97 protein-coding genes, 2 tRNA genes, 4 pseudogenes and 1 riboswitch are annotated in these 110,205 nt (G+C 69.4%); of the genes and pseudogenes, 56 read left to right on the top strand and 47 right to left on the bottom strand.

The features are described 5' to 3' along the window. Window positions 1-108 precede the first annotated feature (108 nt). The 4 genes and pseudogenes from H8R17_RS16755 to thiC form a co-directional block, all read right to left on the bottom strand. A pseudogene (locus H8R17_RS16755) lies at window positions 109-616 on the bottom strand (transposase); the annotation flags it as partial. Between the two features lie 167 nt (window positions 617-783). Beyond that, window positions 784-1,197, bottom strand: a complete 414-nt coding sequence (locus tag H8R17_RS48680; RefSeq protein ID WP_187823990.1) for a transposase — start codon at window positions 1,195-1,197, stop codon at window positions 784-786. Beyond that, entirely contained in the window at window positions 1,107-1,484 is a 378-nt protein-coding gene (locus H8R17_RS49230; RefSeq protein WP_187823989.1) for a transposase, read from the bottom strand. Before H8R17_RS49230 ends, H8R17_RS48680 begins: the two co-directional genes overlap by 91 nt. A gap of 244 nt (window positions 1,485-1,728) precedes the next feature. Further along, entirely contained in the window at window positions 1,729-3,543 is a 1,815-nt protein-coding gene (gene thiC / locus H8R17_RS16740; RefSeq protein ID WP_223125121.1) for a phosphomethylpyrimidine synthase ThiC, read from the bottom strand. Further along, a riboswitch (TPP riboswitch) is annotated at window positions 3,536-3,726 on the bottom strand. It overlaps the preceding gene by 8 nt. A gap of 72 nt (window positions 3,727-3,798) precedes the next feature. Between thiC and H8R17_RS16735 the strand changes: the two genes are divergently transcribed. Further along, the gene (locus tag H8R17_RS16735) at window positions 3,799-5,721 is read left to right on the top strand and encodes a YibE/F family protein (RefSeq protein ID WP_399476819.1); all 1,923 of its coding nucleotides are present in this window, start codon (window positions 3,799-3,801) and stop codon (window positions 5,719-5,721) included. Between the two features lie 193 nt (window positions 5,722-5,914). Here the strand turns inward: H8R17_RS16735 and H8R17_RS16730 are convergent, their stop codons facing one another. The 4 genes from H8R17_RS16730 to H8R17_RS16715 all read right to left on the bottom strand — a co-directional run bounded on the left by H8R17_RS16730 (window position 5,915) and on the right by H8R17_RS16715 (window position 8,312). Continuing rightward, the gene (locus H8R17_RS16730; protein WP_187823988.1) at window positions 5,915-6,352 is read right to left on the bottom strand and encodes an SsgA family sporulation/cell division regulator; all 438 of its coding nucleotides are present in this window, start codon (window positions 6,350-6,352) and stop codon (window positions 5,915-5,917) included. 124 nt (window positions 6,353-6,476) lie between these two features. Next, window positions 6,477-7,334, bottom strand: coding sequence for an IclR family transcriptional regulator C-terminal domain-containing protein (locus tag H8R17_RS16725; RefSeq protein ID WP_187823998.1), 858 nt, complete (start codon window positions 7,332-7,334; stop codon window positions 6,477-6,479). A gap of 289 nt (window positions 7,335-7,623) precedes the next feature. Next, the gene (locus tag H8R17_RS16720) at window positions 7,624-7,836 is read right to left on the bottom strand and encodes a DUF5326 family protein (RefSeq protein WP_187823987.1); all 213 of its coding nucleotides are present in this window, start codon (window positions 7,834-7,836) and stop codon (window positions 7,624-7,626) included. Window positions 7,837-7,994: 158 nt separating this feature from the next. Continuing rightward, window positions 7,995-8,312 carry a cupin domain-containing protein gene (locus H8R17_RS16715; protein ID WP_187823986.1) on the bottom strand — a complete coding sequence of 106 codons (318 nt, stop codon included), beginning with the start codon at window positions 8,310-8,312 and terminating at the stop codon, window positions 7,995-7,997. Between the two features lie 59 nt (window positions 8,313-8,371). On the opposite strand from H8R17_RS16715, the gene H8R17_RS16710 reads away from it, so the two are divergent. The 5 genes from H8R17_RS16710 to H8R17_RS16690 all read left to right on the top strand — a co-directional run bounded on the left by H8R17_RS16710 (window position 8,372) and on the right by H8R17_RS16690 (window position 12,179). Beyond that, entirely contained in the window at window positions 8,372-8,752 is a 381-nt protein-coding gene (locus H8R17_RS16710; protein ID WP_187823985.1) for a phage holin family protein, read from the top strand. Between the two features lie 6 nt (window positions 8,753-8,758). Next, window positions 8,759-9,301 (top strand): low molecular weight protein-tyrosine-phosphatase, encoded by a 543-nt coding sequence (locus tag H8R17_RS16705; protein ID WP_187823984.1) that lies wholly within the window; start codon window positions 8,759-8,761, stop codon window positions 9,299-9,301. After that, window positions 9,298-10,461: a cystathionine gamma-lyase gene (locus H8R17_RS16700; RefSeq protein WP_187823983.1), complete on the top strand. Its 1,164-nt coding sequence runs from the start codon at window positions 9,298-9,300 to the stop codon at window positions 10,459-10,461. Before H8R17_RS16705 ends, H8R17_RS16700 begins: the two co-directional genes overlap by 4 nt. Before the next feature lie 229 nt (window positions 10,462-10,690). Then, the gene (locus H8R17_RS16695; protein WP_187823982.1) at window positions 10,691-11,596 is read left to right on the top strand and encodes a LysR family transcriptional regulator; all 906 of its coding nucleotides are present in this window, start codon (window positions 10,691-10,693) and stop codon (window positions 11,594-11,596) included. A gap of 100 nt (window positions 11,597-11,696) precedes the next feature. After that, window positions 11,697-12,179, top strand: coding sequence for an NUDIX domain-containing protein (locus tag H8R17_RS16690; RefSeq protein ID WP_187823981.1), 483 nt, complete (start codon window positions 11,697-11,699; stop codon window positions 12,177-12,179). A gap of 14 nt (window positions 12,180-12,193) precedes the next feature. On the opposite strand, the gene H8R17_RS16685 is transcribed toward H8R17_RS16690, so the two are convergent. Further along, on the bottom strand, window positions 12,194-13,747 hold the full coding sequence (locus H8R17_RS16685) for a globin domain-containing protein (protein ID WP_262505289.1): 1,554 nt from the start codon (window positions 13,745-13,747) through the stop codon (window positions 12,194-12,196). Window positions 13,748-14,156: 409 nt separating this feature from the next. Beyond that, entirely contained in the window at window positions 14,157-14,789 is a 633-nt protein-coding gene (locus tag H8R17_RS16680) for an HAD family phosphatase (RefSeq protein WP_187823979.1), read from the bottom strand. Between the two features lie 223 nt (window positions 14,790-15,012). On the opposite strand from H8R17_RS16680, the gene H8R17_RS16675 reads away from it, so the two are divergent. Next, entirely contained in the window at window positions 15,013-15,927 is a 915-nt protein-coding gene (locus tag H8R17_RS16675) for a GNAT family N-acetyltransferase (protein WP_187823978.1), read from the top strand. A 123-nt stretch (window positions 15,928-16,050) separates the two neighbouring features. Here H8R17_RS16675 and H8R17_RS16670 read toward each other — a convergent pair whose 3' ends face one another. Next, window positions 16,051-17,259, bottom strand: coding sequence for an MFS transporter (locus H8R17_RS16670; RefSeq protein ID WP_187823977.1), 1,209 nt, complete (start codon window positions 17,257-17,259; stop codon window positions 16,051-16,053). A gap of 140 nt (window positions 17,260-17,399) precedes the next feature. Here H8R17_RS16670 and H8R17_RS16665 point away from each other — a divergent pair, with 140 nt between their 5' ends. Further along, window positions 17,400-17,879 carry a MarR family winged helix-turn-helix transcriptional regulator gene (locus H8R17_RS16665; protein ID WP_187823976.1) on the top strand — a complete coding sequence of 160 codons (480 nt, stop codon included), beginning with the start codon at window positions 17,400-17,402 and terminating at the stop codon, window positions 17,877-17,879. A gap of 9 nt (window positions 17,880-17,888) precedes the next feature. Further along, window positions 17,889-18,341, top strand: coding sequence for a GNAT family N-acetyltransferase (locus H8R17_RS16660; RefSeq protein ID WP_187823975.1), 453 nt, complete (start codon window positions 17,889-17,891; stop codon window positions 18,339-18,341). 81 nt (window positions 18,342-18,422) lie between these two features. Here H8R17_RS16660 and H8R17_RS16655 read toward each other — a convergent pair whose 3' ends face one another. Both H8R17_RS16655 and H8R17_RS16650 read right to left on the bottom strand, forming a co-directional pair. Continuing rightward, the gene (locus tag H8R17_RS16655; RefSeq protein WP_187823974.1) at window positions 18,423-19,808 is read right to left on the bottom strand and encodes a serine hydrolase; all 1,386 of its coding nucleotides are present in this window, start codon (window positions 19,806-19,808) and stop codon (window positions 18,423-18,425) included. Window positions 19,809-20,172: 364 nt separating this feature from the next. Then, window positions 20,173-20,349: pseudogene (locus H8R17_RS16650) on the bottom strand (DUF664 domain-containing protein); the annotation flags it as partial. Window positions 20,350-20,729: 380 nt separating this feature from the next. Between H8R17_RS16650 and H8R17_RS45705 the strand changes: the two are divergent. Then, the gene (locus H8R17_RS45705; RefSeq protein WP_223125118.1) at window positions 20,730-20,933 is read left to right on the top strand and encodes a hypothetical protein; all 204 of its coding nucleotides are present in this window, start codon (window positions 20,730-20,732) and stop codon (window positions 20,931-20,933) included. 166 nt (window positions 20,934-21,099) lie between these two features. Here the strand turns inward: H8R17_RS45705 and H8R17_RS16640 are convergent, their stop codons facing one another. Then, entirely contained in the window at window positions 21,100-21,534 is a 435-nt protein-coding gene (locus H8R17_RS16640; protein ID WP_187823973.1) for a VOC family protein, read from the bottom strand. Between the two features lie 29 nt (window positions 21,535-21,563). Then, window positions 21,564-23,042, bottom strand: a complete 1,479-nt coding sequence (gene dnaB / locus H8R17_RS16635) for a replicative DNA helicase (RefSeq protein ID WP_187823972.1) — start codon at window positions 23,040-23,042, stop codon at window positions 21,564-21,566. 460 nt (window positions 23,043-23,502) lie between these two features. Between dnaB and H8R17_RS16630 the strand changes: the two genes are divergently transcribed. After that, entirely contained in the window at window positions 23,503-24,840 is a 1,338-nt protein-coding gene (locus H8R17_RS16630) for an MATE family efflux transporter (protein ID WP_187823971.1), read from the top strand. 89 nt (window positions 24,841-24,929) lie between these two features. Here the strand turns inward: H8R17_RS16630 and H8R17_RS16625 are convergent. The 5 genes and pseudogenes from H8R17_RS16625 to rpsF all read right to left on the bottom strand — a co-directional run. Continuing rightward, window positions 24,930-26,604, bottom strand: a pseudogene (locus H8R17_RS16625) (IS1182 family transposase); the annotation flags it as partial. Between the two features lie 138 nt (window positions 26,605-26,742). Next, window positions 26,743-27,189 (bottom strand): 50S ribosomal protein L9, encoded by a 447-nt coding sequence (rplI, locus tag H8R17_RS16620; protein WP_187823970.1) that lies wholly within the window; start codon window positions 27,187-27,189, stop codon window positions 26,743-26,745. Window positions 27,190-27,207: 18 nt separating this feature from the next. Then, complete coding sequence (rpsR, locus tag H8R17_RS16615; RefSeq protein WP_003949403.1) at window positions 27,208-27,444, bottom strand: 30S ribosomal protein S18; 237 nt, start codon at window positions 27,442-27,444, stop codon at window positions 27,208-27,210. A 45-nt stretch (window positions 27,445-27,489) separates the two neighbouring features. Further along, entirely contained in the window at window positions 27,490-28,071 is a 582-nt protein-coding gene (locus tag H8R17_RS16610) for a single-stranded DNA-binding protein (RefSeq protein ID WP_187823969.1), read from the bottom strand. A gap of 77 nt (window positions 28,072-28,148) precedes the next feature. Next, window positions 28,149-28,439, bottom strand: a complete 291-nt coding sequence (gene rpsF, locus H8R17_RS16605) for a 30S ribosomal protein S6 (RefSeq protein WP_004985983.1) — start codon at window positions 28,437-28,439, stop codon at window positions 28,149-28,151. A 293-nt stretch (window positions 28,440-28,732) separates the two neighbouring features. Here rpsF and H8R17_RS16600 point away from each other — a divergent pair, with 293 nt between their 5' ends. From H8R17_RS16600 to H8R17_RS16590, 3 genes are all read left to right on the top strand, one after another. Then, complete coding sequence (locus tag H8R17_RS16600; protein WP_187823968.1) at window positions 28,733-29,038, top strand: hypothetical protein; 306 nt, start codon at window positions 28,733-28,735, stop codon at window positions 29,036-29,038. Between the two features lie 166 nt (window positions 29,039-29,204). Further along, on the top strand, window positions 29,205-30,326 hold the full coding sequence (gene femX, locus H8R17_RS16595) for a peptidoglycan bridge formation glycyltransferase FemX (protein ID WP_187823967.1): 1,122 nt from the start codon (window positions 29,205-29,207) through the stop codon (window positions 30,324-30,326). A 98-nt stretch (window positions 30,327-30,424) separates the two neighbouring features. Beyond that, entirely contained in the window at window positions 30,425-31,456 is a 1,032-nt protein-coding gene (locus H8R17_RS16590) for an alanine racemase (RefSeq protein WP_187823966.1), read from the top strand. Window positions 31,457-31,580: 124 nt separating this feature from the next. Here H8R17_RS16590 and H8R17_RS16585 read toward each other — a convergent pair whose 3' ends face one another. Beyond that, window positions 31,581-33,089 carry a glycosyltransferase family 87 protein gene (locus H8R17_RS16585; RefSeq protein WP_187823997.1) on the bottom strand — a complete coding sequence of 503 codons (1,509 nt, stop codon included), beginning with the start codon at window positions 33,087-33,089 and terminating at the stop codon, window positions 31,581-31,583. A gap of 156 nt (window positions 33,090-33,245) precedes the next feature. Then, window positions 33,246-35,903, bottom strand: a complete 2,658-nt coding sequence (locus tag H8R17_RS16580) for a transglycosylase domain-containing protein (RefSeq protein WP_187823965.1) — start codon at window positions 35,901-35,903, stop codon at window positions 33,246-33,248. A 405-nt stretch (window positions 35,904-36,308) separates the two neighbouring features. Between H8R17_RS16580 and H8R17_RS16575 the strand changes: the two genes are divergently transcribed. The 4 genes from H8R17_RS16575 to H8R17_RS16560 all read left to right on the top strand — a co-directional run bounded on the left by H8R17_RS16575 (window position 36,309) and on the right by H8R17_RS16560 (window position 40,094). Then, window positions 36,309-36,992 (top strand): PadR family transcriptional regulator, encoded by a 684-nt coding sequence (locus tag H8R17_RS16575; RefSeq protein ID WP_187823964.1) that lies wholly within the window; start codon window positions 36,309-36,311, stop codon window positions 36,990-36,992. A gap of 45 nt (window positions 36,993-37,037) precedes the next feature. Further along, window positions 37,038-38,120 (top strand): inositol-3-phosphate synthase, encoded by a 1,083-nt coding sequence (locus H8R17_RS16570; RefSeq protein ID WP_187823963.1) that lies wholly within the window; start codon window positions 37,038-37,040, stop codon window positions 38,118-38,120. Window positions 38,121-38,199: 79 nt separating this feature from the next. Further along, window positions 38,200-39,462 carry an MFS transporter gene (locus H8R17_RS16565; protein ID WP_187823962.1) on the top strand — a complete coding sequence of 421 codons (1,263 nt, stop codon included), beginning with the start codon at window positions 38,200-38,202 and terminating at the stop codon, window positions 39,460-39,462. A 125-nt stretch (window positions 39,463-39,587) separates the two neighbouring features. After that, on the top strand, window positions 39,588-40,094 hold the full coding sequence (locus H8R17_RS16560; protein ID WP_187823961.1) for a hypothetical protein: 507 nt from the start codon (window positions 39,588-39,590) through the stop codon (window positions 40,092-40,094). Window positions 40,095-40,197: 103 nt separating this feature from the next. Here H8R17_RS16560 and H8R17_RS16555 read toward each other — a convergent pair whose 3' ends face one another. Further along, window positions 40,198-41,643: a CCA tRNA nucleotidyltransferase gene (locus H8R17_RS16555; RefSeq protein WP_187823960.1), complete on the bottom strand. Its 1,446-nt coding sequence runs from the start codon at window positions 41,641-41,643 to the stop codon at window positions 40,198-40,200. Between the two features lie 258 nt (window positions 41,644-41,901). Between H8R17_RS16555 and H8R17_RS16550 the strand changes: the two genes are divergently transcribed. The 7 genes from H8R17_RS16550 to trxA all read left to right on the top strand — a co-directional run bounded on the left by H8R17_RS16550 (window position 41,902) and on the right by trxA (window position 51,734). Then, window positions 41,902-44,304: a DUF6049 family protein gene (locus H8R17_RS16550; protein WP_187823959.1), complete on the top strand. Its 2,403-nt coding sequence runs from the start codon at window positions 41,902-41,904 to the stop codon at window positions 44,302-44,304. Between the two features lie 44 nt (window positions 44,305-44,348). Further along, on the top strand, window positions 44,349-46,631 hold the full coding sequence (gene murJ / locus H8R17_RS16545; RefSeq protein WP_187823958.1) for a murein biosynthesis integral membrane protein MurJ: 2,283 nt from the start codon (window positions 44,349-44,351) through the stop codon (window positions 46,629-46,631). A gap of 140 nt (window positions 46,632-46,771) precedes the next feature. Continuing rightward, on the top strand, window positions 46,772-48,505 hold the full coding sequence (locus H8R17_RS16540; protein WP_187823957.1) for a protein kinase family protein: 1,734 nt from the start codon (window positions 46,772-46,774) through the stop codon (window positions 48,503-48,505). Between the two features lie 33 nt (window positions 48,506-48,538). Then, window positions 48,539-49,264 (top strand): RNA polymerase sigma factor SigM, encoded by a 726-nt coding sequence (sigM, locus tag H8R17_RS16535; protein ID WP_187823956.1) that lies wholly within the window; start codon window positions 48,539-48,541, stop codon window positions 49,262-49,264. Beyond that, window positions 49,261-50,172, top strand: a complete 912-nt coding sequence (locus H8R17_RS16530) for an anti-sigma factor (RefSeq protein ID WP_187823955.1) — start codon at window positions 49,261-49,263, stop codon at window positions 50,170-50,172. Before sigM ends, H8R17_RS16530 begins: the two co-directional genes overlap by 4 nt. A 218-nt stretch (window positions 50,173-50,390) precedes the next feature. Then, window positions 50,391-51,359, top strand: a complete 969-nt coding sequence (trxB, locus tag H8R17_RS16525) for a thioredoxin-disulfide reductase (protein ID WP_187823954.1) — start codon at window positions 50,391-50,393, stop codon at window positions 51,357-51,359. Between the two features lie 42 nt (window positions 51,360-51,401). Continuing rightward, window positions 51,402-51,734, top strand: coding sequence for a thioredoxin (gene trxA / locus H8R17_RS16520; RefSeq protein ID WP_187823953.1), 333 nt, complete (start codon window positions 51,402-51,404; stop codon window positions 51,732-51,734). Window positions 51,735-51,835: 101 nt separating this feature from the next. On the opposite strand, the gene H8R17_RS16515 is transcribed toward trxA, so the two are convergent. The 9 genes from H8R17_RS16515 to rpmH form a co-directional block, all read right to left on the bottom strand. After that, window positions 51,836-52,453, bottom strand: a complete 618-nt coding sequence (locus H8R17_RS16515; protein ID WP_187823952.1) for a GNAT family N-acetyltransferase — start codon at window positions 52,451-52,453, stop codon at window positions 51,836-51,838. Between the two features lie 331 nt (window positions 52,454-52,784). After that, window positions 52,785-53,882 carry a ParB/RepB/Spo0J family partition protein gene (locus H8R17_RS16510; protein ID WP_187823951.1) on the bottom strand — a complete coding sequence of 366 codons (1,098 nt, stop codon included), beginning with the start codon at window positions 53,880-53,882 and terminating at the stop codon, window positions 52,785-52,787. After that, a complete protein-coding gene (locus H8R17_RS16505) occupies window positions 53,879-54,955 on the bottom strand; it encodes a ParA family protein (protein ID WP_187823996.1) in 1,077 nt (358 codons plus the stop codon). The genes H8R17_RS16510 and H8R17_RS16505 overlap by 4 nt, the downstream gene beginning before the upstream one ends. 334 nt (window positions 54,956-55,289) lie before the next feature. Then, a complete protein-coding gene (gene rsmG, locus H8R17_RS16500; RefSeq protein WP_187823950.1) occupies window positions 55,290-56,006 on the bottom strand; it encodes a 16S rRNA (guanine(527)-N(7))-methyltransferase RsmG in 717 nt (238 codons plus the stop codon). A gap of 124 nt (window positions 56,007-56,130) precedes the next feature. Continuing rightward, entirely contained in the window at window positions 56,131-56,643 is a 513-nt protein-coding gene (locus H8R17_RS16495) for a R3H domain-containing nucleic acid-binding protein (RefSeq protein WP_187823949.1), read from the bottom strand. Window positions 56,644-56,658: 15 nt separating this feature from the next. Beyond that, window positions 56,659-57,930: a membrane protein insertase YidC gene (gene yidC, locus H8R17_RS16490; RefSeq protein ID WP_187823948.1), complete on the bottom strand. Its 1,272-nt coding sequence runs from the start codon at window positions 57,928-57,930 to the stop codon at window positions 56,659-56,661. A 3-nt stretch (window positions 57,931-57,933) separates the two neighbouring features. Then, window positions 57,934-58,308, bottom strand: coding sequence for a membrane protein insertion efficiency factor YidD (yidD, locus tag H8R17_RS16485; protein WP_187823947.1), 375 nt, complete (start codon window positions 58,306-58,308; stop codon window positions 57,934-57,936). After that, complete coding sequence (gene rnpA, locus H8R17_RS16480; RefSeq protein ID WP_187823946.1) at window positions 58,305-58,676, bottom strand: ribonuclease P protein component; 372 nt, start codon at window positions 58,674-58,676, stop codon at window positions 58,305-58,307. Before rnpA ends, yidD begins: the two co-directional genes overlap by 4 nt. Before the next feature lie 21 nt (window positions 58,677-58,697). Further along, window positions 58,698-58,835, bottom strand: a complete 138-nt coding sequence (gene rpmH / locus H8R17_RS16475; protein WP_003975051.1) for a 50S ribosomal protein L34 — start codon at window positions 58,833-58,835, stop codon at window positions 58,698-58,700. A gap of 381 nt (window positions 58,836-59,216) precedes the next feature. Between rpmH and dnaA the strand changes: the two genes are divergently transcribed. The 12 genes from dnaA to H8R17_RS16415 all read left to right on the top strand — a co-directional run bounded on the left by dnaA (window position 59,217) and on the right by H8R17_RS16415 (window position 77,780). Continuing rightward, window positions 59,217-61,250: a chromosomal replication initiator protein DnaA gene (gene dnaA, locus H8R17_RS16470; RefSeq protein WP_187823945.1), complete on the top strand. Its 2,034-nt coding sequence runs from the start codon at window positions 59,217-59,219 to the stop codon at window positions 61,248-61,250. Window positions 61,251-62,131: 881 nt separating this feature from the next. Beyond that, window positions 62,132-63,262, top strand: a complete 1,131-nt coding sequence (dnaN, locus tag H8R17_RS16465; RefSeq protein WP_187823995.1) for a DNA polymerase III subunit beta — start codon at window positions 62,132-62,134, stop codon at window positions 63,260-63,262. A 195-nt stretch (window positions 63,263-63,457) separates the two neighbouring features. Further along, window positions 63,458-64,333: a phosphogluconate dehydrogenase (NAD(+)-dependent, decarboxylating) gene (gene gnd, locus H8R17_RS16460; RefSeq protein ID WP_187823944.1), complete on the top strand. Its 876-nt coding sequence runs from the start codon at window positions 63,458-63,460 to the stop codon at window positions 64,331-64,333. Window positions 64,334-64,370: 37 nt separating this feature from the next. After that, window positions 64,371-65,492 (top strand): DNA replication/repair protein RecF, encoded by a 1,122-nt coding sequence (recF, locus tag H8R17_RS16455; RefSeq protein WP_187823943.1) that lies wholly within the window; start codon window positions 64,371-64,373, stop codon window positions 65,490-65,492. Further along, entirely contained in the window at window positions 65,489-66,043 is a 555-nt protein-coding gene (locus H8R17_RS16450; RefSeq protein WP_187823942.1) for a DUF721 domain-containing protein, read from the top strand. The genes recF and H8R17_RS16450 overlap by 4 nt, the downstream gene beginning before the upstream one ends. A 557-nt stretch (window positions 66,044-66,600) precedes the next feature. Further along, window positions 66,601-68,661 carry a DNA topoisomerase (ATP-hydrolyzing) subunit B gene (gyrB, locus tag H8R17_RS16445; protein WP_187823941.1) on the top strand — a complete coding sequence of 687 codons (2,061 nt, stop codon included), beginning with the start codon at window positions 66,601-66,603 and terminating at the stop codon, window positions 68,659-68,661. A gap of 42 nt (window positions 68,662-68,703) precedes the next feature. Further along, a complete protein-coding gene (gene gyrA / locus H8R17_RS16440) occupies window positions 68,704-71,313 on the top strand; it encodes a DNA gyrase subunit A (protein WP_187823940.1) in 2,610 nt (869 codons plus the stop codon). Window positions 71,314-71,331: 18 nt separating this feature from the next. Next, the gene (locus H8R17_RS16435) at window positions 71,332-72,165 is read left to right on the top strand and encodes a DUF3566 domain-containing protein (RefSeq protein WP_187823939.1); all 834 of its coding nucleotides are present in this window, start codon (window positions 71,332-71,334) and stop codon (window positions 72,163-72,165) included. Between the two features lie 98 nt (window positions 72,166-72,263). Further along, a tRNA-Ile gene (locus tag H8R17_RS16430) sits at window positions 72,264-72,337 on the top strand. A 478-nt stretch (window positions 72,338-72,815) separates the two neighbouring features. Next, window positions 72,816-76,772 (top strand): AAA family ATPase, encoded by a 3,957-nt coding sequence (locus H8R17_RS16425; protein WP_187823938.1) that lies wholly within the window; start codon window positions 72,816-72,818, stop codon window positions 76,770-76,772. 242 nt (window positions 76,773-77,014) lie between these two features. After that, window positions 77,015-77,488: a hypothetical protein gene (locus H8R17_RS16420; RefSeq protein ID WP_223125147.1), complete on the top strand. Its 474-nt coding sequence runs from the start codon at window positions 77,015-77,017 to the stop codon at window positions 77,486-77,488. A gap of 103 nt (window positions 77,489-77,591) precedes the next feature. Then, window positions 77,592-77,780, top strand: a complete 189-nt coding sequence (locus H8R17_RS16415) for a ferredoxin (protein ID WP_187823936.1) — start codon at window positions 77,592-77,594, stop codon at window positions 77,778-77,780. A 52-nt stretch (window positions 77,781-77,832) separates the two neighbouring features. Here H8R17_RS16415 and H8R17_RS16410 read toward each other — a convergent pair whose 3' ends face one another. Then, window positions 77,833-78,591, bottom strand: a complete 759-nt coding sequence (locus H8R17_RS16410; RefSeq protein ID WP_187823935.1) for a glycosyltransferase — start codon at window positions 78,589-78,591, stop codon at window positions 77,833-77,835. 8 nt (window positions 78,592-78,599) lie between these two features. After that, window positions 78,600-79,223 carry a UTRA domain-containing protein gene (locus H8R17_RS16405; protein ID WP_187823934.1) on the bottom strand — a complete coding sequence of 208 codons (624 nt, stop codon included), beginning with the start codon at window positions 79,221-79,223 and terminating at the stop codon, window positions 78,600-78,602. Between the two features lie 223 nt (window positions 79,224-79,446). On the opposite strand from H8R17_RS16405, the gene H8R17_RS16400 reads away from it, so the two are divergent. Beyond that, on the top strand, window positions 79,447-79,992 hold the full coding sequence (locus H8R17_RS16400; RefSeq protein WP_187823933.1) for a DUF2269 family protein: 546 nt from the start codon (window positions 79,447-79,449) through the stop codon (window positions 79,990-79,992). Window positions 79,993-80,230: 238 nt separating this feature from the next. Here the strand turns inward: H8R17_RS16400 and H8R17_RS16395 are convergent, their stop codons facing one another. Next, complete coding sequence (locus tag H8R17_RS16395) at window positions 80,231-80,614, bottom strand: DUF6344 domain-containing protein (RefSeq protein WP_187823932.1); 384 nt, start codon at window positions 80,612-80,614, stop codon at window positions 80,231-80,233. 338 nt (window positions 80,615-80,952) lie between these two features. Between H8R17_RS16395 and H8R17_RS45700 the strand changes: the two genes are divergently transcribed. Next, window positions 80,953-81,081 carry a DLW-39 family protein gene (locus H8R17_RS45700; protein ID WP_003999697.1) on the top strand — a complete coding sequence of 43 codons (129 nt, stop codon included), beginning with the start codon at window positions 80,953-80,955 and terminating at the stop codon, window positions 81,079-81,081. 168 nt (window positions 81,082-81,249) lie between these two features. Then, complete coding sequence (locus tag H8R17_RS16385; protein ID WP_399476804.1) at window positions 81,250-82,611, top strand: hypothetical protein; 1,362 nt, start codon at window positions 81,250-81,252, stop codon at window positions 82,609-82,611. Window positions 82,612-82,653: 42 nt separating this feature from the next. On the opposite strand, the gene H8R17_RS16380 is transcribed toward H8R17_RS16385, so the two are convergent. Both H8R17_RS16380 and H8R17_RS16375 read right to left on the bottom strand, forming a co-directional pair. Next, window positions 82,654-84,342: a serine/threonine-protein kinase gene (locus H8R17_RS16380; RefSeq protein WP_187823930.1), complete on the bottom strand. Its 1,689-nt coding sequence runs from the start codon at window positions 84,340-84,342 to the stop codon at window positions 82,654-82,656. 167 nt (window positions 84,343-84,509) lie between these two features. Then, entirely contained in the window at window positions 84,510-85,058 is a 549-nt protein-coding gene (locus H8R17_RS16375; RefSeq protein WP_187823929.1) for a DNA-binding protein, read from the bottom strand. Between the two features lie 182 nt (window positions 85,059-85,240). Here H8R17_RS16375 and H8R17_RS16370 point away from each other — a divergent pair. From H8R17_RS16370 to H8R17_RS16340, 8 genes are all read left to right on the top strand, one after another. Next, window positions 85,241-85,313: transfer RNA gene (locus tag H8R17_RS16370), tRNA-Ala, on the top strand. A 275-nt stretch (window positions 85,314-85,588) separates the two neighbouring features. Next, entirely contained in the window at window positions 85,589-86,449 is an 861-nt protein-coding gene (locus H8R17_RS16365; protein ID WP_187823928.1) for an oxygenase MpaB family protein, read from the top strand. Window positions 86,450-86,780: 331 nt separating this feature from the next. Continuing rightward, complete coding sequence (locus tag H8R17_RS46760; RefSeq protein WP_262505288.1) at window positions 86,781-86,906, top strand: hypothetical protein; 126 nt, start codon at window positions 86,781-86,783, stop codon at window positions 86,904-86,906. Window positions 86,907-86,953: 47 nt separating this feature from the next. Then, the gene (locus tag H8R17_RS16360; RefSeq protein WP_316959421.1) at window positions 86,954-87,745 is read left to right on the top strand and encodes a UbiA family prenyltransferase; all 792 of its coding nucleotides are present in this window, start codon (window positions 86,954-86,956) and stop codon (window positions 87,743-87,745) included. Beyond that, the gene (locus H8R17_RS16355; protein WP_187823926.1) at window positions 87,745-88,926 is read left to right on the top strand and encodes an NAD(P)/FAD-dependent oxidoreductase; all 1,182 of its coding nucleotides are present in this window, start codon (window positions 87,745-87,747) and stop codon (window positions 88,924-88,926) included. Before H8R17_RS16360 ends, H8R17_RS16355 begins: the two co-directional genes overlap by 1 nt. Next, a complete protein-coding gene (locus tag H8R17_RS16350; RefSeq protein WP_187823925.1) occupies window positions 88,923-90,011 on the top strand; it encodes a type III polyketide synthase in 1,089 nt (362 codons plus the stop codon). Before H8R17_RS16355 ends, H8R17_RS16350 begins: the two co-directional genes overlap by 4 nt. After that, entirely contained in the window at window positions 90,008-90,526 is a 519-nt protein-coding gene (locus H8R17_RS16345) for an isoprenylcysteine carboxyl methyltransferase family protein (RefSeq protein ID WP_187823924.1), read from the top strand. Before H8R17_RS16350 ends, H8R17_RS16345 begins: the two co-directional genes overlap by 4 nt. Window positions 90,527-90,536: 10 nt before the next feature. Then, the gene (locus H8R17_RS16340) at window positions 90,537-91,601 is read left to right on the top strand and encodes an NAD(P)/FAD-dependent oxidoreductase (RefSeq protein WP_187823923.1); all 1,065 of its coding nucleotides are present in this window, start codon (window positions 90,537-90,539) and stop codon (window positions 91,599-91,601) included. A 760-nt stretch (window positions 91,602-92,361) separates the two neighbouring features. On the opposite strand, the gene H8R17_RS16335 is transcribed toward H8R17_RS16340, so the two are convergent. Next, window positions 92,362-93,075 (bottom strand): DUF5324 family protein, encoded by a 714-nt coding sequence (locus tag H8R17_RS16335; RefSeq protein WP_187823922.1) that lies wholly within the window; start codon window positions 93,073-93,075, stop codon window positions 92,362-92,364. A gap of 326 nt (window positions 93,076-93,401) precedes the next feature. Here H8R17_RS16335 and H8R17_RS16330 point away from each other — a divergent pair, with 326 nt between their 5' ends. Both H8R17_RS16330 and H8R17_RS16325 read left to right on the top strand, forming a co-directional pair. Continuing rightward, the gene (locus H8R17_RS16330; protein ID WP_187823921.1) at window positions 93,402-93,935 is read left to right on the top strand and encodes a peptidylprolyl isomerase; all 534 of its coding nucleotides are present in this window, start codon (window positions 93,402-93,404) and stop codon (window positions 93,933-93,935) included. Between the two features lie 114 nt (window positions 93,936-94,049). Beyond that, on the top strand, window positions 94,050-94,940 hold the full coding sequence (locus tag H8R17_RS16325; RefSeq protein WP_187823920.1) for a rhomboid family intramembrane serine protease: 891 nt from the start codon (window positions 94,050-94,052) through the stop codon (window positions 94,938-94,940). A 278-nt stretch (window positions 94,941-95,218) separates the two neighbouring features. Here H8R17_RS16325 and crgA read toward each other — a convergent pair whose 3' ends face one another. Then, window positions 95,219-95,473, bottom strand: coding sequence for a cell division protein CrgA (gene crgA / locus H8R17_RS16320; RefSeq protein ID WP_187823919.1), 255 nt, complete (start codon window positions 95,471-95,473; stop codon window positions 95,219-95,221). A 141-nt stretch (window positions 95,474-95,614) separates the two neighbouring features. On the opposite strand from crgA, the gene H8R17_RS16315 reads away from it, so the two are divergent. The 6 genes from H8R17_RS16315 to H8R17_RS16290 all read left to right on the top strand — a co-directional run bounded on the left by H8R17_RS16315 (window position 95,615) and on the right by H8R17_RS16290 (window position 99,944). After that, complete coding sequence (locus tag H8R17_RS16315; RefSeq protein WP_187823918.1) at window positions 95,615-96,394, top strand: DUF881 domain-containing protein; 780 nt, start codon at window positions 95,615-95,617, stop codon at window positions 96,392-96,394. Window positions 96,395-96,470: 76 nt separating this feature from the next. Beyond that, window positions 96,471-97,151, top strand: coding sequence for a class E sortase (locus H8R17_RS16310; protein ID WP_187823917.1), 681 nt, complete (start codon window positions 96,471-96,473; stop codon window positions 97,149-97,151). Between the two features lie 16 nt (window positions 97,152-97,167). Continuing rightward, window positions 97,168-97,365, top strand: coding sequence for a hypothetical protein (locus H8R17_RS16305; RefSeq protein WP_187824001.1), 198 nt, complete (start codon window positions 97,168-97,170; stop codon window positions 97,363-97,365). Beyond that, on the top strand, window positions 97,362-98,000 hold the full coding sequence (locus H8R17_RS16300; RefSeq protein ID WP_187823916.1) for an aminodeoxychorismate/anthranilate synthase component II: 639 nt from the start codon (window positions 97,362-97,364) through the stop codon (window positions 97,998-98,000). Before H8R17_RS16305 ends, H8R17_RS16300 begins: the two co-directional genes overlap by 4 nt. Further along, entirely contained in the window at window positions 97,997-99,178 is a 1,182-nt protein-coding gene (locus H8R17_RS16295) for a class E sortase (RefSeq protein WP_316959420.1), read from the top strand. The genes H8R17_RS16300 and H8R17_RS16295 overlap by 4 nt, the downstream gene beginning before the upstream one ends. 13 nt (window positions 99,179-99,191) lie before the next feature. Then, window positions 99,192-99,944, top strand: coding sequence for a class E sortase (locus tag H8R17_RS16290; RefSeq protein ID WP_187823915.1), 753 nt, complete (start codon window positions 99,192-99,194; stop codon window positions 99,942-99,944). Window positions 99,945-99,971: 27 nt separating this feature from the next. Here the strand turns inward: H8R17_RS16290 and H8R17_RS46750 are convergent. From H8R17_RS46750 to H8R17_RS16250, 8 genes and pseudogenes are all read right to left on the bottom strand, one after another. Then, window positions 99,972-100,124: pseudogene (locus tag H8R17_RS46750) on the bottom strand (restriction endonuclease); the annotation flags it as partial. A gap of 563 nt (window positions 100,125-100,687) precedes the next feature. Next, window positions 100,688-102,706: a Stk1 family PASTA domain-containing Ser/Thr kinase gene (pknB, locus tag H8R17_RS16280; RefSeq protein WP_187823914.1), complete on the bottom strand. Its 2,019-nt coding sequence runs from the start codon at window positions 102,704-102,706 to the stop codon at window positions 100,688-100,690. A gap of 95 nt (window positions 102,707-102,801) precedes the next feature. Continuing rightward, on the bottom strand, window positions 102,802-104,199 hold the full coding sequence (gene iscB / locus H8R17_RS16275) for an RNA-guided endonuclease IscB (protein ID WP_262505287.1): 1,398 nt from the start codon (window positions 104,197-104,199) through the stop codon (window positions 102,802-102,804). A 415-nt stretch (window positions 104,200-104,614) separates the two neighbouring features. Next, a complete protein-coding gene (locus tag H8R17_RS16270) occupies window positions 104,615-106,087 on the bottom strand; it encodes a penicillin-binding protein 2 (protein WP_187823913.1) in 1,473 nt (490 codons plus the stop codon). Then, on the bottom strand, window positions 106,084-107,523 hold the full coding sequence (locus H8R17_RS16265; protein ID WP_187823912.1) for an FtsW/RodA/SpoVE family cell cycle protein: 1,440 nt from the start codon (window positions 107,521-107,523) through the stop codon (window positions 106,084-106,086). The genes H8R17_RS16270 and H8R17_RS16265 overlap by 4 nt, the downstream gene beginning before the upstream one ends. Window positions 107,524-107,550: 27 nt before the next feature. Further along, window positions 107,551-109,137, bottom strand: a complete 1,587-nt coding sequence (locus tag H8R17_RS16260) for a Stp1/IreP family PP2C-type Ser/Thr phosphatase (protein WP_316959419.1) — start codon at window positions 109,135-109,137, stop codon at window positions 107,551-107,553. Window positions 109,138-109,229: 92 nt separating this feature from the next. Then, window positions 109,230-109,742, bottom strand: a complete 513-nt coding sequence (locus H8R17_RS16255; RefSeq protein ID WP_187823911.1) for an FHA domain-containing protein — start codon at window positions 109,740-109,742, stop codon at window positions 109,230-109,232. A 10-nt stretch (window positions 109,743-109,752) separates the two neighbouring features. Then, window positions 109,753-110,205 (bottom strand): FHA domain-containing protein (locus H8R17_RS16250; protein WP_187823910.1); only part of this gene is annotated, 453 nt, incomplete at its 5' end.

Genomic DNA, 110,205 nt, shown 5'->3' with positions numbered 1-110,205 from the left:
GGACTGCGTTCAGCTCCCACCAGCCTGCTGCGACAGACTGGCGAGGAGGTCTTGCACCTCCTTCGATTCACCGCGCCTCACGGCGCACGAGCGCCTCATGGCGCACTGGAACCCGAAAGTCTTCTTCCAGGTCGCAGAGGCGCCCTGCTTCTCGGAGTGCGCGAGGACGAGCACTCCGTCCAGGTCCACGAGCACCTGCCCATCGGCATCCGGGGCCGCCTCACCGGCCCGCGTCCAGACGTACTGGCGGACCTGAGCCCGAGCCGTACGGATGGCGGCCAGGGCTTGTTTCCCGCTCGCAGCGAGTGTGTCGATCAGCCGGGAAACCGTGGGGTCGGAGGCCACCGGCCCGAACACGGCCGGTTCGGCCCGCAGCATGCCAACGTCGGCCAGGCAGTCCCCGCCGAGTGCGACCGCGAGCGCCACATCCAGCAGGATCTTGCCCGGATCGTGCACCGCCAGCGGCTCGCGCCAGAGCGCAAGCGCAGCCGATATCGCCTCGTCCAGACCGGTCTTGCGGACCGTCTCCACCATCAGCACGGCCCCGGGCTGAGACCACCCCGCGGCCGTCGCCCTCGACACGGACACGCGGATAGGACCCGATACGCTTGGTCACCTGAGAAGAGCTTCTTTCCTTGCAGCCAACAGGACTCTCGACAAGCCCTATCGTTGCAGGTCAGGAGCACTTCTCGCGTTTGTGATCAAGCTTCGGACAGCCCATCTCGTGAGGCGCGAGGTTAGCCTTGCCAGGTGTCGTCCTTCGCTGTCACTGCTACCTCGCACTCATCGTTCCCATCGGACAGCGAGGGAACTGGTGGAGCAGGGCGAAGGTCTGCTCGACGACGTGGCGGAGCTTGCCCAGGCCCTTGATATTCGGGGCGCCCTTGCGGGAAATGACGGGCAGGATTCGGCGGCGGCGCAGCTCACGGCGCACGGCTTTCGAGTCGTACGCCTTGTCAGCCAGGATGGACTCGGGCGCCGTCGAGGTCGGCCGGGCCGACCGGCGACGGGCGGGATGCCGTCGACCAGGTCGAGGGTCTGGGTGATGTCGTTGACGTTGGCGGCGGTCGTGATGACGTGCAGCGGGGTGCCCCTGCCGTCGCAGATCAGGTGGTCTTTGCTGCCCGTCTTGCGCCGGTCGACCGGCGACGAGCCCGTCCCGGCCCCCCTTTTCGCGCGAACATGGGAGCCATCCACGCACGCGCGGGACCAGTGAGTTCGCCAGCCGCGTTCAGCTCGGCAAGCAGAAGGCGGTGCAGCCGCTCGAAGACCCCGGCCTTCTGCCAGCGGTCCAGGCGCCGCCAGCACGTCTGCCCGGAGCCGAATCCCAGCCCCTGCGGCAGGAGTTGCCAGGCAATGTCCTGGTGCAGGACGTACAAGATACCCTGCAGGCACAACCGATCCGGTACCGGCTTCGGCCCTGGCGACCGCTCCGGCCAAGGCGGCAGCAGCGGTTCGATCCGGGCCCACAAGTCGTCATCCACGATCCACGGCCGAGTCGTCACACGACACGATCGGCCAGATCATCACATCGGTCACGCCCGACCAGGGCACCTCAACAAGATCCTGTTACGAGCTCTTATCAGATGTCCAGGGGATCCAAGCGAGGCTCTTCGTGGTAGGTCTGGGCAACAGTGACTCCAGTGCTCCAGCCCCCTGTGCCGGCAACGACCAGGCGGCCCGTGCTGTCAGCCAGATTCAGACCGCACGGACCGCCGTAGGGTGGGCTCAGTCCGCGATCGGCAGGTAAACCCGGTTCCCCGCCTCAGCGAACTCCTTCGACTTCTGGAGCATCCCCGCCGCGACCTCCTCCTGCGACGCGCCTTCAGCGCCGGCACCACCGAACCGCTCTGTGATGCTTTGGCTAATCTTCATGCTGCAGAACTTCGGTCCGCACATCGAGCAGAAGTGGGCCGTCTTGGCAGGCTCGGCCGGCAGCGTCTCGTCGTGGAACTCCCGTGCCGTGTCCGGGTCGAGGGCGAGGTTGAACTGATCCTCCCACCGGAACTCGAACCGGGCGTCGGACAGCGCGTCGTCCCACTCCTGCGCGCCTGGGTGCCCCTTGGCGATGTCGGCTGCGTGGGCGGCGATCTTGTAGGTGATGACGCCGGTCTTGACGTCGTCACGGTTGGGCAGACCCAAGTGCTCCTTGGGCGTGACGTAGCAGAGCATGGCCGTGCCCCACCAGGCGATCATCGCGGCACCGATGCCGGAGGTGATGTGGTCGTACGCCGGCGCGACGTCCGTCGTCAGCGGGCCGAGCGTATAGAACGGAGCTTCATCGCAGATCTCCTGCTGAAGGTCGATGTTCTCCTTGATCTTGTGCATCGGGACGTGTCCCGGGCCCTCGATCATGGTCTGTACGTTGAAACGCTTCGCGATCCGGTTGAGTTCCCCGAGCGTCCTCAACTCCGCGAACTGCGCCTCGTCGTTGGCGTCCGCGATCGAGCCCGGCCTGAGGCCGTCGCCGAGGGAGTACGTGACGTCGTAGGCGGCGAGGATCTCGCAGAGTTCCTCGAAGTTCTCGTACAGGAACGACTCCTTGTGGTGCGCGAGGCACCACGCGGCCATGATCGAGCCGCCGCGCGAGACGATGCCGGTCTTGCGGTTGGCGGTGAGCGGCACGTAGGCCAGGCGCACGCCCGCGTGGACTGTCATGTAGTCCACGCCCTGCTCGGCCTGTTCGATGACCGTGTCCTTGTAGATCTCCCAGGTCAGTTCCTCGGCCCGGCCGTCGACCTTCTCCAGTGCCTGGTAGAGCGGCACGGTGCCGATGGGGACGGGGGAGTTGCGCAGCACCCACTCGCGGGTGGTGTGGATGTTCCGGCCGGTGGACAGGTCCATGACGGTGTCGGCGCCCCAGCGGGTCGCCCAGGTCATCTTCTCAACTTCCTCCTCGATGGAGGACGTCACGGCCGAGTTGCCGATGTTGGCGTTGACCTTGACCAGGAACCGCTTGCCGATGATCATCGGCTCGATCTCCGGGTGGTTGACGTTGGCGGGCAGTACGGCCCGGCCCGCCGCGATCTCCTCCCGTACGACCTCCGGTGCGACGTTCTCCCGGATGGCCACGTACTCCATCTCGGGCGTGATCTCGCCCCGGCGCGCGTACGCGAGCTGCGTGACCGCCTTGCCGTCGCGGCCGCGGCGTGGCTGGCGCGGCCGTCCGGGGAAGACTGCGTCCAGGTTGCGCAGGCCGCCGCGCGGCGAGGTGTGCTTGACCCCGTCGTCCTCTGGACGGACGGGCCTGCCCGCGTACTCCTCGGTGTCGCCGCGGGCGATGATCCAGTTCTCCCGCAGCGGCGACAGGCCCCTGCGGACATCGGTGTCGACGAGCGGATCGGTGTACGGGCCCGAGGTGTCGTACAGCGTGACCGACTGCCCGTTGGTGAGGTGCACCTGGCGGACCGGCACGCGCAGATCGGGGCGTGAACCCTCGACATACGCCTTGTGCCAGCCGATGGACTTCCCGGCCTCCCCGTCGCCCTCACTGTTGCTGGAGATCTGCGTGGAGGCAGGCGTGCGTGCGTCCTTGTTGGTCATGAGACCTACTCCCTACGCCGGCATTACCCGGTAACAGGTTCGGCGGTCGACGCAGCGGCTTCCGTCCGCCGACGTTTCGTGTGAAACATCACTCGACTTTCGGTGACGTTTCATGTGAAACATCGCTAGGACAGAGGTCAGCGCCCTCTCAGCCCGGTGCTCCGAGCTCCCGCGTGTACAAAAGGTGCCTCCACGCTAGCGGCAATCCGGGCGCGGTGAACAGAGGGCCCCGCTCGTTCTTGCGATGATCGGTCGGTGACCACGACGCAGCACCCCCCGTACCCACTGCCCGAACCACGCCGCGGATCCGGCCCCGGACAGGGCGCCGGAAACGGTGACGGCCGCAGAGACGGCGGTCACGATCGTCGCGATGACCGTGGCGTCGGCCGTGGTGAAGACTTCGCGGACATGCGGGGCAGCGGGCTCGACGACGGACGTGGCTCCGGCGGCGGAATCGGGCAGGGCCCTGGTCCCGGAGGGGACGGTCACGGGCCCGGTGGCGGTTACGGGCCGGGCTCCGGGATCCGGCCCGGGCATACCGGTGAGGGGCACGGCCCCGGACCGGGCCCCGACGCTCACGGAAACGGGCCCGGTTCCGGTCCTGGTGGCCCCGGGCACGGCTCGGGCTTCGGTTCGGGTGGGCATGGCCCGGGTTCCGGTCCCGGCGGGCATGGCCGGGGTCCCGGTCCCAGCGGGCATGGTCCGGGACCGAGGCCGGGTCCGGGTTCCGGCGGGCACGAGTCCGGAGCAGGTGGCGACGGTCACGACCATGGTCCGGGTGGCGGTCACGGACCCGACTCCAGCGGCGGCCACGGGCCCGACTTCGGCAGCGGTCCCGGCCCCGGCAGCGGTGGCGGGCACGGGCATGTCCACACGCACAGCCACGGCCCGGCGGCCCCCGTCTCCCAGCACCTGCGCAAGCTCATCGCGGCGATCCTCATCCCGTTCGGCGCGGCGGTGCTGGTGGGTCTCACGGTGCTGTGGCCGGGCGGCGCCCCGCCGCATGAGCGCACCGGCGTCGGCTTCGACCGCCAGACGCAGGACGCCACGGTCACCAAGGTGGTCGAGCTGAGCTGCAAGGACGTCAACGCCTCCAGCGTCCCCCCGACCGGCGACACCTCCACCGCCGAGGGTTCCACCGCGGCGCAGCAGGCCAACGGCACCTGCAAGCGGGCGACGGTCCGGGTCGACAGCGGCAAGGACAAGGGCCGTACGTTCACCGAGATCGTCCAGCCGGACCAGTCCCGGCAGTTGCGTGAGGGCCAGGAGGTCGTGGTCGCCTACGAGCCCTCCGCGCCGAGGGACCTGCAGTACTCGGTCACGGACGTCAACCGGCGCTTCCCCATGGCGCTGCTGGCCGGCATCTTCGCACTCGCCGTCGTGGTCGTCGGACGGATGCGGGGCGTCATGGCGCTGCTGGCGCTGGCGATCAGCTTCCTGGTGCTGAACTTCTTCATCCTGCCCGCGATTCTGCAGGGCTCGAACCCGCTGGTCGTGGCGGTGGTCGGGGCGAGCGCCATCATGCTCATCGCCCTCTATCTCAGCCATGGCCTGTCGGCCAGAACATCCGTGGCGGTGCTCGGCACCCTGGTCTCGCTGCTGCTGACCGGCGTGGTCGGACTGCTGTTCATCGGCTGGGCCGCGCTCACCGGCAACACCGACGACAACACCGGGCTGATCCATGGGCTGTATCCGGGGATCGACATGAGCGGTCTGCTGCTCGCCGGCGTCATCATCGGTTCGCTCGGTGTCCTCGACGACGTGACGGTCACGCAGACGTCGGCGGTCTGGGAGCTGCACGAGGCCAACCCGTCGATGGGCTGGCGCGGGCTGTACCGGGCGGGCCTGCGCATCGGCCGCGACCACATCGCGTCCGTCGTCAACACGCTCGTCCTCGCCTACGCGGGTGCCGCCCTGCCGTTGCTGCTGCTCTTCTCGATCGCGCAGAGCGGCGTGGGGACCGTGGCCAACAGCGAGATCGTCGCGGAGGAGATCGTGCGCACGCTGGTCGGCTCGATCGGCCTGGTCGCCTCGGTGCCGGTCACGACGGGCCTCGCGGCCCTTGTCGTCTCGGCCGACCGTTCGTCCCCGGACAGGGCACCGGCGATGTCGGCCCCGGACACCCGTCCGGCCCCGTCGCCGGTACGCGGCGGGCGGGGGCGGCGCCGCAAGCGCTGACGCCCGGCATCGCGGTGACGGCGCCCGAACACCAGCATCGCACCGCGGGAACGGGGCCCGTAGCGGGTCCGTGCGCCGCACGTTCCATGCGCAGGCACCCCCGGGGACACAGGGCACAGAACCGTTCCTGCAACGCCCGACAGCGCCGCTGAAGCGTTACGCCAGCCCCCGCCCGGCGGCGTTGCCGTAACGCTCAGCCCGCGCTCTGTTCCTCCGCCAGGATGCGGTCCAGCGCCTCGTCGAGGTGGGCGTCGAAGTCGCCCAGCGAACCCTCCTGGCCCAGCGGCACCAGCTTGTCAGTGCGGTCGAGGAAGGCCACGAGCGGCGCCGACGAGGAGCGGAACAGCGCCTGGTCGGCGCCCACCTGAAGCCGGATCAGGACCTCACCCAGCACGTCGGCCTCGACCGGCGAGACCCGCACGTCGCCGTCCCCACACGGCCGCCCCACCCCGTCGATCAGCAGCTCCCGGCCGAAGGTCCAGGTCACCGGGGCATCGCCGGGCAGATGAAAGGTCAGCCGGACGGCATAGGGATCACAGGGCTCGTAACGCAGCTCCACCGGGATGCGGAAGGAGAGCTCCTCGGACACGAGAAAACTCATCATGACCTCTGCCTGTACGGACTCGCGCATCGCCTACCCCGTCACTTGCGGTCGACTGGCAGGGAACGGATCCCGGCGCCCTCGCCGGGAACGAACCCCCTGACACTGCAGGCATCTTGCTGAACGTACACACCAGATCACAAGGAGTGAGTTTTCAGATACTGATAGAGAGGGCGAGCGACCCCAGAAGCCGTCCCACCTCGGTCTGCAGCTGATACGCCGCGGGGAGCAGCCGATCGGCCTGATGGAAGGGCAGGGAGATGGCCATCGTCGCGGCCGTGGTGCCGACCGTGATCGGGATCGCCGCGCAGACGGTGCCCAGGGCGTACTCCTGTCGCTCGATCACCGGTTCCATCCGGCGCATCCGGTCCAGGCGCCGTAGCAGACTGTGATTGTCACGCACCGTGTACGGCGTGATGCGCTGCACGGGGTAGCGGTCGAGGTGGTCGCGGCGGGCCTCCTCGTCGAGCTGCGACAGCAGGCACTGCCCGATGGCGTGCGCGTGCCCGGTCTCGCGGAAGTCGGCCCACTCCTCGACCGCCGGGATGCCCGGGGTGTCGGAGACGCACATGACGTCGACCTCGCCTTCGCGGTACACCGCGTAGTACACCGGCACGCCGATCGCGTCGCGCCAGTGCGCGAGCGCGTCGACGACCACGCTGCGACGTTTCTGCTGTGCTCCGCTGCTGCTCAGCCGCTCGGTCGCCGCGCCGAGGAAGAACAGCCCTTTGTCGCGGCTCAGATAGCCCTCGTGCACGAGGGTGCGCAGCAGGTGGTACGTCGTGGGCAGCGCCAGCCCGGTCTCGCGGGCCAATTGCTTGGCGGGGGCCCCGTATTCGTGCTGTGCGACGGACTCAAGGAGGCGCATCGCGCGCTGTACCGACCCGATGAAGGTTCCGGAGGCAGGCGCCTCCGGCGGCGGGGCGGGTGAGGGCGCCGGAGCCGGGGCCGACCGCTGGGCCGGTGGCGTCGTACGCCGTTGCCGGTGTGTCGCCGCGGGCTGCGGCTGCATGGGGAGGCCGGGCCGTTCGGGGGGCCAGGTGTGGTGGTCCTGGGTGGGGACGTCGGATGCGTCTGGCTCTGCCGGTGCGGTGTCAGCCGTGGCCAAGGGTCACTCCCGAAGCGCGAAGGGGCAGCCCGTGCTGGAGCACGGGTGGGGGTGTACGCCGCTCGCGGGGGATCGTCCCCGCGTCGAGTTCCGGACTCTAACCGTCCGCCACCGCACGCGGACGGCCCGGCCGGAAAACTTCCCTCCCCCGAGGGAACCGCTGGTTCCTTTTACCGGTCAGAGCCCAGGACGCTCACCAGTCGCCGCGCGACGACGAGCTCGACATGAACTTCCGTACGACGTAGATCAGTCCGCCGACCAGGGCGACGAAGACCAGCGCCTTGAAGAGCAGGCCGATGACGAAGCCGACCACGCTGGCTATCAGCCCGCCGAACACGACCAGGGCGATGACCGGCACCGCGATCCACTTCACCCACCACGGCAGTCCCGTGAAGATCTCTCGCATCGCTCTCGCCCTTACCTTTCTCGCCCCGCCTGAGTGCCGGGTCCTGTCGGTCTCTGGATGTCCTGCACTCGATGCTAGAGCCGCGAGGTGTCCCGGCGGGGCCCTCGCATCCCTTGTCCTCCCCTGACCTGTCCCCTAGGGAATCCGGAGGTCACGGCTCAGCTCTCGGGCGGAGAGAACACCACCAGGACCCTCAGGTCCTCGCTGATGTGGTGGAACTTGTGGGCAACTCCGGCCGGCACGTACACCACGCTGCCGCGCGCCACCTCCGTCGTCTCCATGCCCACGGTGATCGCCGCACGCCCGCTGACGACGAAGTACACCTCGTCCTGGCTGTGCGGCTTCTGCGGGTCGGGCTCACCCGCGTTGAGGGCGTACAGGCCGACCGACATGTTCCGCTCCCGCAGGAACTGAAGGTACGCCCCCTCGTTGGCGGCGCGTTCCGCCTCCAGTTCGTCCAGTCGGAATGCCTTCATCGCCTCGTCCGCCCTTACCCCTCTGCTGCTGTGCGTTCGCATCTGCCACGATCAGACACATGATGAATTTCGTAGTCAAGACGATCGCCAACGCGGGCGCCCTGGCGGTCGCCGTATGGCTGCTCGACAAGATCACCCTGACGGGTGACAGCACGGGCAAGAAGACCGGCACGCTGATCCTCGTCGCACTGATCTTCGGCCTGGTGAACTTCCTGGTCAAGCCCGTCGTGAAGCTGCTGAGCCTCCCACTGCTCATCCTGACGCTCGGCCTGTTCACGCTGGTGGTGAACGCGCTGATGCTGCTGCTCACCTCGTGGCTGGCCGACAAGCTCGACCTCAGCTTCCACGTGGAGGGCTTCTGGACGGCCGTCCTGGGCGGCCTGATCATCTCCGTCGTGTCCTGGGCGCTGAACGTCGTCCTGCCCGACGGCAAGGACTGAGCGGCGATGACCTATCGCGTCTGCTTCGTCTGCACCGGCAACATCTGCCGCTCCCCGATGGCCGAATCCGTCTTCCGCGCGCGTGTGGCGGAGGCCGGGCTCGACGGCCTGGTCGAGGTCGACAGCGCCGGCACGGACGGCTGGCACGAGGGCGACGGCGCCGACCCGCGCACGGTGGCCGTCCTGGAGGAGAACGGCTACGACAGCACCCATACGGCCCGGCAGTTCCGGTCGTCCTGGTTCTCCCGCCTCGACCTCGTCATCGCCCTCGACTCCGGCCACCTCAGGACGCTGCGCCGGCTCGCGCCGACGGAACAGGACGCGGCGAAGGTGCGGCTGCTGCGGTCGTACGCCCGCCCGTCGCCCGGCCACCACCCCTCAAGGAGCGCTTCGCACGCCCCTTCTGCATGGGATGAGGGTGACCTCGACGTTCCGGACCCGTACTACGGGGACGTGGACGGCTTCGAGGCGTGCCTGGAGATGGTGGAGGCGGCGAGCGCCGGTCTGCTCGCCGCGGTGTGCGAGGACGTGGAGGGGCTAGCGGCATGAACGACTCCCCTGAGGGTGGCGTCAATCGCGCGGCCACGGGCACCGGCGAGGGCACCCGCGCGGTACGGGCCGGGCTGCCCGAGCCGGTCAAGCACGAACCGGCCCTGCCCGGGCCGGCCTTCGCCGCCCACTACCACCTGCCGGGCGATCCCACCGGCCCGTACAACTACGGCCGGGACAACAACCCGACCTGGACCCTCCTGGAACGCGCCATCGGCGAGCTGGAGGCGCCCGGGCAGGACGCTGCCGAGACGCTGGTGTTCGCCTCGGGCATGGCCGCGATCTCGTCGGTGCTGTTCTCGCAGGTGCGCGCCGGTGACACCGTCGTCCTGCCCAGCGACGGCTACCAGGTCCTCCCTTTGGTGCGCGCGCAGCTGGAGGCGTACGGCGTCGAGGTGCGCACCGCGCCGACCGGCGGCGACGCCCAGCTCGACGTCCTCGACGGCGCGCAGCTGCTGTGGATCGAGACGCCCTCGAATCCGGGCCTCGACGTGTGCGACGTACGGCGGCTCGCGGAGGCGGCACACGCGCGTGGCGCCCTCGTCGCCCTCGACAACACGCTCGCCACGCCCCTCGGGCAGCGTCCGCTGGAGCTGGGCGCCGACTTCTCGGTGGCCAGCGGCACCAAGCAGCTCACCGGGCACGGCGACATCCTCCTGGGATACGTCACCGGCCGTAGCGCCGAGGCCATGGCCGCCGTACGCCACTGGCGCAAGATCGTCGGTGCGATCCCCGGGCCCATGGAGGCCTGGCTCGCGCACCGCTCGATCGCCACGCTCCAGCTGCGCGTCGACCGGCAGAACGCCACGGCCCTGGCGGTCGCCGAGGCACTGCGGGGGCGGCCGGAGGTGACTGGGCTGCGTCATCCCGGGCTCCCCGACGACCCCGCGCACAAGGTGGCCGCGCAGCAGATGCGGCGCTATGGGTCCGTGGTGTCGTTCTCGCTGCCCACGCGCGCGCGTGCGGACCGTTTTCTCGACGCGCTGCGGCTCGTGGACGACGCGACGAGTTTCGGCGGGGTGCGCTCCACGGCCGAGCGGCGCGGACGCTGGGGCGGCGACGCGGTGCCGGAGGGTTTCATCCGGCTCTCGGTCGGTGCCGAGGATCCCGAGGACCTGGTGGCGGACGTACTGCGTGCCCTGGACGCCTCGGCGGACTGACCGCGGTCACCATGCGCCTGGCCGTGTCCGGCCGCGTACGACGGGCGGTCCGAGCCTCCCCCCTCGTGGCTCGGACCGCCCCGGTTCTGCGCGCGAAGAACCGTGCGAACAAGGCTAGTTGACTCTCTGTAAGTGTCCAATCACCGTAACGACAGAGACCTATCGACTTATTTATAGTTGGGCGCGGCCGGGGGGCCGGGAGAAGGGCCGCGTGAGGGGAGGGTGTGCCGTGGATCTGGCGTTGCTGCGCACCTTCGTCACCGTGCACCGGGCCGGCTCATTCACCCGTGCCGCCGCGCTGCTGGGCCTGTCCCAGCCGGCGGTGACCTCGCAGATCCGCACACTGGAGCGGCAGCTGGGCCGGCCGCTGTTCCTCAGGCAGGCGCGCGGGGTGACGCCGACGACCATCGGTGACGAGCTGGCCCACAAGGCCGCGCCGCATCTCGATGCCCTGGTGGAGATCGCCGAGACCGGGCTCGACGACGAGTCCTCCTTACGGACGCTGCATCTGGCGGGGCCGCCCGAGTTCACCGCCGAGCGGGCTCTGCCCGCCCTCACGGAGCTGACCGGCGAGGACGGCCAGGGCTTCGCGCTGCGCGCCTCCTTCGGGAACGCCGAGGAGACCTTGGAAGGGCTGGCCGCCGGGCATCATGATCTGGCCATCAGTACGGCCCGGCCGCGCGGCGCCCTGCTCACCGCGACTGCGCTGTGCGACGAGGAACACGTCCTGGTCGCCGCCCCGCGCTGGGCCGAGCAGGTCGACCCCGAGAAGCTCAGCGGCAACGGAGCGCCCGCCCTGGACCACGTCCCGGTGGTCGAGGTGCACGAGTCACTGCCCTTCGTCTCCCGCTACTGGGCCTCCGTCTTCGACTCCCGCCCGGCCCTGCCGGGTACCGTCGTCGTCCCCGACCTGCGCGCGGTGCTCGCCTGCGCGGTCGCGGGCGCCGGTCTCGCGGTGCTGCCCCGCTATCTGTGCGCGACCGCCCTGAAACGGGGTGACGTCGTCGCCCTGCACGAGCCGGCGGTGCCGCCGCTGCGGACGTACTTCCTGGTGGTCCGCACCGGCACACTGGCGATGCCGCACATCGCGCGGACCCACGAGTGGCTCCAGCGCGCCGCCGCCGACTGGTACTGAGGAGGCAGGCCGAATGGCACTGAGAAGGCGTGACGCACCGGCCCCGACCGGTGACGTTTCGCGATGTTTCACGTGGAACCAGCCGGGCCACATTTCATCCATGACCGTCCGACCCGTGGTCAAGCGCACCGCCCGCGCCGTTCTGCTGGACGGCGACAACCTGATCCTGATCAAGCGCTCCAAGCCCGGTGTGGATCCCTACTGGGTCACACCCGGGGGCGGGGTCGAGCCGGAGGATCCGACCGTCGTCGACGCCCTGCACCGCGAGGTGTACGAGGAGCTCGGCGCCAAGATCACCGCGGTGGTGCCCTGCTTCGTGGACACCGTCGAGCACATCGGCGAGGACGGCGGCGCGACCGGTGTGAAGGTGCAGCACTTCTTCGTCTGCCGGCTGGAGTCCATGGACCCGTCCCTGCGGCACGGGCCGGAGGTGGACGAGCCGGCCGGTGAGTACGAGATCGTGCGCGTGCCGTTCACCCGGGTCGGGATCGCCTCGGTCCATCTCGTCCCGCTGTCGCTGCGGCACTATCTGGATGGCAACATCGAGGGCGTACGCGCCATGCACGCGCCCGACCTGGGCTGACGTCCGCCGTCGGGTCAGCTCACGGCGGTGACGAGCTCCTCCACCGAGTCGTGGCGGATGCGCTCCGACGGGATGCCCGCGTTCCTCAGGGCGTCCACACCACTGCGGATCATGCCGGGCGGGCCCGAGAGGTAGGCGTCGTACTCGTTCCAGGGGCCGTAGGCGCGGATGGCGTCGGGGAGCTGGCGGTGCGCCTGTTCGTCGACGATGGCGCGGACCGACAGCCAGTGGTGGGCCTGCTGAAGCCGGAGCATCGTGTCGATGTCGTACAGGTCGTTGTCGGTGCGGGCGCCGTAGAACACCTCGACCGGTCGCCGGTGGCCGTGCTCGGCGACGTCCTCGATGAGTGCCTTGATCGGGGCGATGCCGGTGCCGCCGCCCAGACACAGCAGTCCGCTGTCGCTCCGGTGGTCCACGGTCATCGAGCCGGCGGGCGGGCCGAGCCGGATGATGTCGCCGGGGCGGGCGCGGTGTACCAGGGCGTTGGAGACCCAGCCGGCCGGGACGGCCTTCACGTGGAACGACAGCAGTCCGTCGGAGCGGGGCGCCGTGGCGAAGGAGTAGTGCCGCCAGACCCGCGGCCACCAGGGCGTCTCCATGCTCGCGTACTGACCGGCGAGGAAGGGGTAGGGCTGGTCGGGGCGGACAGTGAGGACCGCGATGTCGCGGGTTCTCAGGTCGTGCGTGACGATCTCGGCGTGCCACCAGGCGGGGGCGCGCAGTTCGTCCGTGGCCGCCGCGTCGATCATCACCTGGGAGATCTTCGTGTAGGCCCGGACCCAGGCGGCCTCCATCTCGGCGTTCCAGATGGCGGAGGCGTGCTTGCTGAGTGCTTCGATGAGGCATTCGCCCACGGCCGGGTAGTGCTCGGCACGGGTGCCGTACTTGCGGTGCCCGCGGCCCAGGTTCTCCAGGTACTCGACGAGGATCTGGGTGTTGTCGATCTGGTCGGCCGCCGTGAGCAAAGCCTTGAGCAGCCGGTCCCGCTGGGTGTCCATCGCGGCCGGGAACAGCGACCGCAGCTCGGGGTGGCGTACGAAGAGCAAGGCGTAGAAGTACGAGGTGACCTTGTCGGCGACCGGGGTGATCTCGGCCATGGTCCGGCGGATGAGGATGGCGTCGGGGGATGCCGTTGCGGGCGGAGCGGACCCCTGGGTGGGGACGCGCTGGTCGGACACTGCCGGGTCGGGTGCTCGCCGGTCGGCGACGGCCGGGGCGGCGGGTACGGAGGCGGGCGGGGCAGGTGGCGTGGCAACCCGGGCGGTCGCCGGGGAGGTCGTAGCGGAGGCGGCCGGTGAGGCGGCGGGGGCCGGGGAAGGTGCGAGGGGCGTCGAGGCCGGGGCGGGCGTCGGTATGGAGGGCTGTTCGGTGTCGTCCGTCGCGGGGTCGGGGTCGGGGTCGGGGTCGGCCGAGGGGCGGCCGACCGGGCGTATCGCGGCGGGGCGTCGCCCCTCGGACGCGCCGGACTCGCCACCCGGTGCCGGCGCCGGCTGCTTGCGCGGCGTGAACCAGCCGCCCCCGCCGCCTGAAGTGCCGTTGTCGGCCGACGTGGTGGTCGGAGCGTCCATGGTGTGCCTCGCCTCGAACATCTTTCGGTCGGTCTGCGCACTTCCTCAGTGGAAGGTGCCTGCGTTCCCCCGCGGACGGAATCCGTGCGTCCGGTGTCGCGGCCAGTGCGGCCACATTCAACCCGCATTCCGGCTCCGTACGGACAAGTAAGGCGAGAGTGTGACATTGGCCGCAGTATCTCGCCGAGCATCCCACCCCATAAGGACGCCTCGGCCGCATAACCGGAAACGCGGGTCTTCGATCTCTCCGTCCCGTTAGGCTGCATTGCCCTGCTCGCGGCCCGCGCGGGATGTGTGCATCTCATCGGGGACACGAACCGGAGTCGACCATACCGGCCAGCCCAGCGCACACAAGTCCCCCATCCCCCGGCACGAATGAGAGCGAGAGGCGAACCATCAATTCCGGCGATTACCGGACACGCCGTACCAATTCATAGGCTTCCCACAGATCCTTCCCCGCGTAGGAGTGCGTCGCAAGGCCGGACAGGTGACGATCCGCATTGACCGCGACGGAGACCGGCACCGCGCCGAACAGGTGCAGGTCCGACAGCGAGTCGCCGTAGGCAACGCAGTCGGCACGCGTCACCCCGAACTCGGCGCACAGCCGGTCGGCGATCCGCACCTTGGCCTCCGCGCTGAGAACTCCCGCCGGATCCACGGGCTGGGAGAACGGCAGGGACGGGAAGCGGGACCCGTGGGCCGCGTGCGCGCCCCAGCCGAGGAGCCGTTCCACAAAGAAGGACGGGGACAGTGACACGACCGCGCAGTAGTCGCCCTGCCGTCTCAGCTCCGTCCAGACATCGCGGATCCGCTCCAGCCAGGGAGCGGTGTCGAAGGCCGCGGTCACATGGGCCTCGGTGAGATCCGCCCAGAGCGTGTGCACTCGCGTCGCGTACTCCGGCGGGCCGATCTTCCCCGCCGAGATCGCCTGGTCGAGCGCCACCGTCTCGGCCTCCAGCCCGAGTTGCCGGGATATCTCCACGGGCGCGGAACTGCCGTACAGCAAGGTGCCATCGAGGTCGAAGAGGTGAAGTCTCGTCATGGGCCCCGAGGTTAACGGGCGTACCGTCCGCTTCCGACGAGAGGAGAGAGCCCTCACCGGTTCTCCTGTGTTTCACGTGAAACGTCCGACGTGGGTCCCTGGCCTGGGTGGGTCCATGAGGTGGGTCCGTGTCCTGGGAGTTGGCCATGACATGGCCAAAAGCTCGCATGCTTCCCCGGAAACAGGTGGACGCCGGCAGCGCCCGTCGGACAGCCTGACCTGCGTGCCGACTCCTTCCCTTGACGCTCTGCCCATCCGCCGTCTGACGCTCCGCGATCTCACGGCCTGCGCCGACTTGTCCGAGGACCGGGGGTGGCCACGGGAAGAGCACAAGTGGAGCTTTCTGCTGACGGCCGGAACGGGGTACGGCATCGACGCCCCCGACGGCGGCCTCCTCAGCGCCTGCGCCGTCACCATGTACGGCCGTCAGGAGCGTCCCGACCTCGGTGCGATCGGCATGGTGCTGGTGGCCGAACGGTATGCGCGCAGGGGCGTCGGCCGCCGGCTCATGCGCCATGTGGTCTCGGTGACGGGAACCACGCCCCTGACTCTGCACGCCACGCCGAACGGGCGGCCCTTGTACGAGGAACTGGGCTTCAAGGTCACCGGCCGGGCGCAGATGCTGCGCGGGCACTTCGCACCCGCCGGACCGGGGGCGGAGACGATGACGGGCGCGGAGACCACGTCGGGGGCGCGGGCGGCGGCCGGTGTCACCACACGTGCCGCGACCGCCGAGGACCTCGCCGGGATCCTCCGGCTCGACGAGGAAGTCTTCGGCGCCGACCGCACGCACATCATCACGCGGCTGCCCGCCTTCGCCGACCAGCTGCGCGTCGCGGAGGAGGACGGGCGGATCACGGGATACGCGGCCGCCTGGCCCAACATGGACACCCACGTCGTGGGCCCGCTCATCGCCCACGACACGGCGACGGCGACGGCGCTGATCGCCTCGCTCGCCGCCCACACCGACCGCCCGCTGCGCACGGACATCGACGTACGGCACGAAGAGCTGTTGGCCTGGGCGCAGCAGCGCGGTCTGGAGCCCGTCGCCTTCAACGCGGTCATGACGTACGGGATCACGGAACTGCCCGGGGACTGGCGCCGCCGTTTCGCCCCGGTGACGGTGGCGGCCGGCTGACGGGCTCCGATACGGCTACGCCGGTTCCCGGGTTGTCGGGAACCGGCGTCGGCGCTGTCGTCCTTGAGTCCTGCCGAGCCCTGCGGCTGATGCACTCCGGGCGCCCCGGTGCGCTGCGTTGGCTCACTGGTGGACGGCGGTCCGCCGCTCGGCCGGCACGGCGCCGTGGACGAGCGTGCTGTGGGCCGTGTCGCGGCGCTCCAGGGCGGCCGAGAGGAGGGCCAGCGCCAGGGCGGCCGCGACGAGGGCGGCGCCGACCCAGTTGGGGGCGGTGTAGCCGAAGCCCGCCGCGATGACGAGTCCGCCGAGCCAGGCGGACAGGGCGTTGCCGAGGTTGAAGGCGCCGATGTTCACGGCCGAGGCCAGGGTCGGGGCGCCGTGCGCATGGTCGAGGACGCGCTTCTGCAGCGGCGGGACGCTGGCGAAGCCCAGGGCGCCGATCAGCACGATGGTCACCGCGGCGGCGATCTTGTCGTGCGCGGTGAGCGTGAACAGCGCGAGCACGACGGCCAGGGCGCCGAGGGAGACGTACAGCAGGGGCATCAGGGCGCGGTCGGCGTACCGGCCTCCGATCAGGTTGCCGCCGACCATGCCGAGGCCGAAGAGGACCAGCAGCCAGGTGACGGAGCCGTCGGCGTATCCGGCGACGTGGGTCATCATCGGCGCGATGTAGGTGATGGCCGCGAAGACGCCGCCGAAACCGAGGACGGTCATCGCCATGGCGAGCAGGACCTGAGCGTTCTTGAAGGCTGCCAGCTCGTGGCGCAAGCGCACGCCCTCCGGCTTGGGCATGTCGGGGACGAGCCGGGCGACGCCGGCCAGTCCGATGACGCCGAGGGCGGCGACGATGCCGAAGGTGACGCGCCAGCCGACGGACTGACCGACGAGTGTGCCGAGCGGGACACCGACGACGTTGGCGACGGTGAGCCCGGTGAACATCATCGAGATGGCTCCGGCCTTCTTGTCCGGGGCGACCAGGTCGGCGGCGACGACCGAGCCGATGCCGAAGAAGGCACCGTGGGCGAGCGAGGCGACCACGCGGCCGATGAGCATGACGGCGAAGGCGGGAGCGAGGGCGGAGAGCAGGTTGCCGGCGATGAACAGGCCCATCAGCAGCATCAGCATCCGCTTGCGGGAGACCTTGGTGCCGAGCACGGTCATCAGCGGGGCGCCGAACATGACGCCGAGCGCATAGCCGGTCACCAGGTAGCCGGCGGTGGGGATGGAGAGCCCGTAGTCGTCCGCGACCTGAGGCAGCAGGCCCATGATCACGAATTCGGTCGTGCCGATCCCGAAGGCCCCGATCGCCAGGGCCAGCAGCGCGAGAGGCATGGGAGAGACACCTTCCCAGACGATTGCAGGAGCGCTTAACTCCGATCACATTAATTGCAGGCGCTGACTACATGCAAGCGCGGGCAATTGCGATGCTGCTCTATCCTGGAGAGAGCCGCTCCGGGACGGAGGAAACGCCAATGACAGCGACGGACCCCGCACTCACCGCCCTCGCCCAGGGCTGGTGCGCCCTCTCCCTGCTGCACGGGAGGATCGAGGCGCACATCGAGCGCGCCCTGCAGGCCCGGCACGATCTGAGCGTGCGCGAGTACTCCCTGCTCGATGTGCTCAGCCGGCAGCACGACGGCGACGGTGGCCACCTGCAGATGAAGCAGGTCGCGGACGCAGTCGTCCTCAGCCAGAGCGCCACCACCCGACTGGTGACCCGCCTCGAGGACCGCGGACTCCTGGAGCGCTACCTCTGCCCCACCGACCGCCGCGGCATCTACACCAACGTCACCGACGCGGGCCTGAAGCTGCTGGAGGAGGCGCGGCCGACCAACGACGCCGCCCTGCGCAAGGCCCTCGACGAAGCGGCCAGGAACCCCGAGCTCGCCCCCCTCGTCCGGGTCGTGGAGACACTGAAGGTGCCCGCACAGGAACCGAAGATGCCCGCATAGGGTTCGGGCATGGCAGACCTCACGATGCGTGCCGCCACCGCGGACGACGTTCCCGCGATCGTCGCCCTGCTCGCGGACGACCCGCTGGGCGCCCAGCGCGAGTCACCGGATGACCTGGCCCCGTACCTGGCGGCCTTGGAGCGCCTCAGCGACGACCCGAACCAGCATCTCGTCGTGGCTGTACGCGAGGGCCGTGTTGTCGGCACGCTCCAGTTGACGATCATTCCGGGCCTCTCCCGGCGCGGCGCCACCCGCTCGATCATCGAAGGCGTACGTATCCACGCCGACGAGCGCGGCAACGGCCTGGGCAGGCAGCTCATCGAGTGGGCGATCCTCGAATCCCGGAGTCAGGGCTGCCAGTTGGTCCAGCTGACCTCGGATGCCACCCGCACCGACGCCCACCGCTTCTACGAGCGACTCGGCTTCACCGCCTCACACGTGGGCTTCAAGCTCCAGCTGTGACCAGCCTGCTGTGACAGCCCTTCAGACAAGGGAAGCGTCCTGTTTCACGTGAAACAGGACGCTCACCGGTCGCCACGGCCTCTAGCCGATCCCGCGCCACCCCTCCGGATCCACCCCGCCGGGCACAGGAGCTCCCTCCTCGTACGGCTGACGCGTGAACACGAACGACCCGAGGTCCAGGTGGCTCACGGACCCGTCGGGTCGCCGTACGGCCTCCAGCAGCTCTCCGGCGTAGTAGCCCTCCAGGCCCGTCCAGGTGCCATCACCGTTCGGCTCGAAGCGGGAACGCCTGCCGTTGCCGGACAGCGGTTCCAGGGAGACCAGCCCGTCGGACGCCACACGCAGCGCGAAGCCGTGTGTCCCCCAGTACCACTGCCCGGCCAGCTCCAGCACGGACGGCTCGACGTCACGCAGCGGACACCACGGCTCGGGGATCCGCGGCTCCGCCTCGGCGACGGTACGCACGAGGTCGGCGGCCACCGAGAAGAGCGTTGGCCCGGAGGTGCAGTTGGCCAGCACGACCGCGGCCACGTCGTCCGCCTCACTGATGAGGAGGCTCGCCAGGAAGCCCGGCAGCGAGCCGGAGTGCCCCACGAGCAGCCGCCCGCTGCGGTGCAGGACCTGCATGCCGAGTCCGTACGTCAGGCCGTCGGCCAGATCAGCCGTCTCCGCCGGGGCGGCGGGCGTTCGCATCTCCCGCAGGGTCCACGCGCTCAGCACACTGTCGTCGCCCTGGATCAGGAACACGGCGAAGCGTGCCAGGTCACCTGTCGTGGACCACAGTTGGCCGGCCGGTGCCATCCGGCCGAGGTCCTCCGCGGGCTCGGGCAGCATCACATCCGCCCAGGGGTGCACCGCCCAGCCGCCCGCGTGCGGCGCCTGCGGTCGTACGCTCGTCCGGTTCAGCCCCAGGGGTTCGAGCACTTCGCGCCGAAGCACCTCCTCCCAAGTGGCCCCGCGCAGCTTCTCGACGAGCGCGCCCAGCAGCGTGTAGCCCGGATTCGAGTAGTGGTGGCGTCGGCCGACCGGATGCAGAACGGGCCGCTCACCCAGCACGTCGGCGAGCTCGGGCCGCAGGGACCCGGGCGTCCGCTCCCACCAGGGCCCGGGCGACTCGGCCGCCAACCCGCCCGTGTGCGCGAGCAGTTCGGCGATGGTCGCCTCCCCCGCCCCCGTGCGCGGCAGATGCTTCTCAAGCGGATCTCCGAGATCGAGCAGGCCCTCGTCGCGCAGCCGGAGCACGAGCACGGCCGTGAAGGTCTTGGTGATCGAGCCGATGCGGTACTGCACCTTCTCGTCCGGCCCGTGCCCGTCCACCGAGGTCCGCGCACCCGTCCACACCGACGCTCCGCCCCGCACGACGGTCGCGACCAGCGAGGGCGCCCGTCCCTCGGCCTGGGCGACGGCGATCCGGTGCAGCAGCGCGCGCCGTGTGCCGGGCAGCAGTTCTTCCTGAGGTGTCGTCATGCGCCCAGTCCATCTGCACCGGCACCCGCGGTCGAGCGCATTTCGCCCGGGGCGGCCGAACGCGTGCTGCCACGTAGGCCCTCAGTGGGCTGGCTTGCCTTCCTCCGCGTAGCGGGCCAGCCCTTCCGCCATGCCCTGCATGAACTTCTGGAGGTAGCGCGGCATGACCCAGCGCAGCAGCCAGCTCGTCTCGTACTCGCCGGACCAGTGGACTCTGGTCTGCGGATGCTGGACATGGCGTTCTGTCTGTCAGCCGCCAGGCGAGTGTTGGTCGGGGCGGGCGCGTTCCAGTTGAGGACGGCATCCTCGGTCACCGCGCACAGCCCGATTCAACAGGGACTCGACGGTGACGAACTGGCGTGGATCAGCGGCCGGTCGAGCCGTCGATCAGTTCGCGGAGGATGTCCGCGTGGCCCGCGTGACGGCCGGTCTCCTCGATCATGTGGGTGAGTGCCCAGCGGACGCTGGGAGCGGGGCGGTTTGGCTGCGGTCGAGGGACCGGTGCCCCGAGGTCGTTGCACCGGTCGAGCACTTTGTTCGCACTTCCGGGGCGAAGTCGGTGGTGCCCCCCTGTACGGGCGAAACGTCCGCCACGGTCGGGCCTCATGCAGCAGTCCGAGCGGCACCGACCCGGCTACTGCGCGTCGCATTCGCGGTTCTTCTGGGGGCTGCGGCTGTACCTGGTGTGCGTCCCGGCCGGGATGCCCATCCTGTGGGCCCTGGCCGACCCGAAGCTCGGCGAGCGGGAGGTGCTGGCCGCGATGCTGGAGGTCGACGCCGACGTCGTGCGCGAACGTCCCGGCCTCCTCCTGATCACCGACAAGGGTTTCGCGTCCAAGCCGTTCGAGCGGTCACTGTCCGCACAGGGCATCACGCTGCTGCGGCCGTCCCGCAAGAAGGAGGTAATGCCGCGGCGAGCCGATGCTCAAGAAGGTCCGCCAGCTCATCGAGTCGGTCAACGACACCCTGAAAGGCCAACTCGACCTGGAACAACACGGCGGACGGACCATCGAGGGTGTCGCCGTGCGCGTCGCCCAGCGCGTCCTGGCACTCGTCGCCGCGATTTGGCACAACTTCCAGACCGGCCAGGCGGTGAGCCGCTCACTGACCGCCTTCGATCACTAACCGTATTCGGACAGACTCGTCTAGTTGTCGTAATCCGTCGAACCGGCCGGACGGCTCACCCGTCCCGTGCGCCTGATCCGGCGCACTGCGCCACAGCGCCCTGCAGGTCTGGGGCGGTTCTTCGTCTTGGCCCATGGGGACAGAAAGAGGACACGTTCGCGGCCCCTCAGTCGAGACAGAACTCGTTGCCCTCGATGTCCTGCATCACGATGCACGACTCGTTGTCGCCATCGGCAGGCAGTAGTCGCACGCGAACCGCGCCGAGCGCGACCAGTCGTGCGCATTCGGCCTCGAGTGTGGCGAGGCGCTCTTCACCCACGAGCCCGGTACCGACCCGCACGTCAAGATGAAGCCGATTCTTGACGACCTTGCCTTCGGGAACGCGCTGGAAGAACAGTCGCGGGCCCACACCTGAGGGATCAATGCAGGCGAACGCTGAATCCTGTTGCGCAGGCGGCAGTGAGCGATCGAAATCGTCCCAAGTAGCAAACCCCTCCGGCGGCGGCGGTACGACGTACCCCAACACCTCGCACCAGAAACGAGCGAGGCGTTCAGGTTCTGCGCAGTCGAAGGTAACTTGGAACTGCCTGATCGACGCCATCAGTCCACCTTAGTGGCGCGCATGGACGGTCAGGTCTGGGCCATGTCCACGAACCGCGAGTAGTGCCCCTGGAAGGCGACCGTGATCGTCGCCGTCGGACCGTTACGGTGCTTCGCCACGATCAGGTCCGCCTCGCCCGCGCGCGGCGACTCCTTCTCGTAGGCGTCCTCGCGATGCAGCAGGATGACCATGTCGGCATCCTGCTCGATGGACCCCGACTCACGCAGGTCCGAGACCATCGGCTTCTTGTCCGTGCGCTGCTCGGGACCACGGTTCAGCTGGGAGAGCGCGATGACCGGGACCTCCAGCTCCTTCGCCAGCAACTTGAGGTTCCGGGACATGTCCGAGACCTCCTGCTGACGGCTCTCTGCCCGCTTGGAGCCGCCGGACTGCATCAGCTGGAGGTAGTCGATGACGACCAGCTTGAGGTCGTTGCGCTGCTTGAGCCGCCGGCACTTGGCACGGATCTCCATCATCGACAGGTTCGGGGAGTCGTCGATGTAAAGCGGGGCCGCCGAGACGTCCGGCATCCGCCGCGCCAGACGCGTCCAGTCCTCGTCGGTCATCGTCCCGGACCGCATGTGGTGCAGGGCCACCCGCGCCTCGGCGGACAGCAGGCGCATCGCGATCTCGTTGCGCCCCATCTCCAGCGAGAAGATAACGCTGGGCAGGTTGTTCTTGATCGATGCCGCCCGCGCGAAGTCCAGCGCGAGCGTGGACTTGCCCATCGCGGGTCGCGCGGCGATGACGATCATCTGTCCGGGGTGCAGGCCGTTGGTGAGCGAGTCGAAGTCCGTGAACCCCGTGGGCACGCCGGTCATCTCACCGCTGCGCGAGCCGATCGCCTCGATCTCGTCGAGCGCGCCCTCCATGATGTCGCCGAGCGGCAGATAGTCCTCGCTGGTGCGTTGCTCGGTGACCGCGTAGATCTCCGCCTGGGCGCGGTTGACGATCTCGTCGACGTCGTCGTCGGCCGCATACCCCATCTGCGTGATGCGTGTCCCCGCCTCGACCAGGCGGCGCAGGACGGCGCGCTCATGGACGATCTCCGCGTAGTACGCGGCGTTGGCCGCCGTCGGGACCGTCTGGACGAGGGTGTGCAGATACGCCGCGCCGCCCACCTTGTTGATCTCGCCGCGCTTGGTCAGCTCGGCGGCGATCGTGATGGGGTCGGCCGGCTCGCCCTTGGCGTAGACGTCGAGGACGGCCTGGTAGATCGTCTCGTGGGCCGGCTTGTAGAAGTCGTGGCCCTTGAGGATCTCGACGACGTCCGCGATGGCGTCCTTGGACAGGAGCATGCCGCCGAGGACCGACTGCTCGGCCTCCAGGTCCTGGGGCGGTACACGTTCGAACGACGGGCCCGCGCCGTCCCACACTCCGTCGTCCTGGCCGCGGTCGTGCTGCTCGTCGCGACCCCGGGGCCCGTCGCCGCGGCGGCGGGAGGCGGGCAGACGATCACTGGGACCGCTGTCGGCCCACGGGTCGTCCAAGGGCTCGGAAATGCTCACCGAGCCACCTCCTCCCGTCCGCCGAGCGGACCTAGCCGTGCCCCTCTTTTCTACGGCACGGCACTGACAAATTGAGAGGCCCAACTCCGGTTGTGACGCGCCGGTTTTATGGCGGTTTGAAAACCGGCGGACGGAGTGGGCGCCGGACAACCGTAGGCCCGTCGGCACCGTCAGCCAATCTGGTTATCCACAGGCCATGTGGACGACGGCTCAGATGCTGTGGAGAACTCCGCGAAACCTGTGCACGGCCCGGTGGACAGCCTGTGAACAAGCTTCTCCACCCTTCCGGAAAAGCGGGCTTGACCTGCTGCATTGCCATCCACCGGCTGTGCAGAACAAAAACTTCCCCAGTCGGCTCAAGATCGTTCCGAACCGTACACGGCAGGCGGCGCCACGCAAGGGTGAGTAAGGGTCATAATTGCTTTGCACTTATTACCTGTGGACGATTAGATTGGTGCACATGACACAGGCCCCTGCGCGCCCCCGGTCCGTCCGGCGCCGGCACGACCGGGAGATCGTCGCCCTGGCCGTCCCGGCCTTCGGCGCACTCGTCGCCGAGCCCCTCTTCGTGCTGGCCGACAGCGCGATCGTCGGCCATCTCGGGACCGCACAACTCGCTGGACTCGGCGTCGCCTCCGCCCTCCTGACGACAGCCGTCAGCGTCTTCGTCTTCCTCGCCTACGCCACCACCGCGGCCGTCGCCCGACGCGTCGGTGCCGACGATCTCCCGGCCGCCATCCGCCAGGGCATGGACGGTATCTGGCTGGCCCTGCTGCTCGGCGCCGCCGTCATCGCCGCGGTCCTGCCCACGGCACCGGCCCTGGTGGAACTCTTGGGCGCCTCGGACACGGCCGCCCCGTACGCGACCACCTATCTCAGGATCTCCTCGCTCGGCATACCGGCCATGCTCGTCGTGCTTGCCGCGACCGGCGTCCTGCGCGGACTGCAGGACACGAAGACACCGCTGTACGTCGCCGTCGCGGGCTTCGTCGCCAACGCCGCCCTCAACGCCGTCCTCGTCTACGGCGCCGATCTCGGCATCGCGGGCTCGGCCTGGGGCACCGTCATCGCACAGTGCGGCATGGCCGCGGCGTATCTCGTGGTGGTCGTCCGCGGCGCGCGTCGGCACGGGGCCTCGCTGCGGCCCGACGCCGCCGGGATCAGGGCCTTCGCACAGGCCGGGGCACCCTTGCTGGTCCGCACCCTCTCGCTGCGGGCCATCCTGATGATCGCCACGGCCGTCGCGGCCCGCCTCGGTGATGCCGACATCGCGGCGCACCAGATCATCCTGTCCCTGTGGAGCCTGCTCGCCTTCGCCCTCGACGCCATCGCCATCGCGGGGCAAGCCATCATTGGGCGCTACCTCGGGGCGGGGGACGTCCAGGGAGCCCGCGACGCCTGCCGCCGCATGGTCCAGTGGGGAATCGCGGTGGGCGTCGTCCTCGGTCTGCTGGTGCTGGTCAGCCGGCCGGCGTTCCTGCCCCTGTTCACCAGTGACGCCACGGTCAAGGACACGGCACTGCCCGCTCTGGTGATCGTGGCCGCGGCGCAGCCGATCTCCGGCGTCGTCTTCGTACTGGACGGTGTCCTGATGGGCGCGGGTGACGGACCGTACCTGGCATGGGCGATGCTGGTCACGCTGGCGATCTTCACTCCGGTGGCCCTGCTCGTGCCCACATTGGGTGGCGGGCTCACCGCGCTCTGGGCGGCCATGACGCTGATGATGACCGTGCGCATGCTGACCCTGTGGCTGCGCACCCGCTCGGGCCGCTGGCTGGTGACCGGCGCGACACGCTGACCGTTTCACGTGAAACCCCGCGTTTCACGTGAAACGTGCGTGCATGAACGAGGGGACCCCGCCGGCCGGGACGCTGTTGGTTTATTCGGCCCCTGTTGTGCCCCGCCGAGCGTCAGTTCGGCGGGGCACAGTGCTGCGAAGTGGCTGGTGCGGGTGTGGGCTCGGGGTGTGTCAGGTGGGCGTCGATTCGGGCGAGGTTGAGGGCGGCTCCGGTGAGCTGGTGCTGGAGGCTGGTCTTCGTCAGGCCCCGGTAGCGGGATCTGCGCAGGCCGCAGCGCCCGACGGCTTGGGAAATGGTGCCCTCGACACCGGCACGGATCTTGTAGCGCTCCTTCCACGCATCGGTCTGCTGTTCAGCGCGGATGTGCCGGATGGCGTCGTGCTGGGCTTGCTGTTGCCGCAGCATGAGTTCCCGGTGGTGGCCGGTGGTCGAGCTGACGCAGGCACGCAGGTGGGGACAGGGGCCGCAGCGGCTGGCGGGGAACCTGACGCGGACGACCGGCAGGCCCTTGGAATCGTTTCGGGGATACCAGTCCGTGGCGGTCACACCGCCTGGGCAGGTCACCTGATGATGTTCCCAGTCGACGGTGAACGCATCCAGCCCGAAAGCTCCCTTGGCCTGGGACGATGTGTTGCCGACCAGTGGCCCGTGCAGCTCGACGCGGTGCCGGGTGCGGGCGGCGAGGACGGTGGGCGGCGGTGGGGTAGCCGGCATCCACCCAGTGCTCGGCGGGCAGGCAGTCCCGGGCGGCGAGGGAAGCGTGGATCTCCTCGTTCATCGCGTTGTCCGCGAAGGTTGCCACGGTGGCGACCACGTTGGTGACCAGGTTCGGAACGTCGTCCTCGCCGCAAGTCTCAGTGAGGTGGACCTTGTATCCGTCCCACATAGTGTCCCGTTTGACGCCGACACGGGCCTCCAGGTCATAGGAACTGACCAGGCGCGTCGCGCCCGGCGGCCGGTCTCTTGGGCCCCTGCGCATCACCTCGCCATCCACCTGGTGGAAGTGCTGGACCCAGACCTGGCGCAGGACCTCCACCTCGTCAAGTGCACGCAGTGCTGCGGGGGCTTCAACGGCGAAGACCTCTTCCAGCAGACGTGTCCCGTCCCGGCCGATCCGTGACCCCACCTCGTCCCGCTTCGCGCGGGCCTTGGGGAACCGGGAGTCCTCGGCCCTGGTGGCGTAGTGCCTGAACCCAGTCCGGCTCCGCCACCCGGGACAACCAGTCCGGAGCGGCCTGCGCGAGCGCGTTCAACGCCGCACGCAGAGTCTCGGCCACCTGCTCCAGCCGGCACAACTCACGCGCCGACGACAGCACATGCGAGGAGTCGGTCCGGGCTCGGCCCGCGGTCTTGAGCAGCCCCTTCTCGCGGGCTGCCACCAGCACACCGTCCATGGCCCGGCGCCCGCCATCGGCCCCGGCCAACCGGTCCCTGAACTCCGACAGCACCGAGAAGTCGAAGCCGACATCGTCGAGTTGAAGCACGAGTGCGTACTTGAAGTCGATCCGTGCCCGCCCCGCCTCCGCGCCCTGGCGGTCGGTCAGCCCTTCCACGAACTGGAGCACCGACACCAGCGCCAGCCCGGCCGGAGACCAGGCAGGCCGGCCTCGTGAGGCGAACAGATCCGCGAAGTCCTCGTCCCGGATCATCGGCCCCAGCTCGTCCCGGACCCGGATCGCCAGGCTTCCCTTCGGGAACGCCGCCCGGGCCACCCGCACCGTCTCCGCCGGAATCTCCCCCGGACCCTTCGGCTGCATCGGCATCGACACCCACCCCACACAACAACGTCGGTCTCCACGACCACAACCGGATCGTGGAGACCGACGTCACGCGAGGGCCGAATAAACCAACAGCGTCGTACCGAGGGGCCCCTCGCTCACTGCTTCAGCGAGCTTCAGCGCTCAGGCAGCGACGACCTCGATGTTGACCCTGGCGGCAACCTCGGGGTGCAGACGCACGGACGTCTCGTGAGCGCCCAGCGTCTTGATCGCCGAGGCGACCTCGATGCGGCGCTTGTCGACCTCGGGACCGCCGGCGTCCTTGATCGCCGAGGCGATGTCGGCCGGCGTGACGGAACCGAAGAGACGACCGGCCTCGCCGGCACGGACGGCAAGACGGACCTTGACACCCTCGAGCTGGGCCTTGATCTGGTTGGCCTGCTCGATGGTCTGGATCTCGTGGATCTTGCGAGCACGACGGATCTGCTCGACGTCCTTCTCGCCGCCCTTGGTCCAGCGGATCGCGAAGTTCCGCGGGATCAAGTAGTTGCGGGCGTAGCCGTCCTTGACGTCGACGACATCGCCAGCGGCGCCGAGGCCGGAGACCTCGTGGGTGAGGATGATCTTCATGTGTCGGTCACCCTTCCCTTAGCGCGCGGTGGAGGTGTAGGGCAGCAGCGCCATCTCACGGCTGTTCTTGACGGCCGTGGCGACGTCACGCTGGTGCTGCGTGCAGTTGCCGGTCACGCGGCGGGCACGGATCTTGCCGCGGTCGGAAATGAACTTCCGCAGCATGTTCGTGTCCTTGTAGTCCACGTACGTGACCTTGTCCTTGCAGAAAGCGCAGACCTTCTTCTTCGGCTTGCGCACAGGCGGCTTCGCCATGGTGTATCTCCTGTGTGATCAAGAAGTTGGGGTACGAACCCGCCCTCAGAAGGGAGGCTCGTCCGAGTAGCCGCCACCGCTGCCGCCGGAGCCACCGCCCCAGCCGCCGCCACCGCCCTGCTGGCCACCGGCGGGAGCGCCGGTCGCCCACGGGTCGTCGGCGGGAGCGCCGCCGCCCTGCTGGCCGCCGCCGGGGCCACCGCCCCAGCCGCCGCCACCCTGGCCGCCTCCACCGCCGCCGTAACCGCCCTGGCCACCGCGGCCGGTGGTCTTGGTGACCTTGGCCGTGGCATTGCGCAGGCTGGCGCCGACCTCGTCGACGTCCAGCTCGTAGACCGTGCGCTTGACGCCCTCGCGGTCCTCGTAGGACCGCTGCTTCAGCCGGCCCTGCACGATGACGCGCATGCCTCGCTGGAGCGACTCGGCGACGTTCTCCGCCGCCTGGCGCCAGACCGAGCAGGTCAGGAAGAGGCTATCGCCGTCCTTCCACTCGTTCGTCTGGCGGTCGAAGGTGCGGGGAGTGGACGCGACACGGAACTTCGCGACGGCCGCACCGGAGGGGGTGAAGCGCAGCTCGGGGTCATCGACAAGGTTGCCGACGACCGTAATGACGGTCTCGCCTGCCATTGGGGGAACCTCTCGGCGGGTTTGCTGCTGGCTGCTTGGCTGCTACTCGAAGCCCGGGATCAGCTGAGCGGAACGGCTCAGTGGGTCTCGGGACGGAGGACCTTGGTCCGGAGGACCGACTCGTTCAGGTTCATCTGGCGGTCGAGCTCCTTGACGACCGCAGGCTCGGCCTGCAGGTCGATGACCGAGTAGATGCCCTCGGGCTTCTTCTTGATCTCGTACGAGAGACGACGACGGCCCCAGGTGTCGACCTTCTCGACCTTTCCGCCACCGTCACGGACGACGGAGAGGAAGTTCTCGATCAGCGGGGAGACAGCGCGCTCCTCAAGATCGGGGTCGAGGATGACCATCACCTCGTAGTGACGCATGTGGAACCCACCTCCTTTGGACTCAGCGGCCACGGTCGTTCCGTGGCAGGAGGGTCGTGATGCGTACGCAACAGTGCCTGTCAGTAAATCAGCCGCCACTGACAATCGGGGTCGGTGGACGGTTTCCCAGGTCGGCAGGGATGACCTGGCTCTGCTTGGGCAGACACCGGTGCAGACGGTACAGACTACCCGCACACCGGCCTGCGGTTGAAATCCGCACACGAGGGCGGCCAATCTGTACACATCGGGTGTGCATGGCGCTACGATGCGCCGTCTTCCGCAGGAGGTGCCCCATGGCACAGGCATCGCGACCCAACACCGCCGGAGGCCTTTTCGCCACGGACGGCAAGCCCCATCCGCTCCAGGACACGCTGCTCGCGGTGACCCTGGTGCTGGGCATCACGTCATTCGTCGTAGCGCTCGTAGACGACGACCTGCACCTGCTCAGCTCCTGGGCCGGCCTGGTGGGGATCTTCACCGGCGCGTACGGCCAGTGGATCTCGGAGACGACCCGCGAGCGCTTCGGCCTGATCCTGGGCCTGGGTGCCGCCGGCATCGGCTTCTTCCTCGGCATGGCGCACGGCGGCCTCTTCGGCTGACGCCTCCCGCGCCCCCTTCCTGACACCGCGCACGCCCCGGTCGCCGCGACAGGCCGGGGCGAAGGTTCTGTATGCCCAGCCGGGACGCGCGCAAGGCGCAGTAGGCTTCCGCGAGAGCCGGAGCCCCTGTACCCATGGGGACACACCAGCCCGAGGAGCGCCCCGAATGAGCCTGACCCTGAGGACCATCAGTCGCGAGCAGCATCTGGCCTACATCCAGAGCCTGCCGTCGGCGAGTCACATGCAGGTCCCGGCCTGGGCGGACGTGAAGGCGGAATGGCGCTCGGAGAACCTGGGCTGGTTCGACGAGCGGACCGGCGAGCTGGTCGGCGCGGGTCTGGTCCTCTACCGGCAGTTGCCCAAGATCAAGCGCTACCTCGCCTATCTGCCCGAAGGCCCGGTCATCAACTGGTTCGCGCCAAATCTCCAGGACTGGATGGAGCCGATGCTGGCGCATCTGAAGCAGCAGGGCGCTTTCTCCGTGAAGATGGGCCCGCCGGTGGTCATCCGGCGGTGGGAGGCCGCGTCCATCAAGAAGGGGATCCAGGACCCGGACGTGAAGCGGCTGCGCGACATCGAGGCGGACTTCATCGAGCCGCGCGCCTTCGAGGTGGCCGACAAGCTCCGTCGTATGGGCTGGCAGCAGGGCGAGGACGGCGGCGCCGGCTTCGGCGACGTACAGCCCCGCTACGTCTTCCAGGTGCCGCTGGAGGGCCGCTCGTTGGAAGAGGTCCACAAGAACTTCAACCAGCTGTGGCGGCGCAACATCAAGAAGGCCGAGAAGGCCGGCGTCGAGGTCGTCCAGGGCGGTTACAACGACCTGCCGGAGTGGCAGCGGCTGTACGAGATCACGGCCGCGCGCGACCACTTCCGGCCGCGCCCGCTGTCGTACTTCCAGCGCATGTGGTCGGCTCTCAACACCGAGGACCCCAACCGCATGCGGCTGTACTTCGCCCGGCACAACGGCGTGAACCTGTCGGCGGCGACGATGCTGATCGTCGGCGGGCACGTCTGGTACTCCTACGGCGCCTCCGACAACATCGGCCGTGAGGTCCGTCCCTCGAACGCGATGCAGTGGACGATGCTGCGTGACGCCTACGCGCTCGGCGCCACCGTGTACGACCTGCGCGGCATCTCCGACTCGCTGGACGAGACCGATCACCTCTTCGGCCTGATCCAGTTCAAGGTGGGCACGGGCGGCCAGGCCGCAGAATACCTCGGCGAGTGGGACTTCCCGCTCAACAAACTGCTCCACAAGGCGCTCGACATCTACATGTCGCGCCGCTGAGCCCCGGCCGTTGCTTCGATACGTTCCACAGCTTCCAAAGCTCTGATACACCGCACCTCTGATACACCGCAGCCACGAGAAAGGTTCCAGGTCCGGCCATGGCGCTCACGCTCTACGTCGACACCGCGCGCTGGCGGGCGCACCACAAGCACGTGCAGGAGCAGTTCCCGGGGCTCGTGCCGGTCTGCAAGGGCAACGGCTACGGCTTCGGGCACGAGCGCCTGGCGGAGGAGGCCACACGGCTCGGCTCGGACATCCTCGCCGTCGGCACGACGTACGAGGCCGCGCGGATCAAGGACTACTTCGGCGGTGACCTCCTGGTGCTGACGCCGTACCGGCGCCGCGAGGAGCCGGTGCCGCTGCCCGACCGGGTGGTGCGCTCGGTGTCGTCGGTCGACGGCGTGTACGGGCTTGTGGGCGCCCGGGTGGTCATCGAGGTGATGTCCTCGATGCAGCGGCACGGCATCAGCGAGCAGGACCTGCCGCAGCTGCACGCCGCCATAGAGAACGTCCGGCTGGAGGGCTTCGCCATCCACCTGCCGCTGGACCGCACCGACGGCTCCGACGCCGTCGAGGAGGTCATCGGCTGGATGGACCGGCTGCGCGCGGCCCGGCTGCCGCTGCACACGATGTTCGTCAGCCACCTGAAGGCCGAGGAACTGGCCCGGCTGCAGCAGCAGTTCCCGCAGACGCGGTTCCGGGCCCGGATCGGCACGCGGCTGTGGCTGGGGGACCACGAGGCCACCGAGTACCGCGGCGCGGTCCTGGACGTCACGCGCGTCTCCAAGGGGGACCGCTTCGGCTACCGGCAGCAGAAGGCGGCCTCCGACGGCTTCCTGGTGGTCGTGGCGGGCGGTACGTCGCACGGGGTGGGTCTGGAGGCCCCGAAGGCGTTGCACGGCGTCATGCCGCGTGCCAAGGGCGTCGCGCGCGCGGGTCTGGCCACGGTGAACCGGAACCTTTCGCCGTTCGTCTGGGGCGGCAAGCAGCGCTGGTTCGCCGAGCCGCCGCACATGCAGGTCTCGATCCTGTTCGTACCGTCGGACTCGCCGGAGCCGAAGGTGGGCGATGAGCTGGTGGCCCATCTGCGGCACACCACCACGCAGTTCGACCGGCTCGTCGACCGCTGAGAGGGTCCGGCGACGGCCGCAGCCGAGGCCGGCACGAGGACGACCGAAGGGCCGTACACGGGACTTCCCGTGTACGGCCCTTCGCATGACACCGGGGCCTGCCCGCCGCGCGCGTGCCGTTCGCTCAGAGCGAACCGCCCGTCGCGCCCCGCCTGCCCCACTCCACCTGCGTCCCCTCGAAGTGCGCCGCGTGCCGCGGGGGATGGGCCGCCGGTCCCCACACGAACACGTCCTCCGCGCCGTCGAGTACCCCGCCCGAGGGGTCGTCCTCGCCGGACCGGCGCACCGGGTCACGTTCCGGCAGGAGGATGTCGCGCACGACCATGACGCACAGGTACAGCGTCCCCAGCAGATGCAGCCCGATGGTCCAGTGGTAGCCGTCGGTCGGCAGGCCCTTGTGGGCGTCGCCGCTGGTCGTGTACGCCAGGTACATCCAGATGCCCAGGAAGTACGCCACCTCGCAGGCCTGCCAGACCAGGAAGTCCCGCCACTTCGGCCGGGCGAGGGCGGCCAGCGGCACCAGCCACAGGACGTACTGTGGCGAGTAGACCTTGTTGGTGAGGATGAACGCCGCGACGATCAGGAAGGCGAGCTGGGCGAAGCGCGGACGGCGCGGCGCGGTGAGCGTGAGCGCCGCGACACCCACGCAGCACAGCAGCATCAGCAGCACGGCCAGCGTGTTGACGGTGTCGGTGCTGAGCGGGTCGGCCGAGTTCTGGGCCAGGATCAGCCAGAAGGAGCCGAAGTCGACGCCTCGTTCCTGGCTGAACGTGTAGAACTTCGACCAGCCGTCGAAGGCGAAGAGCATCACCGGCCCGTTCACCATCACCCAGGCGACGGCCGCGCCGGCCAGGGCCGTACCGTACTCCCGCCACTTGCCCGCCCGCCAGCACAGCACCAGCAGCGGGCCGAGCAGCAGGAAGGGATAGAGCTTGGCGGCGGTGGCGAGGCCCAGCAGGAGGCCGAAGGTGAGGGGGCGGCCGCGGGACCACATGAGCAGGGCGGCGGCCGTCAGGGCGACGGCCAGCAGGTCCCAGTTGATGGTCGCCGTGAGCGCGAAGGCGGGCGCAAGGGCGACCAGGAGGCCGTCCCAGGGGCGGCGGGCGTGCGTGCGGGTCACGCAGACGGCGATGACGGCGGTGCACACCATGAGCATCCCGGCGTTGACCATCCAGTACCACTGTTCCTGGTCCTGGATGCTGCCGCTGCCGGGGGTGAGCCAGGAGGCGACCTCCATGAACACACCGGTCAGCACCGGGTACTCGAGGTACTGCATGTCGCCGGGGAGCTTGTCGAAGTACGGCACGAGGCCCTCGGAGAAGCCGCGCCCGGCGTACAGGTGCGGGATGTCCGAGTAGCACGCGTGTGTGTACTGCGAGCTGGTGCCGAAGAACCAGGCGCCGTTGTAGCAGGGCGCCTTCTGGACCAGGCCGAGGGCGAACATGCCGATCGCCACGAGCATGATGATTCGCACCGGCGACCACCAGGACGTTCCGAGCAGGGCACGCCGTCCGACCGGTCCGCCGATCAGCTCACTGCCGGCCGCCGCGACCGGATCCTCCTTGGTAGGCCGCACCTGGTCCGCATCGTGCACGCTCACTGGCGTCGATTCTGCGCTGGGCATGTCGCACATCCTGCCGTATGCGTCTGAGAACGAAGTCACCTCAGGCCATAACAGGCGGGGCGCCTCCGGCGGCCATCACTTGCCCGTCGAGGCCCGCGTGCATGAGGAAGCGCCCTGTTTCACGTGAAACAGGGCGCTTCCTCACTGCCTCCTCATGGGGTCACGTCAACCCGTTCCCCCGCCGAAGAGGCCTCCTCCGCTGTCGTTGCCGTTACTGGTTCCGACGTCACCCCCGCCATCCGTTGGCGCGGGTGTGGGCGTCGTACCGCCGTCGGCGCCTCCGGTTTCCGTACCGCCTCCGCCGTCGGCGTTCCCGCCGGTGTCGCCCTCGCAGCCGAAGAATCCGCAGTCCGTCGGGGTCGGCGTGGGGGACGGGCTCGGGCCGGTGTCGCCGGGCTCGGGGCTCGGCTCGGCCGGGGGCGTGGTGGGCGGCTGGCTGAAGGACGGCGTCGGGGACGGCGCGCCCTCCGCGTCCTGGACCTTGCCGATCTTCTCGCCGTCCGGGAAGCCGGGGTCGGGCTGGCCCTTCAGCGCGGCCTTCATGTACTCGGTCCACACCTCCGTGGGCACGTCACCACCGTGGATGGAGTCCTCGCCCGCCGTGCCGTTCATGGACAGCAGCTTGCTGTTCTTGGGGTCCTCGCGGAACATCGCGACCGACGTCGACAGCTGCTGGGTGTAGCCGACGAACCAGGCCGACTTGTTCTCGTCGGTGGTACCGGTCTTGCCGGCCGCCGTACGGCCCAGGGCCTTCGCGTTCTTACCCGTACCGTTCTCGATGACGTTCTCCAGGAGGTCCGTGACGTTGTGCGCCACGATCTCCGGCATCGCCTGCTTGATCGTCGGCTTCTCGAAGCCGGGTACGTCCTGGCCGCCCTTCTTCACCGACGTCACGGAGTACGGGTCAGCCTGCTTTCCGGACGCGGCGAACGTCGCGTAGGCGTCCGCCATGCGGATCGCACTGGGAGTCGACGTCCCCAGCGCGAACGACGCGTTGAGCTTGGCGAAGCTTTGATCCAGGATGCCGGACTTCTTCGCCACATCCATCACGTTCGACATCCCCACATCCATGCCGAGCTGCACGAACGGCGTGTTGATGGACTGCTCCATCGCCTTGCGCAGCGTGATGTAGCCCCAGGCATGGTCACTTTCGTTCTGTTGCCGGAAGACCTCGCCGTCCTTGGTCCTGACGTAACTGCCGTCCTGGTCCTTGATCTTGATGTCGTCGTTGCCGTTGTACTTGCTCAGCGGCGAGACACCGACGCCGTCGCTCTTGTACGTGCCGTGGTCCATGGCTGCGGCCATCACGAACGGCTTCCACGTCGAACCGACCGGGACACCCTGGGTGTCGGCGTTGTTGTTGAAGTGGCCGTTCTCGTATCCCGCGCCGCCGTAGATCGCGACGATCGCGCCGTCGTTGGGCTTGACCGACGCGGCACCGAACTGCACGTTCTTGTCCTGGTCCCGCTTCTCCGGGTCGAGACGACCCTTCTCGATCTTCTTGACGGCCTTGTTCAGCGCGTCGACCTTGTCCTTCTCGAAGGTCGTCTTGATCTGGTATCCGCCCTTGTCGAACTGCTGCTCCGTGATGTCGGAGTGTGCCAGGACGTACTTCTTGGCGACGCTGACCAGGTAGCTGATCTGGCCGGTCATGCCCTTGGTCGCCTTGCGTCCCTGGGGCATGGGGTACTTCGAGGTGGCCGTCTGGTACTGGGCCTCGGTGAGTTTCCCGTCCTTGCGCATCTCGCCGAGGATCCAGCGCCAGCGTCCCTCGGAGCGCTGGCGGTTGGCCTCGCGGCTCGCGGCGGGGTCGATGCTCTCGTTGCCCTCGGGGTCGTAGTACGTCGGGCCCTTGAGGAGGGCGCCCAGGAAGGCGCACTCGCTGGGCGTGAGGTTGACCGCGTCCTTGCCGTAGTAGGTCTGGGCAGCGGCCTGGAGGCCGTATGCGCCACGGCCGTAGTACGAGGTGTTCAGGTAGCCCTGGAGGATCTCGTCCTTGTCGAGCTTCGTCCCCACCTTGACGGAGATGAACAGCTCCTTGAACTTCCGGGTGAGGGTCTGGTCCTGGCTCAGGTAGGTGTTCTTGACGAACTGCTGGGTGATCGTCGAACCGCCCTGTGTGTCGCCGCCCCGGGCCATGTTGGCCAGTGCACGGGCGATACCCATGGGATCGACACCCGAGTCCTGGTAGAACGTCTTGTTCTCGGCCGAGATCACCGCGTTCTGCATGGCCTTGGGGATCTGGCTGATATCGATGTTCTGGCGGTTGGCACCGGCGCCCGTGGCGGCCATCTGGGAGTCGTCGGCCCAGTAGTAGACGTTGTTCTGCGACTTGGCCGCGGTGTTCTCGCTGGGGATGCCCACCATGGCGTACCCGATGCCCGCCACGGCGACCAGACTGCCGAAGAACCCGATGCACAGCCCGGAGACGAGCCGCCAGGACGGCACCCAGCGCTGCCATCCGTACTTGCCCGCGCGCGGGTAGTCGATCAACCGCTTCCTGTCGGGCGGCGCGGCACGACCTCTGCCCCGCCCGGGGCCGGCCGGCCCGCCGGGAGCGGCGCGGCGGCCGTGGCCCGGGTCGGCCGCCCGGCGTCGGCCGCCCCCACTTCTCTGTGCCGCCCGCCGGGCTTCGGCGCGGCCGCCGTACGGGCGCTCTTCACCTCCCGCGTTGTAGGGATCGGATCCATAGGAGCCGGATGGAGACCCAGTGGCGCCCCGCGGTGCCGCGCGGCGACCGGAGGACGAGCCGGACTGGCCGCGTCGGGCCGCGGCACGTCCGCCTCCCTGCGGCTGCGGCGGTTTGCGACGGTGCTCGCTCATCGAACGACTACTCCTCGGGCAGGCGCACCCTTGCGCGCCTGGAGACGGCGGCTGGTTTCCGGTCCCCCCGAAATACGGATGCGGTCGGCTCCCCCACTCATTGGTCCCGCGTGCACCCGTACTGCACCGAGGACGACGACGCTCCCTGGCGTCACTTGGTTCCCGGTGGTCTTCATGGCGCACAGACTACGCATCGGCAAAACCTGCCTAGCCCCAAAGTTCACCCCAAATCAGGCAACCTGCGTCCGATGAATCGGTGATGTGATCCCGTTCACCGCCCTCCCACTTGTCGCCTCCGGATGGTCGTTCTATCGTCGTGATGTATCGAGTCGATACATCAGCTCGGCATAAGCAAGTCCGGTCACACATCCGTGCGGGCGCGTCCGCGGCAGAGAGGAGGCGACGATGAGCCGGCGTTCCGGGATCCTCGAATTCGCCGTACTCGGCCTGCTCCGCGAATCCCCGATGCACGGCTATGAGCTGCGCAAGCGACTCAATACGTCACTGGGTGTGTTCCGGGCGTTCAGCTACGGGACGCTGTATCCCTGCCTCAAGGCTCTGGTCGCCAACGGCTGGCTGACCGAGGAGCCGGGGCACACCACCGAGGACGCGCTCGCCGCGCCGCTCGCGGGCCGCCGCGCCAAGATCGTCTACCGGTTGACGGCCGAGGGCAAGGAGCACTTCGAGGAGCTGCTCTCGCAGACGGGACCGGACGCGTACGAGGACGAGCACTTCGCCGCCCGCTTCGCCTTCTTCGGCCGGACGCCGCACGACGTACGCATGCGCGTGCTGGAGGGCCGGCGCAGCCGTCTGGAGGAGCGCCTGGAGAAGATGCGCCTCTCGCTGGCGCGGACCCGGGAGCGCCTCGACGACTACACGCTTGAGCTCCAGCGCCACGGGATGGAGTCCGTGGAGCGCGAAGTGCGCTGGCTGAACGAGCTCATCGAGAGCGAGCGGGCCGGGCGGGACCACAGGGGTTCCGCTTCCGGGGGGCCCGACTCGCCGGACACCACATCTGGAGCGCCGGGCGGCCTGCCCCGGTCCGGGGACGAGCCCCGGCCGGATACGCCCGGCGACACCGCCACGTGAGGTCCGCTCCAAGGGCCTCACTCGTACACACAGGGAGCAACCGGAATGGGTTCGGTTCGCGTAGCCATCGTCGGCGTGGGCAACTGCGCCGCGTCGCTGGTGCAGGGAGTCGAGTACTACAAGGACGCCGACCCGGCGTCCAAGGTGCCAGGCCTGATGCACGTCCAGTTCGGCGACTACCACGTGGGCGACGTCGAGTTCGTCGCCGCCTTCGACGTGGACGCCAAGAAGGTCGGCCTCGACCTCGCGGACGCCATCGGCGCCTCGGAGAACAACACCATCAAGATCTGCGACGTGCCCCGCACCGGTGTGGCGGTCCAGCGCGGCCACACCCTCGACGGCCTCGGCAAGTACTACCGCGAGACCATCGAGGAGTCCGCCGAGGCCCCGGCCGACGTCGTCCAGGTCCTCAAGGACAAGCAGGTCGACGTGCTCGTCTGCTACCTGCCGGTCGGCTCGGAGGACGCGGCGAAGTTCTACGCCCAGTGCGCCATCGACGCGCGCGTGGCGTTCGTCAACGCGCTGCCCGTGTTCATCGCCGGTACGAAGGAGTGGGCGGACAAGTTCACCGAGGCCGGCGTGCCGATCGTCGGTGACGACATCAAGTCGCAGGTCGGCGCGACCATCACGCACCGCGTCATGGCGAAACTGTTCGAGGACCGCGGCGTCGTCCTGGACCGCACGATGCAGTTGAACGTCGGCGGCAACATGGACTTCAAGAACATGCTGGAGCGCGACCGCCTGGAGTCCAAGAAGATCTCCAAGACCCAGGCCGTCACCTCCCAGATCCCCGACCGGGATCTCGGCGAGAACAACGTCCACATCGGCCCGTCCGACTACGTGGCATGGCTCGACGACCGCAAGTGGGCCTACGTCCGCCTGGAGGGCCGCGCCTTCGGTGACGTTCCGCTGAACCTGGAGTACAAGCTGGAGGTCTGGGACTCCCCGAACTCCGCCGGCGTCATCATCGACGCCCTGCGCGCCGCGAAGATCGCCAAGGACCGCGGCATCGGCGGCCCGGTGCTGTCGGCGTCGAGCTACTTCATGAAGTCCCCGCCGGTCCAGTGCTTCGACGACGAGGCCCGGGAGAACGTGGAGAAGTTCATCAAGGGTGAAGTCGAGCCGTAAAAGGCCTGCTCTTGCGGCCTGTTGAGGGTTCCCGGGTCGTATGGCCCGGGAACCCTCCCCGTATGTGAGGCTGTGCCCCATGGCCGTCGTCCGCGATCTGCGCGTCCTGCTCCGCTTCCGGAACTTCCGACGTCTGCTCGCCGTACGGCTGCTCTCCCAGGGCGCCGACGGCGTCTACCAGGTTGCGCTCGCCGCCCATGTCGTCTTCTCGCCGGAGAGGCAGGCCTCGGCCGCCGAGATCGCCTCCGCGATGGCGGTCCTGCTGCTCCCGTACTCCCTGGTGGGCCCCTTCGCCGGAGTCTTCCTGGACCGCTGGCGCCGCCGCCAGGTCCTGCTGTACGGCAGCCTGCTGCGCGCCCTGCTGGCCTCCGCGACGGCCCTGCTGCTCCTCAGCCAGGTCCCGGACTGGCTCCTCTATCTCTCCGCTCTGTGCGTCACCGCCGTCAACCGGTTCGTCCTCGCCGGTCTGTCCGCCTCGCTGCCGCGGGTGGTCGACGCCGAGCGCCTGGTGATCGCCAACTCCCTCTCCCCGACCGCGGGAACTCTCGCCGCGACGGCCGGCGGCGGCATCGCTTTCGTGGTACGGATCCTGATCGCGGACTCCGATGCCGCCGTGCTGCTGGTGGGGGCGGTGCTCTACCTGTGCGCGGCACTGATGTCGCTGCGCATGGCGCGGGAACTGCTGGGACCCGAGCCCGAGTTGGTCCGGCCCCGGCTCGCGGCGGCCCTCTCCGGCACCGCGCGTGACCTGGTGGCAGGCGTACGGCATCTGGGCGGGCCGGCGCGCCGGGAGGCCGCCTGGGCGCTCGCAGCGATGACGCTGATGCGGTTCTGCTACGGCGCGCTGCTCGTCATGGTGCTGATGCTGTGCCGGTACGCGCTGACATCGACGACCGACGAAGGGCTGGCCCTGCTGGGGCTCGCGGTGGGGGTCTCGGGGGCCGGATTCTTCGCGGCGGCCGTGATCACGCCCTGGGCGGCGGGACTGCTCGGACCCGGCCGGTGGATCGCCGTGTGCGCCGCCGCGGCAGCGGTGCTGGAGCCGGCCCTCGGTCTGCCGTTCGCCACGGCGCCGCTGCTCGTCGCGGCGTTCGTCCTGGGCCTGACCACGCAGGGCGCGAAGATCGCCACGGACACGATCGTGCAGTCCTCGGTCGAGGACGGCTTCCGTGGCCGGATCTTCTCGGTCTACGACGTCCTGTTCAACCTCGCGTTCGTCGGCGCGGCCGGAGTGGCCGCCCTGATGCTGCCGCCGGACGGCCGGTCGGTGCCGCTGGTTGTCACCGTCGCCGTTATCTACGGGTCGGTTGCTGTGGCTATGGCCCGTTATGAGCGGCAGTAAGTGTCACATCAACGACACAGAGTCCCTCTGAGTTACAGCGTTGTCAGTAGTGGCCGGTACTTTACCTGCGTCACATATGGCGCTCTGTTCGCGCCACTCACCTATGTTTCGAGGGGGACCCCCAAGTGACCACTCCGCCGCCCCAGGGCAACCCGTTCGCACAGGGCCAGCAGCCCTACGGCCAGCCCCAGGGCCAGGCCCCGTACCCGCCCCAGGGCGGCTACCCCCAGCAGCCCGGTCAGCCGGGGTTCCCCCAGCAGGGCGGCGCAGCTCCGTTCCAGGGAGCTCCCGTCCCTCCGCCCGCTCCGACCCGGCGCGTCAGCAAGAAGGTCCTGCGGATCGTCGCACTCATCGTCGTCGCGATAGCCATGGCCGCCGGCAAGTGGTACTTCAGCCAGAGCGACGCCGAGACCACCTCCGTGGGCAGTTGCATGCACAACGAGGGTACGCAGACTTCGCCCGACCTCAAGTCGGTCGACTGCACTTCCAGCGACGCCCAGTTCGAAGTCGTCGCAAAGTTCGACAACACCAGCAACGACAGCAAGTGCAAGGCCGTCAAGGAAGCCGAGATCGCGTACTACCAGAAGGGCGACAACCACGATGTCGTGCTCTGCCTGAAGCAGGTCAAGTAGGACGCACTCCATGGGTGAGGGCGGTGTTTCACGTGAAACACCGCCCCTGTGCGTGTCCGGCCGGGGTCATGTTTCACGTGAAACATGACCCCGTTTCACGGCCTCAGTTCTGCTGCTCGGCCCACCACTCCTTGAGCGCCGCCACCGCGGCGTCATGCTCCATCGGCCCGTTCTCCAGGCGAAGCTCCAGCATGTGCTGGTAGGCACGGCCGACAACCGGGCCGGGCTTGATGCCGAGGATCTCCATGATCTGGTTGCCGTCGACGTCGGGGCGGATCGCGTCCAGTTCTTCCTGCTCCTGGAGCTTGGCGATGCGCTCCTCCAGGCCGTCGTAGGCGCGGGACAGCGCGGCCGCCTTGCGCTTGTTGCGCGTCGTACAGTCCGAGCGGGTCAGCTTGTGCAGGCGGTCAAGGAGAGGGCCCGCGTCCCGGACGTAGCGGCGCACCGCGGAGTCCGTCCACTCACCCGTGCCGTACCCGTGGAAGCGCAGGTGGAGTTCGACCAGCCGGGAGACGTCCTTCACCAGCTCGTTGGAGTACTTCAGCGCGGACATGCGCTTCTTGGTCATCTTCGCCCCGACCACCTCGTGGTGGTGGAACGAGACCCGGCCGTCCTTCTCGAAGCGGCGCGTGCGCGGCTTGCCGATGTCGTGCAGCAGCGCGGCCAGGCGCAGCGTCAGGTCGGGGCCCACGTCCTCCAGCGCCATCGCCTGCTCGAGAACGATCAGCGTGTGCTCGTAGACGTCCTTGTGCCGGTGGTGCTCGTCGCTCTCCAGGCGCAGCGCCGGCAGCTCCGGGAGGACGTGATCGGCGAGTCCGGTGTCGACCAGCAGCGACAGGCCCTTGCGCGGATACGCGGACAGGATCAGCTTGTTCAGCTCGTCCCGCACCCGCTCGGCGGAGACGATCTCGATGCGTCCGGCCATCTCCTTCATGGCGGTGACGACCTCGGGAGCCACCTCGAAGTCGAGCTGGGCCGCGAACCTCGCGGCCCGCAGCATGCGCAGGGGATCGTCGGAGAAGGACGCCTCGGGCGTGCCCGGAGTACGCATCACGCGCGCCGCGAGGTCGTCGAGCCCGCCGTACGGATCGACGAACTCCTTCTCCGGCAGCGCGACGGCCATCGCGTTCACGGTGAAGTCACGCCGCACGAGGTCCTCCTCGATGGAGTCGCCGTACGACACGTCCGGCTTGCGCGAGGTCCGGTCGTACGCCTCCGACCGGTAGGTGGTGACCTCGATCTGGTAGCCACCCTTCTGCGCCCCGACCGTGCCGAAGGCGATCCCGACCTCCCAGACGGCGTCCGCCCACGGGCGCACGATCTTGAGCACGTCCTGGGGCCGGGCGTCGGTCGTGAAGTCCAGGTCGTTGCCGAGCCTGCCAAGCAGCGCGTCCCGGACCGAGCCGCCGACCAGGGCGAGCGAGAACCCGGCCTCCTGGAAGCGGCGGGCGAGGTCGTCGGCGACGGGGGCGACCCGCAGCAGTTCACTGACCGCGCGGTGCTGCACCTGGCTCAGGGCACTGAGGTTGTCTTCGTTGGCGTTCGGCACAACAGAAAAGGGTACGTGGCCCGGGTGACCGCCAGCGCACCCATTAACGACCTGCGGACACCTCGGCGGATACACACACAAGACCTGCCCTTGCGACGGACGAAACCGCTCCCCTTTATAGGGAGACATACGGGACACCCCGCCGCCGTCCCCTGATCTTGTAGAGCACTCCGCGGCACTTCCCCCCAGCCCGCATCGTTACCATGCGTGGACGCACATTCCGACGACCACTGACGACGACGAGGGACGGGCGAACGCGTGGCCGAGGCGGCAGACTTCCCGGGGACGAGTCCCTCACCTGCCCGCCGGTGGCTGCGGCGCACCGGAGCGCTGCTCGCCGGGGCGCCCCTGCTGGCCGGACTGCTCCAGCTGCCCGCCGCGACGCCGGCGGACGCCGCAGGTCAGGGCAGCGTGCAGACCGCCACACAGGCCGCCGCGCGCTCCGGCTCGGTGTCCGTCTCGGTCGACACCCTCACCCCGTCCGCCCCCACCGACAGCGACACGCTGACCGTCTCGGGCACGGTGACCAACAACGGCAAGCAGAACGTCACCGACGCCCATGTGGGCCTGCGCGTGGGCCCCAGGCTCACCACCCGCTCGGGCATCGACGACATCGCCAGAGACGGCGACGACGTCCAGGGCGCCGCCGGCCCGGAGATCGGCGGCAAGTACGTCACGAAGTTCTCCAGGCTCACCCCGGGCGTCGCACAGCCCTTCAGTATCTCCGTGCCGGTCGACGAGCTGGACCTCGGGCAGGACGGCGTCTACCAGCTCGCCGTGTCCCTGTCGGGAGAGACGTCCGCGCAGCCGTGGAACCAGGTCCTCGGCGTCCAGCGGACGTTCCTGCCGTACCAGCCGGACGAGGCCGACACCAGGACGAAGACGACGTATCTGTGGCCGCTCATCTCCAGCGTCCACATGACGGCGGAGACGGGATCGAACGAACAGCAGACGCCGGTCTTCCGCAACGACGACCTCGCCGAGGAAATCGCCCCGGGCGGCCGTCTGGACCAGATGGTGCAGCTGGGCGAGGATCTCAACATCACCTGGGTGGTCGACCCGGACCTGCTGGCCTCCGTCGACGCGATGACGCGCGGCTACCGGATCCGCGGCGAGAACGGCACCACCACGCCCGGCACCCACCAGGCGATCGCCAAGCGGTGGCTCGCCGAGCTCCAGCAGGCGGTGGCCGGCAAGGAGATCGTCGCCCTGCCGTTCGCCGACCCCGACCTCGCCTCCCTCGCCCACAACGGCACGAACGTCACCGGCTCGCTGAGCCAGCTCAAGAGCGCCACGGACGTGATCGTCAACACGGTGGCGACGATCCTCCACGTGACACCCGTCACCGACTTCGCCTGGCCGGTGAACGGCGCGATCGACCCGTCCATCGTCAAAGTCGCCACCTCCGCGGGCGCCGACAAGGTGATCGCCCGCAGTGACAGCCTCCGGGAGACCGGCGGCCTGCCGTACACGCCCTCCGCGGCCCGCCCCATCGGCGGCGGCACGACGGCGGTCGTGGCGGACGCCCGCATGTCGACGGCGTTCCAGGGCGACCTGACCCGGGCCTCGTCCGCCACGCTCGCGGTGCAGCGGTTCCTCGCCCAGAGCCTGACGCTCGACCTGCAGACCGACAAGCAGCGCAGCGTCGTCGTCGCCCCGCAGCGCATGCCGACCGCGAGCCAGGCCCAGGCGATGGCCCAGGCCCTGACCGCCCTCCAGCAGGGGACCTGGTCGGAGTCCCAGGACCTCACCGCCGCCGCCAGGGCCAAGCCGGATCCCGGTGCCACCACGAAGGTGCCGCCGGCCTCCGCGTACCCCTCCTCGCTGCGCAAGCAGTCGCTGCCCCGGCGGGCGTTCGGCCAGATCGCGCGCACGCAGGACAAGCTCGACAACTTCAAGGTGATCCTCAGCAACGAGTCCCGGGTCGTGACCCCCTTCGGGCGAGCCATGAACCGTGAGATGTCCACGTCGTGGCGGGGGCACGGCAGCGAGGCGAGCAGCTTCCGCTCGGGTGTGGAGTCCTACCTCGACGACCTCGCCAGCCAGGTCCGGCTGATCCCGAAGTCGGAGACGAAGCTCTCCGGCCGCAGCGCCACCATCCCCGTGACCGTGCAGAACAATCTGGTGCAGGGCGTCGAGCACCTCGTGCTGCGGCTCAGCTCGAAGAACCCGACCCGCCTCAAGATCGGTGACGCCGCCTACGAGGAGCAGCGCGTCGCGGTCAACGGCGGCCACAGCCAGTCAGTGAAGTTCACCACGTCGGCCAACGCCAACGGCCGGGCCACGGTGGTCGCCCAGCTGTACACCCAGGACGGCCGGGCGTACGGCAAGCCCGTCACCTTCGACGTGCGGGTCACCGAGATCACCGTCACGGTGATGCTGGTCATCGGCGGCGGCGTCCTGCTGCTCGCCCTCGCCGGCTTCCGGATGTACACCCAGCGCAAGCGCGCCGCCGCCCGCGAGGCCGAGGGGGACGGCCCCGGCTCGGCGGGCACGGCCGCCGAAGGACCGGAGAACCCGGAAGACCCCGCAGAACGTCTGAGGGAGGAGTCCGCGGCAGACGCACGGGCAGATGACCCCGAGCAGCCGAGTGACCCGACACCGAACACCGCAGTGGAAAGCGCCGACCCGTCCGGCACGGGTGAGAGAGTGGACCGTTGAGGATGTCGTGGCCGGTGGGCCCGGGACGATGAGGTGGGGTAACCATGAACGCGCCGTACGACGGTGACCGCGGCGAGGCCGCCGGGCCGCCCTCGGGCTACCCCGAGCAGGGCCAGCCCGGAGGTCCGGCGGCCGAGCCCGGCCAGGTGCCGCCGCAGCCGCCCGCGGACATGTACCTCCAGGACGCCTACGACCAGGACCCTTACCGGGCGCAGGACCTCTCCGCCCAGGACCCGGTCGCCGAGGCGCTCTACGACCGCGCCGCGCACCCCCCGCCGCCTCCGGGCACGTACCCGCAGCAGCCGCTGTACGGCCGGCCGCCGCAGTCACCGTACGCCCCGGACCCCCGGGTGTGGGCCCAGACCCCGGCGCCGGAGCCGGAGGGCCCCACGCAGTACCTGCCCTACGGCGACGACCCCCGCACGACCCAGTTCGTGGGCGTGGACGACCTGGTCACCCACTCCGGAGACCAGCGCCACGAACCGGACGCCTTCGCTCATCTGTTCAGAGACCAGCAGCAGGGCGGCGGATACCCGGGCGCGCAGCAGAGCGGCACGTACCCGCCCCACCAGCCCCCGTCGGTCCCGGGCCCGTCCCCGGCGCCGGCCCCGGGCCCGTATCCGCAGGCCGCGCCTTCTCCCGCGGCCGAGGTTCCGGCCGCCGCACCCGCACCCGCAGCCGTCGCTCCGAAGAAGGGCGGCCGCGCCGCCGGCCTGCTGAAGTCCAGCGCCGTGATGGCGGCCGGCACGATGGTCTCCCGCCTCACCGGCTTCATCCGTTCCGCGCTGATCGTCTCGGCACTGGGCGTCGGCCTCCTCGGCGACACCTTCCAGGTCGCCTACCAGCTGCCGACCATGATCTACATCCTGACCGTCGGCGGCGGCCTCAACTCCGTCTTCGTGCCGCAGCTCGTGCGCGCCATGAAGGAGGACGAGGACGGCGGCGAGGCGTACGCCAACCGCCTGCTGACCCTCGTCATGGTGGCGCTCGGCACGCTCACCGCGCTGTCGATCTTCGGCGCGCCGATCCTGATCCGCCTGCTGTCCGACCCCGTCGCCAGCGACCCGGCCGCCAACGAGGTCGGCATCACCTTCGTGCGGTACTTCCTGCCCTCAATCTTCTTCATGGGCGTCCATGTGGTGATGGGTCAGATCCTCAACGCCCGCGGCAAGTTCGGCCCGATGATGTGGACCCCGGTCCTCAACAACATCGTCATCATCGTGACGCTGGGCATGTTCATCTATGTCTACGGCACCGCCGCGGACTCGGGCATGAGGGTCACGAGCATCCCGCCGGAGGGCCAGCGGCTGCTCGGCGTCGGTGTGCTGCTCGGCCTCGTCGTACAGGCCCTGGCGATGATCCCGTACCTGCGCGAAACCGGCTTCCGGCTGCGGCTGCGCTTCGACTGGAAGGGCCAGGGCCTCGGCAAGGCCGTGACGCTCGCCAAGTGGACCGTCCTGTTCGTCCTCGCCAACCAGGCCGGCGCGGTTGTCGTCACCCAGCTGTCCACCGCGGCCGGCAAGGAGTCGCCCGTCGACGGCACCGGCTTCGCCGCCTACGCCAACGCCCAGCTGATCTGGGGCCTGCCACAGGCCATCATCACCGTCTCCCTGATGGCCGCCCTGTTGCCCCGCCTCTCGCGCTCGGCGGCCGAGGACGACTCCGGCGCCGTCCGTGACGACATCTCCCAGGGCCTGCGCACGACGGCCGTCGCGATCGTGCCGATCTCCTTCGGCTTCCTCTCGCTCGGCATCCCGATGTGCACGCTGATCTTCGGCTCCTCGGGCACCAGCGAGGCCACCAACATGGGCTTCATGCTGATGGCCTTCGGCCTCGGCCTGATCCCGTACTCCGTGCAGTACGTCGTCCTGCGCGCGTTCTACGCCTACGAGGACACCCGCACCCCCTTCTACAACACGGTCATCGTGGCCGCCGTCAACGCCAGCGCCTCCGCCCTGTGCTTCTTCCTGATCCCGGCCCGCTGGGCGGTCGTCGGGATGGCCGCCTCGTACGGCCTGGCCTACGCGATCGGCGTGGGCGTCGCCTGGCAGCGGCTGCGCAAGCGGCTGAGCAGCGACCTCGACGGCGCCCGCGTCCTGCGGACGTACGCCCGGCTGTGCATCGCCTCGGTGCCGGCCGCCGTGCTGAGCGGCGCCGCCTGCTACAGCATCGGCCACACCCTCGGCCAGGGCGTCGCGGGCTCCTTCGCCGCGCTGCTGGCCGGCGGGGCCGTACTGCTCGGAATCTTCTTCGTCGCCGCCCGCCGCATGCGCATCGAGGAACTCAACTCGCTCGTCGGCATGGTTCGTGGGCGCCTGGGGCGCTGAGAAGGGGGGTAGGCGCACAACCATCGTCCGCCACCGTGTGTCGTGCATAGCGGCGGATTGTGGGCACAATTGGTTTCGGCGTCGGACGGCGCGCAACGGGTGTCGGACGGCGCGCAATGGATGGGGAGGCAGGAACGACGGTGGCGGAACGGAGCACGGCTGCCGTCGACGTGGCAGACAACAGCGGCGAGAAGTCGCTGACCGCACAGGCGGACCAGTCCACGGCCGACGGGGTGGCCAAGAACCGGGAGCGGGACACGGACAGCGACGAGGCACAGGAGAGCACCGGGACTGCCGAGACCGGGGGTTCCGGGAAGGCCTCACCGCCCGAACTGCACAGCGGTCACAAGCTGGCCAGACGCTATCGCCTCGAGGAGTGCGTCACCCGTCTGGACGGATTCAGCAGCTGGCGAGCCGTGGACGAGAAGCTCCGCCGCGCCGTCGGCGTCCACGTCCTGCCGGCGGACCACGCACGGGCCCGCTCCGTCCTGGCAGCGGCCCGCTCCGCCGCCCTGCTCGGCGACCCCCGCTTCGTCCAGGTCCTGGACGCCGTCGAGGAGAATGACCTCGTCTACGTCGTCCACGAGTGGCTCCCCGACGCCACCGAACTGACCACGCTGCTCGCCTCCGGTCCGATGGAGGTGTACGACACCTATCAGATGGCCAGTCAGGTCGCCGCCGCCATGGCCGCCGCCCACCGCGAAGGCCTGGCCCATCTGCGCCTGAACCCCAACGCCGTGCTGCGCGCCTCGACCGGTCAGTGGCGCATCCGCGGACTGGCTGTCAACGCCGCGCTGCGGGGCATCAGCTCCGACACCCCGCAGCGCACCGACACCGAGGCCATCGGCGCCCTGCTGTACGCGGCGCTCACCCAGCGCTGGCCGTACGAGAGCGACGCCTACGGCCTGTCGGGCCTGCCCAAGGACGTCGGCCTCATCGCCCCCGACCAGGTGCGCGCCGGCGTCCACCGGGGCCTGTCCGAGCTCGCCATGCGCGCGCTCGCCAACGACGGCGCCACCGCGTCCCGTCACGAGTCGCCGTGCACCACACCGGAGGAAGTGGTGAAGGCGATCGGCGAGATGCCCCGCATCCGCCCGCCGGAGCCCGCGTTCACCGCCCCGCCGGACTACCAGCACACGACGTACCAGCAGGGCACGTACGGCCGCCAGACGCCCCGCCCGGGCGCCACCCAACCGGTCCCGACCCCGCCGCCCCCGCTCCAGAGCCGCACCGGCCAGGCCCTGAAGTGGGCCGTGTCCGCGCTCCTGATCGCCGCCCTCGGCCTCGGCAGCTGGCAGCTCGCGGACGCACTCATGGAACAGGGCAACAAGTCCGACGACACGAACCGGACGCAGACGACGGACGGGGGCGACAAGAGCGGCGACAAGACGAAGCCGGTCAAGCCCATCAGGATCCAGGGCGCACAGGAGTACGTCGCCAGTGGCGAGGCCCAGGCGCCCCAGGACGTCGACAGTACCTACGACGGCGACAGCTCCACCTACTGGCGCACGAAGCGCTACAACGAAGGTCCGGAGCTCGCGCCGTACAAGCCAGGGGTGGGTATCGTCTACGATCTCGGCTCGACGAAGGAGATCTCGACGGCGTCGGTAGGGCTCCGGTATCCCGGGAGCCACACGACCGTGCACCTCTACGCCACCGACGGGCTGTCCCCCTCAACGGGGATCGACGGTATGAAGGAGATCGGAACCGCCACCACCAGCGGCACCTCTCTCACGGTCAAGGCCTCGAAGTCGCTGAAGACCCGATATGCACTGCTGTGGATCACGGCCGTGCCGAACGCGCCCGCCGACGGCTACAGCAGCGCCGGCTACAAGCAGGCAGTCACCGATGTCCAGTTCAAGGGCAGTAGCTGACCGACCGCGAGGGGAGGGGGCGGAGGAGGCCCGATGGCAGATGACACCGCACACGGCGACGTAAGCGATCAGGACCTTCTGACCCGTCATGTGGAGGGCGACCCCGACGCATTCGGTGAGCTCGTGCGACGACACCGGGACCGACTCTGGGCGGTGGCCCTGCGGACGCTGGGAGACCGCGAGGAGGCCGCTGACGCGGTGCAGGACGCTCTCGTCTCCGCCTACCGGGCCGCGCACACATTCCGCGGCCACGCGGCCGTCACGACGTGGCTGCACCGCATCACGGTGAACGCCTGCCTGGACCGCGCCCGCAAGGCTGCCTCCCGGAAGACCGCGCCGGTCGATGACACCGAGCGCCTGGATCAGTTGCTGGAGCCGCACGAGTCGGCCTCAGCGCCCGCGGAGCGCAAGGATCTGCACCGCCAGCTCATCGCGGCCCTGAGCACCCTGCCCCCCGACCAGCGCGCGGCACTCGTCCTGGTGGACATGCAGGGCTACCCCGTCGCCGAGGCGGCCCGGATCCTCGACGTGCCCACCGGCACAGTGAAGAGCCGGTGCGCCCGCGGCAGAGCCAGACTCCTGCCGCTCCTCTCGCATCTACGGCCGGAAAGCGGCAGCGAGGCAGAGAAGCCCGACGGAGAGCGGAACCGGACGCAGGGGACATCCGTCCCATCAGCAGCGGGCCCGCGCCGAGCGGATCCGCAGGACGCAGGACCGAGTGACTCAGCTGTAGTGAAGGGCGGAGGTGGGCGAGCGTGACGTCGACGACCGACATGGCCGGGCACCCGGATGTCGCGGAGATCTCCGACCTCGCCGAAGGCATCCTCCCGCCGTCCCGCACCACCGACGTACGGCGGCATCTGGACGAGTGCGAGCTGTGCGCCGATGTCTACACCTCGCTGGAGGAGATCCGGGGACTGTTCGGCACGCTTCCGGGCCCGCCGCGCATGCCCGACGACGTCGCCGGGCGTATTGACGCGGCCCTCGCTGCGGAGGCCCTGCTGAATGCCACGGCGGCCGAGTCCGAGGACGCCCCGGCTCTGCTGAGTGCATCCCGCTCCGCTTCCGAGGAGGACGAGGGTGGGCATGTTTCACGTGAAACACCGGCACCGGCCGATCGCCCGTCCGGGCATGCCCGGGCCTCCACCACCGGTCCGGGCCGCAAGGAGCGCACACGTCGCGGACGCCGCAGGCTCGCTGTCCTGGGGGCCGTGTTCACCGCCGCCGCCCTGGGGCTGAGCTCTGTGATCGTGTCGTCCCTCAACGACAGTCCGTCCGGCGATACGGCGCACGGCAACGCGACCGCTCCGGCGGACACCTTCTCGGCGCGGAAGCTGGAAAAGCAGGTCACCGATCTTCTCGCCAAGGGCAAGAGCGCAGCGGACGGCTCTCGCACCCCGCACAGCCTCGGCATCGAGGGCACCGAGGGCCCCAGCACCCTCAAAGACACCGTCCCCGAGTGCATCCGCGAGGGCATCGGCCGCAACGACGCCGCCCTGGCCACCGAGGAAGGCACCTACAAGGGGACCGCCGCGCTGCTCGTCGTGCTGCCGGATGCCTCAGACGCCACACGGGTCACCGCATACATCGTGGATGCGACCTGCGTGAAGAAGCCCTCGTCCGCCACGGCCAAGGTTCTCCTGCAGCGCTCCTACGCGGGCTCCTGACCGCCCCTCCACACCCCGTTCGCCCCAGGCGGTGTCCGGTACGACATCGCCCCGGGCGGGCACACGGGACGCTGTCCTCATGTGCGTGAGACGCCGTCTTCGTGTGCCCGGGCACAGCGGGAATGCGCGCCCCTTAGGATCCGTTGGGTGGGGTGAGAGTTCTGAGAGAGGCTCCCACCGGTCCGACGACGCAGTCCCCAGAGACGAGGAATCAAGCCGTGAGCGACGTCCGTAACGTGATCATTATCGGCTCCGGGCCCGCCGGCTACACGGCGGCGCTCTACACCGCGCGCGCGTCGCTGAAGCCACTGGTGTTCGAAGGTGCCGTCACCGCCGGCGGCGCACTGATGAACACCACCGACGTGGAGAACTTCCCGGGCTTCCAGGACGGCATCATGGGCCCCGAGCTCATGGACAACATGCGCGCCCAGGCGGAGCGCTTCGGCGCCGAGCTCGTCCCGGACGATGTCGTCGCCGTCGACCTGACCGGTGAGATCAAGACCGTCACCGACACCGCGGGCACGGTCCACCAGGCCAAGGCCATCATCATCGCCACCGGCTCGCAACACCGCAAGCTCGGTCTGCCCAACGAGGACGCCCTCTCCGGCCGCGGCGTCTCCTGGTGCGCCACGTGTGACGGGTTCTTCTTCAAGGACCAGGACATCGCCGTGATCGGCGGCGGCGACACCGCGATGGAGGAGGCCACGTTCCTCTCCCGCTTCGCCAAGTCCGTGACGGTCGTCCACCGCCGCGACACCCTGCGCGCCTCCAAGGCGATGCAGGAGCGCGCCTTCGCCGACCCGAAGATCTCCTTCGTGTGGGACAGCGAGGTGGCCGAGATCCAGGGCGACCAGAAGCTGTCGGGCCTGAAGCTGCGCAACGTCAAGACCGGCGAGCTGTCGGATCTGGCGGTAACGGGCCTGTTCATCGCGATCGGCCACGACCCGCGCACCGAGCTCTTCAAGGGCCAGCTGGAGCTGGACGAGGAGGGCTACCTGAAGGTCGACGCTCCCTCGACCCGCACGAACCTGACCGGTGTCTTCGGCTCCGGTGACGTGGTCGACCACACCTACCGTCAGGCCATCACCGCGGCCGGCACCGGCTGTTCCGCCGCTCTCGACGCCGAGCGTTTCCTCGCCGCCCTCGCGGACGAGGAGAAGCCCGAGCCCGAGAAGACCTCTGTCTGACCCCCCTGTCCGCCCCACGCACCAACAGTTAAGGAGCCCGCCGTGGCCGGCACCCTGAAGAACGTGACCGACGACTCCTTCGAGCAGGACGTCCTCAAGAGCGACAAGCCTGTTCTGGTGGACTTCTGGGCCGCCTGGTGCGGTCCGTGCCGCCAGATCGCGCCGTCCCTTGAGGCGATCGCCGCCGAGTACGGCGACCAGATCGAGGTCGTCAAGCTGAACATCGACGAGAACCCGGGTACGGCCGCCAAGTACGGCGTCATGTCCATCCCGACCCTGAACGTCTACCAGGGCGGCGAGGTCGCCAAGACCATCGTGGGCGCGAAGCCGAAGGCCGCGATCTTGCGCGACCTTGAGCAGTTCATCGGCGAGTGATCAGCCGGACCGACTGAGCCGGCGCACCGGCGGTCGATGTTTCACGTGAAACACGAATGGGCCAACCCCCTCGGGTTGGCCCATTCGCCGTACCGGAGCCGTCACAGCGGCCTCAGTGCCGGCTCCTTCTGTACAGCCCCCAGCAGCCGGTCGAGTGCCAACTCCACGTCCTCCTTCCAGGACAGGGTCGACCGCAGCTCCAGCCGCAGGCGCGGGTACGTCGGATGGGGCCGCACCGTCTTGAAGCCCACGGCCAGCAGATGGTCGGCGGGCAGGACGCAGGCGGGCTCTTTCCAGCGGGCGTCCCCGAAGGCCTCGATCGCCTTGAAGCCCCGCCGCAGCAGATCCTTGGCGACCGTCTGGACCATCACCCGCCCCAGCCCCTGGCCCTGGTACCCCGGCACGATGAACGCGGTCATCAGCTGCACGGCGTCCGGTGAGACAGGGCTCGTGGGGAACGCCGTCGATCGGGGGACATAGGCGGGCGGGGCGTAGAGCACGAACCCCACCGGCACCTCGTCGACATAGACGACCCGCCCGCAGGAACCCCAGTCCAGCAGGACCGCGGAGATCCAGGCTTCCTTCTCCAGAGCGGGCGTGCCCGCCTTTACCGCGGCTTCGCCGCTGACTGGGTCCAGCTCCCAGAAGACACACGTGCGACAGCGCTTGGGAAGGTCCTGAAGGTTGTCCAGCGTGAGCGGTACGAGCCGACGCCCCATGAAGGCTGTTCCTCGCTTCCTTCTCCCGCCGCTTCGTGGGCGGCCGTCAGAGCGCTCCGTTCCCTGAGCAAGCTGCCGATGAAGCCACCGACCGCGCCCAGCCCCAACCCCGCGCTCACCAGTCCGGTGCGGCTCATCGTTCGCATGGCCCCTGCCTCCCCACTCAGAGGTACTGCCAGGTGGATGCGCCATACCCGAATCGCATCGTATCCACGATGCGATTCCCTCGATACCGTATGAAAGCAAAGTGCGGGCCGTGTTCCGGTACGCACCGGACACGGCCCGCGTGGTCGGCCGGCGGAGCGGATCGACCGCTCCGTCCGCCGGGGGCTCAGGACTCGGTCTCTTCGGAGTCGCCTTCCAGGAGGCTCTTCTGTAGAACCGGTCCCTCGCCGGGGGCCAGAGAGCTGAGGATCCGTTCGAGGTCCTCCATAGAGGCGAACTCGACGGTGATTTTTCCCTTCTTCTGGCCCAGGTCGACCTTCACCCGGGTCTCGAAGCGGTCCGAGAGCCGCGTCGCCAGATCGGTCAGCGCCGGGGAGACCCGGGTGCCGGCCCGCGGCCCCTTGGCCCGCTGGGACTTCTGCGGCCGCGACCCCATCAGGGTCACGATCTCCTCGACGGCCCGCACCGAGAGTCCCTCAGCCACGATCCGATGGGCCAGCCGGTCCTGCTCCTCTGAATCCTCGACCGACAGCAGCGCCCGGGCGTGCCCCGCGGAGAGCACTCCGGCGGCGACCCGGCGCTGGACCGCCGGAGAGAGCTTCAGCAGACGCAGGGTGTTGGAGACCTGCGGACGGGACCGTCCGATCCGGTCGGCCAGCTGGTCGTGCGTGCAGTTGAAGTCCTTCAGCAACTGGTCGTAGGCGGCCGCCTCTTCCAAGGGGTTCAGCTGGGCGCGGTGCAGGTTCTCCAGGAGGGCATCCAGGAGGAGCTTGTCGTCCTCCGTGGCCCGCACGATCGCCGGGATGGCCTCCAGCCCGGCCTCGCGGCAGGCCCGCCAGCGGCGCTCGCCCATGATGAGCTCGTAGCGCGCAGGGCCCAGCTGCCGGACGACGACCGGCTGGAGGAGGCCGACCTCCTTGATGGAGGTGACGAGCTCGGCCAAAGCGTCGTCGTCGAAGACCTCCCGCGGCTGCCGCGGGTTCGGCATGATGGCGTCGAGGGGGATCTCGGCGAAGTGGGCACCGATGGGAGGCGCGGGCGTGGCCGCAGCACTGTTCGCCGGCGGCTCCTCTGTTTCACGTGAAACAGGCGGCAGTGTGGCCACCTTCGCCGCGGCCACCCCACGGTCGGTCGACAGCACAGGAATCGCCGCGGGGGACGCGGGAGCGGCATCCCCCGTCGCAGCCGGAGCCGCTGACTTGTCTGCCGGGCCAGGGATCAGTGCGCCGAGACCACGGCCCAGCCCCCTCCGTCGCTCACTCACTGCGTCCCCTCCACCATGCTCGGATCGTTCTGCTGTGCGCCGATGTGAGCGTGCGTGGCGTCATAACTGACGCCGACGCCCTTCAGCGCGATCTCTCGTGCCGCCTCAAGATAGGAGAGGGCACCGCTCGATCCTGGATCGTAGGTCAGTACCGTCTGCCCATAACTCGGCGCCTCGGAGATACGGACCGAGCGGGGAATGCTCGTCCGCAGCACCTCGTCGCCGAAGTGGTTGCGCACCTCGTCCGCGACCTGGGACGCGAGCCGCGTCCGGCCGTCGTACATGGTGAGCAGGATGGTCGACACGTGCAGGGCGGGGTTGAGGTGGCCCCGCACCAGGTCGACATTGCGCAGCAGCTGACCCAGACCCTCCAGCGCGTAGTACTCGCACTGGATCGGGATCAGGACCTCCTGGCCCGCGACCAACGCATTGACCGTCAGCAGGCCGAGCGACGGCGGGCAGTCGATGAGGATGTAGTCCAGCGGCTGCTCGTACGCCTGGATGGCACGCTGCAGCCGGCTCTCCCGCGCCACCAGGGACACCAGCTCGATCTCCGCACCGGCGAGATCGATCGTGGCAGGGGCGCAGAAGAGGCCTTCCACATCAGGGACTGGCTGGACGACTTCCGAGAGCGGCTTGCTCTCGACCAACACGTCGTAGATGGACGGGACTTCGGCGTGATGGTCGATCCCCAGGGCCGTGGACGCATTGCCCTGCGGGTCAAGGTCGATCACCAGAACGCGGCCTCCGTGCAGGGCCAGTGACGCGGCAAGGTTGACGGTCGTCGTCGTCTTGCCCACGCCACCTTTCTGGTTGGCGACCACCATGACACGGGTCTGCTCGGGCCGTGGCAGGCCCTCGCCGGCGCGGCCTAGAGCCTCCACCGCCAGTTGGGCAGCACGACCGATGGGAGTGTCGTCCATCGGAGGCGGTGTTTCACGTGAAACATCCGCCCCCATCGACTCGGTACGGGGACCGGGGACCGGATCGGTCATCGGTCCCGCGATGTTGGCGTCGGACCGCAAGGATTCACTCTCCTCGACTTCAGGCTCGCAATGAACAGAGCCTCCCATGCCTTCGGGGTCGTGAACCAGTGAGGCCTGACGTTCTGTGGAGAAATCCACTTCTGTGGACAACTCCGTACCCCTCACGGGGGGCGGAGTGCCGTCGGGAACAGGGTCCTCTCCGAGAGAGCCGAGAGGCTTACGGTCGCGGGGTTCGGCAGCAGCGCGGCCGCGACTGATGATGCCGTGCAGCAGTGAGCGACGTTTCACGTGAAACACGATGCACAGCGGCTGCGACCGAAGCGTCGCGACACTCCGGCATGCGTAGGTTTGCCAGCTTGTGTGGAGTACGTCTCGTCGTCAGGACGGATCAGCGCCCTTCGACGGGCCCGGCCCGTGTGAGTCAGCGCCGCCGACGGGTGCGACCAGTGCGAGCCGCCTTCGCCCGCTTCGCCGCGAACCGCACACCGCCGGGGCTCTCCCCGACCTCGACCCGCACCACCGTGGACAGAGGGTCCACAATCCCCTCGCCCACATGCAGGATCGATGTCTCCGCAGCACCGAGCTTGCTCAGCGCGGTGGCCGCGGCCTTGAGCTCCTCCTCGGCAGTGTCACCCTTGAGCGCGAGCATCTCGCCGTAGGGACGCAGCAGCGGGATGCCCCATGCGGCGAGGCGGTCGAGCGGTGCGACAGCTCGCGCGGTCACCACGTGCACCGCCGGCAGCTTCCCCATGACCTCCTCGGCCCGGCCCCGCACCACCGTCACATGATCCAGGCCCAGCAGCTCCACGACCTCGGTCAGGAAAGTGGTACGACGCAGCAGCGGCTCAAGAAGGGTGATCTTCAGGTCGTCGCGGACGAGTGCCAGCGGAATACCGGGCAGACCGGCCCCCGAGCCGACATCGCACACGGTCACCCCCTCGGGCACGACCTCGGAGAGCACCGCGCAGTTCAGCAGATGCCGCTCCCACAGACGCGGAACCTCACGCGGCCCGATCAGTCCGCGCTGCACACCCGCTTGCGCGAGCAGCTCCGCGTACCGGACCGCATCCGCGAACCGCTCGCCGAACACCTCGCGTGCCTGCTCGGGAACAGGGGGAAGCTCCGCTGCCTCCGTCACGGGGACCGTCCTTCCGTACGCGCCGACGCACCGGGCGCCGACACCAGAACCACCAGAACTATCAGGCTGACAAAGTTCGGCCCCGCCTGCGCTACAGACGGGGCCGGTGAGGCGTAAGGGTCGATCAGGCGGGAAGCACGACGACGAAGCGCTGCGGCTCCTCGCCCTCGGACTCGCTGCGCAGGCCCGCGGCCTTGACCGCGTCGTGCACGACCTTGCGCTCGAACGGCGTCATCGGCTTCATCCGCACGGCCTCGCCGGTGTTCTTGACCTCGGCGGCGGCCTTCGCGCCCAGCTCGGACAGCTCCGCGCGCTTCAGGGCGCGGTAGCCGGCGATGTCGAGCATCAGACGGCTGCGGTCCCCGGTCTCCCGGTGCACGGCCAGGCGGGTCAGCTCCTGTAGCGCCTCCAGCACCTCACCGTCACGGCCGACCAGCTTCTGCAGGTCACGGGAGCCCGTGTCACTGATGATCGAAACGGAGGCGCGGTCGGCCTCGACGTCCATGTCGATGTCGCCGTCGAGGTCGGCGATGTCGAGCAGGCCCTCCAGGTAGTCCGCCGCGATCTCGCCTTCCTGCTCCAGGCGAGTCAGGGTGTCTGCACCCTCGGCAGCGGCGGAGGTGGTGCCTTCCGTCACGGGATGGACTCCTTCTTACTTCTTGGACGGGGACTTGGGCCGCTGCGGGCCCTTGCGCTGACCGGACTGGGCTTTGCTGCGGCCACCGGAGCCGGACTTCTGGGCGGCCTTCTTGGGGGCGCCGGCAGGCTTGGCGTCCTCGGGCTCGTCGGACTTGCTCAGCGAGGTGGTGGGTTCGCCGGCCGCCTTCGAGCCGCCTGACTGGCGCTGGGACTTGCTCTGGCGCTTGGGCTGCTGACGCTTGGGGGTGGCTGCCGTGGCCGGCGTACCGTCCTCGGTCTGTACGGCGACCGCGCTGTCGCTCTTCTCGACGGTGCCGTCGGTCTGGGCGGCCAGGCCCGCCTTGCTCAGGCCGTTGATGAACTTCCGCTCGTACTCGTTGCGGTCGCGGCCCTTGGCAACGATCGCCTTGACGATGGCCTTGTCACGGCGTCGGCCGACCTTGCCGTGCTGCGTGACGTGCTTGTGCAGGCGCTCCAGATAGGCGGCCTGGGCCTTCGAACCCGGGGTCGGGTTGTTGTGGATGACGTACATCTGCTGGCCCATGGTCCACACGTTGGTGGTCAGCCAGTAGACGAGGACACCGACCGGGAAGTTGATGCCGAAGACGGCGAACATGACCGGGAAGACGTACATCAGCATCTTCTGCTGCTGCATGAACGGCGTCTTCACCGTCGTGTCGACGTTCTTCGTCATCAGCTGGCGCTGGGTGTAGAACTGCGACGCCGACATCAGGACGATCATGACGGCGGTGATCACCCGGACATCGGTGAGGGAGGCACCGAGCTCGGCGACCTTGCCGGCGCTGTCCGTGAACTTCGCGGCGAGCGGGGCACCGAAGATGTGTGCCTGACGAGCACTCCCCAGCAACTGCTCGTCGATGACGCCGATCGTCTTGCCGGTCGCGATGCTGTTGAGCACGTGGTAGAGGGCGAAGAAGAACGGGGACTGCGCCAGGATGGGAAGGCACGAGGAGAGTGGGTTGGTGCCCGTCTCCTTGTACAGCTTCATCATTTCTTCGGACTGACGCTGCTTGTCGTTCTTGTAGCGCTCCTGGATCTTCTTCATCTCGGGCTGCAGCGTCTGCATCGCCCGGGTCGCCTTGATCTGCTTCACGAAGAGCGGGATCAGGCAGATACGGATCAGAATCACCAGGGACACGATGGACAGGCCCCAGGCCCACCCGGAGTCGTCACCGAAGAGGGCGCCGTACACCTTGTGGAACTGGACGATGACCCAGGAGACGGGTGTCGTGATGAAGCTGAAGAGGCTGGCAATCGTGTCCACTAATCATGCTCCTTGGGCATGGGACGGGGTCTCTGCGGCCGGGCTCGAAGGGGTCGACGGACTCGTGGGAGAAGTCTGTCCCTCGGTGGCCGGTTCGGCGGCGGAGTGCCCGCCCTTGCGTGCACGCCAGGCGTCACGCAGCATTTCGTGCCACCGCGGGCGCTTGCGCGGCGGAACATGGTCCACACCGCCCAGCGACCACGGATTGCACCGCAGGATGCGCCAGGCCGTGAGAGCCGTGCCCTTGATGGCTCCGTACCGGTCGATGGCCGTGTAGCCGTAGTGAGAGCACGACGGGTAGTACTTGCAGACCGGCCCGAGCAACGGACTGATCGTCCACTGGTACAGCTTGATCAAAGCCAGCAGCGGGTACTTCATCGCGCGCCCCCTCCCAGCAGCCGCTGCAGAGCGGCATCCAGGTCTCGGGCCAGCTGTGCATGGTCGGCGTCACCCGCACCGGGCAGCGCTCGTACGACTACCAGGCTACCGGGCGGCAAAAGGGCGACTCGGTCCCGCATCAGATGGCGAAGTCTGCGCTTCACCTTGTTACGGACCACCGCGTTGCCGACGGCCTTGCTCACGACGAAACCCGCACGCGTCGGGGGAGCGCTCTCCCCAGGCGCATGCGGGTCCGTGGCACCGCTACGAAGATGGACGACGAGGCTCGGGCGGCCGGCCCTGCGGCCCCGTCGTACCGCGGTCGCGAAGTCCTCGCGCCGCCTCAGCCGGTTCTCGGTGGGCAGCACGACGTCATGACCTGACCGGGATCAGGCGGACAGACGGGCGCGACCCTTGCTGCGGCGGGTCGCGAGAATCGCGCGGCCGGCACGGGTGCGCATACGCAGCCGGAAGCCGTGGGTCTTGGCGCGACGACGGTTGTTCGGCTGGAAGGTGCGCTTGCTCACTCGGGGGCTCCAGATTGAAATCGGTGGTGGCGGGATGCCGTCCTGGCTGTCACCGTGCGCCCACGAGTAGCTCGCGTTACGCCCGAGTGCACCGCTTACCGATCACCCAAATGATCTGTGCCCATCGGAGGCAGGCGGCAGCAGCCATCGACAACTCGACCTGGTTACGGTACGCGCGGCTGCGCCATCGGGTCAAACCAGCGGTCACGCCGAGACACTATCCACAGGCTGGGGACAACAACTTGAACCGCACCCGTCGCCCTGACTACCGTGGCTTAACTCCGATTCGTTCCCGTGACCCCTTGGTCTGGGCTCCACCCCATTTGAATCCCGACCCGTCCCGCATCACACGTTCGTGGGACCTGTGAGAGAGCGTGCCCTGTGGCTGACGTACCTGCCGATCTTGCCGCAGTGTGGCCACGAGTACTGGAGCAACTTCTCGGTGAGGGCCGTGGCCAGGGTGTGGAGACGAAGGACGAGCACTGGATCCGGCGCTGCCAGCCGCTCGCGCTGGTCGCGGACACCGCCCTGCTCGCCGTACCGAACGAATTTGCGAAAGGCGTACTGGAAGGCCGTCTCGCCCCCGTCGTCAGCGAGACCCTGAGCCGCGAATGCGGCCGCCCGATCCGCATCGCGATCACCGTCGACGACTCCGCCGGCGAGCCCGCCGCCCCACAGGCACCCCCCGCACGCCCCCAGCCGCGTTACGAGGAGCCGGAGCTCCCCTCCCAGAGCCGCGACCCGCAAAGCCGCGAGAGGCGCGACGCACAGGTCCGTGACCCCCAGGGCCGCGACGGCCACGAAGGCCGCGACGCATACGAGGGACGGAACGGATACGAGGGCTACGGCCGCCACCGCGCCGACCAGCTCCCGGGTCCCGCCGGCGACCAGCTCCCCACCGCCCGGCCCGCCTATCCGTCGGAGTACCAGCGCCCCGAACCCGGCGCCTGGCCGCGCGCGACACAGGACGACTACGGCTGGCAGCAGCAGCAGCGCCTCGGCTTCCCGGAGCGCGACCCATACGCGTCCCCGCCGCAGGAGCAGTACGGCCCGCCCGCCCAGGACACCTACGGCTCGGCGCAGGATACGTACTCCTCCTCGCAGGACGGCTACCCGTCGGCACCCCAGGACTCGTACGGCCCGCCGTCACAGGATTACCGCCCGCAGCCGCTGGAGCGGCCCTCGTACGACTCCCAGCGCTCCGACTACGACCAGTCACGCGGCGACTACGACCAGCAGAACGCCCGCCGCGAACTGCCCGAGCCGCCGCCCGGCTCCGGCCACGTCCACCGCGGCGGCCCCGTCGGCTCCAGCCTGCCCACCACCGGTGCCCCCGGCCCGCTGGCCGCACAGCCGGCACCGGCCACCGGACCCGGCGAACCGACCGCACGCCTGAACCCGAAGTACCTCTTCGACACCTTCGTCATCGGCGCGTCCAACCGCTTCGCACACGCGGCCGCGGTCGCCGTCGCCGAGGCACCCGCCAAGGCCTACAACCCCCTCTTCATCTACGGGGAGTCCGGGCTCGGCAAGACGCACCTGCTGCACGCGATCGGGCACTACGCGCGCAGCTTGTACCCCGGCACGCGCGTGCGGTACGTGAGTTCGGAGGAGTTCACCAACGAGTTCATCAACTCCATCCGCGACGGCAAGGGCGACAGCTTCCGCAAGCGCTACCGCGAGATGGACATCCTGCTCGTCGACGACATCCAGTTCCTCGCGGACAAGGAGTCGACGCAGGAGGAGTTCTTCCACACCTTCAACACCCTCCACAACGCCAACAAGCAGATCGTCCTGTCCAGCGACCGGCCGCCCAAGCAGCTGGTGACCCTGGAGGACCGGCTGCGGAACCGTTTCGAGTGGGGCCTGATCACCGACGTCCAGCCGCCCGAGCTGGAGACGCGCATCGCGATCCTGCGCAAGAAGGCGGTGCAGGAACAGCTCAACGCCCCGCCGGAGGTGCTGGAGTTCATCGCTTCCCGGATCTCGCGCAACATCCGCGAGCTGGAGGGCGCGCTGATCCGGGTGACGGCGTTCGCCTCACTGAACCGGCAGCCGGTGGACCTGGGCCTGACGGAGATCGTCCTGAAGGACCTGATCCCCGGCGGCGAGGACACCGCCCCGGAGATCACCTCGACGGCCATCATGAGCGCGACCGCCGACTACTTCGGGCTCACGGTCGAGGACCTGTGCGGCACCTCGCGCGGCCGCGCGCTCGTGACCGCCCGCCAGATCGCCATGTACCTGTGCCGCGAGCTGACCGACCTGTCGCTGCCGAAGATCGGCGCGCTCTTCGGCGGCCGCGACCACACCACGGTGATGCACGCCGACCGCAAGATCCGCAATCTGATGGCCGAGCGGCGCTCCATCTACAACCAGGTCACCGAGCTCACCAACCGCATCAAGAACGGCTGACGGCCGCACACGCACGTCCCTGAGGGCGCCCCCGGAGGAGATCCGGGGGCGCCCTCCTTCATGGCGCGGTCTCCCGCCGTTCCATGGTGCGGTCTCCCGCTGTTCGAATACCTGCCGGGTTACGGGCGCTCTCCACAGATTCCGTGACTTTCTCGCGTCCACACCCTGGGGACTGGGGAGTTGTCCAGATCGCGTCCACAGGCTGTGCTGTCGAAAGACCATCGGGCCAGCTCAGGCGCCTGTGGAATCGTGGACAAACGATCTCCACAGACTGTGGACAAAGCGAAGATCCACAAGCTGTGCACGAAGTTGTCCACCACCAACCCACAGGCTGGGGTCAGTTGTCCCCAGCGATAGGCGACTTCTCCACATGCCTGTCCACTGTTCGGCAACATGACGCGCCCCCTCACCGACTCGAGTGAAAGCCGTCACACCAACTTGCCGGGTTGGGCTGTGGGCAACATGGGTAAAGCTGGGGACGGCGCTGGGGAGAACTCGCCTCACCCTGTGCACGGCGTGTGCAGAACTTTCCGTTCTCCACAGCGGGACTGAGTTGTCCACTGCCCCCGCCCACAGGCCCCGTGGACAAAATTACCGCCTTGAGCTGGGAAAACGTGGTTATCCACGGTATCCACAGGCCCTACTACTACGAACGACTAGAGAGAGCCCGGAATCCGTATCGAAGCGGGTCCTGTGCACAACTCGCTCTCCGGCGCCCTGCCGCCCCGCGTCATGACTTGACCCCGAGAGGCACCTACTGTCAGTGCGGTGCGTCAGACTGGTCCCCGGTGTCCTTCCCTTCACAGGGGCCGGCGACACCGAGTCAGACGACGAAGGCGAAGCAGGGCGAGAACGCCGGCAACAGCGGGAGGCGGCTTACGGTGAAGATCCGGGTGGAACGCGACGTACTCGCGGAGGCAGTGGCCTGGGCGGCACGCAGCCTCCCGGCCCGTCCGCCGGCGCCTGTCCTCGCCGGCCTGCTCCTGAAGGCGGAGGACGGCCAGCTGAGCCTGTCCAGCTTCGACTACGAGGTCTCCGCACGCGTGAGTGTGGAGGCGGAGGTCGAGGAGGAGGGCATGGTCCTGGTCTCCGGGCGCCTGCTCGCGGACATCTCCCGCGCCCTGCCCAACCGGCCGGTGGAGATTTCCACAGACGGTGTACGAGCGACGGTGGTCTGCGGCTCCTCGCGGTTCACACTGCACACCCTGCCTGTGGAGGAGTACCCGGCGCTGCCGCAGATGCCGAACGCCACGGGCACGGTCCCCGGCGAGGTCTTCGCCTCCGCCGTGCAGCAGGTCGCCATCGCCGCGGGCCGCGACGACACGCTGCCCGTCCTCACCGGTGTGCGCATCGAGATCGAGGGTGACACGGTGACGCTGGCCTCCACCGACCGCTACCGCTTCGCGGTCCGCGAGTTCCTGTGGAAGCCGGAGAACCCGGACGTGTCCGCGGTCGCCCTGGTGCCCGCCAAGACACTCCAGGACACGGCCAAGGCGCTGACCAGCGGTGACCAGGTGATCCTGGCGCTGTCCGGCTCCGGCGCGGGCGAGGGCCTGATCGGTTTCGAGGGCGCCGGGCGCCGTACGACGACGCGTCTGCTGGAGGGCGACCTCCCGAAGTACCGGACGCTCTTCCCGACGGAGTTCAACTCGGTCGCCGTCATCGAGACCGCGCCCTTCGTGGAGGCCGTCAAGCGCGTCTCGCTGGTCGCCGAGCGCAACACCCCGGTGCGGCTCAGCTTCGAGCAGGGCGTCCTCATCCTGGAGGCCGGCTCCAGTGACGACGCACAGGCTGTGGAAAGGGTGGACGCGCAGCTGGAGGGCGACGACATCTCCATCGCCTTCAACCCGACGTTCCTGCTGGACGGCCTGAGCGCGATCGACTCCCCGGTGGCCCAGCTGTCGTTCACGACGTCCACGAAGCCGGCCCTGCTGAGCGGCAAGCCGGCGGTGGACGCGGAGGCGGACGACGCCTACAAGTACCTGATCATGCCGGTGCGGCTGAGCGGCTGAGCGGTCGGCAAGGTGGCCGTTTGTCCACAGGGTGCGGACAAAGCCGCAGGTGGCGGTGAGCGTATGAGCGCTTGTGCCCACAGATGTGCGTGAGCGTCCGGGTTTAGGCTCGGACGCAGGTTCGGATGTGTCGGCAGCACCTGTGGATACGCCCGTGCCTCAATGCCACGTCGCACACCCAAAGGAACACAACTGATGGAGCTCGGTCTCGTCGGCCTCGGCAAGATGGGCGGCAACATGCGCGAGCGGATCCGCCGCGCGGGCCACACCGTCGTCGGATACGACCGCAACCCGGACCTCGCCGACGTCCACAGCCTGCAGGAGCTTGTGGGCAAGCTCAGCGGCCCGCGCGTGGTCTGGGTGATGGTCCCGGCCGGTGCACCGACCCAGTCGACCATCGACGAGCTCGCCGAGTTCCTCGAACCGGGTGACGTGGTCGTGGACGGTGGCAACTCGCGCTGGACGGACGACGAGAGGCACGCCGAGGAGCTGGCCGCCAAGGGCATCGGCTTCGTCGACTGCGGCGTCTCCGGCGGCGTGTGGGGCCTGGAGAGCGGCTATGCGCTGATGTACGGCGGCGACAAGGAGAACGTCGCCAAGGTGCAGCCGGTCTTCGACGCGCTCAAGCCGGAGGGCGACTTCGGTTCGGTGCACGCGGGCAAGGTCGGGGCGGGCCACTTCGCGAAGATGGTCCACAACGGCATCGAGTACGCGATGATGCAGGCCTACGCCGAGGGCTGGGAGCTGCTGGAGAAGGTCGACTCCGTGACCGATGTCCGGGAGGTGTTCCGCTCCTGGCAGGAGGGCACGGTCATCCGCTCCTGGCTGCTGGATCTCGCGGTGAACGCCCTCGACGAGGACGAGCATCTGGACAGGCTGCGGGGTTATGCACAGGACTCCGGTGAGGGACGCTGGACTGTGGAGGCGGCCATCGACCACGCGGTGCCGCTGCCGGCCATCACCGCGTCGTTGTTCGCGCGGTTCGCCTCCCGGCAGGATGACTCGCCGCAGATGAAGATGATCGCGGCGCTGCGGAACCAGTTCGGCGGCCACGCGGTCGAGAAGAAGTAAGCAGGACCCGAGGGTTGGGGGAGGTCGGCACACGACCATGCACGTCACGCATCTGTCGCTGGCCGACTTCCGCTCGTACACCCGGGTCGAGGTCCCGCTGGACCCGGGCGTGACCGCCTTCGTGGGCCCCAACGGCCAGGGCAAGACGAATCTTGTCGAGGCCGTCGGCTACCTCGCGACCCTCGGCAGTCACCGCGTCACCTCCGACGCCCCCTTGGTGCGTATGGGCGCCGACCGCGCGGTCATCCGGGCGCAGGTCCGCCAGGGCGACCGGCAGCAGCTGGTCGAGCTGGAGCTGAACCCGGGCCGCGCGAACCGCGCCCGCGTCAACCGGTCCTCGCAGGTCAGACCCCGTGACGTCCTCGGGATCGTACGGACCGTGCTGTTCGCGCCCGAGGATCTTGCCCTGGTCAAGGGGGATCCCGGTGAGCGCCGCCGCTTCCTCGACGAGCTGATCACCGCCCGTTCCCCGCGGATGGCGGGTGTCCGTTCCGACTACGACCGGGTCCTCAAGCAGCGCAACACGCTGCTGAAGTCGGCCGCGCTGGCCCGCCGCCACGGCGGCCGCCAGATGGACCTGTCCACGCTCGACGTCTGGGACCAGCACCTCGCGGGCGCGGGCGCGGAGCTGCTCGCCCAGCGTCTCGACCTGATCGCCGCGATCCAGCCGCTGGCCGACAAGGCGTACGAGCAGCTGGCTCCCGGCGGTGGTCCGGTCGCGCTGGAGTACAAGCCGTCCGCGCCCGGCGAGGCACACACGCGCGAGGACCTCTTCGAGCAGCTGATGGCGGCCCTCGCCGAGTCCCGCAAGCAGGAGATCCAGCGGGGCGTCACCCTCGTAGGACCCCATCGAGACGATGTGAATCTCAAACTCGGTCAGATGCCCGCCAAGGGGTACGCCTCCCACGGCGAGTCCTGGTCCTACGCGCTGGCGCTGCAGCTGGCCTCGTACGACCTGCTGCGGGCCGAGGGCAACGAGCCGGTGCTGGTCCTCGACGATGTGTTCGCCGAGTTGGACGCCCGGCGCCGTGAGCGGCTGGCGGAGTTGGTCGCACCGGGTGAGCAGGTGCTGGTGACTGCGGCGGTCGGCGACGACGTACCGGATGTGCTGGCCGGGGTGCGGTTCGCGGTGTCGGAGGGGGCGGTGGAGCGCGTATGAGCGGCGAGGGCCCCGCTCCCGACAAGCGGTCCCATGCTCCCGGGAAGACCCCCGAGCCCTCCGGTGTGGACCTCGCGCGCGTGGCGCTGAGGGCGGCGAAGGAGGCGGCACGCGCGCGTGGGGCCGCGGCGCAGCAGAAGAAGCAGGCGCGGCGCGGCGGTCTGCGCTCCGGCGCGCGCGCCGACGGCCGCGATCCCATGGCGCTCGGCGCCGCCATCAGCCGGCTGATCAACGAGCGCGGCTGGGAGGCTCCGGCCGCGGTGGGCGGCGTGATGGGCCGCTGGCCGCAGATCGTCGGCGAGGACGTGGCCAAGCACTGTGTGCCGGAGAGGTACGACGAGGACGAGCGGGTCCTGGTCGTGCGCTGCGACTCGACGGCCTGGGCGACGAATCTGCGGCTGCTCGCCCCGACGCTCGTCGCCCGCCTCAACGAGGACCTCGGCCACGGCACGGTCCGGATGATCAAGGTGCAGGGCCCGGGCGGTCCCGCCCACCGGTTCGGCCCGCTGCGTGCCCCGGGCAGCACGGGGCCCGGTGACACCTACGGCTGACACATGGCCCCGCCGCCGGGGCACTCAGCCGGGGCACTCAGCCGCGCGGGCCTCTGCCCCGCCGCCCCCGAACCGCCGCCCCAAGCGTCGCGCCGACCTCGGCCGGCGTGCCCCGGACCGCCTCTCCGGCCTCCGCCGGACCCTCCCTGCCGCCGAGTGACCGACTTCACATCGGCAGCCGTCTGGGGCCTCCTCGAAGCCCCCGCGACGGCCCTGTTGCAGCACCGCACGCGGTTGCGAATGTCGACCTGACTCCCAAGTAGCCAAGGGTTGACGCCCCGAAGCGCTGAGTGGCGTTGTGAGCCTCTTGGAGCCCCCATCCGCATATCGGGAGTCGGCCGAGGATGGTTCAGGGCGGCACATGCGGACTCAGGTACCGGCAAACCCCCATCACTGTCGGCGCTACCGGTAGACTGGAAGACGATCCCGCCCCGAACGTGGGGACCGTCCGGGAAAAGCTGAGCAACGCTGATCAAGGCTTACCAACGCAACATGCCGCAGCCGCTCCGGCAACCCGCCGACGAGCCTGGCTCGTGCTGTGCCAGAAAGGGCGCTTCGTGGCCGATTCCGGCAACCCCAACGAGAACATCCCGTCCACCGACGCCGGCGTCAACGGCGCGGTGACCTCGTCGAACGGCGAGGTCACCGCCTCGTACGACGCCAGTGCCATCACCGTCCTCGAAGGGCTGGACGCGGTCCGCAAGCGACCCGGTATGTACATCGGCTCGACCGGCGAGCGCGGACTGCACCACCTGGTCCAGGAGGTCGTCGACAACTCCGTCGACGAGGCGCTGGCCGGCCACGCGGACACCATCGACGTCACGATCCTCGCCGACGGCGGCGTGCGGGTCGTCGACAACGGCCGTGGCATCCCGGTCGGCATCGTCCCTTCCGAGGGCAAGCCGGCCGTCGAGGTCGTGCTGACGGTCCTGCACGCGGGCGGAAAGTTCGGCGGCGGCGGCTACGCGGTCTCCGGCGGTCTGCACGGCGTGGGTGTCTCCGTCGTGAACGCCCTGTCGACCAAGGTCTCCGTCGAGATCAAGACCGATGGCCACCGCTGGACGCAGGACTACAAGTTGGGCGTCCCGACGGCCCCGCTGGCCAAGCACGAGGCCACGGACGAGCACGGCACCACGGTCACCTTCTGGGCCGACCCGGACATTTTCGAGACCATCGAGTACTCCTTCGAGACGCTGTCGCGGCGTTTCCAGGAGATGGCGTTCCTCAACAAGGGCCTGCGGATCAACCTCACCGACGAGCGCGAGTCGGCGAAGGCCACGGCCGGCGCGGACGAGGCGGGCGAGGACGAGAAGCACGAGGTCAAGAGCGTCTCGTATCACTACGAGGGCGGCATCGTCGACTTCGTGAAGTACCTCAACTCCCGTAAGGGAGAGGTGGTCCACCCCACCGTGATCGACCTCGAGGCCGAGGACAAGGACAAGAGCCTGTCCCTCGAGGTCGCCATGCAGTGGAACAGCGGCTACAACGAGGGCGTCTACTCCTTCGCCAACATCATCCACACCCACGAGGGCGGTACGCACGAAGAGGGCTTCCGGGCCGCGCTGACGTCGCTGATCAACAAGTACGCGCGCGACAAGAAGCTGCTGCGGGAGAAGGACGACAACCTCACCGGTGACGACATCCGCGAGGGTCTGACCGCGATCATCTCGGTGAAGCTGAGCGAGCCGCAGTTCGAGGGCCAGACGAAGACGAAGCTGGGCAACACCGAGGTGAAGACCTTCGTGCAGAAGGTCGTCTACGAGCACCTCAACGACTGGCTGGACCGGAGCCCGAACGAGGCCGCGGACATCGTCCGCAAGGGCATCGCGGCGGCCACCGCGCGCGTGGCGGCTCGCAAGGCCCGTGACCTGACGCGCCGTAAGGGTCTGCTGGAGACGGCGTCCCTGCCGGGCAAGCTCTCCGACTGCCAGTCGAACGACCCCACCAAGTGCGAGATCTTCATCGTCGAGGGTGACTCCGCCGGCGGCTCGGCCAAGTCCGGCCGCAACCCGCAGTACCAGGCGATCCTGCCGATCCGCGGCAAGATCCTCAACGTCGAGAAGGCGCGCATCGACCGCATCCTGCAGAACCAGGAGATCCAGGCGATGATCTCCGCGTTCGGCACGGGCGTGCACGAGGACTTCGACATCGAGCGGCTCCGCTACCACAAGATCATCCTGATGGCGGACGCCGACGTCGACGGCCAGCACATCAACACCCTGCTGCTGACCTTCCTGTTCCGCTTCATGCGGCCGCTGGTCGAGGCCGGGCACGTGTTCCTGTCGCGTCCCCCGCTGTACAAGATCAAGTGGGGCAAGGACGACTTCGAGTACGCGTACTCCGACCGCGAGCGCGACGCTCTGGTCGAGATGGGCCGCCAGGCCGGCAAGCGCATCAGGGACGACTCGGTGCAGCGCTTCAAGGGTCTCGGTGAGATGAACGCCGAGGAACTGCGCATCACGACCATGGACCAGGAGCACCGCGTGCTCGGCCAGGTCACGCTCGACGACGCCGCTCAGGCCGACGACCTGTTCTCGGTCCTGATGGGCGAGGACGTCGAGGCCCGCCGCGCGTTCATCCAGCGCAACGCCAAGGACGTCCGCTTCCTCGACATCTGAGTCGGTCTCAGCTGACCGCACCAGGAAGGACCTTCACCAGCAATGACCGACGAGACTCCAATTTCCTCCGTTGGGCCTGTCACGCCCGAAGGCGAGCCCCCCCTGGCGCTGCGAGTCGAGCCCGTGGGGCTCGAGACGGAGATGCAGCGCTCGTACCTCGACTACGCGATGTCCGTCATCGTCTCCCGCGCGCTGCCGGACGTCCGGGACGGCCTCAAGCCCGTCCACCGCCGTGTGCTGTACGCGATGTACGACGGCGGCTACCGCCCCGAGCGCGGCTTCTACAAGTGCGCCCGTGTCGTCGGCGACGTCATGGGCAACTACCACCCGCACGGCGACTCCTCGATCTACGACGCGCTGGTCCGCCTCGCGCAGTCGTGGTCGATGCGGATGCCGCTGGTGGACTCCAACGGCAACTTTGGCTCCCCGGGCAACGACCCGGCGGCGGCGATGCGCTACACCGAGTGCAAGATGGCGCCGCTGTCGATGGAGATGGTCCGTGACATCGACGAGGAGACCGTCGACTTCACGGACAACTACGACGGCCGCTCCCAGGAGCCGACCGTCCTGCCGGCCCGGTTCCCGAACCTGCTGATCAACGGCTCGGCCGGTATCGCGGTCGGTATGGCGACCAACATCCCGCCGCACAACCTGCGGGAAGTCGCGGCCGGCGCCCAGTGGTACCTGGAGAACTACGAGGCCTCGCACGAGGAGCTGCTGGACGCCCTGCTCGAGCGCATCAAGGGCCCCGACTTCCCGACCGGCGCCCTGGTGGTGGGCCGCAAGGGCATCGAGGAGGCGTACCGCACCGGCCGCGGCTCGATCACGATGCGCGCGGTCGTCGAGGTCGAGGAGATCCAGGCCCGCCAGTGCCTGGTGGTCACCGAGCTGCCGTACCAGGTCAACCCGGACAACCTCGCGCAGAAGATCGCCGACCTGGTGAAGGACGGCAAGGTCGGCGGTATCGCGGACGTCCGGGACGAGACCAGCTCCCGTACCGGTCAGCGCCTGGTCATCGTGCTCAAGCGGGACGCGGTCGCCAAGGTCGTGCTGAACAACCTCTACAAGCACACCGACCTGCAGACGAACTTCGGCGCCAACATGCTGGCGCTGGTCGACGGTGTGCCGCGCACGCTGTCGCTGGACGCGTTCATCCGGCACTGGGTGAACCACCAGGTCGAGGTCATCGTCCGCCGTACGCGCTACCGGCTGCGCAAGGCCGAGGAGCGGGCGCACATCCTGCGCGGCCTGCTGAAGGCCCTGGACGCCATCGACGAGGTCATCGCGCTGATCCGGCGCAGCGACACCGTCGAGATCGCGCGCGGGGGCCTGATGGACCTCCTGGACATCGACGAGATCCAGGCCAACGCGATCCTCGAGATGCAGCTGCGCCGGCTGGCCGCTCTGGAGCGCCAGAAGATCGTCCAGGAGCACGACGAACTCCAGGCGAAGATCAACGAGTACAACGAGATCCTCGCCTCCCCGGTCCGCCAGCGCGGCATCGTCAGCGAGGAACTCGCCGCGATCGTCGAGAAGTACGGCGACGACCGCAAGACCATGCTGGTGCCCTACGACGGCGACATGTCCATGGAGGACCTGATCGCCGAGGAGGACATCGTCGTCACGGTCACCCGCGGCGGCTACATCAAGCGCACCAAGACGGACGACTACCGGGCGCAGAAGCGCGGCGGCAAGGGCGTGCGTGGCACGAAGCTGAAGGAAGACGACATCGTCGACCACTTCTTCGTCTCGACCACGCATCACTGGCTGCTGTTCTTCACCAACAAGGGCCGCGTGTACCGGGCGAAGGCGTATGAGCTTCCGGACGCCGGCCGGGACGCGCGCGGGCAGCACGTGGCGAACCTGCTCGCCTTCCAGCCGGACGAGGCGATTGCCGAGATCCTCGCGATCCGCGACTACGAGGCGACGCCGTATCTGGTCCTGGCCACCAAGGCGGGTCTGGTGAAGAAGACGCCTCTGAAGGATTACGATTCGCCACGCTCCGGCGGTGTCATCGCCATCAACCTCCGTGAGCAGGAGGACGGTTCCGACGACGAACTGATCGGTGCCGAACTCGTCTCGGCCGACGACGATCTGCTGCTGATCAGCAGGAAGGCGCAGTCGATCCGGTTCACGGCCTCGGACGAAACCCTGCGGCCCATGGGCCGTGCGACCTCGGGTGTCAAGGGCATGAGTTTCCGCGAGGGCGACCAGCTGCTCTCGATGAATGTTGTTCGACCCGGTACGTTCGTGTTCACTGCCACCGACGGTGGGTACGCGAAGCGGACCGCCGTCGACGAGTACCGCGTCCAGGGGCGCGGCGGCCTCGGTATCAAGGCCGCCAAGATCGTCGAGGACCGCGGTTCGCTCGTCGGTGCGCTGGTGGTCGAGGAGACCGACGAGATCCTCGCCATCACGCTGTCTGGCGGTGTGATTCGTACGCGAGTCAACGAGATCAGGGAAACCGGCCGTGACACCATGGGCGTCCAACTGATCAATCTGGGCAAGCGCGATGCCGTGGTCGGGGTCGCACGCAACGCCGAGGCGGGACGCGAGGCGGAGGAGGTCGACGGCGACGTGGCCGTCGACGAGACCGACGAGGGTGTCGCGACCACCGGCACGGACGAGGGTGAGGCGCCCTCGGCCGAGTAGCACGAGGAGTGAGTCAGCGTGAACGGAGCCACGGGCGCCGGGTCGACCGGTACCTCCACGGGTACGGAGGCGGACGGCGGCGGCCGTGGCTCCGCCGCGCATGCGAGCGATCCGCACACGACCAACCTGAAGGCGGTCACGTCGCCCGCAAAGGACTCCGCGAAGGAATCCGAGAGGGACTCGCCCTCGTATGACACGCATGGATCCCAAGGGGGAACTGTGACGGACACCCGAGGCCCGCAGACCCAGCAGCAAGCAGCTGGAGCGGGTCCGTCCGCGCCGGGCGCCCAGCCGCCCGCGCAGAGCGCCGCACCCGACCAGGCGGCGTCTCCACTGCCCGGCGAACGGGGGCCGCAGCAGCCCGCAGCGCCGTACCACCCGCCGCAGGCCTATCCGGCCCAGCCGCAGCCTCAGCCGCAGGCCCAGCCGCGTGCTTCCCGTGCCATGCGCCGCCCGCGCACCGGTGCGAGCACCACGCCGCGGGTGCGCAAGGCGCGGCTGCGTGTGGCGAAGGCCGATCCGTGGTCGGTGATGAAGGTCAGCTTCCTGCTGTCGATCGCGCTGGGCATCTGCACGATCGTTGCGGCGGCCGTGCTGTGGATGGTCATGGACGCCATGGGTGTGTTCTCCACCGTCGGCGGCACGATCTCCGAGGCGACGGGCTCCAACGAGTCGAACGGTTTCGACCTGCAGTCGTTCCTGTCGCTGCCGAACGTCCTGCTGTTCACGACGATCATCGCGGTCATCGACGTCGTCCTGGCCACCGCCCTCGCCACGCTCGGCGCGTTCATCTACAACCTGTCCGCGGGCTTCGTGGGCGGCGTGGAGCTGACGCTGGCTGAGGACGAGTGAGTTGCCTGACGGTCCCGTGACAATCGATTTTGGGACTGCCCCCGTCGTGCGCTAATCTTCAGGAGTCAGCGCGCGGGACACATACCGCAGAGCGCGGCGGGGCTATAGCTCAGTTGGTTAGAGCGCATCCCTGATAAGGATGAGGCCACAGGTTCAAATCCTGTTAGCCCCACAGACGAAGATTCAGAGAACGGGCGTTTCCTTCAAGGGAAGCGCCCGTTCGGCGTTGTGGGCTCGGCATGCGGTGCGGTGAGGTTCAGCCCGGGGGCGATGTTTCACGTGAAACACCGCCCCCGGGTTCGTGCTGCACCGGTCCCTCCCCTCGTGGGGACCGGTACAGAACGGCGGGGCGGCGTCGATCCATGCCGGAGCGGCGCAAGCTCATGTCTGACAGCTCATGCGACGCGAACGTCGCCGTCTCGTAATTCCGGCGGAAACTGACCGCGGACCTGCGGCATCGTGAGGTATCTCTCCGAGCGCTGAGCTGGTGGTCGGGCAGGCGGAGCGCGGTGAAGGCGCTACCGCTTCAGGATCCTGCCAGCTGGTGTTCACATCGAGGAGGCCGCCGTGTCCGGACCACGGCGTTACCGCAGGTCAGCCCTATAGGGTGAGTTTTCCGGTCCGGATGCCCAGGTCGAGGGAAGTGAGAGGTGGAGGCCTTGAGTTCCGACTCAGGGGCACGCACGGCCCTCGCGGAGCGTCTCGCGCTGCTGTACAAGGAGGCCGGCAACCCGCCCCTGAAGCGCGTGTCCGAGGCGGTCGCCCGGTTGCAGCGGGTCGATGAACGGGGTCGGCCCGTACGGGTCTCGGTTCAGCGGATCAGCGACTGGCGGCGGGCGAGAAACGTGCCGGCGCAGTTCGCCGCCCTCGCGGCGGTACTGCACGTCCTGGTCCCCGAGGCGCGGCGCCTGCGGCCGGTGCCGGTGACCGCCGGCCTGTACGACCTGGCCCAGTGGCAGCGCCTGTGGGAGCGCGCGGTGGCCGATCCCGCCGACCCCGGGGCATCCCCGGAAGAACAGGCTCCCGTCGACGCCCCGGCGGTCCCCGGCGGCGTCTGCCCCTACCGCGGCCTGGCCTCGTACCGGCAGGAGGACGCCCGGTGGTTCTTCGGCCGGGAGCGGAGCACCCAGGTCCTCCTCGCCCAGCTGCACGCGGTCGAGGAGACGGGCGGCCTGGTCATGCTCGTGGGCGCCTCGGGCGCCGGCAAGTCCTCCCTGCTGAACGCCGGCCTGGTCCCTGCGCTGCGGGAGCGGGAAGTCGTCCAGCTCGTGCCGGGAGTCGACCCTCTCAAGGAGCTGACCGGCTGTATCCACGAACTCGCGGACGCCCTCTCGGCGGAGGCGCCCGGCACGAGTGAGTTCGGGGCAGCGGTCCGGGAGGCCGTTGCCGCGTGGGCGCGTCGCCTGGGGACCGCCGATGCCTGTCCGGTCGTCATCGTGGACCAGTTCGAGGAGGCGTTCACGCTCTGCGCGGACGAGGCGGACCGGCGTACGTTCGTCGAGATCCTCCACGCCGCGGCCTCGCCGGCCGGCCCGGACGAGCCCGCGCCCGTACTCGTGGTCCTCGGCATACGCGCCGACTTCTACGAACGCTGCCTCGGATACCCCGAACTGGCCGACGCGTTGCAGCACCGGCACATGGTGCTCGGGCCGCTGACCACCACGGAGCTGCGGGAGGCGGTGACAAACCCGGCCAAGGCCGTCGGGCTGGAACTCGAACCGGGGCTGGCGGAGCTGATCGTCCGGGAGGTGAGCAGCGACGGCCCGCGCGGGGCGCACGACGCCGGGGTGCTGCCGCTGCTCTCCCATGCCCTGCTCGCCACCTGGCAGCGGCGGAAGTCGGGACGGCTGACAGCGGCCGGCTACCGCGCCGCTGGCGGCATCCAGGGAGCCGTCGCGGCGACCGCCGAGCGGGCCTGGGCGGAGCTGGACCCGGCCGCCCGTACGGCAGCCCGGCTGCTTCTGCTCCGGCTGGTCCGGATGGGCGAGGACACCCAGGCCACCCGACGGCGCGGGACGTGGCGCCAGCTGGCCAAGGAGTCGGCGGACCCCGGCAAGACGCAGGAGTCCCTCGAGGCGCTGGTGCGCGCCCGGCTGGTGACCCTCGACGCGGACACCGTGGAGATCACCCACGAGGCGTTGCTGCACGCCTGGCCGCGGCTGCGCGACTGGATCGAGGAGGACCGGGGAGGCAACCTGCTGCGCCAGCGGCTGGAGGAGGACAGCAGGGCCTGGGATGCCTCGCACCGCGACACGTCCCTGCTGTACCGGGGGTCCCGGCTGGAGCAGGCGCACGGCTGGGCGCGGTCCGCCGGGGACGCCGCGCTGACCCGGACCGCGGTGGAGTTCCTCGCCGCGTCCGTGAAGCTGCGCAGGCGCACGGTGTGGATCGGCCGCGCCGCGGTGTCGGCCGTGGTCGTGCTGGCGATGCTGGCCGTCGGCGCGGCGGTGATCGCCTGGCAGCAGCGCAACGACGCGGTGTTCGAGCAGGTGGTCGCCGAGGCCGACCGCGTCCAGTACACGGACCCGTCGCTGTCCGCCCAGATCGACCTGGTGGCCCACCGCCTGCGGCCGGACGACCAGGGCACGAACAGCAGGCTGATCTCGATCGTCAACGCGCCGCTGGCCACCCCGCTGCGTGGCCACACCGGCGCCGTCTACCTCACCTCGTTCAGCCCGGACGGCCGCACCCTGGCCACGGCCAGCTACGACCGGACCGTCCGCCTGTGGGACGTCCGCGACCGCAGTCAGCCCAAGCTGCTCGGCAAGCCTCTCACCGGCCACAGGAGCTGGGTGAGCAGCGCCGTCTTCAGCCCCGACGGCCACACCCTCGCCACCGCCGGCGACGACGGCACGGTCCGGCTGTGGGACGTGACGGACCCTGGCCGCCCGACCCCGCTCGGCGCGCCGCTGACCCGGCACAAGGGCACGATCTACCTGGTCGCCTTCAGCCCGGACGGCCGCACCCTGGCGTCCGCCGGCGAGGACCGGACCGTACGCCTGTGGGACGTGGCCGACCCGGGCCGGCCCGAGGCGCTCGGCGCGCTGACCGGCCACGCCGCCGCCGTGCGCTCCGTGGCGTTCAGCCCCGACGGGCGGACGTTGGCGTCGGGCGGCGACGACGACACGGTCCGGCTGTGGGACGTGGCCGATCCGCGCCGCCCCGAGCCGCTCGGCAGGCCGCTGACCGGCCACACGGACCTCGTGCACTCCGTGGCCTTCAGCCCCGACGGCCGCACGTTGGCCAGCGGCAGCTCGGACAACACCGTCCGGCTGTGGCGCGTGACCGACCCGCGCCGTGCCACCCGCCTCGGCACACCCCTCACCGGCCACACCGGTCCCATCTGGTCCGTCGCGTTCAGCCCCGCCGGCAGCACGCTCGCCGCCGCCAGCGCGGACAGCACGGCCAGCCTGTGGAACGTCAGCGATCCGGCGTACCCCTCGCAGGTCGGCGAGCCGCTCGCGGGCAGCAGCGGCGAGATGTACGCCCTGGGCTTCAGCCCCGGCGGCCGCACCCTCGCCACCGGCAGCGGGGACAGCAAGGTCCGCCTGTGGTCGATCCCGACGTCGGACATGATCGGCCACAGCGGGGCGTTCCGCCCGGACGGGCGGGTCCTCGCCACGGCCGCGCGCGACGGCCGGGTCCGGCTGTGGAACGTGACCAAGCCCGGCCGGCCCGTGCTGCTGGGCGATCCGTTCATGTCCGGGGACGGCGGTCAGCGCGCGATGGTGTTCTCCCCCGACGGCCACACCCTCGCCGTGCTGACCGGGAACCGGTCGGTGTACCTGTGGAACGTCACCGACCCGGCCCGCCCGGTCTCCCACGGGCCGCCGATCGAGCTGCGGACCCGGTTCATGGGCCCCGACGCGCTGGCGCTCAGCCCCGACGGCCGCACGCTGGCCACCGCCTACGACGACCGCACCCTTCAGCTGTGGAACGTGGCCGACCCGTCCCGTCCCCTTCCGCTCGGCGGGCCGCTCACCGGGCACAGGGGCTACGTCAACGCCCTCGTCTTCAGCCCGGACGGCCACACGCTCGCCAGCGGCAGCGCGGACAGCACCATCCGGCTGTGGAACGTGACCGACCCGTCCCGCGTCGAGCCGCTGGGCGACCCGCTCACCGGGCACGCCGGCCCCGTCAACACGCTCGCCTACAGCCCGGACGGCCGCACGCTGGCCAGCGGCAGTGACGACGACACCGTACGGCTGTGGAACGTCACCGATCCCGGCGAGGCGACCGGCCTCGGCTCGCCCCTGACCGGTCACACCGAGGCGGTCGCGTCGCTGACGTTCAGCCGGACCGGCCACACCCTGGCGAGCGGCGGGAACGACAACACGGTCCGGCTGTGGAACGTCACCGATCCCGGCGAGGCGACTCCCATTGGCCAGGCGATGAGCCCCAACGCCAAGACGGGCACGTTCCTGGCGTTCAGCCCCAAGAGCGGCATGCTCGGCGTCTCCACCGGCACCGACACCGTCCGGCTGTGGAACCTCGACGTCGACCGGGCCATTCGCCACATCTGTGCGACCACGCGGGGCGTACTGACGCCGGAGAAGTGGCACGAGTATCTGCCGCGCCTGTCGTACGAGCCTCCGTGCAAGGAGTGAGGAGGCCGGAGCGGGTCGGTCGGGCAGGTCGGCCGGTCGGGTGATTCGGCTCACAACTTCCTGATGTGGCTGAGTAGTTGGCTTCGGGGTACAAGCAGCCTTGTTACTGTGGGCCGCAGCCCGATCGCTGGTGCATCCCCCGTCGCCAGCGATCGGGCGTTTTCGTGTCTGGATATCTGACGGGCCGTCAGCTACGGTCGGCCTGCCGTGCCGCTTTCCGATGCTTCCGAAGGGTGAGTGCAGTGCAGACACGTCCCCGGAGCCCGCAGCCGCCGGGCGATCCGCGCTGGGTCGCGATGTTCTACCAGTCGTCCTCGGCCTCCTGGCGGGTGGGCGCGCAGGCACCCCACCGCGCTCCCGTGCTCTATGCCGTGGGTGAGATGGCCCAGGCCCTCCGGGCGCGCGGGGACGAGGTGACCGTCGACCTGTGGGGGCCCGACAACGGCGCATGGCAGCGGGTCGAGGCGTCCGCCGCCGCCACGGAGGCTACTGTGCCTACGGCTCAGCAGGCGCCCAGCGGTGCCAGGGAACCGAGCAAGCTCGCCGAGCGCATGCACGACCGGCGGCACCAGGTGCTGATGGCAGGGCTGAGCAAGGCCGGGCTCTACGACCTCACGCCCGACGACGAGACGGCCGTGCGGACCCTCGTCGACACCCTCGACGAGACCACTGTGCGCAGGGTGGCGCACTGGCTCTCCGCCGCCGGCAGCGCCTGACCGTGCGCTCGCCCACCCCCGTACGCTCGGTTCAGCGGGCCGTCGGCAGGGCAGTCACGATCGTGTACGTGTCGTGACGGTCTCTCGGCAAGTGGGGGTGCGCATGAAGATCTCGGTGAACCGCGACCTGTGCTACGGCTCCGGCGACTGCGTCTACCGCGTTCCGTCCGTATTCACCGCGGCGGACGGCTTCGGTGCCGTCATTCCGGGGCGGGAGAACGCCGGGGACGACCCGGAGGTACGGGAGGCCGCCGAGAGGTGCCCGTCCCAGGCCATCACGATCGGCGAGTAGCACCGCACCCGCGTCGGTCTGCGGCCCCGTCAGCCGAGCGGCCGGGTCGCTGTCAGCCGGCGGCCGGATGGCGCCAGCCGATGGCGGACATTGCCCGGGCCCTGGCCTCCACGACGGCCATACGCGCGGCCCGTTCCGCGGGATCGACGTGCGAGGCCTGCCCGGTCACCTGCCCGTCCCACTTCCGGTACAGCAGCCCCACCTCCTCGGTGAACCACCCCCGGCTCACCGCGTTCAGCGCGAGCAGCAGCCCGGTGTCCTCGGACGCGGGCAGCGCCATCCACCCGCCGAGGGCGACCAGCAGTTCCCGCCGGACGCACAGTGTCGCCGGATGGACCTGGGCGCGGAAGTCGTTCGCCGCCCAGAAGTCGAGTACGGCGCCGCGCTCGATCGGGCCGTCGTCCGGGTCGCCCGGGAAGCCGGCCGTCGTCCCGTCGGGCAGCAGGTCCAGGGCGCGGGAGGTCGCCCACCCGAGCGCGGGGTCGGCTTCGAGGGCCGCCAGATCGCGGTGCAGGGCGCCCGGCGGGAGCTGGTCGTCGGCGTCCAGGACCTTGACGTACGCGCCGTCGGCGTGGGCCAGGGCGATCGTGCGGGCGACACCGGGGCCGCCGGGGCGCCCCTGCCGGAAGACCACCCGCACGTCATCGGGAATGTACGGGCGGACGAGGTCCGTCTCCCCGTCCTCCTGGATCACCCAGCGCCACTCCCAGCCGTCGGGCAGAACCTGCTCGCACAGCGACTTGTACGCCTCCGGCAGGAAGCGGGCCGACGGCGCGTGAACGGCCGTGACGACGGTGACGCGCCGGCTCACGGCAGCACTCACCACCTTTCCAGGAACGCGGTGAACAGCAGCTCCGTGCGGTCGCCGGGCAGCGTGATCTCGGTAAGGTCCACGACGCAGTCGTGGATGTCGTACGACGTCTTGCGGAGCAGGAGCACCGACGTGTCCGCCGGCAACTCCAGTTGCCGCGCCTCCGCAGGCGTCGGCGGGCGGGCGGTGACCCGCTCCTCGATGCGGTCCACCTCGATGCCGACAGTGCGGAGCTGGTTCTGCGTGCCGCCCGGCCACGGCTCCTTCGAGTCGTCCAGGAGGTCGGGGTTGGCCGCGATCATGTCGCGGACGAGATAGGACGTGATGAGGCTGAACGGCGCCGTCTCGGCCGCACAGCGCGTCCGGAAGGTGCGTTCGAGGAGCACGGTGCCCACGGGGACGCTGAACGCGTCCGCCACTGCCTTGGGGGCCCTGACCTCGCGGTACTTCGCGTGGAAGACGAGATCCCGGGTCTCAACGCCGGTGTCGTGCTCCGTGGCTCCGGTCGCGGCACGCTCGGCCGACGGCCGGCGGGCGCGGTCCTTCTCCCACTGGTGCCGCCGGTTGTCACGGACGGCGCGTGTGCGGGGAGGGCCCAGATCGTCTGTGATCGCCTCGTACGCCTTGGGCACTGGTGCTCACCGATCCGTTGTCGGGCCCTCTCAGGGCTGCGTTCTCCGCCGGACAACCCCAGCCCAGCCTAGTCCGGCCATGCGAGCCCTGTCCGTCGGAGCCGATCCGTCCACACCCCGACGGGCGAGCACGCGGTGATACGGCCCGTACGCCGACGCTAGTACGCCGGGTTACTCCCGCCGTCAGACGCCCTCGCCGCTGCCGCCCGGCACGGTGTTTCACGTGAAACTAAGCCGACCCGCACGCCGGGCTTCCCTTGTCGTCCATGTAGTCGCCTCCGCCGGCTGGCTCGGGCTCACGCTCGGGCTGCTCGCGCTCGGGATCACCGCCGCCACCACCGGTTCCGCGGTGACCGTGGAGGCCTCCGTCCGAGCCATGAAGCTGTTCGCCGACTGGCTCCTGCTCCCCGTTGCGCTTCTGACGCTCCTGAGTGGCCTGGTGCTGTCCCTGGGCACCCCATGGGGGCTGGCCCGGCACCGTTGGGTCTACACGAAGTTCTGGCTGACCCTGGGCACGACCACCGCCACGGTCTTCGCCCTGCGCCCCGGGGTGAACGACGCGGTCGCCGCCCTCGCCGCGGACGGGCCGCTGCCCGACCCCGGTGATGTGCTGATGGGACCGATCGTCTCGCTGTCCGTCTATGTCTTCACGACGGTGATCTCGATCCTCAAGCCCTGGGGGCTGACGCGGCGCGGCCGGCGCCTGCGCGCGTCGTCGTCGGCCCGCAAGGCGGCGGTGCCCGCCGAGCGCGTCCGCCAGACGGTCTGACATACGTGACCGCACGGCCCGCCACTGACCCACGAGTCCAGCCAGCACGAAGGCCCAGACACGCGAAGGCCCAGACACGCGAAGGCCCAGACACGCGAAGGCCCAGACACGCGAAGGCCCTGACACGCGAAGGCCCGGCAGCTCCCATGAGCCGCCGGGCCTTCGCCGTGCGGGTGGTGCGGTACGCAAGCTCGCCGTGACGGTCGTGACCGTTGTGAAGTCGGGACGACCGGGCCTGTCAGCGCTGGAGGGGGACGAGGGGGGCGCGGGGCTCTGTCGGGGGCGTGCCGGGGCTGACGCAGGGGGTGAGGGCCGGTTCGGCCGCTGTCGCGTCCGTGAGGGGCCGGTGACGGCAGCTGGGGGACGAGCCATGGGCCTCGGCGCGGATGCGCTGCTTCATCGTGGGGGGCAGCGCCCTGGCAAGGGACCAGGACCAGCGGGACTTCGCCGGAATCCGCACGGGCTGCATGGCGTCGGCGCTGCCGCTGTTGCTGTTGCGTGCCGTCTCGGTCTGCGGTAGGGCCGCCGCGGCGTTCGTGGTGACGAATCCGAGCGCCGTGCACAGCGCAAGGAAGGCGGTGACGATGGCGGTCCACAGCTTCATGACCTTGTTCCGGGCCATGGCCCCTCACTTTCGGGTTGGGCGATTTGCGTACTTTCCTCATGATGTGTATGAGGGCCGCGAAGTGGTGGACCGACGCCCGTGGTGCGTCGATGTTCAGATGAACACCACCCGGATGGCCGCAAGAGGGTCGAAAAAGAGGGGAGACGGGAGGAGAGTGGACAAAGTAACCGTCCGTGGGGGTGTGATCACCCTCCGATCGGAGCGGCTCCCTCCGCTTCGATTGCGCTGTCCGGGAGGGGAGTTGAGTGACCGACTCAGGTCACCGATCGATATCGATCGGTGTGTATAGTCGGGCGCCAGAGGTCCCCTACGTCAAGGAAAGACGAGGTCGCGCGGTGAAGAAGCTTCTCCTGGTCGCACTGGCCGCCATCGGCGGGCTCCTCGTGTACCGCCAGATCCAGGCGGATCGCGCCGAGCAGGATCTGTGGACGGAGGCGACTGACTCCGTGCCCACGGGTTCGTGAGTCCCGACATCCGAGTGTGAACAGACCCCGGCCGTTCTCGCGGTCGGGGTTTTGTGTGCGCACACACCGGCGCTCGTGGGCATTTGCGGGGATTGGACGGATGACGCGCGCCTCGGCGGGGCAGGATGGGCGACGGTCCCACAGTCCGGCGATGACGAGGGGTGGCGCGTGAGCGTACGGCGACGGCGTGCGGCGTGGTGGCGCGCGGTGGCGTGGCGCGGTCGTGCGTCGGCGGCCGTGCGCCTGGCCGTCGCGGCGTCGGTGATGGGGACGACGGCCGCCCTGCCGGGCCAGACAGCCCTGGCAGCCACGTCCGATGCCTCCGGCGATTACGCCTTCGCCCGGGACGCCCGGCGCATCGAGGGGGCCAGGACCACCGGCGATGCCCTACGACTGCGGCCCGGCGCGACCTACCGCAGCTCCCTCCCGGGCACCGGCGAGGCCTACTACCGCCTCGAACTCGACGCCTCCTCCACCGCGTACGTCTCCGCCACTGCCGTGCCCGCCCCCGGTACCGAGGTCTCGGCCCTCGACGGGATCAAGGTGTCCCTCCAGGACGCCGACGACCGCACCTGCTCCATCGACACCGAGACCTTCGGCTCCAGCCGCAGCCCGCATCCCGTCGCGGCCTGGGCCAGGCGCGAGATCTCCCGCCCCGCAGCCCCCTGCCAGGCCGCCGGCACGTACTACGTCGTCGTCGAGCACGCTGGTACGCGGGACGCCTCGCCCGGCGCCTGGGATCTGGAGCTCGCCGCCGTGACCGAGCCACGACCGGCCCGGGTCGGTGCGACGGAGGCGCCCGAGGAATGGGACTCCGCCTCGCCCCAGCCGCTCGCCGGCGACCCCGAACGGCGCCCGGGCGGCGCCGGCTTCACCAGGGCGGCCACGCTCGGTCAGGGAGTCTGGCGCGACGACATCGAGCCAGGCCGCACACACTTCTACAAGGTGCCGGTCGACTGGGGACAGCAGCTCTACGTCACCGCCGAAGTGGGCAGCACCGCCGGCGCCACCGGCGCCCGCCGCGACTACGTTCCCGGGGCCCTCGGCCTGGCGCTCTACAACCCGGTGCGCGGACACGTCGACGACCTGCGCCTCGGCTACGACGGCCGCCAGAAGTCGACGGCCCTGAGCCCTCTGCCGCCCGTCGAGTACGACAACCGCTACTCCGTCCGTGGCCAGGTCAGCGCGATGCGGTTCGCCGGCTCCTACTACCTCGTGGCCCATGTGTCCGACGAGGTGGCCGACAGCATCGGCGACGGACCGCTCGCGCTGACCCTGCGCGTGCGGGTACGCGGCACGGCGCAGGCCGGCCCCGGATACGCGGGGGAGTCCGTGCCGCAGCGCCTCTTCGAGGCCCCCGTAGGAGCCCGGAAACCGGCCGCAGCGGGCGGGGTCGTAAACGGGCCCGCGGGCGGCGGCAGCGCGATGGTGGCGGTCGCCGTGGGCGGGATCGGCGCCGGGACCGTGCTGCTCGCGGGGCTGGGCGTGTGGACCGCGGTGGCGCGGCGCAGGGCCGCGACTGCTCGCTGACACCACGAAACAACGGGCCCGGGACCTCAGGCCGACGGGGCCTCAGATCTGCGTCCAGGCCCAGAAACCCACGGCGTAACAGGCCAGCGCGAGCAGCAACAGCGGGACCGCCACCTTGGCCGGCGGGCCGGGGCGACGGCGGCGCCGACTCCGGCGGGGCTGCGACCGCGGCGCCGCGAGGGACGGCGAAACCGCTCCCGCGGAAGGTGGAACCTGCGGGTCCTGAGCGGTGTAAGAAGCCGTAGAGGACGCTGTCGAGGCGTCAGCGTGCTGGTAGGGCGTCGGCGTCGGGGCCTGCGCGGGATGCGGCTGCGGAGAGGGTGTCTGCGGATGGTACGGCTTGGGGGACAGCACATGGGTGGAGTCGTAGGGCGAGACCAGCGCCGGCTGCTGCGGGATGCTCTGCGGCGTCTGTGCCTGAGACTGTGCGTGGTGCGGTGCCCGAGCCTGTGCGTATGGCTGGGCCGGTGTCCGAGCTCCTCGCGTCCGGCCCTGCCTCTCCTCCCGCGGCGCTTGTGGAACCGGCGGCGGGGTGGCGGGCTCACCGGTCCGGGGAGGCGGCAGGTGGAAGCTGCCGGTGTCCGACATGCTGACCGGCGGCGCCGGAACGGGAGACGCCTCCACCCGCCCGCCGCCCTGACGGGGATCGGCCGTATGCGTCGTGCTCGTCGTACCCGTCCTCTCGGCCGGTACGACACCTGCACCGGATCCGGACGGCACGTCTGACCCGCCCGGCGGCGACGGCTCACCGCGCCCGTCCGGCGGCCCCACCGCCTCCGACCCGGAAGCCTCAGCCGCCCCCGCAGCGCCGGCGGACGTCTCCGTCCTCGGCTCCAGCCCCGGTGCCCGTTTCAGCGGACCATCGGGGGCGAATCCCGATGGGAGCGGCCCGAGTTGGTCGAAGATCTCGATCAGCTCGTCGTCGGGCCCCGGCTCCGGGAGGAGCTCGGCGGCCGCGGCGAGCGCCTTGCGCGCCCCCGTGGCGGTACGGAAGCGGGCCTGTGGATCCGGCTGCAGCAGCGTGGCCACGACCTGCCACAGCGGCTCGGGAATCCCCTGCGGCGCATTCGGCGTCCCGTGCGCCGCGAAGTACTGGATGAGCGCCTTGGCGTCCGGCTTGGCGCCCTCCAGCAGATACAGGGCCACCAGCCCCACGGCGAACAGATCGGCCGGGAAGTCCGGCTCGGCGCCCATCATCTGCTCGGGCGCCAGATAACCGGGCGTCCCCACCACGAGGTTGGTCTCCGTCAGGCGCGGCTCGCCCAGCCGCATCGCGATACCGAAGTCGGACAGCCGCAGCCGCGGCCGGCCCGTACCGGTGGCCTCCAGCAGCACGTTGGCCGGCTTGATATCGCGGTGCACGACACCTTCCGCATGAACCGCGGCCAGCCCGGCCAGCAACTGGTCGAGCAGCGTGCACACGAAGGCCGGCGGCAGGGGACCGTAGTCCCCGACCACATGGGCCAGCGAACCCCCGGCGATCAGGTCCATGGTGAAAAGGACCTTGTCGTCGTCGGCGGCCCAGCTGGCGGGCGCGAGCACATGGGGATGGTCGATCCGTAAGGCCTGCTCCCGCACGAACCGCAACAGCGAGTGCGCATCGCTCTGCTGCAACACCTTGGCGGCCACATAGCGGCGCCGACGATGGTCCCAGGCGCGCCAGACGGCGCCGACCCCACCGCGTCCGATCGGGTCGACAAGTTCATACCGACCGGCGAAGACCTCACCCATGGCTGTGCGTCGCTCCTCCCCCTGCGCTCTCCCCCTTGCTTCCCCCTCGACGAGCGATACGACTCCCCTCCCGCCCCCCAACACCACCCCGGCGGGTGACACGCCCCCTCGTGTCACCCCCGGCCCCGGACCGGCTGTCGAACCCCCTTCGGCAGCCGACCGCCGGATCAGCTCTGGTGGGACTGGTAGTGCGCCACCGCGTCGGAGGTGCGGCCGGCGCCGTACACCCGGAGGAACTCTGCCAGCTCCGGGTGCGTCGGGGCGAGAGTGTCCGCGGCCTCGATGATGTCGCCCGCCGCCGCCACCGAACGCAGCAGCGACTGGATCTCACGCACCACCCGCTTGACCGTGGGCGCCCCCGAACTGCTCGTCGTCTGCGTGGTGTTGTTGAGCACCGAACCCCCCTGCGACTTCTTGATCTCCTCCATCCGCTCGGTCGCCTCGGCGGCACTCACACTGCCGTCGGCGACCTGAGCCGCGAGGTCCTGCAGCAACTGCACTCGCTGGACCACAGCGGGGTTGCCGATCTTCGCCCGCTGGCCGCTCATCAACTGCGACAACATCGGAGCGGACAGTCCCAGTACCCCCGCGAGACGAGCCTGGTTGAGACCAAGATCGTCGATAAGCCTACGGAAGAGCGCCCCCAACGGCTCCCCGTACCAGTTCCGCTGCAGTTCCCGCGCTCTTGCGGTGGCTTCCTGCTGTGCGGCGTCCATTGCGTCTCCCCATCGCTTCCCCAAGAACTGCGGTTCGCTGTCGCGAACCACGCGGAGCATCTTACGGAGAGTGGTTGGTCACGGGGACCCCCAATCCTTTTGCGAGAACCCGGGGGAGACCCGGTACTCTGGTCTGCGGCGCCCGCCGGAACGTGGTCTTTCCGGACGGACGTTCCTCTTCCGGGGCCTTAGCTCAGTTGGTAGAGCGCTGTCTTTGCATGGCAGATGTCAGGGGTTCGACTCCCCTAGGCTCCACAGAGGAAGACCCCTCTGACCTGCGGAAGCGCGGTTGGAGGGGTCTTTTTGTGCCGATTTCCCGTGCTGAGGTGTCAGCACAGTGGTGCTGACAAACGTATGTGGGGCCCGTGGTGCGGGTGGCAGCGCGGCTGTGGAGGAAGGTCTCGGGCGTGGCCCGGTGGCCGGCATCGGACCGTGAGCCACGGCACGAGCCCGCCGCTCGGTGCACCGCGCCGCCGTTGCCCGCATCCGTCCGGGCATGACGGACACTGGTGAGAGAGGGAGGTGCGACGGTGCTGCTGGTAGTCCGTGAACGGCTGGGCCAGGCCTTGTTCCGCCGTGTCGCCGGCCCCGACGGACCGGCGGTGCGTGCCCGCATCCACCACATGCCCGGCCCGCGCTGGTTCGGACCGGACCGCCCGATCCGCACCGTTCACGCTGACGCCTCGATGTTCATCGGAGGGCTGAGCGCACTGCTGCTGCAGTCCCTGCATCCGCTCGCGATGGCGGCGGTGGCTGGGCACTCCGGTTACCGAGGCGACCCGTGGGGCCGGCTCCAGCGCACCAGCACCTTCCTCGCCGTGACGACCTACGGCACCGCCGCGGACGCCCAGCGGGCCGTCGACCACGTCCGCGGCATCCATGAACGGATCCGCGGCACTACGGCCGGGGGCGTCCCGTACCACGCGGCCGATCCGCACCTGCTCGGCTGGGTGCACGCCGCCGAAACCCACAGCTTCCTGCGCGCCCACGAACGCTACGGAGCCCGCCCGCTGGACGCCGCAGACTATGACGCCTACGTCGCCGACACCGCGCGCGTCGCCGAGGCGCTGGGGGCCATCGACCCACCACGCGACCGCCGCGAACTGTCCGAGCGGCTGACCGCCTACCGCCCGGAACTGCGGGCCACACCTGAGGCCCGCTCTGCCGCCCGCTTCCTGTTGTTCCAGCCTCCCCTGCCTCTCGTGGTAAGGCCCTTCTACGGCGTCCTGGCCGCGAACGCCGTCGCGCTGCTCCCGCCCTGGGCCCGCGGCATGCTGTGGCTGCCCCGGGTGCCGGTCGTCGAGGACCTCGCCGTACGCCCCACCGGCCAGGTCCTGACCCGGACCATCCGCTGGGCCATGAACCCACCGCGCCAGCCTCGTCCGACGTGAGCCCCCGGCGTCCCATGGCGCCGATGGGCCTGAAGGCGGCTTCGAGCCGGCACAGCTTTCCCAGGCGCGAGGTGCGCCAGTCGCGGGCAGTCGGCCATCAGGCGGTATCAGAGGGACGTGGACGGCCCAGGGCGAGCAGGGCGGTGTCGTCGTCGAGCCCGTGGGCAGGCGGCCGGCGGTATCGGCGCCGCGGCGTGAGCTCGGTCCGACGGCGCCGTTGGCCGGCCTGCAGGGGCCTTGGGGGCGACGTGGAGTCGCTGCAGACCACCGACGTCCGCCGGATGCCGGAGTGGATCGTGTGAGTGGGCGGGCAATGTGGCACCGATCTTCCATGCGCATCGTCACCGGGACGACCGGGAACGTCAGGTCCGCCGTCGTGCGACGTCTGCGTGCCGAGGGCACGCACGACCGTGTCAGCCCGGCCCGGCGGCTGCACGTCCCGGGGGCGGTCTGGTGATGCCCGTGGCGTCCAGCGCGGATCCGGCGCGGCCGGGACCGTCACCCGTGCTCGCACTGTTCGCCGCCGCCCATGGCGGGCCGGCTCTGGCGGTCACCGCTGTCGGGGGGCTGCTGGCGCTCCGCGGCGACCTGCATCCGCTCCACGCCGTCGCCGTCACCGCGGCGTTGTTCACCGGCCAGCTCACGATCGGCTGGGGCAACGACCTGCTCGACCGTCGTCGCGACCTCGCCGTCGGCCGCACCGACAAACCGCTGGTCACCGGCACTCTCGCGGTCGGGCTGGTGGTGCGAGCCCTGGCCTGGGCCGCCCTCGCCTGCCTGGTTCTGTCCGTGCTCGCCGGCTGGCGTAGTGCCCTCAGCTCCTTCCTCATCACCGGCGCGGGGCACCTCTACAACCTGGGGCTCAAGTCGACCCGGTGGTCGTGGGCGCCGTACGCCTGCGCCTCCGGGACGCTGCCCTCGGTCGTCGCCCTCGCCGAGCCCACCCCGCACTGGGCGCCGTTCTGGATGACCGGTGCGGGCGCCACGCTCGGTGTCGGAGCGCACCTGCTCAACACGCTGCCCGACCTCGCAGACGACGAACGCACCGGTGTCCGCGGCCTTCCGCACCGGATCGGCGAGCGCCTCTCACGCATCCTGGCCGCCGTGCTGCTGTCCGTGGCCTCGCTGCTCGCTGTGTTCGGCCCCGCAGGTGTGCCCCCGGCGTGGGCGTGGGCAGTCCTCGCACTCGTGGTCGTCCTTGCGGCGTTCACGCTGTTCGCTCGAGGTCGTTTCCCCTTCCGGGCCGCGGTGTTCATCGCCCTCCTCGACGTCGTACTGCTCGTGGCGGTCGGCTGATGGTGCCGACACCCACCCACTGGGACCTCGCCGTGGTCGGCGCCGGACCGGCCGGCGCCGCCACGGCCCTCGGCGCGCTGCGGGCCGAGCCGGGCCTGCGCGTCGCCCTCCTGGACCGGTCGGACTTCCCCCGGGACAAGGCCTGCGGCGACGGGGTGGCTCCGCATGTCCTCGATCTGCTGAGCGAGGTGGGCGTGACAGGTCTGGTCGACGACCGGGCGCCGGTAGACCGGCTCCGTCTCGGCCGCGGTGGTCTGGTAGCCGAGCGGCGGATGGCCCGCCCGGCCTGGGTGGTACCGCGCCGCGTCCTCGACACCCGCATGGTCGACGCGGCGGTCGCCGCAGGCGCCCGGCTTCTCCGGCACCGGGTCCGTGACCTGCGGCAGTACGGCGACGCGGTGGTCCTGGACGGCGAGATCTCCGCCGCGGTCGTCGTCGGCGCCGACGGCGCCCACTCGGTCGTCCGACGCGCGCTCGGCCTGCCCGGCGGGCCGGTGGCCCTGGCGGTGCGCGGCTACGCCCCGATCGCAGCCGGGCGGCGCGGCGCGCAGGTCATCGAGTTCGCCGGCCGTCACCAGCCGTCGTACGCATGGTCCTTCGATCTCGGTGACGGCCGCGCGAACGTCGGGTACGGCGAAATCGTTCATGAGAACCGTCCCGCGCCGAGCCGGGCCCGGTTGCTCGAGCGCATCGAGGCTCTCCTGCCCGGCGCGACCGAGGGCGGGGAGCACTGGGTCGGCCACCACCTGCCGCTTTCGACGGCACGCTGGCGCCCGCCCACCGGCCGCCTGTTGCTCGCGGGCGACGCCGCCGGCCTGGTGAACCCGCTGACCGGCGAGGGCATTTACTACGCCGTCGCCTCCGGCATCGAGGCCGGTCGCGCGGCAGTCGCGGCCCGGCGTGTCGGACGGCCCGAGGCGGCGGGGGATCAGTACGCCCACGCCACCCGCCACATTCTGCTGCCCCACCTGCGGCACACTGCTTTCGCCGCCCGGCTCGCGCGCAGCACACGCGTCCTGGAGGCCGGGCTGCGCGCGTCGGCCGCCGACCAGCGCGTCTTCGACGACCTCGTGGAGCTCGGCCTGGCCCGAGGCCGGCTCACCCCCGCCATGGCGCTCGGCCTGGGCCGGGCGCTGGTCGCGTCGTTCCGCCACACCAGCCGACTCCCGGAGCCACCATGACCATGCGTGTCCTCAGTGTCCGCGGCGCCCTGCCTGAGCACCGCTACCGGCAGGAAGAGATCACCAGGTCCTTCACCACCGCCCTGACCGAGGGCAGGGTCAACCGCGGCGTCGTCGAGCGCTTCCACCGCAATGTGTGTGTCGCGACCCGGCACACCGTGCTGCCGCTGGCGGAGTACGCCCGGCTCGGGGACTTCGGCCAGTCGAACGACGTGTTCATCCGGGCGGGCGTCGAGCTCGGCGGTCGCGCGGTCGTCGACGCGCTCAAGGTTGTCGGGCTCACCCCGGCCGACGTCGACTACATCGTCTCCTGCACGGTGACCGGCCTGGCCGTCCCCTCGATCGAGGCCCGCGTAGCCGCGGAGATCGGGCTCCGCCCCGATGTGGTGCGCCTGCCCCTCGTCGGCCTCGGCTGTGTCGCCGGAGCGGCCGGCATCGCCCGCCTGCATGACCTGCTGCGCGGTCGACCGGACGGTGTCGCGGTGCTGATGTCGGTGGAGCTGTGCTCTCTCACGCTCCAGCGCGATGACACCTCGGTCGCCAACCTCGTGGCCAGCGGTCTCTTCGGGGACGGTGCCGCGGCGGTGGTGGCCGTCGGATGCGAGCACCCCCTCGCGCAGTCCGACGAGCCCACTCGTCCCGAGGTGCTCGCCTCCCGCAGCCGTCTCTACCCCGACTCGGAACGCATGATGGGCTGGGACGTCGGCTCCGGCGGCTTCAAGATCGTGCTCGACGCCTCAGTCCCCGACCTGGTGCGCCGGTACGCCGGCGAGGACGTCCGCAGCTTCCTCGCCGAACACGGATTGACCGGCGACGACATCGGCTGGTACGTCGCCCACCCCGGCGGCCCGAAGGTCCTGGAGGCGCTGCAGGACGCCCTCGGGGTCGAGCGGCACGCCTTGAGCGTCACCTGGGATTCGCTGCGCCGCATCGGCAACCTGTCCTCCTCCTCGGTGCTGCACGTCATGGCGGACACGCTCGCCGACCGTCCGCCGACGCCCGGCTCCTACGGGCTCCTGCTCGCCATGGGCCCGGGCTTCTGCTCCGAGCTCGTGCTCCTGCGCGCTCCGCGAGGTGGGCGGTGAACAGCGAGTTCCTGTTCACCGCCTTGGTTGTGGCCATCGGCCTGGAGCGGGTCGCCGAGTTGGCCCTGTCCCGGCGCAACGCCGCCTGGAGCCTGACGCGGGGCGGCGTGGAGTCCGGGCGGGGCCACTACCCCCTCATGGTGATGCTGCACACGGGGCTGCTCGTGGGCGCGCTCACAGAGGTGTGGACGCGACGGCCGGACGCCGTAGCGGGCCTCGCGTGGGCCATGCTCATCCTCGTCGCGGCCTCGCAGGGGTTGCGCTGGTGGTGCATCGCCACCTTGGGCCGACGGTGGAACACCCGCGTGATCGTCGTGCCCGGAGCCCCACGTGTCATCAGCGGCCCCTACCGATGGATCCCCCACCCGAACTACGTCGCTGTTGTGATCGAGGGGCTCGCGCTCCCGCTGGTGCACTCTGCCTGGGGCACAGCCCTGGCCTTCACCGCCCTGAACGGGTTCCTGCTCGCCACCCGCATCCGCACCGAGGACGCCGCCTTGACGCGGCTGGCCTGAGGAGGCGCGCGTGGACCTGCTCGTCGTCGGCGGAGGACCCGCAGGCCTGGCCACGGCACTGCACGCTGCCAGGGCGGGGCTCGACGTCACCGTCTGGGAACAGCGCGCCGGCACCGTCGACAAGGCCTGCGGCGAGGGACTGATGCCGGGCGCCGTCGCCGCCCTGGCGGCGCTCGGTGTGCACCCGCCGGGGCAAGCCCTGAGAGGCATCCGGTACGTCGCAGGGCCGCGCCGGGTCGACTCCGATTTCCGCGCGGGGCCGGGGCGCGGGGTACGCCGAACGACGCTGCACGCGGCGCTGCGTGAGGTGGTGCTCGCCTCGGGGGTGCGGATCGAGCAGCGCACCGCGCGCCGCATCGAGCAGGGGGAGGACGGCGTGTTGGCCGACGGTGTTCGTGCCCGGCACCTCGTCGCGGCCGACGGTCTGCACTCGCCGATCCGCCGTGCCCTGGGCCTCGATCGGCGGCGTCCGGGCCACCTTCGGCGGCATGGGCTGCGGCGCCATTACGCCCTCGCCCCTTGGGGCGACCACGTCGAGGTGCACTGGGCCCGCGACGCGGAGGCCTACGTGACCCCCGTGTCCGACGATCTCGTGGGCGTCGTCCTGCTCACCGCCGCCCGCGGATCGTACGACGACCACCTTGCCGCTTTCCCCGAGCTGAGGGAGCGGCTGGCCGGGGCCGAGCCGACCGGACCGGTGCGCGGGGCGGGCCCGCTCCGCCAGGACGCGAGCGCGCGTACCGCCGGCCGGGTGCTGCTCGTCGGCGACGCGGCCGGCTATGTGGACGCGCTGACCGGCGAGGGCGTAGCGCTGGCGCTCGCGCAGGCGCCGGCGGCTGTGCGGGCAGTGACCAGCGGGGATCTCGCGGCCTACGAGCGGGAGTGGCGGCGGCTCACCCGGCGCTACCGCTGGTTGACCCACGCGCTGCTCTGCTCGACCAGGGTTCCCCCGGCCCGCGCAGCGCTGGTGCCCATGGCACAGAGGTTGCCGTGGCTTTTCTCCGCCGTCGTCGACGTGCTGGCGCGCCCGGCTGGGAAGCGCGATCATGCGGGACGGCCGCGTTGGAACACGTAGCAGTCGGTCGACGACGGCGGTGATCTTGCGAGGGCGTCACCTGTGGGTAAGTCCCGGGCCGTACGGCTGCGGAGACTGAATCCTCGCGAGGACGATCAACGCTCGTGGCCATAGCCAATGCTCGTGGCCCCTAGCCCGCCTGAACGTCACCGCGGTCACCCTGCCCGGACCACGCGCCCCGCTGGATGATCAGCAGACCCCACCGCGCAACCCAGGAGAAGGCGGAGCCTGCTCCGATGCAGGCAGAGCGGTAGCGTTCCGATCCTGCCTATTCCGGGCGCCGGGGCGGTGACTTCCAACAGTGGGCGGGGAACCGGTTGTTCGGCAGAGACATCCTGTGCTCCCAGTGAAGTTCATCCAACGCTGCTGAGGGCGGGCCTTCGTCAGCTCCGGTGGATGCCCGGCCTCCACCGGTGGCCTTGGCCTTCCCCACATCGTTCGATACCAGACCAAGTAAGGACGAAGAGTAGGGCTGACCGATAAATCTTCATCACCTCCAGCTCGACCTCGACCGGTCCCACCATCAGGAGAGCACCCTGGCGCTGAACCTTGATCCGGCGCGGTTCGTCAGACGGGGAGTTCGGCACGAACGGTTTCGCACGGCCCCGGGCATCACCCCGGCGAGCGGTCGGCCGCGTTTCACGTGAAACGCCCCCCGGGGATGGCCACAGGCCACCCGCCCAGAGCGCACAAAAGCAGGGCGGGAGACCCGTGAGCGTTCAGGTCTCCCACCCCGCCGCGCCGTCCGATGCGCAGGACGTCAGGGGCGCTCGTCGCGGTTGGCGGCCTCCTCGTCGGCCTGCTTCGCCTCGACCTCCGGGTCGAGCACGGACTGCCCGCTGCCGTCCACCGACGCCAGCCGGCCCGACTCGGGAACCTCCGTCGCCGCGGGCGGCTCCACCAGCCAGTCCGGGTTCGCCTGCTTGTCCCACCACTTCCACGCGGCGAAGGCACCACCGGCGAGCGTGCCGGCCACCGCCAGCACCTTGACCGCCCGGCCGGCCCTCGCACGCCGCTCGTGCCTGCGAACCAGCTTCTGGATCTCCTTTGCGGTCACCTGACCGCGCAGCGCCGCCACCGCGGCCGCACTGCGCGCGGCGGCCTCATCCTTGACGGGCCCGGCCACGGCCACCGCCTGCTCGATCCTCGGCCGGGAATAGTCAGCCGCCTGCCGGGCGGCCCGGCGCGTACGGGCGGCAGCCTCGTGCGTAGCCAGATCCACCTTCGGCGGCACATGTGTGCGCGCCTGCTCCAGACGCGGCGCGACATGAGTGCCGTACTGGGCACGGGCCTGGACGCGGGCCTGTTCGGCGGCCTGCGTCACCTTGGGCGCCAGCCGTACGCGCGCCTCGTGTGTGTAGTGCGCGGCCCTTTCCTTGGCTGTGTCGGCGTAGGGCGCCACCACTTCCGCGGCGTGCAGCACGCTGTCCTTCGCCGAACCGGTCGCGGCGCGCACGCTGTCGATGCGGGTCACGGGTTCCTCCTCCTCGGTGGCGTACGGTATTTCGACTTTCCACCCTTTTACGGATCATGCCTGCCCAGCGCCTGCGGGGCATGTGAAGGGCGGGCATACGGGTGCTGATCGAGTTGATCGAGTGCAAGAGAGGGCGAATAGGGGACAACAGGACCTCGCCGTCGACAATGCCACGGATCCCCGCGCCGCGCCCCCGTCGCGGAAGCAGCCGAACGATTTCTGCCAGCGATCCGCCCGGTTGCGGACCGGTGAAGAGGAGACGGGCGACGTGAGCGGCCGTACGTGCGAGGATCGGGTTGGCAAAGAAAGACAACGGAAGGCAGATCGTGGCTGAGCAGCTCTACGCCACCCTGAAGACCAACCAAGGCGACATCGAGGTCCGGCTCTTCCCGAACCACGCGCCGATCACGGTCAAGAACTTCGTCGAGCTCGCCCAGGGCGAGCGGGAGTGGACCCACCCGGCCACTGGTCAGAAGTCCACGGACAAGCTCTACGACGGCACGGTCTTCCACCGGGTGATCAGCGGATTCATGATCCAGGGCGGTGACCCGCTGGGCAACGGCACCGGCGGTCCCGGCTACCAGTTCGAAGACGAGTTCCACCCGGACCTGCGCTTCGACAAGCCCTACCTGCTGGCAATGGCCAACGCCGGCCCGGGCACCAACGGCTCGCAGTTCTTCATCACCGTCGCGCCTACGGCCTGGCTGAACCGCAAGCACACCATCTTCGGCGAGGTCACCGACGCGGCCAGCCAGAAGGTCATCGACGCCATCGCCAGCACCCAGACCAACCCTCGCACCGACCGCCCCCTCAACGACGTCGTCATCGAGTCGGTCGTTGTCGAGACCCGCGAAGGCTGAACCGGAAACCCGGTCGCCAAGAGGGAACTAAACGCCCCGCTCATCCGTAAGGATTGGGCGGGGCGGCGCATTGCATACACGACACGGTGCGCCATGACGAATCAGGGGAACCTCATGGACCAGGCAGCAGGCGGCAGCCCGCAGGACGCCCACAGCAGCCTGCCCTCCTGCTACCGCCACCCCGACCGCGAGACCGGCATCCGCTGCACCCGCTGCGAGCGCCCGATCTGCCCAGAATGCATGATCAGCGCCTCCGTCGGCTTCCAGTGCCCGAACTGCGTCCGCGACGGCTCCGGCACCGGCCACGCACCGGGCGCCTCCACACCCCGCACCATCGCCGGCGGCACCATCGCCGCCGACCCCCGCCTGCTCACCAAGATCCTCGTCGGGATCAACGTCGCGGTGTTCATCGCCGTACAGGCCTCGCCCTCACTCGTGAACCACCTGGCGCTCGTCGGCGCCTGGCCCCCGGCACCCTGGGGACCGACCCAAGGCGTCGCCGAGGGCGAGTGGTACCGCCTGATCACCTCGATGTTCACGCACGAGGCCATCTGGCACATCGCCTTCAACATGCTCGCCCTCTGGTGGCTCGGCGGCCCCCTCGAAGCCGCCCTCGGCCGAACCCGCTACCTCGCGCTCTACTTCACCTCCGGCCTGGCGGGCAGTGCGCTGACCTATCTGCTGGCCTCCGGCTCCACGGCCTCCCTCGGCGCCTCGGGCGCCATCTTCGGCCTCTTCGGCGCCACCGCCGTCCTGATGCGCCGGCTCAACCAGGACATGCGGCCGGTCATCGCCCTGCTCGTGATCAACCTGATCCTGACCTTCGGCTGGAGCAACATCGCCTGGCAGGCCCACATCGGCGGCCTCGTCGCCGGCCTCGTGATCGGCTACGCCATGGTGCACGCGCCGCGGGAACGGCGGGCGCTGATCCAGTTCGGCACCTGCGCGCTGCTCCTGGTCGCAGTGGTGCTCATCACCCTGCTGAGGACCGCCCAGCTCGCCTGAACACGGCCACAGGACGCGTTGTCCACAGTCGGTCGCGGATCTTGTGCATACCGTGCGGGAACAGCTGTGCCCCCTGTCGCCGACCTGGGTTTCCGCAGGTCAGGCAGGGGGCGGCGCTGTGCCGGGGTGGAGATGTGACAGTCGTACCGGCGTCAACGCGTTGCCGGTTATCCACAGATCGTCTTTCTTTTTCCCCAGGCCGGGTGTGGATATTTCTGAGGCTGTGGATAACTCAGCGGATAGTCCTGGGCAGAGCTGCGTTCACCGGGAAGCGGCCGTTACTTCCACTGCGTCGAGACGGCGAATCCGGCCGCGATGAAGCCGAAGCCCACCACGATGTTCCAGTTGTCCAGCTGGTCGATGGGCAGCGTGCCGTCGGTGACGTAGAAGACGACGATCCAGGCCAGGCCGATGAGGAACAAGGCCAGCATGACGGGCGCGACCCAGGCGCGGCTGGTGAGCTTCAGGTTCGTCGCCTGCTTCGCCGGCGGCGGTGAGTAGTCGGCCTTCTTGCGGATACGTGACTTCGGCACGAGGGTCTCTCCTGTCGATGCGCTGTGTGGCCGCGCAGGGAACTGGGTTCGGGCTCGGGGCGGCGTACAAGGGACTGTGAGCGCTCCCCCGGGCGTCCGTTAGCGTAGTGCTTCCGTGGCGCCGAAGGAGATAAGGGTACGTTGAGCAATTCTGCCGACTCACCCGGGACGGATGCCAGCCCTGCCCCCCGGCGCCGTGTGAGGCCCGTGCGGGTGCTCACGGCCGGTGTCTTCGCTCTCGCCGGGCTCATTTTCTTCACCAGTTTCAACACGGCCAAGGGCACCAATATCCGCACAGACTCCTCCTTGCTCAAGCTGTCCGACCTCATCCATGAGCGCAGTCGTGAGAACGGTGAGCGGGATGAGTCCAACGGGGCGCTGCGTGCGGAGATCGAGGCGCTGGCCGAGCGGGACAACGGCAGCACGAAGGCGGAGGACGACAAGCTCGCTGCGCTGGAGAAGCGTGCGGGTACGCAGAAGCTCCGGGGTGAGGGGCTGACGGTCACGCTGAACGACGCTCCGCCGGACGCCAGGGCCAAGCTGCCCGGCTATCCCGAGCCGCAGCCCGACTACCTGGTGATCCACCAGCAGGACCTGCAGGCCGTGGTGAACGCGCTGTGGCAGGGCGGGGCGCAGGGCATCAAGGTCATGGACCAGCGGCTGATCTCGACCAGCGCGGTGCGGTGCGTCGGGAACACCCTGATTCTCCAGGGCCGGGTCTACTCGCCGCCGTACAAGATCACGGCGGTCGGTGATCCGGAGAAGCTGAAGAAGGCGATGACGGCGTCTCCGGCGATCCGGAACTACATGGTGTACGTCAATGTGTACGGCCTCGGCTGGAAAGTGACCGACGACGGGCCGGTGACTCTTCCCGGCTACTCGGGCACAGTGGATCTGCACTACGCGAAGCCCATCGACTAGTGCCGCGACGGGGCGAACGTTGCCTGCCGGGGCACTAGCACGAGCAGCACGAGTAGCCGCCGGGGGGACCTGTGCCGTGCGCATGATCGTCCGGACCGTCAGCGAGCTGTGTATCACCGTCGGCACCGTGATCGTGCTGTTCGTGGTCTATGTGCTGTTCTGGACGGGGGTGCGGGCCGATGACGCCATGGGTCACCAGATCGACGTTCTGGAGGACCGGTGGTCGAAGGGTGCGGTCGCGCCGGGGGACGCGGCGGCCGCCGGGCCGGGGAAGCCGGCGCCGTATGAGAACGGCAGGCCTTTCGCGATCATGTACATCCCGCGGCTCGGTTTCACGTGGAACAAGCCCGTGCTCGAAGGCACCGCCACCGGCACCCTGAAGAAGGGGCTCGGGCACTATGTGCATACCGCCCAGCTCGGCCAGAAGGGCAACTTCTCCGTGGCCGGGCACCGGCGCACCTACGGGGATCCCTTCAAGGACTTCCCGAAGCTGCGGCCCGGTGACGCGGTGGTGCTGACGGACGGGACGACATGGTTCACGTATCGGATCGACAAAGGCCCGTACAAAACTCTGCCGACGGACATCGAGGTGATCGACCCTGTGCCCCGTATGTCTGGGTACACGCGTCCGGGCCGCTATCTGACCCTGACGACCTGCGAACCGGAGTGGGGGCACAGTCACCGGCTGATCGTGTGGGCGCACCTGGATTCGACCGAGCCTGTGGAGGCCGGGAAACCTCGGGCGCTGCGCCGTTAGTCTGGTGGCGTACGGCGTGAGTCTGGTGCCGTGGTGCAACGGAAGGGACGGCATGTACGGCTGGTTCTGGCGGCATCTGCCGGGAAGCATGTGGGTGAAGGCGTTGATCTCACTCGCGCTGGTCGTGGCTGTGGTCTATGTCCTTTTCCAGTACGTGTTCCCGTGGGCCGAGCCGCTGCTTCCCTTCAACGATGTGACGGTGGACAACCAGTGAGTGCGCGCATTCTCGTTGTCGACAACTACGACAGTTTCGTCTTCAACCTGGTCCAGTACCTGTACCAGCTGGGCGCCGAGTGTGAGGTGCTGCGCAACGACGAGGTGTCGACGGCGCACGCACAGGACGGCTTCGACGGTGTACTGCTGTCGCCGGGGCCGGGGAAGCCGGAAGAGGCCGGCGTCTGCATCGACATGGTGCGCCGCTGCGCGGCCACGGGCGTGCCCGTGTTCGGGGTCTGTCTGGGGATGCAGTCGATGCAGGTGGCGTACGGGGGTGTCGTGGACCGGGCGCCGGAGCTGCTGCACGGCAAGACGTCGCTGGTCGAGCACGAGGGCACGGGCGTCTTCGCGGGCCTGCCGTCGCCCTTCACGGCGACCCGCTATCACTCGCTGGCCGCGATAGCGCCGACCGTGCCGTCCGAGCTGGAGGTCACGGCCCGTACGCACGACGGCATCATCATGGGCCTGCGCCACCGCGAACTGCCTGTCGAGGGCGTGCAGTTCCATCCGGAGTCGGTGCTGACCGAGCATGGGCACCGAATGCTGGCCAACTGGCTGGTGGAGTGCGGCGACCAGGGTGCGGTGGCGAGGTCGGCGGGGCTCGCCCCGGTGGTGGGCAGGGCCACGGCGTGACCGCCCTGCGCCCCGAGCGCGAGTCCGGCACCTCGTACGGGCAGCAGCCGTATGGGGCGCCGGGCGTGTTCGAGGACTGGTCGTCGGACGCCGGGGGGTATGGGGCGGTGCCGGAGGAGCCGTACGGGGCCGGGGTGTACGGAGCGGAGCTGAGCGGGACCGGGGCGTCCGGGGCGGAACTGAGCGGGGGTGAGTCGTATGGCGCGGAGCTGTACGAGCCCCCGGTGGACGACGAGACGGTGGCACTGCGGATACCGGATCCGCCGCCCGTCCCCGGTGCCGACTCGATATCCGCCGCGGCGCCGACGGGGCGAAGAACCGGGCGTGGCCCCGCCCCCGGTGGGCGTGCGGCCCGCAGGAAGGCCGCCAAACGGCGGCGAGGGCGGCATTGGGGCGCCCAGCAGGCCGCGCAGGCCGCGATGGGCGCGGAGGCCGCCGAGAGCCCGCAGGAGCCCGGCAGGCCGCTCTCGCGCGTGGAGGCGCGCCGGCTGGCCCGGGCGCGCAAGCCGAGCCCGGGGGTCGTCGCGAGCCGGGTGGTCGGTGAGGTGTTCATCACCACCGGTGTGCTGATGCTGCTGTTCGTCACCTACCAGCTGTGGTGGACGAACGTCCGGGCGCATGCGCAGGCCGGCAAGGAGGCGAGCAGCCTCCAGGACGACTGGGCGAACGGCAAGCGCAGCCCGGGGGTTTTCGCGCCCGGTCAGGGCTTCGCGATCCTGCACATCCCGAAGCTGGACGTGGTGGTGCCGATCGCGGAGGGCATCAGCAACAAGGGGGTGCTCGACCGGGGCATGGTCGGCCACTACGGCGAGGGGGCCCTGAAGACGGCGATGCCGGACGCCAAGACCGGCAACTTCGGGCTTGCCGGTCATCGCAACACGCACGGCGAGCCGTTCCGGTACATCAACCGGCTCAAGCCGGGGGATCCGATCGTCGTCGAGACGCAGGAAAAGTACTTCGTCTACAAGATGGCGTCGATGCTGCCGGTGACGTCACCGAGCAACACGAGTGTTCTCGATCCCGTGCCCCCGGGGTCGGGCTTCACCGGACCCGGCCGCTACATCACGCTCACGACGTGCACGCCGGAGTTCACCAGCAAGTACCGGTTGATCGTCTGGGGCAAGATGGTCGAGGAACGGCCGCGCAGCAAGGGCAAGCCGGATGCGCTCATCAGTTAAGGGCAGATGACCAGTGGCAGCGACCACCGACACCGATCACGCAGAGCACCCCGACGTGCCCGCACGCGCGCCGCGGCGCCGGGGCGGCCGGATCGCCCTGGCGGTCAGCGTCTTCGGCGAACTCCTCATCACGGCGGGCCTGGTACTGGGCCTGTTCGTCGCCTACTCGCTGTGGTGGACGAACGTCGTCGCCGACCGCGCGGCGGACCAGCAGGCCGACAAGATCCGCGACAACTGGACCCACGAGGCGGGCCGTCCCGGTGGCCCCGGTGCGCTGGACACCGGGACCGGCATCGGCTTCCTGCACGTCCCAGCGATGACCAAGGGCGAGATCCTGGTCGAGAAGGGCACGTCGATGAAGGTCCTCAACGACGGCGTGGCCGGCTACTACACCCATCCCGTCAAGGCGACCCTGCCCATGTCCGGCAAGGAGGGCAACTTCTCGCTGGCCGCGCACCGGGACGGGCACGGCGCGAAGTTCCACAACATCGACAAGCTCAGGAAGGGCGACCCGATCGTCTTCGAGACGAAGGACAAGTGGTACATATACAAGACCTACGCGATCCTTCCCGAGACCTCGAAGTACAACGTCAAGGTCCTCTCCCAGATCCCGAAGGAGTCGGGCAAGAAGAAGGCGGGCCGCTACATCACCCTGACGACCTGCACGCCGGTCTACACGAGCCGGTACCGGTACATCGTGTGGGGGGAGCTGGAGCGGGTGGAGAAGGTGAACAGCGAGCGGACGCCGCCGAAGGAACTGCGGTGACAGACCCCCTGCAAGGGGGTCTGTCACCTAGCATGACGGAGGCCCGAAGCCGCAACCATCCTTGGCTACGAAGAGGGCCACTTCCGCGGTGTGGAGAACCTTCGCCGACCCGACGAACTTCTGGACGTCCGAGCTGGTGATATTGAGGTAGGGGGCGTACCTCTTGCACTGGACGACGACGCGTCGCCCGTCGGCCGTGCCACTTCGCTGTCCCGGAGCAGCATGGCGATGTTGAGGACGGCTCGACGAGAGTAGAGAGTGAGGCTCGAACGAGGCTGTGGATAACTTCCGGGATAGCGTGACAGGATGTCACGCTTGCATTCTGCGAGGTCACGGCCCTGAAGTGTCACCATTCCGTTCGTCTTCAGCTCTTCGAGGTGCCGCGACTTGAGCTGACGGATGGCCTCGACGGTGACCCCGAAGTACGCCGCCACCATCGCCGTGGTCACGTGCATCCCGTCCGGCAGCAGCGGACAGTGCCTTCACTCTGTCGAGTACGTCCGTACGGTCCAGCACACCGCTGCGCAGGGACTTCGACTCCAGCAGCGCCGATTCGTTGATCACGTTCTGCCCTTCCGTTCGTGGTGTGGCCGTAGGGCCAGGGCAGAGCTCCTATACCCCACCCCTTCCGATCAACGAGTCATGACATATGAAGACACCAATGACTTGAACGGTATGAATGACGCGATGGCCCGGCTCCCCCACAGGGGAACCGGGCCATCACCGTTCGGCAGAGGTGGGCGTCAGCCGCCCTCGGGGCCGGTTACGCCGCCGAAGATTCCGCCGTTGCCGTTTCCTCCGTTGTTGCCCCCGCCGCTGTCGCCCCCGCCGTTGGACTGGCCCACGGTGAACAGGTCGACCCGCGTGCCCCGGTCGACTGTGCTGCCCTGGCCCGGGTTCGAGCCGAACACGAGGGCGTTGCCGTCCTGGGAGCCGCTGATGTTCCCCACCTGGAGACCGGCGTCCTCGATCAGCTTCCTGGCGGCGTCGAGGGGCTGGTTGTTGACGTTCGGAACCTGGACCTGCTCCTTCTGGGCCTTCTTGCCGATCTGGATCGTCACCGCCGAGTTCTTGGCGACCTCGGTGTTGGCCGCCGGGTCGGTGCCGATGACCTTGCCGACGAGGTTGTCGTCGTTGGTGTCCACCTCGACGCAGTTGCCGACGAGCTGGTTGGCCGTCATCTGGGCCCTGGCCTCGTCACAGGTCCTGCCGGTGACGTCGGGCACGGTCGATTTCTCCGCCTCCTTGGCGACGGTGAGGGTGATCGTGCTGCCCTTGTCCTGCTCGGTGTCGCCCTCGGGGTCCTGGGCGGTCACGACACCCGGCGTGCGGTCGGACACCTCGGTCTTCTGCTCGACCTTGAAGCCCTTGCCCGCCAGCTGGTCCCTGGCCTTCTCGAAGGTCAGACCCGTGACGTCGGGCACCGTGACCTTCGGCGCCCCGGTGGACACCACCAGGTTGACGGTCGACTGCTTCTTGACCGTCGTGCCCTGCGTCGGGTTCTGCGAGCAGACCTTGCCCGTGGCCTGCTCCTCGCAGGGTTTCTTGGTGACGGCGACCTTCAGGTCGGCGTTGTTGGCCAGGGTTCTGGCCGCGCTCTCCGTCTGGCCCACGAAGTTCGGGGCGGCCACCGTGTCGTTGCCCACACCGCCGCCGCTGAACGCCCACCGGCCGATGAGGATCGCACCGACGAGCACCAGGACGCCGGCCACCACGAGCAGGATCGTCGAGGTGTTCGACTTGCGCTGCTGCCGGCGCCGGCCGGAACCGTCGTCGTAGCCGAAGCCGCCGTCGTCGGGGTTCATCGGCGGCATCATCGACGTGGCGCCGGCGTCCGGTGTGGCGCGCAGGGCCGTCGTCGGCTTGTCGTCGGGGTAGCCGCCGTAGCCGACCGAGCTCATCGCTGCGGTGGCGGCGACCGGCTGGCCGTCGAGGCAGGCCTCGATGTCGGCGCGCATCTCGTCGGCCGACTGGTAGCGGTAGTCGGGGTCCTTGACCAGCGCCTTCAGCACGATCGCGTCCATCTCGGGCGTGATCTCGGGGTCGAAGACGCTCGGCGACTGCGGCTCCTCCCGGACGTGCTGGTAGGCCACGGCCACCGGGGAGTCGCCGACGAAGGGCGGGCGGACGGTCAGCAGCTCGTAGAGCAGGCAGCCCGTCGAGTACAGGTCGGACCGGGCGTCGACCTGCTCGCCCTTGGCCTGCTCGGGCGAGAGGTACTGCGCGGTGCCGATGACGGCCGCGGTCTGGGTCATGGTCATGCCGGCGTCGCCCATGGCGCGGGCGATGCCGAAGTCCATCACCTTGACCTGGCCGTTGCGGGTCAGCATGACGTTGGCGGGCTTGATGTCGCGGTGGACGATGCCGTTTCTGTGGGCGTACTCCAGGCCCTGGAGGATGCCGACGGTCATCTCCATCGCGCGCTCCGGCAGCAGTTTGCGGCCGGAGTGCAGCAGCTCACGGAGGGTGGAGCCGTCGACGTACTCCATGACGATGTAGGGGATCGAGACCCCGTCGATGTAATCCTCGCCCGTGTCGTAGACCGCGACGATCGCGGGATGGTTGAGCGAGGCGGCCGACTGGGCCTCCCGGCGGAACCGGGCCTGGAAGGACGGGTCGCGCGCGAGGTCCGCTCGCAGCGTCTTCACCGCCACGGTGCGGCCGAGGCGGGTGTCATGCGCGAGGTATACCTCCGCCATGCCACCACGGCCGAGCACCTGGCCCAGCTCGTACCGGCCGCCGAGGCGACGTGGCTCTTCCATCAGAATTCTTGCGCGACTGCCGCAGCCTTCTGGCTGGCGGCGGAGCCGATCCTCGCACTCCGGCGCGAAGCGCCGCAGCTTTGGGAACGGTGCTCCTAGGGCCGCGCCTCCTCCTTCCTGGTGGTGTAGGCGTATCCGTCGCCTCGCTGAAGAAGGCGCAGGTTGCTGTGACTGGTGTCGGCGTATCCACCTGGAACGGGGACGCGATGGATGCCGGTAGCGCGAACAGTGACACGCCCTGTGTACTTACCTTGATACTTGCCGCGCGGAATGCGGGCCTGTACCAGGTCACCAGTAGCGAAGCCGTGATGCTTTTTCTGCCGGGGCAAGTACAACCGTGGAAAGCCGTGTTTGTCCGTGCGGGTGCGGGCATGGGAGCCGCGTCCACAGGCCAAGGTCACGAGCATGTCTTCCGGATACCGCACGATACGGCCTGCATCGGCGATCTCTCCGACTGCGAGCGCGTCAAGGGTGTGCGACTTCGCGATTCCCTGCATGATGCGGTTGTACTTGGTACGCCCCCCTGACCAGGCATGGATTGGAATCCCCAGGGACTTGAGCCTTTGCCAAAGCTGCCAGCGGGTTGCGTTCATGGCTGCGGCATCGGCCAGAGGCGCCTTCGCATGGCTGAGAAGGTGTGCGAGCCGTGCGGGCCGGTCTGCCAGGAACTCCTTGACCGGCCGGGCTGCTTTGACCTGATTGCAGGCCTTACAAGCGAGGGTCAGGTTACTGATCCGGCTGGACCCGCCACGAGCACGAGGATGAATGTGTTCGACATGGAGCGGAACGTTCTTGATTCCACAGTAAGCGCAGGTTCGACCCCACTTTTCCAACAGGTACTCGCGGACTTCGTATCCGACGAAGGTGCCCTGCTGGTACTCCCAGCTTTCCAAGTCTTCACGGCCAAGGCTGAGAGCATGCGTGCCGAAGGACACCCGCTCGACGTGGAGTTCGGTGACAGGGAAAACGGCCGGTCGTGATCGGTTGTCGAACCGAGGAGCGCGGTACCGGAGATTCTCGGTACGTCGTCTGCGACGATGGTTTGCCCGTCGCCGCATGCTGTTGCGGATCTGTTCGCCCCGGTGGCGGAGTTCCATCGCATACAAGCCGTGACGGTCTGTTGTGACTTCCCCGGAAACCGGATCGGCATGCGTGTTATCGGTGGTCACGGCGATGCCCGTGCCCTTTGGCCCTGGGTCGATGCGTACGGCGACTCCGACTACTTCGGAGTCTTCCAGAACGCGGTCCTTCAAGCGGATGGCGAACGGCGTGGACTTAACGACCACGGCTCGCCCCTTGGCTAGCAATGCGCGGGCACGAGCCGGGTGGCAGGGCATCAGCGGGTGGCCATGACGATCGAGTACCGCAACCATCTGCGCCCCTGTTGCTGCCTGGTCCGCGCCTCCGATGCCGCCCTTACGGGCTGCTTGAACTCCCTCCACCGCCGCATCCGCGGCGATGTCAGGGTGTCGCCGTACGCTGGGAGGTGACATGCGTACGGTCTCCCCTCGCCCATGTTCCATGCCGGCTGCACTACCCGAGAAGGCAGTGCGCCCACAGCCCGTTTCGCCCCTGCTCCCGGGGTTGTCTGCTGCCGTGGGTTCCAGAGCCTGCCGCTGAGGAAGCACGGCAGGGTGGGTCTGCTCACCTGCATGAAACGTAGTCACCAAACACCTCCGTTCGCTGATGACTCAGGCTGGTCAGTCATGGGCTTGACCACACGGGGTGGGCAAGCCCCGGTCGGCAACCGGCCGGGGAGCGACTGACAGCTACCTACCAGCCCTCTTGTATTGCTGCTGTCGCGCATACCGTACCTGGCTCGCCCGATGTGACCTTGCCACATTGGTCACCCGATACAGGACCGGTATCGCAACGTGCATCGATGTGAAGCAGACGTGAGCGGGGTCACTACTTGCTGTTGATGACCGCCTCCATCACCTTCTTCGCGATCGGCGCCGCGAGGCCGCCGCCGGAGATGTCGTCCCGGACGGCCTTGTCGTCCTGGATCACGACCGCCACGGCCACCGGCGAGCTGCCGTCCTTCTGCTTGGCGTAGGAGATGAACCAGGCGTACGGGTTCTTGCTGTTGTTCTCACCGTGCTGGGCGGTACCGGTCTTGCCGCCCACGGTGACGCCGGGAATCTGCGCGTTCGTGCCCGTGCCCTTCTCGACGACCGTCTCCATCATCGACTGCAGGATCTGGGCGTTCTTCGAGGACAGCGGCTGGCTGAGCTCTTCCGGGTCGGTCTTCTCGAGGGTGTCGAGGTTGGGTGCCTGGAGTTCGTCGACCATGTACGGCTTCATCAGCTTGCCGTCGTTGGCGACGGCCGAGGCGACCATGGCCATCTGCAGCGGGGTCGTGGCGGTGTTGAACTGGCCGATGGAGGACAGCGCGACCTCGGAGGGGGCCATGTTGCTGGAGAAGACGGACGCGCTGGTGCGGACCGGCGTGAACTGCTCGGAGGTGAAGCCGAACTTCTTGGCCTCCTCCAGCATCTTGTCGTTGCCGAGGTCGGCGCCGACCTTGCCGAAGACGGTGTTGCAGGAGTACTGCAGGGCGACTCGCAGCGTGGCGTTCTTGCAGGGGATGTTGCCCTCGTTCTTCAGCTCGGTCCTGGTGCCCGGCATGGTCCACGGCAGCGGCGAGTTCGTCTTCTCGTCGGCCGAGTTGTACAGACCGTTCTCCAGGGCGGCCGCCGCGGTGACCACCTTGAACGTGGAGCCGGGCGGGTAGACCTCGCGCAGCGCCCGGTTCAGCATGGGGTCGTCGGGGTTGGACTTCTTCTGCAGCTTCTTCCAGGCCTCTTCGTCGGAGGTGCCGCTGCCGGCGATCGTGGAGGGGTCGTACGAGGGGTAGGAGGCCAGCGAAAGGATCTTGCCGGTGGACGGCTCGATCGCGGCGACGGCACCCTTGGCTCCCTGGGCCTTCAGGCCGTCGTACGCGGCCTTCTGCGCGGCGGCGTTGAGGGTGGTGACGACGTTGCCGCCCTCCCTCGGCTTGCCCGTGAGCATGTCGAGGGTGTTGCGGAAGAACAGCCGGTCGTCGTTGCCGGTGAGGATGCCGTCCTCGATGGACTCCAGCTGGTTGGCGCCGTAGGCCTGCGAGACGAAGCCGGTGACGGGCGCCCACATCGCGCCGTCCTTGTACGTGCGCTTGTACTTGAAGTCGCCCGAGGTCGTCTCCGCGTGGCCGGTGATCGGGTCGCCACCGACGATGATGTCGCCGCGCGGCGAGGCGTAGCGCTCGATGGCGACGCGGCGGTTGTTGGTGTCGGTCCTCAGTTCGTCGGCCTGCACGTACTGGAGCCAGTTGTCGCGGACGAGCAGTGCCAGGACGAGCAGGCCACAGAAGATCGCGATCCGGCGCAGGGGCTTGTTCACGGGCGGACCACCTGGGTCATCTCGGCGTCGGGGTTGGGGGCGGGGGAGGGCGCCGGGCGCCGGGCGGTGTCGCTGATGCGGAGCAGGATGCCGATGAGGGCCCAGTTGGCGATGACGGAGGAACCGCCGTACGCGACGAACGGCAGGGTCATACCGGTCAGCGGGATGAGGCCCATGACACCGCCGGCCACGACGAAGACCTGGAGGGCGAAGGCTCCGGACAGGCCGACGGCCAGCAGTTTGCCGAACGGGTCCCGGGCCGCGAGTGCCGTGCGCACGCCGCGCTCCACGATCAGGCCGTAGATCAGCAGGATCGCCATGACGCCCGCCAGCCCCAGCTCCTCGCCGAAGGTGGCGAGGATGAAGTCGGAGTTGGCGGCGAAGCCGATGAGGTCGGAGTGGCCCTGGCCGAGCCCGGTGCCGAGGGTGCCGCCGGAGCCGAAGGCCCACAGGGCCTGCATGGACTGCTCGGTGTGGCCGTAGACGCCCTGCCTGCTCAGCGTGTACTCGCGCATGGGGTTGAGCCAGGCCTGGACGCGCTGCTGGACGTGCGGCTCGAAGGAGGCCACGCCGACGGCGCCGGCCGCGGACATCAGCAGGCCGAAGACGATCCAGCTGGTGCGTTCGGTGGCGACGTACAGCATGACGACGAACATGCCGAAGAACAGCAGCGACGTACCCAGGTCGGTCTCGAAGACGAGGATCAGGATCGACATCGCCCAGACGACGAGGATGGGTCCCAGGTCGCGGCCGCGCGGCAGGTACAGGCCCATGAAGCGGCGGCTGGCGAGGGCGAGGGCGTCCCGCTTCACCATCAGGTACCCGGCGAAGAAGACGGCGAGGATGATCTTCGCGAACTCGCCGGGCTGGACCGTGCCGAGGCCGGGGATGCTGATCCAGATCTTGGCGCCGTAGATGTCCGCACCGAGACCCGGCACCAGCGGCAGCACCAGCAGGAACAGGGCCCCGGCCATGGAGATGTAGGTGTAGCGCTGCAGGACACGGTGGTCCTTGAGGAAGATCATCACCACCGCGAACAGGGCGAGCCCTAGCGCGGAGTACATCAGCTGGCGGGGGGCCGCCTCGACGAAGGTGCTGCTCGCCTGCAGTCGCTTCGACTGGTCGAGCCGCCAGATCACCACCAGGCCGAGGCCGTTGAGCAGGGTCGCCAGCGGCAGCATCAGCGGGTCCGCGTACGGCGCGAACTTCCGTACGACGAGATGGCCGACTCCGGCCAGCAGCCCGAGGCCCAGCCCGTAGCCGAGCAGGCCGGAGGGCACCTGGTCGTTGATCGCCAGCCCCACGTTGGCGTAGGCGAACACCGGGATGGCGACGGCGAACACCAGCAGCGCGAGCTCGGTGTTGCGCCGGCTCGGTGCTCCGATCGCGCCGATCGTGGACGTGTGGTGCGTCGACGTGTTGGTAGTACTGCTCATCTTGTGACAGGGCCTCTCACGGCTTGCCTACTGCTTACCGCACAGCGAGACGACCTTCTGCTCTTCCTCCGACAGGGTGGGGCCGGGGGTGGGCGTGGGTGCGGTCGGGGTGGTCTTCGGCGGATTCGGCGAGCCCGGGGACTGGCTCACCGAGGGATTCGGTGTTGCCTTGGACGTGATGGAGGTGCGGGTGGTTCCCGTGGTGCCTCCGGCCTCGCCCTCGCCCGTCTTGGCGTTGCTGCTCTGCGCGGCGCGCCGCTGCGACTCCTTCATGCACGCGGAGGCCTGCACCGACAGTTCCTCGATCTTCGCCCGGGCGTTGTTCAGGTCGCCCTCGGCGATGGTCGCCTTCACCAGCTTCTGCTGGTACGGCGGGAGGTACTTGAGTTCGATCTCGGGGTGGTCCTTCTCCACCTCGGACAGCGTCAGCCAGGCCAGGTCCTGGCTGATCCCCCGGTACAGCGCGATGTGTTCGCCCTTGGTGCCGACGTAGTACTGGGTCTGCGTCCAGCGCCAGCCTCCGTACAGGCCGCCGCCGATGAGGGCGAGGGCGAGCGCGCTGTAGACGGATCTTTTGAGCCACTTGCGGCTTTTGTGGGGTTTGATGAAGTCGTCGTCGCCGTAGCCGAAGCCGTCCGCCGGGATGTAGCCGGTGGTGTCGCCGCTGCCGGGCGGGCCGAACTCGCCCCCACCGCCCGGTCCGTGACCCTGGCGGCCGAGGCCCGCGGCGCGGCCGGCCGGGGTCTGCATGATGCCGTTGTCGTGCAGCGTGTGCTGGGTCTCGGCGACGGCGCCGACCACCACCGGGGTGTCGGTCAGGTGACCGGCGAGGGTGTCGCCGGTGTCGAGGTCGAGGACGTCGGCGACGATGACGGTGATGTTGTCCGGGCCGCCGCCGCGCAGCGCCAGCTCGATGAGGTTCTGGACGGTCTCCTGGGGGCCCTGGTAGCTGGCGAGGGTGTCCTCCAGCGTCTGGTGGGAGACGACCCCGGACAGCCCGTCGGAGCAGATCAGATAGCGGTCGCCGGCCCGCACCTCGCGGATGGACAGGTCGGGTTCGACGTGGTCGCCGCTGCCGAGGGCGCGCATCAGCAGGGAGCGCTGCGGGTGGGTGCCCGCCTCCTCCTCGGTGATCCGGCCCTCGTCGACGAGCCGCTGCACCCAGGTGTGGTCCTGGGTGATCTGGGTCAGGACACCGTCGCGCAGGAGATAGGCGCGGGAGTCGCCGACGTGCACCAGGCCGAGCCGCTGGCCCGTCCACAGCAGCGCGGTCAGCGTCGTCCCCATGCCCTCCAGTTGGGGGTCCTCCTCGACCATCGCGCGCAGCTGGTCGTTGGCCCGCTGCACGGCCGTGCCGAGCGAGGTGAGGATGTCGGAGCCGGGCACGTCGTCGTCGAGCGAGACGATGGTGGAGATCACCTCGGAGGAGGCCACCTCGCCGGCCGCCTGGCCGCCCATGCCGTCGGCGATGGCGAGCAGGCGCGGACCGGCGTAACCGGAGTCCTCGTTGCCCTCCCGGATCATCCCCTTGTGCGATCCGGCGGCGAAGCGCAGTGACAGACTCATGCGCACCTCGCCCGTCGGCTCCGGGTACAGCCGGTCGTGTCGAGCCACACTGCCCACCCTCCGGTCGGGAGCACGCCGGGGCCCGGGGAGGGGACCGCCGCAGCGTGCTCGCTCCGCTCGCGCTCACTCATGATGTAGCACTACTTCCGCAGCTCGATGACGGTCTTGCCGATGCGGATCGGCGCGCCCAGCGGAATCGGTGTGGGGGTCGTCAGCCGGGTCCGGTCCAGGTAGGTGCCGTTGGTGGAACCCAGGTCCTCGACGATCCACTGGCCGTCGCGGTCCGGGTAGATCCTGGCATGCCGGCTGGAGGCGTAGTCGTCGTCCAGCACGATCGTCGAGTCGTGCGCCCGCCCGAGCGTGATGGTCTGGCCCTGGAGCGTGACCGTGGTCCCGGTGAGGGTGCCCTCGGTCACGACCAGCTTGGAGGGGGCGTTGCGGCGCTGGCGGCCGCCCGACTGCTGGCGCTGCTGCGGAGGCGCCGACGCCTGCCGGCCGGCCTGCTGCTGCCGGCCGGCTTCCCGGCGCGATCCGCGCTGGGTGACGCGGGTCCCGAACAGGTCGCTGCGGATGACCTGCACGGCCACGATCACGAACAGCCACAGGACGGCCAGGAAACCCAGCCGCATGACCGTGAGGGTCAGCTCTGACATTGCCCCCGCTTCACCCTTCGGCTTGCCTATAGATAACGGTGGTGCTGCCCACGACGATCCGCGAGCCGTCGCGGAGCGTAGCGCGGGTGGTGTGCTGCCCGTCCACCACGATGCCGTTGGTGGATCCGAGATCCTGGATCGTCGAGGGCGTTCCGGTCCGGATCTCGCAGTGCCGGCGGGAGACGCCGGGGTCGTCGATCCGCACGTCGGCTTCGGTGCTGCGGCCCAGCACCAGCGTCTGGCGGGAGATCTGATGGCGGGTGCCGTTGATCTCGATCCAGTGGCGGACGCGTCCGCCGGGCGCGGGCGCGGCGGGGGGCCGCTGGCCGCTCGCGGGCTGCGGGTAGCCGTAACCGCCGGGGCGTCCACCGCCGGGCGGCGGCGCGGACGGCAAGGGCGGGGCGCCGGCGGGAGCGGCGGGCGGCGGATAGCCGTAGCCGCCGCCTGCGGCCGGGGCGCCGGG

Origin of the sequence: Streptomyces sp. TRM68367, from assembly GCF_014495685.1 — a bacterium.
Classification (GTDB): Bacteria; Actinomycetota; Actinomycetes; order Streptomycetales; family Streptomycetaceae; genus Streptomyces.
The sequence above is the reverse complement of the archived record's forward strand: the minus strand, read 5'-3'. Positions and strand labels throughout refer to the sequence as shown.

Coding starts and splice junctions, on each gene's coding strand:
- H8R17_RS16720 (WP_187823987.1), bottom strand. CDS start 7,836: ATGCGAGAGATCTTCACGGGACTGCCGTGGTGGGTGAAGTGGATCGCG.
- H8R17_RS16515 (WP_187823952.1), bottom strand. CDS start 52,453: ATGGGGCGTCGGCTCGTACCGCTCACGCTGGACAACCTTCAGGACCTT.
- H8R17_RS16395 (WP_187823932.1), bottom strand. CDS start 80,614: ATGGCCCGGAACAAGGTCATGAAGCTGTGGACCGCCATCGTCACCGCC.
- yidD (WP_187823947.1), bottom strand. CDS start 58,308: ATGAAGTACCCGCTGCTGGCTTTGATCAAGCTGTACCAGTGGACGATC.
- recF (WP_187823943.1), top strand. CDS start 64,371: ATGCACGTCACGCATCTGTCGCTGGCCGACTTCCGCTCGTACACCCGG.
- H8R17_RS16700 (WP_187823983.1), top strand. CDS start 9,298: ATGAACGACTCCCCTGAGGGTGGCGTCAATCGCGCGGCCACGGGCACC.
- H8R17_RS16670 (WP_187823977.1), bottom strand. CDS start 17,259: ATGCCTCTCGCGCTGCTGGCCCTGGCGATCGGGGCCTTCGGGATCGGC.
- H8R17_RS16585 (WP_187823997.1), bottom strand. CDS start 33,089: ATGTGCGACATGCCCAGCGCAGAATCGACGCCAGTGAGCGTGCACGAT.
- rplI (WP_187823970.1), bottom strand. CDS start 27,189: ATGAAGATCATCCTCACCCACGAGGTCTCCGGCCTCGGCGCCGCTGGC.
- sigM (WP_187823956.1), top strand. CDS start 48,539: ATGGCAGATGACACCGCACACGGCGACGTAAGCGATCAGGACCTTCTG.
- H8R17_RS16570 (WP_187823963.1), top strand. CDS start 37,038: ATGGGTTCGGTTCGCGTAGCCATCGTCGGCGTGGGCAACTGCGCCGCG.
- H8R17_RS16705 (WP_187823984.1), top strand. CDS start 8,759: ATGACCTATCGCGTCTGCTTCGTCTGCACCGGCAACATCTGCCGCTCC.
- H8R17_RS16690 (WP_187823981.1), top strand. CDS start 11,697: ATGACCGTCCGACCCGTGGTCAAGCGCACCGCCCGCGCCGTTCTGCTG.
- H8R17_RS16685 (WP_262505289.1), bottom strand. CDS start 13,747: ATGGACGCTCCGACCACCACGTCGGCCGACAACGGCACTTCAGGCGGC.
- H8R17_RS16505 (WP_187823996.1), bottom strand. CDS start 54,955: ATGGGAGGCTCTGTTCATTGCGAGCCTGAAGTCGAGGAGAGTGAATCC.
- H8R17_RS16655 (WP_187823974.1), bottom strand. CDS start 19,808: ATGACGACACCTCAGGAAGAACTGCTGCCCGGCACACGGCGCGCGCTG.
- H8R17_RS16665 (WP_187823976.1), top strand. CDS start 17,400: ATGACAGCGACGGACCCCGCACTCACCGCCCTCGCCCAGGGCTGGTGC.
- H8R17_RS16325 (WP_187823920.1), top strand. CDS start 94,050: ATGGACCAGGCAGCAGGCGGCAGCCCGCAGGACGCCCACAGCAGCCTG.
- H8R17_RS16725 (WP_187823998.1), bottom strand. CDS start 7,334: ATGCAGCCGCAGCCCGCGGCGACACACCGGCAACGGCGTACGACGCCA.
- H8R17_RS16565 (WP_187823962.1), top strand. CDS start 38,200: ATGGCCGTCGTCCGCGATCTGCGCGTCCTGCTCCGCTTCCGGAACTTC.
- H8R17_RS16355 (WP_187823926.1), top strand. CDS start 87,745: ATGGTGCCGACACCCACCCACTGGGACCTCGCCGTGGTCGGCGCCGGA.
- H8R17_RS16415 (WP_187823936.1), top strand. CDS start 77,592: ATGAAGATCTCGGTGAACCGCGACCTGTGCTACGGCTCCGGCGACTGC.
- H8R17_RS16375 (WP_187823929.1), bottom strand. CDS start 85,058: ATGGACGCCGCACAGCAGGAAGCCACCGCAAGAGCGCGGGAACTGCAG.
- H8R17_RS16580 (WP_187823965.1), bottom strand. CDS start 35,903: ATGAGCGAGCACCGTCGCAAACCGCCGCAGCCGCAGGGAGGCGGACGT.
- H8R17_RS16640 (WP_187823973.1), bottom strand. CDS start 21,534: ATGGCGTCGATCAGGCAGTTCCAAGTTACCTTCGACTGCGCAGAACCT.
- H8R17_RS16350 (WP_187823925.1), top strand. CDS start 88,923: ATGACCATGCGTGTCCTCAGTGTCCGCGGCGCCCTGCCTGAGCACCGC.
- H8R17_RS16380 (WP_187823930.1), bottom strand. CDS start 84,342: ATGGGTGAGGTCTTCGCCGGTCGGTATGAACTTGTCGACCCGATCGGA.
- H8R17_RS45705 (WP_223125118.1), top strand. CDS start 20,730: ATGCTCAAGAAGGTCCGCCAGCTCATCGAGTCGGTCAACGACACCCTG.
- H8R17_RS16715 (WP_187823986.1), bottom strand. CDS start 8,312: ATGAAGGCATTCCGACTGGACGAACTGGAGGCGGAACGCGCCGCCAAC.
- H8R17_RS16255 (WP_187823911.1), bottom strand. CDS start 109,742: ATGTCAGAGCTGACCCTCACGGTCATGCGGCTGGGTTTCCTGGCCGTC.
- rpsF (WP_004985983.1), bottom strand. CDS start 28,439: ATGCGTCACTACGAGGTGATGGTCATCCTCGACCCCGATCTTGAGGAG.
- H8R17_RS16660 (WP_187823975.1), top strand. CDS start 17,889: ATGGCAGACCTCACGATGCGTGCCGCCACCGCGGACGACGTTCCCGCG.
- pknB (WP_187823914.1), bottom strand. CDS start 102,706: ATGGAAGAGCCACGTCGCCTCGGCGGCCGGTACGAGCTGGGCCAGGTG.
- H8R17_RS16575 (WP_187823964.1), top strand. CDS start 36,309: ATGAGCCGGCGTTCCGGGATCCTCGAATTCGCCGTACTCGGCCTGCTC.
- H8R17_RS16450 (WP_187823942.1), top strand. CDS start 65,489: ATGAGCGGCGAGGGCCCCGCTCCCGACAAGCGGTCCCATGCTCCCGGG.
- H8R17_RS16730 (WP_187823988.1), bottom strand. CDS start 6,352: ATGCGCGAGTCCGTACAGGCAGAGGTCATGATGAGTTTTCTCGTGTCC.
- gyrA (WP_187823940.1), top strand. CDS start 68,704: ATGACCGACGAGACTCCAATTTCCTCCGTTGGGCCTGTCACGCCCGAA.
- H8R17_RS16265 (WP_187823912.1), bottom strand. CDS start 107,523: ATGAGCAGTACTACCAACACGTCGACGCACCACACGTCCACGATCGGC.
- murJ (WP_187823958.1), top strand. CDS start 44,349: ATGAACGCGCCGTACGACGGTGACCGCGGCGAGGCCGCCGGGCCGCCC.
- femX (WP_187823967.1), top strand. CDS start 29,205: ATGAGCCTGACCCTGAGGACCATCAGTCGCGAGCAGCATCTGGCCTAC.
- thiC (WP_223125121.1), bottom strand. CDS start 3,543: ATGACCAACAAGGACGCACGCACGCCTGCCTCCACGCAGATCTCCAGC.
- H8R17_RS16680 (WP_187823979.1), bottom strand. CDS start 14,789: ATGACGAGACTTCACCTCTTCGACCTCGATGGCACCTTGCTGTACGGC.
- rpsR (WP_003949403.1), bottom strand. CDS start 27,444: ATGGCGAAGCCGCCTGTGCGCAAGCCGAAGAAGAAGGTCTGCGCTTTC.
- H8R17_RS16600 (WP_187823968.1), top strand. CDS start 28,733: ATGGCACAGGCATCGCGACCCAACACCGCCGGAGGCCTTTTCGCCACG.
- H8R17_RS16710 (WP_187823985.1), top strand. CDS start 8,372: ATGATGAATTTCGTAGTCAAGACGATCGCCAACGCGGGCGCCCTGGCG.
- H8R17_RS16610 (WP_187823969.1), bottom strand. CDS start 28,071: ATGGCAGGCGAGACCGTCATTACGGTCGTCGGCAACCTTGTCGATGAC.
- gnd (WP_187823944.1), top strand. CDS start 63,458: ATGGAGCTCGGTCTCGTCGGCCTCGGCAAGATGGGCGGCAACATGCGC.
- H8R17_RS16630 (WP_187823971.1), top strand. CDS start 23,503: ATGACACAGGCCCCTGCGCGCCCCCGGTCCGTCCGGCGCCGGCACGAC.
- iscB (WP_262505287.1), bottom strand. CDS start 104,199: ATGTCACCTCCCAGCGTACGGCGACACCCTGACATCGCCGCGGATGCG.
- H8R17_RS46760 (WP_262505288.1), top strand. CDS start 86,781: ATGCGCATCGTCACCGGGACGACCGGGAACGTCAGGTCCGCCGTCGTG.
- H8R17_RS16590 (WP_187823966.1), top strand. CDS start 30,425: ATGGCGCTCACGCTCTACGTCGACACCGCGCGCTGGCGGGCGCACCAC.